The sequence below is a fragment of the Bacillus sp. MHSD_36 genome (assembly GCF_030757775.1).
Lineage (GTDB): Bacteria > Bacillota > Bacilli > Bacillales > Bacillaceae_G > Bacillus_A.
In genome coordinates this window covers 1-80,954 of record NZ_JAVBIS010000011.1, presented here as the reverse complement: position 1 = coordinate 80,954, position 80,954 = coordinate 1, and the positions used below count along the sequence as shown (strand labels likewise).

The following is an 80,954-nucleotide window of genomic DNA, read 5'->3' as shown; positions in this document are numbered from 1 at the left end:
GCAACGGCAAATACATATAATATAATTGTTTTTAAAAAATAAAACACCATCGGCTTTAGCGCAAAACGAATACTTGCAAAGATTAATATCAAAAGGACAACTATATAAATAAACATTCCAATTAACATCCAAAGTTTTGTATTAATAAAAAATGAGGCTGACTCCCCTTCTAACTTATAGCCTCCATATTTTGCTTTTTTAAAAGTATGGATTGTTATTACAATATGAGTAATTATCGCTCCTAATAATAATAGACCTACATAAAATACCGTTAGATTTTCACAATAATATCCAAATATTGCTTCAATTAGTACATACGGATAACCTACCGTTGCAACCTGAAACGAGTTAAAAACAATTACAACGGCTTGTAACTTTTGTAATTTAAATCTTAATTTCGGAAATGAATAGATAATCAAAAAAAGGATTTGCAGAATATATAATGCTAACTCTACAGAAACAATTATTCGTTCAAAAGATTTTGGATAAGCCTCCCAACCAAGTTGTAAAAAACCCAAAACAATAAAAAACATCGGTAATGAAGCGTATACAAAAACTCCAACTAAAAAGGCCATTACACCATCAGGACTTAATCGGTTTTTATTTGTAATTTGAAAAAATCCTAAATCTTCTTCTTTTATATTCCACATCCAATTGTCGCCCCCTTAACTACATTCACTTAAATCATGTAGATTAAAAATAAAAACCTTCTCATTTTGATGAAAAGAGAAGGTTCTATTAATCTCAGATATTCTTACATTATAATAATGATTCTTTTTAAGCTATTTCATAGTGCTCTGCTATTGTTTTACACATCTTTTTATATTCCAGCATCCACTCTGCTATTTCTTCTTTCTCTTCGTCAGTGGATTTTTTTCTTATATTTAAAATCAATCACTTTCATATCCAAAAATACTTATTCTTCCATTTCCTCATCTACCGGAATACATTGGATAATAACTTTTGTTGTGTTTGAAACTTGTACAAAAATTTCAAATGTACCAACAAACATAGCAACCGTTCGGGATAATTCTTTATTACTAATATATAAAATCGTTGCAAGTTCTTCTGCAAATTTAGGTATATAAACAATATATCAAGCATTTCAACAGCTATTATGCAATCATCCACCGATACTTTATCCAATATTTTCTGTTCAATTAATCCCCCAGTTTTATCCCCACACTCTTACTGAAAGTACAAAGGTTTTTCTTTTGAAAATAACCACATATGTAGGCCCCTTACTACTAAAAACAACAATTAGAACTCTTAATTCAAGAATACCTTTATATACTTCTATAAAACAAAACTAAAATTAGGGTTTTACTTTTCATATCTTTATTACTAAAAGTGTACTAAATTATTATTGTGTATCTACTGCAATTTTTATTTCAACATACTGTAACTCTTCATCACCACTAAAAATATGGTAAATAGGTGAGATCATATCAAGTTCATTATCTTCCATATACTGAAGAATCTCAGCATATGCATACTCTGTTAATGTTTCAAAATCTCCTGCATATCTTTTCATTAGCATGTTATCAACATAGTAATAACTTCGAAACTTCATTGTTTCTGATTTAGGAATACTACTCTCATATACTGGCATAAATAATTCAATAAACATATCTCCATCTGATGGTACATTTTTCAGCGCATAAAACATTGGACCTTTGACCGTTAAATTCGCTTGCGCAATTTCTGTCAATAAATCTTCTATTATTTTTTCCATATCAGTATAGTGAAAAAAATATTCTCTCGATACAACATTTGTATAAGCAATGCTTTGTTCCTCAACTATCATCGCACTAATTCACCTACTTCAATAATAGGAGCATAAATATCCAACCACATATCACCATATACATCTAAACATACGTGATAAAAGCTACTATCTAATTTCATATGATTCTGTTTAGCAAATTCATTTAAAACACGATAAGCGTCTTCAATATCACCATCTTCATCTGAGAATCTAACACAAAGTGCTTCTTCAATAAGAATTGCATCAATATACTCATAAGGTGAATCCTCTTCCATATTTACCCTTCCATTCACTGGGACACAATACATATATTCACCATATTCCGGTTCATTCTCTAATGGTGAATACGTAAAAAGAACAGGTCCTATTGGGTATATATCGTTATGAACTACTTGATTTCTAAGTGCGATAGCTGGTAATAACCAATCATCTTTTTTTACTATTTGAGTGATGCTTATTAAATTTAAAAGCGATAATGCTTTATACTGAACTTTCATAATCTCTACCCCTTATACAGTGATTTATTTATTTATTTATTTATTTATTTATTTCTTCACAAATAGATTCTTCCACGCACATAAAAAAATAGTTTATGACTATCATTTACAAATCTCATTTCAATTTTTATTTTTCTTTTGTTCTTTTTCTCTGATTCTTTTTCTATTTGCTATAAATTCTTGGCGTTCCTTTTCATGTTGTTCCCACGTAATATTAAAAGATGGGAATTTGAAGCGACAATACACTAACAGGACGAACTCTGCTGATACTACAGCAAATGTATATAATATTATTGTTTGTACCACATAAATTGCCATTTCATCAAATGCATAATTAAGGTTTAAAAAAATAAATACAAGTAGAACTATTACAATGATTGTCATTCCAATCAATAAATATAATTTCGTATTAGTAAAAAACGAGACAGCCTTTCCTTCCAATTTATATCCCCCATGCTTTGCTTTTCTAAAAACATCAATCGTTGCCACAATGTGCATACAGATTGCACCTAATAGTATTAAACCAACATAAACCAGTGTTTTATTATCACATGGAAAATCAAAGATTTCTTCCACCACCATAGCCATAAATGGTAATGTTGCTAACTGAAAAGAATAAAATACAGTCACAATGGTTTGGAGTTTCTGTAATTTAAAAGCAATTTTTTTAGACATGAATAACATTAAAAAAACGAACTCCAAAATATACAATTTCACTTCAGTTTGTACAACCATCTTCTCAAAAGGAGTTAAAGAAATCTTATCACCATTCAGCAAAAAAATTAAAAACATAATAAGCATGGGTATAGAAGTATATGCAAAAACTCCTACATAAAAGATTCTTATATAATCCGGACTTAATCTGTTTCTATTTTCAATTTCAAAAAGGCCCAAATCTTCTTCCTTTATCTTTAGCATTCATTTATCCTACCTTCTAATTTTATATAAATTACCAAAATATTGATTTTAATTTTTTCAGGACCTTTTCATTTTCTTTCGTAAACTCTTTATAATTCCCAGACTTTAAATTATCGTTCATATTTACTGCCCATTTTACTAATTTCTTTGTTCCACTAACTACACTTTCTCCTCCGAGGCCATCAAATTTCTTATTCACAAACAATGAGGCTCCAATCCCCACCACTGCACCTATAGCTCCTCCTGCCAAGGTTCCAAGTGGTCCCACAGCAGTCCCAATCGCTGCTCCAGTTGCTGCCGCTCCCGCTGCATATGCTAAGTCCACACCTGTATCTAATGCAACATCTCTTACATCCTGTAGCTGAAATCCATCATCTTGTGACTGTATAATATTATCTACAACTGTCAACCCCGTTCCAATAATTGCCACACTTTTGAAGAGCGTCCCAGTACCTTTGAGTTTTTTAAATGTCTCTGGCCATTTCTTAAAATTGAATTCGTCAATGCTCTTTTGAAACTCGGTCCCAAATGAATCTGTCCATCTATTTTTAAATGCTTTTAAAAAACCTCCTTCATTCCGAGTCATCATAAAATCTTCAACCGCTTTAAATTCAGGCAATTTATAAATATCTTTTTTTGCTTGTTTTATTACATTTCTTGTTTCGTTGTTGTAATTGACTTTAAATTTATCTTTAAAAATAAATTTAAAAATAGTATCTTCATTTGCATCTGTAGCTAAAAGTTTGGAAGCCGCTACAATATCGGCATCGTTTAAAGTATTAAATATATATGCTCCTTTTCCTTTTCGAGCATTAACATCAAACTTAACACCAAATCCCAAATTTTTTTTCATGTAAACAAGGCGTAAATAACCAGAAAATAATCCGACTACTCCTTTTTTCGCTTTACCCGTATATCCCGCAATCATTTTAGCTACTCCAACTATAGATGCGAAGGTTCCTTCAGACAGAAGTTTTTCGGTTGTATCACTAGAAAAGTTCCCTTCAGTCTCTTGTATTTGTCTCATAGCACCATCTAATCCGCGTAACATGTCATCAAAATTTTGAAGATCATTTTGTTGACTATTGTAAGCCTCTAGTTTTTCTAACGTATCACTGATTTCTTTTTGACTTTTTTCAACCCCTTCAGAAATTCCTGATGATGAGGGATAATGGATCGGAACAATATCATTAATTGAACTGATAGTCTGTTGTGCTAATTCATTTGATTGATTAAAACTGTTACTATACCCATTAATTTTTTGCTTTACATTATCTAAATAACTCCCATAAATTTTCGTATCTGCATCACTATCAACAGAACTATTAAAATCTTCTATTGCTTTTTCAAATTGCATGCTTAAGCTTTCTGCTGCGACCATACAACCTGAAATAACACTTCCATGAACTCTAGATAAATGGCCTTTAATTCCATCAGCAGCAGCACCTTGAAATGAATTAATCTCACTAAAATCCGCTATCTTTCCTAATAATGATTCAAACTGTTGATTCAACTCAGTGGCACTTGCTTGAAATCTACTTTGAAGTTCTTTTACTTCTTGTAACTCTATATTTTTATCCACGTTTCTCCCTCCCTATTTTGCATGATAATTTGAATCTATCATTCTTAATTGTTTTTCAAGTTGTTCGTCTTTTTCGACTATTTTCTCCCCAGTTTGTTGTATTTTATTTAAGTCATTTTCTAATATCTGTTCGTATCGCTGCACCTTTTGAGATAACTGTTCAATTGCTTCACAATATTGAATCAGCCTAGTCAAATTAGTACGATGTAACTGCATACCATTAAATTTAGTCTTACCTAAATCACTAGCACCACTTTTCAAATCACTTACTTTCGCATCAAATACCCCTTTATTTAATTTAATTTCCCCCATTTATCATTTCCCCGCCTTCTGTACTTCTACTTGAATACTAGCGTCAACCATTGAAACACTTCTACTTAGAGAAAGAATACTAGACTCACATGTAGCGATTTCTCTTTCAAGCCGCCGTATGGCTTGATCGATGTCTTCTTGCACTCTCCCTAGTTCTCCGATAAACTTCCCCAAATTCGAAATGACTTGTTGTTCATACGTTTCTTTAAAGGTAGTTGCTCTTTGCCCTTTCCAACTACTCTCGTTTATTTCTAAAGACTTAAATTGCTCTTGATTTTGTTTAATTGCTTCAAGATTATTTACAAATTTCCCCTTAGCAGTTATTAGCCTTCGTAGTTTCATTTGTAATTCAGCCAATTGCCCTTGTTGATGACTTATACTACTTAATAAACCAGATTTTTGACTATTTAATTCCGCTATCCCCATGCAAATCCCCCCTTAAATAGTTGGCACTTTAATTCTAGTGGCAAAACGATTTTCAACAAAATACCCTTCAAATGGATTTAATTTTGTACTACTTAAATCTTTATTAGATACATCGAAGACCATTTGGCCTGATGATTTTCTAAGTAAAATAACATGAGATTGCGTTTTTATTGTTTTTGAAACTAAGTCGTATCGACTGTCAATTGAATCAACATCACAGCCAATTACGAAGTGGATGCCCATAAATGCACCATTTGTTATTAATTCCGCTAAACTATATATATCGCTATCTTCTAAATTACTTAAAATATCATTTACATCTGCAATTACGATTACAATCGGCTTAAATTTCTTAATAAATTCTGCCGGATTCACTGTTTCACTTGATGCTTCCTGCTCCTCTTTAAACGCCGCTTCTCTCGATTTATAAGCGTTTGTAACTTGTTTAATCGTTTTCTCAATTCCTGTTTTTTCAGCTACATATAAAGCAGCGCTCTCTCTATAGTTTGAGAAATTTCGTGTTCTTGTATCAATTAAACCTAGGTCAAAGTGTCCACTGTCTGCTAACTGTTGAAGGAATTGATGAACTACATTTTCAACTTCATCTTTCTTAATTCCCCCTACAACAATATTAGACGCTTCCGTTAAATCTAATTCGAGAGGCGTAACGTTTTCTGTTTCTACACCAAATGTTAGTTTGCCTGCTTCAATAATTTTTCTTGTTTCTGGCCATGCAATGAATTCTTTGTATTCCAGAACTTCAGGTACCATAGGGATTGCTTTCGGTCTTTCTCCATCCCAGAAGGAATCCATCTCTTTTCCTTCAGCTTGTATATTTTCAATTCGAGTAAGGACATCTTCTCCATTTGTCGGTAAAGCTGTTTGGAAGATTGTTGGTTCGTCAATTTTAACTAAACCACGACCTGCTAATTCTTCAATTTTTAACTCTGTTCTTCCTACAATAGCTCTAGATTCTGCCTCATCTATCATATATAGAGCAATTTGTAGTTTAATATTTGTATTTACTTGTACTCTCAATGCATTTTGACGTGTAGCCGTAAGCATTAAATGAATTCCTACTGCTGCCCCTTCACGTACAATTTGTGCAACAATGCGTTCAAAGTCTTCGACAAATCCAGCTTCTCTAACAGCATCATAGTTATCTAACGTAATTAATACTGTTGGTAATACTTCCTTACTAGCTCTCTCATACATTTCAAGACTCGCAACTCCATATTTACTTAGCAATTGCTTTCTATCTTTTAATAGGTCTTCTATGCGACGAAGAAACTTCTCGCATTTTTCAACTTGATCTAATGTAATGATGTCTGCCACATGCGGTAATGATTTTAATGGCATTAAACCGTTCGTTCCGAAGTCTAATAAATACACATGCAAATGCTCCGGACTATGCTGACGAGCTACATCCATAATGACTGATTGTAAGAATGTTGATTTTCCGTAGCCTGGACTTGAGAAGACCGCTACGTGTCCGTCTTTACTAATATCTAATGTTAATGGTGTTTGTGATTGTAATTCAGGCTGATCTAGTAGACCAACTGTTGCTTGTAATGGTTTCTTTTCTTTCGTCCATGCTTCTTTGAACTGAATAGCGTGTAAGTCTTGTAAATATACGCTTTCTGGAAGTGGTGGTAACCACGGTCTAGCTAACGCTTCAATTTCATTTACTTCTGCGTAATCGTGAATGTAGTTAATAACAGCATCCAGTTCAGATGGTACGCTTATTACTTCTTTACTGCTACCAAGTCCACTTAAGTCTTCACTTAATATTTCATATTGTCCTAGATCATTTATTGCATAGATTGTTGCGTCTAAATGTTCTTTATCCTCTTTGTTTTCTACATAGTCTGCTCCGCTCCAAGCTGATTGGAATAGTTCATAAATTTCATTATTCCCAACTTGTAAGTAAGCACGTCCTGGTAATGTAATTTCAGCAGCATCTGGTGTTTTTAAAATTTCATTACTATCTGATGTATTTTGCACTTTTAATGCTAGTTTGAATTTCGAGTTACTCCAAATTTGATCATCTACAACACCACTCGGTTTTTGCGTAGCTAATATTAAATGGATTCCGAGCGAACGACCGATACGCGCTGTTGAAACTAACTCTTTCATAAATTCTGGTTGTTCTGACTTCAGTTCCGCGAATTCATCACTAATTAAAAATAGATGTGGCATCGGTTCACTTACTAAACCTTCTTTATACAATTTTTGATACTGATTAATATGGTTTACATCATTTTCTCCAAATAAGCGTTGTCTTTTTTGCAATTCAGCTTTAATTGATGCGAGCGCTCTCATACTTTGTGCTCCATCTAAGTTCGTAATTGTTCCTAATAAATGCGGTAAGTTTTTGAATAAATTCGCCATACCACCGCCTTTATAGTCAATAAGTAGAAAGGCTACTTCGTACGGGTGGAAATTGACTGCTAGAGATAAAATATACGATTGTATAATTTCCGACTTACCTGAACCTGTTGTACCTGCTATTAATCCGTGAGGTCCGTGTGCTTTTTCGTGTAAGTTTAAGTTTACGATATCTTCTTTACCACGTAATCCAAGTGGTACAGCTAAAGATTTATGCGCTGCATTCTTCTCCCAACGACTTGTGATATTCAGTTCTTTTACTTTTTCAACGCCGTACATTTCTAAAAATGTTACGCTTTCTGGAATACTATTTTTTAAGTTTTGCAAATGATTTAATGGTGCTAATGCCCGTGAAATATCTTCTAAATTGAATCCTTTTGGCACATGATTTAGTTTAAATTGACGGTTAACAAGCTCTCCTTGTTCTAAGATGATGTTCCCTTGTTTTGCATCTCTTATGTCTATTACCGTTTTCACATGCTCCGGTAAACTTTGCATAACATCTTGTACAAATACAAGTGATACACCTAATTGACTCGGATCATCATTAAAGAATTCCATAACAACATGGTCTAATATTAGTTTTTCATCTGTAATGAGAACGACATAGTGCGGTGCAAAGTACATTTTTTCATTAGTAGAACTTTTCTCATCTAGTTTCAATTTTCGTTCTTTCAATATTTGATACAAACTATTTAACACTTGATCCCGGCTGCGATCATGGTATACAAATCCACGTACATTTATATCGCGAACACTTCCATGAGGTAACCAGCGCATCCAATCCCATTTTTCTTTTTCTTCTTCCGGAAAAATAGTAATAAACTGCAAGTCATAATAACTATGGAATAAAGCCGTTTGTGCAACTAATAATTGTAATTGCTCTAACACTAAAGAGCGTTGACCAATATAACCGACTGGTCCATTCATTAAATCTGTTACAACTGGTACATCTTCCAATGATAGATAACGCTGTCTTAGTTCACGTGCTATATCAATTAATTCATCTTTCGTTTGACTAAATTCTTCTTCATTAAATTGAATTTCAAAACTCGTATTAGCTTGTCCTGTTCCAACGCTAAATGTTAAGAAATCATGATGTAACATTGTTTTTTCATAAATTCTAGGATTTACTTGAACTGCCATATTACGTATTACTTCTACATTTGGATTGTGATAATGTAATGCGTGACGCTGTTTTTCACTTTCTGCATGTAAATCTTTCGTTTTTTGTTTTATATACTCTCTATAGCTTTTATCTCGTTCAACAATGTCGACTTTATATTGCTTCAAATTTTTAATATACGATGTGACAGAAACAATGATTGTTACTAATGTCATCGCAATCGATGCGATAATAAACATTCCATATTTCATGAAAATAGCAAGTAATACAGTTACGACAATCATGACAAGTGAAGGTGCAATGATTCTTGCTAAATGCTCCGTTGGTTTTGATGGCATACTTGAAGGCTTTGCAATTGTCATTTTCTCTTCTGGTTCACGATAAATAATACGTGGTGAACGATGATAGTCTGGATAACCACTTTGATAATTCGTTTCTGATCCTACTAAAATAGGTAACGCAGATTTCACTTTATCTTCTGAAGAAAGTACTTGAATGTCTTCACTACCAATCTCCAACAAAATACCATCAAAATATAATACGTCTCCTGATTCCAACATAACGCTATCTTTTAACTTCGTATAATTATGAAATACATCCCCGCCATACACGTTCACTTTAAAAGAATCGTACAACGTTTCGCGAGATAGCATTAAATCTACACTAGTCCCGGTAATAGAAATATCATCGTAATCGTTTTGACTCACTGTAAGAGAATGTTTCGTTCCGATATCAAACACTTTAGTTGTGCCAACAATAGATATAAAGATTTTCAAGCTCACATCTCTTGTTTTCCCAATCTCAATTTCCTTATTAAATTCTATTAACTGATCCTGTACCATCCAAGCATTTACTTCATTATTCCACTTTAACTCTACTTCTTGTTCTAAACTTGGATTCGTAATATCATTTGTCCACTCTTTTCCAATCGACACTATTGATTGCTCATTTGGATGTAATGTGCACTTATATATTTTGTCTCCATAAGTCAATACTAATAGTTGCTCCATCCGTGTTCACTGCTCCTTTTCAACTGTCTCATCAAGTGCTTACTCTTTTTTCTCTGTGTCCGACAAATTTTTATCGCTTGATGAATTGCCATATTTCTTTTTATATTCATCTAATTGTTGCTCATATGTTTTTAACTTTTGATCACGTTCTTCCCCTGATAAATCTGGATTATTTTTCAGTGATTCAATTTGTTTAACAAGGCCGTACATAATAAGCTGAGGATCATCAAGTGTCTTAGCTAAATCTAATGATTTATCAAAATTACCTTTTCCGTTATACATCCAATACAGCAAATACTTTTCATCACTTTTCAAACTAATGTTTTTCATAATCGATTTCTTTTGAGCTTCACCTAGTTTTTCAGCTGTAATGTATGCAAATGCTAACTCATATTTAGATGCAATCGGTAATGATTCAAACTCCTCTTCATTCAATTGCGTAATGACTTTGTCATAATCAGTTGCTATGAAACTTGCATTTGCTTCTAACAATTTATTTTGATAAGGAAATTTTATAAAAGTGAAATATATTAAAGGAGCAGCTAAAATAACTGTCGCCGCTATGAAGGAAAAAGCTAAGTATTTAAACGATTTATAGCTTTTTTTAGGTACTAACTGCATATTTTTTTCCGTTTTTGTTTGTTCCTTCTCAAAGCTGTCATCAAGAAACTGCAGTAATGCATCTAAGCTTTCCATTTGAGCAACGGTCTGTTCAAATGTTGTTTCTTTTGCATCTTTTAGTAACCCAGCATACAAATCATCAAAGTTATGTTTTTGGGAGAATAAAGCAATAATTAGACACTTATATTGTGTTAAAAATTGCTCTTCTAATAACGGGGTTGGTGGAACAACATCTCGAATTCCTCTATGTATAATACTTGGTATTAAATTAGCATTAAAAACTATATTGTCTGGATGTAAAAAGAACGTGATTCGTTTATTTAAATATTTACGAAACTGCGCAACATTCCGAAGTAGTCTTAATTTCTCATTTCTTCCAAAACGGCTAAGATCATCCCACTTATATAATTTTTTATCTACTTGATATAGAAACGTAAACATATCATCCGTTTCTTCTATTGTTAATGGTACAAATTCAGATGATACGCCCGTAATTATATCGAATTGACGGAAGTCTTTTATACGTGTTTGAGATTTGGTCATCTCCAATTTCCAATTTTCTTTTTCTATTTGAAATTGATAGTTCATTGCATCAATTTTAATTATTTTTTCCGTCATGTTTATCCTCTTCTCCTTTTCTTTATAACCCGTAATAACTTATTTTCAAATAACTAAAAGTAAAAAATATTCTTTATAAAACTTGTAAAATATCTCCATCTGTTATTTGGTGATCAATTAAACGATCATTATCTGTTAAAACAATTGACTTATTTTTCACTTTAATTACAAAATGTGAACCTTCATGATTATCAATCTTTAGCGTATCTAATAAGTTTTTCAATAAATATTTAATAGATTGATGATTCGGAATACGCAAATCATATGTATTTCCATTCCATTTACTAAAATCTACTGTCACATTGATATGTGTTTGTATTGCCATCACTTTACCTCCAACTTTTACGAAGAACCGTATAAATACCGATGCAAATAAGTAGAATGCCGCCGCCAAATAATAATATTATTGTTATACTAATTGGCTCTTCCTTCATTGTTTCATTACTCGCTACTTCACCTGCACTTTTTCTGACAATGTATTCACTGCTAAACAAACTATTTTTCGTATCTTTAACACTATTATTCTCTTTTTGTTTTATAAATAGAGAATCTCGCAAAGCTTCCATATCTTTTTGTTCTTTCTTTTTCTTTTTCTCAATCTCTTCTTCTATATCTTTGTTAAATAACTCAATTGATGCTTTATCTAATTCTGTTTCCTTATGTTCCTTTTTATTTTTTTCTTGGTCGCTTTCTTCAAGTCGATCCACTTTAAACTTAATCTTCCCATCATCACCAAGATAACTGTCAGCCGCGCTCCTTATCGGTAGCGCGACAAACAGTAAAAGGATAGAGAGAAATGATAACTTAGCCACTATGCTCCATTGTTTGATCATTTACTTCTTTTTCCTCCCATTTCTTATGCCATACAAATAGATTACCAACCAATCCAATAATGGCAATTACAAACAATACGACAAAAATAACTTTCCCAGTATCTTTACCACTAATAAAATCATTTAGAAAACTTTCTATATACTGAAGTGGTGAGAATTTACGTATCTTTCCAACAGACGACATTTGATCTACTTTACTTCCAACTGCCTCAGTTAAAAATAGGTACATGCTTAAAAATACTAATAGTATAAACATTCCTACCATTTTTATTTGTCGTAATAAGTAAGTTGAGACCAATACAAACGCCATCATAATAAATGTGATGAACGCAATCCATAGTAAACTTTGATCCTGACCGAACTTTAAAAGACGCCCCGAAATGATACCTATACTAATCCCTTCCACAATTGATATACCGAAAGCTACTACTGTAGTTGGTACATTCATATCAATTAATGAGAATTTCTCTTCAAAATGATCTGATTGCATTCGTTTCTTTTCTTGATTCGCAATTGCGTATGCTGTAAATAATGCAACAATGAAACAAGTTAATACAATTAAGTACGGTGTAAAAGCATTACCTGCTACAATTACTCCATCATTTTGCTTTTGAACTGGACTAGCTAAGAAGTCATATAGCATCTCATTTTGACGATCTCCAATACGGCTATTCGCTAAAATTTTCGTGAAGTTTTTGGAGAATGATTTATCATCTTCCATTTTCTTCGTAAAGTCATTTAATAATAAATCAGCTTTTGAAACAATGGTCGTTCCGCTGTCTTGAATTTCTTTGGCTTGTCCATTAATTTGATCAAATGTTTTATATACATCGTCTGAAGTTGCTAAACTATGCTTCGAACTTTCGACCAATGACTGACTTTGCATCATTAATGATTTAATACCAGAATCTAACGATAAAATAGCTGTTTGCTCACCAGCATGATTTGTTGTTAATACTTGCTGCTCTTCAACTAGCTTTAAGCTATTCTCACGCCATTTCGCTAAACCTTTTAAATACTCTCCTAAATTCTCATTCATACTAGTTGCTTGTTGCGTCGTTCCATTTAATTTCTCCGCTAGTAGCATAGAATTTTGATCCGCACTAGCAATGGATTGTTGATAAGAGTTTATTTTTTGTTTTAAACCTGACATATCTTGCTTTATTTCTGTAGTAATACTTGATGAAACAAGATTTGAAATTAAATCGATTAAGCTTTGTTTATTTAATACGTAGTACAAAGATTGATCCGTCGCAATTGCATCTAAACTTCCCTCTTCTAACTTAGGACCTACATCTTTCGTTCTTAAATCAATCCCATAATACATTTCGTAAAGGCTCATTAAACCTTGATAACTTTCGACTGTATCTACTGCTTCTTTTATTAATACACTAGATATATTTTTTGTTAATACTTCTGCTTTTTGATGTACAACTTGATTCGTTGTACTTTCAATAACTTTACCGTTATCTGTTCCCGTTTCGCCTCCTGGATTTTCTCCGGTTCCGTTGTCTGTTCCCGTTCCGCCTCCTGGGTTTCCTCCGGTTCCGTTGTCTGTTCCCGTTCCGCCTCCTGGGTTTCCTCCAGTTCCGTTGTCTGTTCCCGTTCCGCCTCCTGGGTTTCCTCCAGTTCCGTTATCTGTTCCCGTTCCGCCTCCTGGGTTTCCTCCAGTTCCGTTGTCTGTTCCCGTTCCGCCTCCTGGGTTTCCTCCGGTTCCGTTGTCTGTTCCCGTTCCGCCTCCTGGGTTTCCTCCGGTTCCGTTGTCTGTTCCCGTTCCGCCTCCTGGGTTTCCTCCAGTTCCGTTATCTGTTCCCGTTCCGCCTCCTGGGTTTCCTCCAGTTCCGTTATCTGTTCCCGTTCCGCCTCCTGGGTTTCCTCCGGTTCCGTTATCTTTCCCCGTTCCGCCTCCTGAGTTTCCTCCAGTTCTGTTATCTGTTCCCGTTCCGCCTCCTGGGTTTCCTCCAGTTCCGTTATCTGTTCCCGTTCCGTTATCTTTCCCTGTTGTGTTTTCCATTTTTTTAATAATAGGGTTTTTAGCACTGTGTACTAACGGCATTATGCCATACTGTGATTTATGAACCACATTTTCCACCTTGCTATTTTCCGTTTGTGTTCCTTTATCTTCTTTGTTAGGTTTTTCTTTTTCAGGACTAGTTTCTTTTTTATGAGTCCCACTCAATTCCCACTGCCACATTACAGGAGAGAAAACATCTATATTGATGTTTGGATCTTTTAACTTCACATGCAAGCTAATTTTTATATCCCCTTCATTACGAGGAGCTATTGTAATTTCTCCTGCTTCGCTTTGAAGAAAGTCACTTGTACGATCCACATCATCAATATATAAAGCTTCTGTACTTCCATCTAGTTTAAATTCTTCCGGAATCTTTATCTTCAAAATTTGCGGAGATTCCATTTTAATTACTTTAGCAGTATCACTAAATGTAGTTCCATCCTTATAAAGACTATCCTTCACTTCTTTAATAGCGTTTCCTAAAGATATTTTATTTACAGGATCATAATAAAAATTATTTTCTTTATTATATTTTTTTGTAAATTGAATTACATTTTGCATTTGTAATTTCGTTGCATCTGGTAAATCACTTTGACCGATTTCTTCTATGTTTAAACTAGGTAATTTCGCAATTAAATTCTCGATTTGTTTCTTTATTCGAACATCTGGTTGTTTCATTAATGTATTTATGAAGATTTCTTGCTTTCCATCATTCGACATAGATTGCTTTAACTTCTTAATTACCGTCTCTTGAATATCACTTTCTAACTTTCCAGCGAGTTCTGTATCATATTCAGACACTTGTTTTTTTACATCTGCTAAATATTTTTGAATTGCTGAAGCATCAGTTAAAATATTTGGTTCTTTCTCTGAAAACGTAAATTGATTTGAAATAATTTTATTAGCGGATTCCAATGCACTTAATTGCTTTAAAGCATCGCCTGTATTCATATCATTCATATATTGATTGAATTGATTTGTGAAATTATTCGCTAACAAATTGTTATCAGTTTGCATTTTTTGAAAATTATTAAAACCATCTAAGTACGTACTGTTAGATTTATTCCCTTCATCTAACGCTTGACCGAAACCTTTTAAAACATCCTGAAATCCTTTGAAACTATTAACAGAAACACCTGTATAATCTTGTACTGTTTTAAATTGATTTGTGTAATTTGCTAACGGACTATGTATATCTTTTTTATACATAGTTGTTTGAACGTTTCCTTTTTCAATTATTTTACCTATATTATCTTGTGCACCTTGTAGCTTACCGATAATACTCGCAAAATAAACGTCGATTATTTGCTTATTGAAATCTTCTAAAATAACAGAAGCTGTATTTTCTGCCTCAGCTTTCAAATCCTTATTCCCAGTTGCATTTACTTTGTAGTTTAACGTTAATTTCTCTGGAATCTCTGAATCAATCGCAACTGCTTTCCTAGAAAAATCATTTGGAATAACAATCATCATATTGTAATTATTATTTTTCAATCCATTTTCCGCAACCCCGCGACTAACTACGTACCATTCTTGTTTCGTATTTTTATTTACATTTTTAACAAATTGATCTCCAAACGCTATTTTATTGCCCTCAAATACAGTGCCCTGATCTTCATTTACCAACGCAACTGTCATTTTTGGTGTAGTATTCTCATTAGCTTTCTTAACATTTTGATTTAATGCTAAATAGGAGACCCCTGTTGATAGTACAAGAGCTAAAATAATAAACAACAAGATGCTCCATTTGAACTTTTTCACTACTTATCACTCCTGCGACTGCGAGTCTATCTAATGAAAGACTTCGTATCTTACTCTAGTTTTAAAGTAATTTAGCCATACAACGTATGGTTGCATGGCTAAATTATATATTTCTTTTTATCTGTCTTATTGTAGACCGAAATTACGAGAAAGATCTTCGTCATGTCTAGCAACAGCTTCTGCAGTTTTATTAAGCTGCATATTAATTTCTTGTAATAGCTGTGCGAAGTTTTGTACTTTTGGCTTTAATTGATTGAACTGTTGGTCAAAACCTTCGAAAGCACGACCTTCCCATTCTCCTCTTAATTCATTTTGTAAGTTTTGTAGTTGACGTAAAATGTCCTCAATTTGATTTGCACCTTGTCCATATCGAGTAGCTTTCGATTTAAGCTCCTCTGGTGACATACGAATTTGTCCTGCCATTATTAAATCCCCCTTAAAATTTAAAAATAGTAAAATTAACCAATAATCAATTCTACAAATTGATTATATCAATAATTTAAAAATTTCTAAACAAAAAAATGATATTTTTCCAAATTTTCTCTTTTACTATAATAACACTATATTATATAATAATAATTTATTGTTTTTTAGGCATACTCTATAAATCGACTATACATTTAAAGAAAACCTTTTATTTTATGTATCTTTAAGAACTTTTCCATTTTTAATTCCAGCAGTAAAGTTTTCACTAAATCATTATTTTGTCCTATCTCATTTAAAGTTGATTCTATTTGTTATACCCGATACACCCCTTGTAAATACGAAATATATTCACTTTCTCCCACTCACGATATTTTTCTCACTTCAAAGTCATAATTACCTGCCTTTCAACAAAACCAAACTCTTCGTACATCTCTTTTGCAAAATTTCCAGCGAATACATTCAAACGAATTTCTGAATAATTCTTTTGTAACTCCTTAATACCAGCCTCCATTAATTTTCTTGATAATTCTTTCCCGCGGTACTCTGGAAAAACATACAATTCGTATATAAACCCTAGTTTTTCATGAGAAAAATAGTCCGTATTTTCTCCTATTAATATCCATCCCATTACATTGTTTTCTTCTTTAACGACTAAATAATATGCTCCCTTTTCTACAATCGGTCTTGTAATTTCAATTGCTTTCTCTGTACTTAACTGACATTTTCCCCTCGTGCCTTCAAAAAGCGATTGAGCTGCATATTGTATTATTTTGTTCGTTTCTTCTCGATTCGCCTTTTCTATCATTTTTTACAACTCTCCTCTTTAATAGGCATTAATATTGCTCGTTCAAGTTCCTCCGACTCAATCACAATTGCCATCAATCCCTTTTCCGTACTCGTTTCATGAAATTCGCCCTTCTCCCAAAACACAGCTTGTCCCGCTTCTACCTTCACTTTTTCTTTATCTGCTCCGCATACATATCCTTCTCCGTCCACAATAAGAAGCAGTTGCGATACAACTGCTTCATGATATCCAATTATTCCATACTCTTTTAAATGCATAGCACCGATATGTACATTTCCTTTATGGTTTACTATTTTCGACATTATGAAATTAGATTGAAATGCTGAAATTTGCTTTCCCGCTTTTTCACTAAAATCAAAAATTTGCATTACGGATCCTCCTTATATGTATAAAACCATCCTTACTGTCTGCATCATATGTCCTTCAAAATCTTCTTCAAATTCCTCTAATTGTGCAAAACCTTTCGCTTCATAAAAACGTTTTCCTTTTTCATTCGCTGCTTCTACATGAATGTATAATTTCCGAATTCCTTTTAATGCCGTTAACCCTTTTTGTAATAAAGCACTTCCGATCCCTTTCCCTTGCTGATCTGGCAACAAATAAATCGCGCCTAATTCTGCTTCGTTTTGTAGTCTAACAGGAGAGAAATTTGCAAAACCAATAACCTCTCCCTCTTCTTCCGCAACGAATAAATGTGTATTTTCAAGACGATATTTCATTTTTTCATCAGAATAAGCCTCATCTAAAAAACTATCTTGAATCTTTCTCGGAATAATGCCTTCGTATGTATCATGCCAAGCTATTTTCGCTACTGATTGTACAGCGTGAATATCTTCTTGCTTCATCTCTCTAATTACATATGTCATCTCGTTGTCTCCATTCTCTTTAACTTATATTCTGCTAATATACGAGAAGAAATAGCAGTACCATTTTCATAATTCACCTTAATTAATTTTATTTTCTCAATTGAGGCTGTTGCATAATCAAATTTTTGATAGATATATTCCATTACACTTAAAAACTGATTTACATGTAACTTATTTGCAATGGTGCAATGCGGAACCCACTTTCCTGGTACATAATATGAATTTAAATTATCATGAAATTCTTTAAAATAATCATGATAAGAATAATGAAGTTTTAACAATTCATCGGTAACAGTCGGTGCTAAAAAGATTGTTCCGTTTGTAGGAAAAATCCCAACAGAAGGAAAAGTTACCTCAGCCATATTCTCTTGAACAGCTACAAACCCCTCTAATTTCTCCGCATATAAATGAACATCTAACTCATTGTAATCAGCTAAAGTAATATGAGGTTCTACTCCGGCTAATTGATTTGTGCCAATGATATTCGTTATTTCATTTTGCAATTCTGTAATTTTATTAGTAAACACACGATCAAATGTAGCAATAATAGCGTACATACTCACTCACCCCTTCGTAACATATAGCGCTTCCCACTCTTCACGAGTCATTCCCATTCGAATAGAATCATAGTACGTCCCGTTATAATAACGACATTTTCGCATTCTACCTTCTAAAGTCATTCCTATTTTCTCAGCTACTTTCATCATACGTTCATTGCCAGACCAAGTCGTGATGCCTACTCTACCAATCTCCATCTCTTCAAATAGTAAATTTCGATATAACGTTAACGCCTCTGTACCGTAGCCACCATTCCAGTAAGCCGGATTATAAATGACAATTCCCATCTCCAACCAACGCGTCGGTTTATATTCCCAATAAAATCCGACCGTCCCTATAACTTGACCATTATTTTCTATAATTAAATTGGATAGAGGTTCTTCTTTTAAACGAGTTTGCATCTTCTCCTTATAGGATGGGTATTCTTGCATTGAAAACGGAAAATACGGTGCATCCCATTTTTTCCATTCTGGATTTTCTTCCTTAAATACGAGATTCCATAATAGTTTTATATCTGATTCTTCAATTGTACGAATTGTTACTTTATCCCCTTTTACTATTACGTTTTGCATAATTTCCTCCTACAATCCTCTTTATTTCATATATAATTATAATATTTTTTCAGAAAAATCAAAACAAATATTGTTTATTGTATTGTATAATTTTGTTATAAGATACCAATTATTCATGTAGAAAGCTGGTGATTCAATGAATAATCGATTTAGTATTGCTTTATTTCTCACTATTATTACGACAAATATTACTCTCTATTTCTTCTTACCATCAAGTATTTTTACGAAATGGGACTTCAATGGAACGCCTACGTCAATGATGGATAAAAGCACTTTTGTTATCGTAAATATAATTATATGTTCCTTCTTATTCTTTTTATTTTTAGCTTTATCTAAAGCAGCAAGTAACCAGAAATTTCTCCATTGGATCGGCAACACAATGTTACTATTCTTATTTTTTGTTGATATTGTCATTGCTCTCATCGCTATCGGATTTACTCTTCCCCTTGATCATTTCATATTTATAGCATTAGGGCTTCTGTTTATATTAATAGGCTATTTCAGTTCCAAAATTGATACGAGTAAATCAACGGTTTCATTGGAATGGAATGATAAGCATCTTGAAAAAAGAGCTTCAAATATTTGTAGTATTTCAATGATGATAGCTGGTATTTTCCTAGCGGGGCTTCCATTTATCATTCCTGCTCCGTATAGAGGCTATGCTATACTTGCAATTATTTTAGGGATGACACTTATTATCTTACCGAGTACGATTTATTTACTTATGAAAGACAGCAAGCAATCTACTCATTTAAAAATGTAATAAAAAATAGGAGGTTCTATACCTCCTATTTCAGATAAACGTTTTCTTTTTCATTTTTTCTATCTCAACTAAAATACCTTTCTTTATCCAGCCCTCTATTCCATCTCTTTTAACTAAATCATATCCTGAACAGCTTCCATCAATGAGAGAAACAACGTCCCCTTTCCTTACACTTATTTGTGCACAAGAAATATCGGTTTTCACTGTGTACTCACCTGACTCAAGTTGCCTAATGTATTCATTTTTCACAGAAAGTAATGTATTCGTTTCCTTTTGCTTACATATTGTGAATTCTTGCCCCTTCTCCATTGGTGCTATGTAATAATATGGATAGGTAACCCCGCCTTGCATTTCTGTGTTCGCATTAAAATCTGCAATCACTTCATATTCTGGAAAATAGTCTACGTATGTATAAGAAAACATATCTCCTGTTGGTTCCCTCTGAATAATGAATGCGTTTAATTGCCCTGCCTCTTTAATCGCATTTCCTCCGTCAATCGCAATCATCTTTTTCTTCTTATCAATAACTGGATTGTTAGACGGCACTTTTTCTGAATAGTTTACAACAGGCCAATGACCGACAACTACATATTTATGTGCTCTATGTGATTTATTGAAAAACTCCGGCATTGCTATCGCATTTTTTCGTTCTGTCTCTTTCCAATCCTCTCTATCTTCAAGACCAGCATGTACAAAGATATAATCTTCTGTTTCAATCACTGTTGGCAATTCTGTTAGCCATTTTATTTCTTTTGAAAAATGGCCCATCAATATGTTTTTCACTTCACAAATATTACTTTCTTCATTAACGGTGACTTTCAATTTCCCTAGCCATTCATTAAAAATTGTATTCTTTCGCGTACACAAATAATTTATTAATGCAGGATTTTCATTTACAAGTGCTTCAACTACAACTTCACAGTTCCCTTCGACTACATAAACATTCGGCTTGCTAACTACTAGATCTATCACATAGTTTACGACGCCAACGCTATCTCTTCCTTTCTCACAAAGATCACCATTAATAATTAAATAATCTTCATCTTTAAAATTAACTTTATGTAGTAATTCTTTTAAAAGGGCTAATTCTCCATGAATATCAGATATTACGATTACTCTAACATCATTAGGGATTGATAGTTTCTTTATTTTTCCCAAGTATAAGCGCCCCCATCATTCTCTGTATTATTTATAAAAATACAACTCAACAACATAAATTATAAACCTTTCTAAAAAAAATAGGTTCTATATATTATGTCATATAGAACCTATCCTTCTTTATAATTCTTTATGAAAAGAATAGCTCACCTTATCATAGCCTTCTCTTTCATAAAAGCGGTGAGCGTCTAATCTAGGAAAAGCTGATGTAAGAGCGATGGACTCACATTCGTTTTCTTTTCCCCAGTTCTCTATATACGAGAGTAATACATTCCCATACCCTTTTGAACGATGTGCTTCTGCTGTTACAAGGTCATATACGAAAACGTGCTTCTTATTATAAAAATTCGTACAAATTGCTACACCGGCTAGACCCACAACTTCCTCCCCTTCATTACGTAGCGAAAACAGTTTATAATTTTCTTTTTTCATTTTTTGAAATAAAGAACTTGCTTCTTCTCTTAAAAGTTTTGTTCGCAATTGCTGTAATACGGGAAATACATCATGTAAATCCGCTTCTGTTACTACTTCTCTAATATTCATTATACTTCTCCCCTTACTATTTATTAAACTTTCTAAATGTTATATCATCATTATAGAAAGGAACTGCCCTTAACTTAAGTGACAGTTTTATTCTTTTTTATAAGGTCAGCATAAAAAGGAGAGCATACGAATGGATCTGACTATCCCATTAGCATTACAAAGTAAAACACCCCTTTACTTACAAATTTATGAATATATGAAACGGGAAATCTCTCGTGGATCACTACGTGCCGGTACACGCCTTCCTTCTCACAGAAATTTAGCGGTGCAACTTAATGTGAGCCGTATTACAGTGGAATCCGCTTATCAACAACTACTAGCTGAAGGATATGTAGAAAGCAAACCAAAACGTGGGATTTTTGTTGCAGGAGTTGATATTGATGTCATTCAACAGAAACAGCAAATTGCGTCAAACAGTACTAACAATAAAGAAAACGAACAATATGATTATGATTGTAGCCAAGGGCTTATTGATCAAAAATCTTTTCCGATAACAAACTGGAAAAGAGCATTACATGAAACTTTATTTCAATATGAAAATGAATTATTTGCTAAAGAAGATCCTCAAGGTGAGCTCATTCTACGAGAGCATATTTCAAAGTATTTATATCATGCTCGCGGGGTACACTCTTCACCTGATCAAATTATAATTGGAGCAGGTACGCAACCTCTTCTTTGGCTAATAATTCAACTACTTGGTTCAAAAAAAGAATACGGAATCGAAAATCCTGGGTTTCATCGTATACCTGCTATGATTCAAAGTTCTGGCCTTCCCGTTCACCCTATTCCTTTAGACGATAAAGGAATTCATATTTCCACTTTACGTGAATCGGGTTCCAATGTAGCATATGTCACTCCATCTCACCAATTTCCACTTGGAATCATTATGCCGTTATCTAGAAGACTCGAGTTATTAAAATGGGCGGATGATTGTAAGAGATATATTATTGAAGATGACTACGACGGGGAATTTCGCTATATAGGAAAACCTATTCCTTCTTTACAAGGACTAGATTCAAATGAACGCGTTATTTATATGGGAACTTTCTCGAAATCTTTTTTGCCTTCTTTACGAATGGGATATATCGTTTTACCACCTCATCTGTTAAGAGCTTATCAAGAACTTAATGGTATGTTTAAACAAACAGTTTCTACGCTTCAACAACTTACCTTTGCCACCTTTATTCAAAATGGTAATTGGGAGCGCCATATTAACCGAAGTCGTACGTTATATAAAAGAAAACATATTTCTTTAATTAAATCTATTACAAATGAAATGGGAAACAACGTTCATATACTCGGTGAACAATCTGGACTTCATATCATACTTCACGTTCATAATGGGATGAACGAACAGGAACTTATTCGTGCAGCTGCAAAAGAACGTATTAAATTATATCCTCTCTCCACATATGATTCTGTTCATAATGTAAAAGAGGATTCGTATGTATTGCTCGGTTTTGGCAGTATTCCAGAGAATCGTATCGAAACTGTTGTCAAATTACTGAAAAAAGCGTGGTTCCCTAAATAAAAATAGCTCCACGTAAGTTATACTTACGTGGAGCTACTTTCATTCACTATTTTTCCGATCTCGCTGCCCTTCCCGGACGTTTGACACCAGTTGTTTCTGTTGAATAAGACGCTTCAATTATAGCAGTTGGATCTACAGAGAGAACGAGATCTTTCATTTTCGGATAAATGAAACGGTTTGTAATACAGTAAATGATTCTCTTATGTTCTCCTAAAAAACCACCTTCTCCATGTAGATACGTAACGGATAATTGCAATTCTTTCATAAGTAGATCGCCTATTTCTTTATTTTTACCAGAAATAATCATAACACTTTTTCCTTGATTAATACCATCTAATATGAAATCAATCATCTTCGTAACAATATAGAAAATTGCTAATGAGAACATTGCTTGTTCAATTGAAAATAGAATGGCAACAAAGATAAAAATAACTGCATTTACAGCAAGTAAAAATGTACTAATCGGCACTTTAAAATGTTTATTCATCCAAACAGCTAGCATTTCTGACCCATCAATTGCTCCGCCCATTTTTACTACAATCCCTACACCAACACCAAATAGGACTCCTCCATAAAGAACAATTAACAATTCAGAAGTTGTAATTGCTGGAAATGGTTTTAAATAAATCAATCCGAGTGTTGTAACAACATTTGCATAGGATGTACGAATAAAGAACTTCTTTCCCATTACTTTTGCAGTAAATAATAAAATTGGGATATTAATTCCTAAGAACACTCCATAAAGCGGCAATCCGGCAACTTTATTCGCCATAATAGCAATGGCCGTTACCCCGCCATCTACTAATCCGTTAGGTGCTAAAATAAGTTCTAATGAACCCGCTACAATAATTGAGCCAATTGTTAATAATACGTATTCAAATATCTTCTTCATTCATTACCCCCAAAACTTATATATTTTCTTAGTATTATTTTAACGTAATTTTACTACTAATTCAAAGATATCAGTTTATATACACAAAAGTTTCACCTCTACAGTGACTTTTTATGTAATTTATTTATAGAAACACACTTACATATTACAGTAAGTGTGCTCCAAACATTTATTTAAGTTTTGAGTATGAATTCATTTTTAAGATTTCATCAACTGCCCTATTATACCCACCAGCATTTCGAAGTGACTCTCCAACTTTACGACTATTTTCCTTAAACGTTACATCATTCATCACTTTCTTTACAGACTCACGTAACAATTCAGAAGTTAATTCTTTACGATTAAGCCTTATTCCAGCCCCTACTTCATTCACTCGTTTCGCAACTAAAGGCTGATCTCCTGTTACCGGAATTACAACTAACGGGACACCGTAATATAGTGCTTCACTCGAACTATTCATACCACCGTGTGTCACGAATACATCAGCATGCTGTAATACTTCTAATTGCGGCACATAATTAAATAACTTAAAGTTATTCGGAATGTTTTTAAATTGACTTATATTTATCTTCTTTCCAACAACTAATACGACTTTCGCTTCTACATCTTTAAACGCTTCAAAACATTTTTCATATAGCTCAGGTTGTTCATTGAAAACTGTTCCCATAGAAATGAAAATCACTTTTTTATCTTTTAAATCTTCCATAGGAAAGCTGTCTACTTCTTTTCGAGTAGCAATTGATGGACCGACAAACTTATACGATTCATCGAATACATCTGACCGCGGCTGATATTCCTTTGAAGTATATACAATCGTAATATCACCAGGGTGGTTCATAATATCATACATACTATTACATTTCATTCCATACTGTTTGTTCCATTTTTCCATTCCCGCTAAACAAGATTGATACAATGGATTCGTTTCATCTACTTCTCTCGATTTTTGTTCATCGTTAAAAGTAATGTACTGATTAAAAGCAAACGTTGTACAAGACGAAATACTAGGTAATTGTAAAACATTCGCTATGATACGTCCTACTGGAAAATGATTATCGTATAGTAAGTAATCGTACTGTTCTCCTTTTGTTTCTTCTACAATTTGAGTAACAATACGCTCTGATGCTTCAATCATATGAGATAGCATCGTCAAAGGACTCCCACCTTCATTTACTCGTTCCATAATATTAATTTGAGAGAGGAAATTCTCAAACTCTCGGAATTCTGCACCTGTTGCTTCAATCTTCTTTCTATAATCTTGAATACAATACGAAACAACTGTTTCCCCTCGACGAATTAACTCACTTATAATAGCTAAAGTTGGATTTATATGACCTTCTCCAGGAAAATTTATTACGAGTACATTTGCCATCCGCTTCTCTCCTATCTAATATAATTAATAATTAATTATATTAATTAATTTAAAACTATTATAAAGGAATCTATTCTACTTCTTCATATTTTTCTCTTTATTTTATTATTGAGAAATATTTTTCATAACCTACGTTATCCCCCTATTGAAAGTGCGCTTAACTTTTCATTTACTGAAAAATATGAGATTTATATTTGGATATTTTTACAGATTTATCATCTAAAATATTATTTTGATAATTCATACAAAAGTAGAGAAATATAATTTTCAAACTGATTTCTCACCGTAAATTTATTTAAATTCTATGTTGTACCTATCATTATCCACTTGCAACATATTCTGTTATATAATAAATTTATCGAATTTACAGAAAAAGGAGCAATTTCATGCTACAACAACTATTCGCTTCACCTATTTTATCTATTCAAACTTTACACCCAGGTTATGAAGAACATGCAAGCGATGTGTTTCTTGTTAAAACAGCATTTGAAGAAGTTATTGTTCGTTCCTCAAAAATGACTGAAGAACCAAATAATGATTTTTGGTGGGGATGTAAAAACCTTTTTGGAATCGATCCAAGGAACGTACATTATTTAGAGCATATACACGAATTATTGAAAAAGCATACTAACTTGCCCATCCCCACTATTTTGCAAAAACATGTTTTAAATGGCCGGAAGTTTGTTAGTGTCGAAAAACTAACAGGAAATACGCTGCAATCCTTTATCGGACAATCTGATTCAATTTTATTCAGCCTTGGAAAAGGACTAGCAGAAATTCATTCGTTTCAAGCAGAGTTTATAGGAAACCCATCAGGTACTTTCCAAGTTCCACTAGAAGAATGTAAGTCTCACATATTACAAGTCAGTAAAGAACTTGTAAATAGGTTTTATTCCGATAATGCGAGCATCCGTAACGCATTTCCTACTTTTGAACAACAACTTTCTTCCTTACCGGTACCAAAGGAAGCAACGCTCGTTTTAATTGATATGGACCCTACTCAGTTTTTATCAGATGGTACAACTATTACAGGTTTAGTAGATACAGAAGCTTACGCAGTTGCTCCCCGAGAATTTGATTTTATCGGCTTAGAATATGTATTTACAGAAAAGGAAGCTCATGCTTTTAAACAAGGTTACGAAACCATTATGCCCATTCCTCGTCTTGCAGAATGTAGACGTCCCTATCGATATTTGTACCGGTTATTATCTGTTCAGGGCAGTGTGGAGTTAGAAAAGTGGCTAAGCCACCCATCCTATTTTTAAATACGAAGGTGAGGGGTTATGAAATGGAAATTCAGAAAAAGTGTTCTTTAACAGAATGTGAAATACAACAAATGAAGGATTTAGCTCATATTTGCGGGCAACACGATCGAATTGATTATTCGTCAGATTTACATATAAACTTTTTAACTGCCCGTAATAAAGAAGAGATAAATGATTTTCTATTTTATGACGATACAAAATTAGTCGGTGCATTAAGTATGTATGACTTTGAAAGACCTACTAAACTTGAGTTAATAGGCTTTGTTCATCCGAACTATAGGAAACAACGTATAGGTACTACTCTTTTACAAACCGCAATGAAAGAAATACGATTAAGAGGAGCAGACGAAGCTCTTCTTATTATGAATGGGGATTCTGCTTCTGGGAAAGAATTTGCAATACATTTGAAGGTGCCTTATTTATATAGTGAATATAGTATGGAGTTCAAAGGAAAAGAAGTTCAAAAACCAATAAAGAATACTATACAGCTCACTCTTGCATCTTCAGAATCACTTCTTGATCTTATTGACCTTTCCAGTCAAGCCTTTGGAGATTCAGTAGAAAATACCTCTATATGGTTACAAAAAATGATGAATTCACCTTCTCATCAAGTATATAGTGCTCTTATCGACGAAAAAGTGATAGGAACCATTACAGTTTCTAAACAAGAGCAATCTACTATACTATCAGGATTCGCCGTTCATCCTTCTTATCAAGGTAAAGGATATGGTAAAGATATTCTTAGTTATATGGTACATACCCTTATTACAGAAGGAGCTTCAACAATTGAATTAGACGTCGAAACGAAAAATAACCATGCTTTACAACTATATACACAATGTGGTTTTGAAATAAAAACGAAGCATGACTACTATAATGTAATGAATTTTGAGGTGAATGCATGTGTCTAAAAAACTAATATATTCTGATTATGATATTTTCGCATCCATTTATAATAAACATTGGGGGCATTATGCTGAACACTCCTATCTACTTTTGGAAAAACTCATTTTACAATATGCACCACCACACTCTCATATTTTAGATCTTTGCTGCGGGACTGGTCACCTTACTAAGAAATTAATTGATAATACTTTTGTAGTAACTGGTATAGATGGTTCTGCCCAAATGATTGAATACGCACGTCAAAACGCGCCAGACGCAACCTTTATCGTTGATGATGCTCGTTATTTCAATATAAATGAGCAATTTCACTATGTTATCTCTACTGGCGATAGCTTAAACCATATTTTAAAATTAGATGAATTAAAAAATGTTTTTCGTAATGTTTACTCCGTATTACATAGCGAAGGTACATTCGTATTTGATATGAATATGGAGAAAGGGTTTCTTGAAAATTGGATTGCTTCGTTTCATATTTCAGCGGAAGAATATGTTTGTACAATTGATTCTACATATGATAAAGAAAATAAAAAAGCAGAAATGAACTTTATACTATTTCAGCATGACATAGATAATTCTTGGACAAGAAGTGACTTTTCTTTTGAAGAAGCTTGTTATTCCAATGAAGAAATAATATGTTCGTTGGAATCAGTTGGTTTTAAGAACATTCAAATACACGGTACAAATAGAGCGTTTTTCATTTGTCAAAAATAAAAAAACTGAATCATATCGATTCAGTTTTTTCTTAGTATATTTACAATAGCAGCCGTTTCATTATTTTCTCTATAAACTCGTGGGATTCTTCTGTCTAACATACATGTAACTTCATAGTTAATTGTACCTAACATATCCGCTACTTCTTCTACGGCAATTTCTTCTTCACCTTGTTTACCGTAGAATACTACTTCGTCTCCTACTTGTACTGGCATTGCTTTTGAAACGTCTAACATGAGCTGATCCATACAAACACGGCCAATAACAGGTACTCGGACACCATTTATTAATGCGTACCCTTTATTAGATAACTGACGATTATAGCCATCAGCATAGCCAATTGGTACAGTTGCAATCCATTCTTCACCAGTCGTTACATACGTATTCCCATAACTTACACCGCGATTCTTCTTCGCATGTTTAATATGAGCTACTTTTGATTTTAACGACAACGCAGGCTGTAAAGAAACGACTGAATGATTTACCTCTTTTGAAGGATACATTCCATAAATTCCAATACCTACACGAACCATATTTTGAAATGTATTGCTAAGTTCCATTGATCCTGCACTATTTGAACTATGAATATATGGAATATGAATTCCTAATTCTTTTGCTGCATTCACAGCTTTTTCAAATAAACTTGTTTGCATATTCGTATATGATTTATCGATTTCATCTGCCGTAGAGTAATGTGTAAACATTCCTACTACCTCTACATACTCCATACGGTTCAATTCTTCTAAAAATGGTATAACTTCTTCTTCTTGTAAACCGATACGACTCATTCCTGTATCAATTTTCACTTGAATTTGCGCTTTCTTTTGAAGACGGTTTGCGATTTCATTTATACCTTGTAAATCTTCACTTCTATAAACAGTCATCATAACGTCATACTGAATTGCATCTTCCGCAGCTGCTACTGATGTATAGCCTAAAATTAAAATCGGCACGTTAATTCCTGCTTCTCTTAACTCTATCGCTTCATCTACAAATGCAACTGCAAGCTGGTTTATTCCCGCTTCAATAGCAGCTTTCGCAACTTCAACTGCCCCGTGGCCATACCCATTTGCTTTTACAGCAGCCATCATTGCAATATTTTCATCATTTACTCGTTTTTTAAATTCTTGTACATTATGTTTTACTGCATTTAAGTCAACTTCAACAATTGTATCTCTTCCATATTTCAAACTCATTGGTCTAACTCCTAACTCAATAATTGCATTCCATTCTATTTCACGTTTCATATGACCTTTTACAATATAATACTTTTCAATATGCTAGTCAAACTACTAGAATTTTCGGAATTTTGAGTATGATATAATACCCTCAAGAAACTATTATATACGGAGAAGAGGAGAATTACAATGTTTGTACAATCTGCATTGCATCAACTTAAAGTTGCTGTTGATACTTCTATTCAAATGCTTATGCAATATAAAGAAGACGAATTAAAAATACACCCCATTCACTCAAAGCGGTCATTATTTGAAATGTGTGCACATCTTTCTCTTATTTGCCATGCAGATTTACTTATTTTAAATGGTAGTACAGAAAAACAACTACATACTTTCTATAAAGAACAAACACCCGAAACAATTACGCAAATGCAACAAACGATGATACAGGGCTACAATTTACTTTCTAAAACTTTTTTATCCCGCTTTAATGGGCAGTAAGACCCCCACCTCAAAATGCAGCGAAAGCAAAGAAGTAAGGCGGGGGATCAACTGCCCATAAAAGTCCGATTGGTTCAACTAATAATCAGTGGGGGATGCAGAACCCCCCACTGATTAAAGTTTCACTTTATCCTATTCCAATGAACAATTAGCGGAAATGAAGACTACTTATTGGGGTATTTCTTATTCACGCTTTGAATGGTTGCTTGAAATTGTTGCACACTTTTATCATCATCGTGGGCAAATTCATATTTTATTATGTGAGCATATGAAAGATCCTAACATACCTTTATTTCAATAAAGGTATGTTACACGACATGAAACTTCTCTAAGGCAAATAAAATACCACCTTCACTCGCCTTCTTTGTAACGAAATCAGCTCTTGTTTTTAACTCTTCTCCAGCATTACCCATCACAATTCCTAATCCTACATACTGCAACATCTCAATATCATTTCTACCGTCACCAAAAGCAATCGCTTCTGATTTACAAATATTTAAATGCTCCAATACTTTTTGAATTGCAGTTAGCTTCGATACTTTACTATCTTCCAATACATTTATGACATAACCATGAAAACGTTCGAATGTAAGCATTGGGTACTTTTCAATAAATTTTTGAGATTCCATTTCATCCGCATACAGACATAAACAATAAATCTCTTTAGACAAATCCTTGCTTTTTTCAGGGTACTCCTTTAAATTTAACGTCTCCCTAAGTGCTTGTATTACACGCTCATTATTTGAAGCTATTCCGTTCATTGCAAAACCTTCATTAAAATAAGAAATACCGTGACCATGTAATGCAGCAAACTCTGAAATATCATGAACGATTTCATTTGAAAGTACTGATTTATGTATTACTGTTTCTCCACACTTAATATGTGCACCATTTGCAGAAATAATTGTATTTATGCCTAGTTCTTTAAATTGCGAGCATAAGCTATATGGTCTCCCTGTTGTAACAACTACATGAATCCCTTTCTCTATTAACCTATGTATCGCTTCTTTTGTACTCTCGTGCATACTTCTATCAATCTCACTTAAAAGCGTACCGTCAACATCGAAAAATACAACTTTGTACATAAGTCTCTACATCCCGTCCAAATGATTCGTATCATTAATGAAATGTACTGTTTTTTGTTCACCATCAATTTCAATTAAGCTTATTCCCGTATCTCCCATTTTAAAATAATAGTCCATTGAAATTGGCATTTTGAAGAACGCACGTAATAGACTATTTATTACACCACCGTGTGCAACTATTGCAATTCGGTCATATGTATTCTCTGTCACGATTTTAGAAAAGATTCCTTCTATTCTCATTCTAAATTCAATAAATGATTCCCCGTTTTCAAAACGATCATGAAGAAACTTTGGCTCTGGATATTTTTTTGCTTCTTCAAAAGATAAGCCTGCTTGCACTCCGTTATTAAACTCCATTAATTCCTCTTCTAGTTGAATTGGGCATCCAATTCCTTCAGCTAACGTTTCACCCGTTTCGCGAGCACGCTTTAATGTACTTGCCCAAATGAAATCTGGTGGAAAATCTGCTTTCACTTTCTGTATAAGTCTTTGCACTTGCCGTCTTCCTTTTTCTGTCAATTCAAAGTCTGCTCGTCCTTCATGTACGTTTAAGATATCAGCTTCTGATTCTCCGTGGCGTATTAGTAGTATTTGCATGTATATTCCCCCTTATCTCCTTAAAACCAAGACTAAATTTTAACATATTATTTAAAAATTTCAAAATAATAAAAGCAATCCTCATTCATATAAGAATGAAAATTGCTTTTACTACTAACTAACTTTCTTTTAAACTTTCTTTAGACCTTCCACCTACTCCCCAATGCGAACTTGGGATTTCATTCACTAAAACACGAACCCGTCCAACATCTACATCTAAGTTTTTCGCAACTACCTCTGTAACATCAAATATTAGATTTTGAATTTGCTCCTGCTTTCTACCTTCTATTATTTGAATTTGTATAATGGGCATTTTTATCTCTCGCTTTACTATTTATTCACAAAACATCGCTACACTTCCCAAATCATCAAATTGTGCAATGATAGAATCTCCGGATTTAAATGCAATCGCTTCAGATAATGCTCCACTTAATACAATATCACCTTTTTTAAATCCTTCATTTTGTAAACCAAGTTTATTTACCGCCCAAGCAATTGCCTCTGCTGGATGTCCCAGCACAGCTGCTCCTGTCCCAGTCGTAGCAATCTTACCGTTCTTTGACATAACCATTCCTACATTTGCTAAATCTATATTCTTAACATCAATCCATCTACTTCCTAACAAAAATTTTGAAGAGGAACAATTATCTGCTATTACATCAGGTAATGTAAATTTAAAATTTAAATATCTACTATCAATCACCTCTAAAGCTGGCGCAACATATTTTGTTGCCTTTAATACATCGTCAGCTGTCACATTCGTTCCCTGTAAATCTTCACCTATTAAAAAAGCAATCTCTGGCTCTACTTTCGGATGAATCAACGTTTCATATTGCAATGGCTCCCATTCGAATGCAAGCATATCGTGCAACAAATATCCGTAAATCGCTTCATCAATCCCCATCATTTTTTGTTTTGCCTTACTCGTTAATCCAAGTTTCACACCAATTCTTTTAGAACCTTCGCTCATTTTTTGTTCAATTAAACGTTTTTGCAATTTATAAGCATCCTCTACTGTTAAATCAGGATGCTTATCCGTTACTTTTACTACTTCTTTTCTTTCCTTTTCAGCTTGAAGTAAATAGTCAATAATTTCTAAATCTGCCCCTTTCACTAAAGCCATATGTTACACCTCCATTTTTATCTTTGCTAATTCTGCGGCTACATCTAAAATCATATCCTCTTGTCCTCCAACTACATTTCTTTTCCCCAGTTCTATTAAAATATCACGTGCGTCTACATTAAAGCTTTGTGCCGCCCTTTCAGCATGTAATAAAAAACTAGAGTATACCCCTGCATATCCCATTACTAGACTGCCTTTTTGAATTTCTTGTGGTACTGGTAATAAAGGGGCAACAACCTCTTCTGCGACGTCCATCATCTTATATAAATCTATATCTAGCTTATATCCCATACGATCCAAAACAGCGAGCAATACTTCTGTTTGGGCATTTCCAGCTCCGGCCCCAAGACATCGTACACTTCCATCAATACGTGTCGCGCCCTCCTCAATTGCAGTAATTGTATTCGCTACTGCAACCGAAAGATTATTATGACCATGGAAACCAATTTCAATGTTTAAAGATTGACGCAAAGCACGAATACGTTCACGTACTTCATGAGGCAATAAAGCTCCTGCAGAATCTGTTACATAAACTGCTTCTGCACCATAACTTTCCATAAGCTTTGCTTGCTCTACTAACTTTTCAACCGACGCAGAATGTGCCATCATTAAAAAACCGCACACTTCCATACCTAACTCACGTGCAAATTGAATATGCTGAGCGGAAACATCTGCTTCTGTTACATGTGTTGCTACACGAACAAGTTTCGCACCGATATTTGCAGCTTGCTTTAATTCATGGATTGTTCCAATACCAGGAATTAACAAGACAGCTATTTCAGCTTGCTTACACTCATCAACCGCGGCTTCAATGAGCTTCATTTCATTAACTAATGACTTCCCATATTGTAAAGTAGAGCCACCTAAACCATCTCCATGGCTCACTTCGATATAATGCATACCTGCCTCATCTAATGCCCTTGTTACAGATCGAACTTGCTCTTCTGTAAATTGATGTTTCATTACATGACTTCCATCACGTAAACAAACCTCCGTTATTCTCACTGGTCTTTCACTATTTCGCCTCATTCATTACACCTCTTTTCTCCTCTGAAATGATTTGCGTTGCAAATTCTTCACCTACTTTTAATGCTGCCGCTGTCATAATATCTAAATTACCAGCATAAGGAGGAAAATAATCTCCAGCTCCTTCAACTTCTAAAAATACAGTTACACGATTCCCATCAAACATCGGATCTTGTTTCAAAGAGTAACCAGGTACATACGTCCTAACCCGTTCAACCATCTTATGAATTGCTTCATGGATAGAAACCTCATCCATATCCTTAACTTCACAATAAATCGTATCTCTCATTAATATAGGTGGCTCTGCAGGGTTTAATATAATTATTGCCTTCCCCTTATTAGCCCCACCAATTTCTTCAATTCCACGCTTTGTCGTAATTGTAAATTCATCAATATTTGCCCTTGTACCTGGACCTGCACTTAAACTGGAAATTGTAGCAACTATCTCTGCATATGTAACATTTGCCACCTCATTAATTGCATGAACAATCGGGATTGTTGCTTGTCCCCCGCACGTAATCATATTAACGTTTTGCTTATCTAAAAAATTATTATTTCGAATAGCAGGACAAACAAATGGCCCATATGCAGCCGGAGTTAAGTCAATTACTATTTTCCCAAGTTCTTCTAATATTTTCGCATGATAACTATGTGCTTTAGCTGAAGTTGCATCAAATACAATATCAGCTAAACTCGGATTATCAATAATTGCTTGTATTCCATTATCAAAAACCTCATATCCGGCTTCTTTCGCTCTCTTTAAACCATCCGATTCGGAATCTATTCCAATCATGGCATTTAGCTCTATACCTTCACTTTTTTTAAATTTATACATTAAATCCGTACCAATATTACCTGATCCAATTATAGCCGCCTTTACTTTCTTCACATCTATCCCCCCTTTTCCTAGCACTTTAAATTTATATGAATGTAACAGAAACCGATCCGAGTGAACCAAAGTCAGCTTGAATACTATCTTTACTTTTCACTGAGACCGCACCAGATAATGCACCTGGTAAAATTAACTCTCCTGCTTTTAACCCCATATTAAATTCATGTAGTTTATTAGCTAACCAAGCAATAGCCTGTGCAGGATGCCCTAATGCAGCCGCACCAGCACCCGTCGCAATTAAACTATTATTTTTATACAGTGTCATTCCAGTTGTACGTAAATCTACTTTATCGATGCTAGATAATATATTACCAATTACAACCTTTGCTGACGAGCCATTATCCGCTACTGTATCAATCAATTTGATTTTCCAATCAGCAATACGGCTATCAATTATTTCAAGTGTAGGTACAACATACTTTGTTGCCATCAGTACATCAATATATGTAATATTAGGCCCTTTTAAATCTCTCTCTAAAACAAATCCTATTTCTGCTTCTACTTTCGGAGATACAAAAGAACTTATCGCGATTGTACTTCCATTTTCTATTTTCATATCATCTAACAAATGTCCATAATCTGGTTCATTTACCCCAAGCATCTCCTGCATCGCAACACTCGTAAGTCCAACTTTCTTTCCGATTACACAACGCCCATTCTCTAACTTTCTTTCTACTACTTCAAGCTGAATATTATAAGCATCCTCAACTGATAAATTAGCATATCTCTCAGTAAAAGGAGGTATCCCTATACGTGAATCTTCAGCCTGTAATAGTTCATCAGCTAACTCTTTCATTAACAATTGCTCTCACCTCATTTTTTAATTTATATATCCTCAATTCTTTACATTGTAGACTAACCCCCACCCATCTACTTATATTTATAAACACCAGATGGGAGCTCTTTGTATGTTAAGTTAAAATATTATCCTTATAATTTCATCGTTACCGTCTTAGCTTCTGTATAAAATTCGAAACTATGACGCCCACCTTCTCTACCAATTCCACTTGCCTTTGAACCTCCAAATGGAGTACGTAAATCTCGGACATACCAACAATTAATCCATAGTAAGCCTGAATCAATTTGCGAAACGACTCGTTGTGCTCGTCTAAGATCATTTGTCCAAACAACTCCAGCTAATCCATAAATAGAATCATTCGCAATGCGAATTGCATCCTCCTCCGTTTTAAATGGAATAACAACTAGAACTGGACCAAATATCTCTTCCTGCGCTACACGCATACTGTTATCAACATCGTATAAAATAGTAGGTTCATAAAAATTCCCTTCTACTAGACTTTCCACTCTTTTTCCACCATAGGCTAATTTTGCCCCTTCTGAAATTCCTAATTCTACATAGCGATCAACTGTTTCTAAATGAGATTTTGAGACAAGCGCTCCCATATCTGTATCTTCAGAAAGAGGATCTCCAACCTTTATTCTTTTCACAGCCGCTACAAATTTCTCTAAAAACTGTTCATATACACTTTCTTGCACAAGTAATCTGGAACCAGCTAAACAAATTTCTCCTTGATTTCGATAAATAGCTTCAATTGATCCCTGTACTGCTTCATCTAAATCTGCATCTTCAAATACAATATTTGCTGATTTACCTCCTAATTCTAATGAAACAGGAATTAAGTTTTCTGAAGCATTACGCATAATTGTCTTACCTGTATTACTTTCTCCAACAAATGAAATTCTTCTAACAGCTGGATGTGTCGTCATTTTTGTCCCGACAGTACTCCCAGGACCTGTAATAATATTAAGTACACCTGGTGGTAATCCTGCATCATTTGCAATTTCACCAAGCATAACTGCGCTTAATGGAGTATAGGAGGCCGGTTTAACAACAACTGTATTACCAGAAGCAAGTGCAGCTGATGCTTTCCACGTCATTTGCATAAATGGCAAATTCCACGGAATGATTAAACTAGTTACCCCCGCTGGAGCATACTTTGCATATGACATAAAATTATGTTTGTCATAATGTTCATGTACCATATATTTAGCCATTTCAGCAAAGAAGCGAAAATTATGAGCCGAACGTGGTATATCGAATCCTTTACTCTCTTTAATTGGTTTTCCAACATCCAGAGTTTCTATATACGCTAGTTCATCCACTCTTTCCATAATCAAATCCGACATTTTGCATAAAATATTCGACCGCTCTTCCACGGGCATTTTACTCCAAATGCCACTTTTAAATGTACGTTCTGCCACATCAATTGCTCTTTTAGTGTCCTCTTCATTTGCCTTTGCAATAGATGCAAGCTTTCTATTCGTCGCCGGATTGAACGTATCAAACGTTTCACCACATACAGAATCCACATATTTTCCATCAATAAACAATTTCGCATCTTTTACTTTCCGTTTGTCAGCTAATAATTCTTTGTTCACCTTCCTGACCTCCTACTCTTCAATTTCTAAAACCATCTCAATTTCGATTGTTGTGTTATTAGGTAACTGAGCCATACCGACTGCAGAACGAGCGTGTTTTCCTTTTTCCCCAAAAATATCTACTAATACATCTGATGCCCCGTTCATTACTTTTGGCTGATTAATGAAATCTTCCGTACTATTTACAAAACCAAGCAACTTTACAATTCGTTTTACCTTATTTAAATCACCTAGTTCGTTCCTCACAACACTTAATAAATTCAACATTGATTGCCTTGCCGCTTTATATCCTTCATCAATTGAAATATCTTTTCCTAATTTTCCGTGATACTCATCTACGCCTTGTCCAGCAGTAAATAGTAAATTACCTACTTTTACACAACTAACATAATTTCCAACGGCCGGACGAATAGCTGGCAGTGTGATTCCTAACTCACTTAGTTTGTCCTCAGGTGTTTGTACTCTCTGCATATGCTACACCTCTTTTTCTTATATCAATATTTAAAAATTCCGCTGCATTTCCCCCAAGCATCGCTGCCCTTTGTTCCTCTGATAAACCGGCTGTTTCATCAATCACCTTTCCCGGGTCCACTTCTCGCAATAAAAACGGATAATCTGAACCCATGAAAATTTTTTCATGTCCAAATCTTTCAATCATATATTTCAAATTAATAGGATCATAATTTAAAGAATCAAAATAAAATTTCTTTGCATAATAACTAGGAGGATGCGTAGTCAATCGTAAATGCGGCCATACTTTCCAGCCTTGATCTAACCTCGGCAAAATATATGGGAAAGATCCCCCGCCATGCGCAAAACAAACCTTTAGCCGTGGAAACTTCTCCATTATCCCGCTCCATATTAATGTAGCTGCCGCAAGTGCTGTTTCACTCGGCATCCCTACTGTGTACATAAAATTATGATGTGGCATTCTATCTCTTCCTAATGTTTCCCATGGATGAATAAAGATTGGAACTTGCCACTTTTCAGCCATCCGAAAGAATTCAATAAACGATGGGTCATCTAAATTTTTACCATTTACGTTTGTGCCAATTTCAATACCGTGTAAATGTAATTCTGTTATACAACGCTCCATTTCACGAATCGCAGTTTCTCCATCTTGCATCGGAACCGTTCCTAATCCTACAAAACGATCTGGATATGCTAAAACTGTTTCTGCGATAAAATCATTTTGAATACGTGCCATACTTTCGGCTTCCTCTGGTTTTGCCCAATACGAAAATGTAACAGGGATTGGTGATAAAACTTGAATATCAACACCCTCACGATTCATATCTTCAATTCTTTTCTCAGGACACCATACTTGATCTGTCACATCACGAAAATTTTTACCTCCAACCATTATGCTTGCACCACATGTACAAGTCCGATTTAATATCGGCCAACGTCCTCCGCCAAACTTCTCTTCAAAATCCGGAAAAGTTTCAGGAATAATATGTGTATGAAAATCTATTCGCACTTCCATTCCTCCACTTCTTCTGGCATAATATGACCGCAGTTTTTACACGCTCGAATTTCTTTATTTGAATTAAAACTATGAATTGCTTCTTTTACTTGTTTTTCAATATCACTTAATTGGACACGTACACGATGCATTTCATGATTACACTCGTCACAGAACCAAACAAAATCTTCAAGCTCTCCTTGGTTACGTTTTCTTTCAATTACGAGCCCATATGTGTTAGCAACGCGATGTGGTGAATGTGGCACCATAGCGGGTAGCATGAATACATCCCCTTCTTTTACTGTGACAACTTCTCTCTTGCCTTCCTCTGTAATACATTCCACATAACATTCACCTTTAATTTGATAGAAAAATTCATCTGAAGGATCCACATGGAAATCACGTCTTCTATTTGGACCACCTAATATCATGGCGATAAACTCTGAATCTTGCCAAATCACTTTGTTATTTACTGGTGGCTTCAATAACTCCTTATTCTCATCAATCCATTTTAGTAAATTAAAAGATTGCAATGTTTTAGACATATTATTTCCTCCTCATAATTCCTTTTTAGTTATATTGTTTTAAAAGACCAACCGAGCAAAGAGTTAGACTTTTGTAAATCTCCTTGATAAACATAATCTCTAATTCTCGTTGAAGATATTCGCTCACCTTCATCACAGCAAATATCTTTCACTATAGAAATATTGAAGTGCTCTCTTAGCAAATCTATATTGCCCTCCCGATTTTGTCCAAACTTAAAATCTTGGCCAACAAAAATTTCTACAGGGCTTAGTCTTTTTATATCTTGAATAAAACAACTCGCACTTTTTGTTATATAAGACTCATCAAACCGAATTACAATCACATGCTCAACACCAAGACTTTGAATACGTTTCACCTTCTCATCAATAGGTGTTAATACTTTCGCTCCTTGAAAGTATGAGCGTGGTGGTGGATCAAATGTATACACAACATTTGTTATCCTTAATACCTTTGCCTTCTCAACTGCATTTTTAATTACAGCTTGATGACCTTTATGCACACCATCAAATGCTCCAATTGAAACAATAGATTTCGTTAATTCAGGTATACACTGCTCATGTATATAAATGATACTCATCTCTTTTCTTCTAAAATTAAATTTCCAAATAGCCAAATTCCTTGGAAATCAAATTTGCTGTATTCATCACACTTTGAATTATGATTTCACGATTACTTCCCTGCATATACGATATAGGTCCAACAATATTAAGCGCCGCAATAGTTCTCCCAGTATAAGATCGAATAGGAGCTGCAATTCCATATAGTCCATGCTCATTTTCGTTATCACTAATTGAATAACCTTGCTTACGAATTTTCTGTAACTCTGTTTGGAATTGTTTGACACATGTAATGGTATTGGGTGCTCGTCGTAAAAGCCCTTTTTCTGAAGTATATTCTAAGGGTGATGAATGAAATGAAAGCAGCACTTTCCCTGTGCTTGTACAATATGCAGGTTCTCTTGATCCAACATGTGTTGAAATTTGAACGGACTCCTTCGCTGAAACTTTCAATATAAATACAACATCACCACGATCAAACATACCGATATGCACAGTACCGCTAAAATTTCTTACTAGCTCTTCAACAAGCGGAATTGCTCCACTATAAATCTCTTGCTGAAACATGACTTGATTTCCCCACTCTAACAATTTCCAACCTAATCTATATTTTCTTTGCTCATCTTGTATGAGCATTCCTTCTGCACACAACGTACGAACAAGGTGGTGAACTGTACTAGCATTCATCTTTAACTTTTCAGCTATTTCAGAATTTCCTAGTACTGGCTCATCACTAGTAAAACAATTTAGAATTTTACAAATTTTACCGATAGAAGCGATCAAATCATTTACCTCCCCTATTCCAGTTACAATCACAAAGTTCTAGATATTATTAAAAATATAAGAAGAATTACATCCTAACAGTAAAATTCTTTTTATCATCTATTGCTCCTTCCTTTTTCAAATTAAAATGTAAGCGTAAACATTTTTATTTAACTTAAGGCTCCTTCAGATGAACTCGATTGCAACGCATTGTTTACAAGTGAAAAAGTTTGTTGTTTTTTATACGCATTATAAAACATTCCCATTTTACGCACCGGATCTCCAGAATAATAACGCTCATATTGTAATAATCGTTGCCCAAAAGCTTCACCGCATAAATCCCACGCCAATTTAAACAAGCGAACTCGTTCCTCAGAGGATACGCCTTCACGCCCGATATAATACTTTTGCATATCATCTTGGATCTCGGGGGTCATAAAATCTGCACCTGTTGGTGACATTAATAATCCACCAGCACCAATGGTTTGAATAATCTCAATAGCACGTGGATACATCTTTGGTAATAAACTACGAATCGTATCAAGCGGTAGCCTCGCAGGAATAACTTCTCCATATGAATTCGTTTCATACTCATATTCAGCTACTTGCAGGAGTGCACGTATCGTTTCGACACCTTGCATCAGCTCTGCTAACTGATTTTGTACATTTAAAAACCCATCTACTCCTATCGAATCTGCTACTTTCATAGCTACTTCAGCAGCGAATGATAGTTTTACTAATCCTCTTACTCCAGATTGATGCGCTGGTTGATGACCAATTCCTGTTTTTGGGTACAATTGATTACCAGCTTCTACACTTTGATAAATAAATACTTTATCCCACGGGATAAACACATTATGAAATACTAGTAATGCATCCATTTCCTCAAACCTTGATGCAAGTGGATGATCAAATAAAGAACGTTTTCCATCTTGCATTGGCTCACGACATAGAATCCTGAGTCCTGGCGCATCAATCGGAACTGCAAAAGAGATCGCATGACGTTCATCACCTGGTTTAAAACTCGGATATGAATATATAATTACCTCATCCGTAATCGGCGCCAGTGTCGCTAACATTTTAGCACCACTCACATACATCCCTTCCGCTGTTTCACTTACTACCCCTAAATGCATTGTTTCATCTTCTTGTTGATGAGAAGCCTTACTCCGATCATTTTGTGGATTAATAATTGCATGTGTTAAAAACAAATCATTATCCCTTATATGTTTATAGTAATTTTTTATATTCGCTCCCCATTCTGGATTAAACTTCTCAAAAAACCACGAATTACTTGCCATCGAGGTAACCGTTACATTTAAAAAATCAGGTGTTCTACCCATTAAACCAAAAGTAGCTTTTGCCCATACTTCAAATAATTCACGGCGTACCTTTAAGTCCTCATAATTTTTAGGAACTAAAAATGCATTTGATACTCTTTCCCCTGTCTCTTCGCATATATGAGTAATTTTATCTTGATATTCTGGATGGTGCTGCATATCATATAAGTTCGCAATTTGTAAAATGGGTTCACGAAAAACATCTTCATTTACTACATCCGTTACTTTTCTCCCGCCAATCCAAATTTCAGGATTTCTTTTTCGCAATCCTTCAATATACTGTTCCCCTGTTCTAATGCCCATTCTTTCCCCTCCAATTTCCCATAATAATATACTAAAAAGTTTAGAAACATCATTAGATGACTGAATTTTCAATTATTATATCAATTTTATTTCTTACAAATTCTCCTTGATTTCATATTATGAAATTTTTAAATTTTTTTAGTAAATATGAAAAAGAACGGTTTTCCGTCCCTCACACATGTAATCTGTAAAATAAAACAATGCTAAAAAATAAAAAGAGAAATGGAATCCCATTTCTCTTTTTCGCTATTATTGTTCTTTTGGTGTATCCGACAAAGGCAATCTCTTCGCCTGTTTTTCTTTAAAAATTTCTCCAATCGCCCCGAGAGTACCCAGTGTTTCAATTGCATTAGACGGAATAAAGACTTTATTTGCTGGTCCTTTCGCAACCTCAATCAATGATTCAAATGATTTATAAGCAAGTATACGCTCATCTAAATTCGCTTCACGAAGTAATTCAATTCGATTTTGTTCTGCTTTTGCAATTTCCTCAATCGCTCTTGCTTCCCCTTGCGCTTCTAATTCTTTTGCTTCTTTAATACCTTCCGCTTCTCGAATACGTGCTTCTTTATCCCCTTCAGCCATTAGGATTTTACTTTGCTTTTCACCTTCAGCACGAAGAACTTTATCTTGCTTTGCAGCTTCTGCTTCTAATATAATCGCACGTTTATTACGTTCTGCTTTCATTTGCTTTTCCATTGACGCTTGCACATCTTTCGGCGGATTAATATCGACAACTTCAACACGTTCAATGCGAACGCCCCATTTTTCTGTAGCTTCATCAAGTGCTAAGCGGATTTCTGTTGAAATTTTTTCACGACCAGATAACGTTTCATCCAGTTCCATTTTACCAATGATTTGGCGCATCGTTGCTGAAGTAATGTTACGAACACCGTATTCATAGTTTGAAATACCATATGTCGCAAGTTCCGGTTCAACGACTTGATAGAAAATAATCGTATCAATTTCTACTTGTACATTATCTTTCGTAATTACCTTTTGCGGTGGTACATTCGTTTGTTGAATACGTAAGTCATGATATACACGAACGCGATCTACAATCGGGATTAATAAATTTAGTCCTGGCTGCATAACACGTTGAAACTTACCAAATCTTTCAACGACTCCAACCTTTTGCTGTGGAATAATTTTAATTGTTAATGCAATAAATGTAACAACAATTAGTGCGAAAATAATGGTTAATGTTAATGCTGCAACCATATTTATTCACTCTCCTTTTTTACTTGTAATATAGTACTATGCCTCTTTATAACAATAACTTTTTCTCCAGCATCAATTGGATCATCTGCAATAGCTGTCCAAGTATCTCCATCCACCTTCACAATACCATTCGCTTCATTTGTAATCGCTTGCATAATAATCCCTTTTTTACCGACTAACATATCTACTGTATCTGTAAAACCTTTTGCTTCTCGAAAGTTTTTTGAAATTCTTTTCGTAAAGAAAGTCAATGTTAAACTTACAATCGCACCGACAATAACTTGTAACAGTAGTGCTTCAGGAGCAAACAAAGCTATTAGACCTCCGACAACAGCTCCAATTCCAAGCCAAAGCATATAAAAGGTAATCGACAACATTTCTGCAATAAATAAAATACCAGCTATTATAAACCATATTACCCAAGCAGCCATATGCAACCCTCACTTTCTTTCTCATTTTCTATATGTATATGATGAAAAGAATGGTTTATCCGCCCTTTCTAATACGTAGGCGCTTACTACAAGCTATTGTACATATTCACTGTTTTAATGAGTATTATTAAAATACTATATTAATATATTCTTCATTATACATGAAAATCCCTTTCAAGAATCGACAAAAAATGAAATTCTTTCGAAAATTTAATTTTCAAATTATAATTATTTTAAATACTAAAATATTATTTTTAGGAAGGCGGTGTGCTCATTGCAAAATCGTTCATTAACTTACTATTTAGGATCGAAAATATGTATTACTCTCGCTGACATCGTATACATCATGATTATTACAACCCATATGTATATCACAACGAAATCAGCTACATTAACTGCTCTGTTTCCATTACTCCAGGTCATAACTAATCTTATAGCAAATACATCTGCACCACTTATAATGAATCGTTTTTCATCTTATTCCTTACTTTTCACACTACAATGGACAAAAACTGCTCTCTTATTTTTATTAATGATATTCTTCCCATCCCTGTCCACAAACATTGTAGCACTATTCATTTTCATTTTTTTCATTTCATTATGTAGTGGCTGGAGCGCTCCATTACTTTACGGTATTCTACCGCGCCTTACACCACAAGAAAATTTAGTAAAAGTAAATAGTATCTTTTCCTTTTCCACACAAATTGCACAAGCCGCTGCTTATTCATTTACAAGTGTTATTGTTCTTCTTATCGGCGCCACCTCTACACTCATGATGAATAACATTTTGATGATTTTTGGATGTGTTGCACTACACATTTCATTACGTCCTATACATAATGAACGAGTAATAGAGCCTTCTTCTTCAAAAGGCGCTGCTTTATTGGAAGGTTGGAAACTCTTATTTCAAAATCCATCTCTCCGTACCGTCACATGTATGGACTTAATGGAAACTTTCGCAGGGACGATTTGGGTTGGTGCTATTACGATGGCTTATGTAACAACTGTCCTTCATAAAGGAGAGGAATGGTGGGGATATATTAATACAAGTTATTATGTTGGGACGTTAATTGGCGGGATATTAGCGTGGAAAATGAGTACATACATTCAAAACAATTTAATACGTTCCATGGCGATAGGCTCTCTTATGTTTAGTATTCTTACATTTTTATATGGTATGACAAGTAGCGGGTTTATTGCGCTTTTTCTATGCGTTCTAATGGGTCCATGTTATCAAATTAGAGATATTTCTCAAACGACAGTACTACAATCAAGTGTCGCTCCTACTTTATTATCAAATATGTATACAGCTCATGGCGCACTTCTTTCGACAGCTTCCGGTCTTTCTATGCTTAGTGTTGGAATTATTACCGATTTGTTCGGTGTTCGTACAATTTATATCCTCGCTTCTATCCTTATATTATGCTCTGCTTGTTTATCATTTAACTTATTAAAATATGATCAGACAAAGCAAAAAAACATTTCACTTTAATGAACAAAATAAATAGGACAGGAATTCCTGCCCTATTTATTTTGTTCATGATAAGTTAGGGATTTTCCTATGCTTTGTCGCTTGTTCAAAAGCGTATGCGAGTTTAATCAAAGTCCCCTCAGAAAAAGCAGTGCTTGCAAGCGTAATTCCAAATGGTCTCCCGTTATCCATATATCCCGCTGGTATCGCTATAGATGGATAACCTGCTTTCGCACATATAGTGGATCCGATATATGAAGGGAATAGAATTGCGTCAAGATTATATTTTCCCAATGAAAAATCAATACCTTGTTCTCGTGAAAAATATATATCTTCTAATCTTGCATTTAAATATTCTGGATTTCTTAACGTATTAGGAAAATCTTTTCTTCTTTCTAACTTAGTTTGTCCATATTTCAAAGCTCTTTCAGCTATGTTTTCATTAAACGCCATTAACTCTGAAATAGAATGTACTGGCATAGTAGAAGGTAATTTAGAAAGATAGTTATCCAAACTATGCTTTAGTTCATAAAGCGATACTCCCCAGCTCCATTCTCTATGAAAAGACGGAATATCAATATTTTCTATTACTGTTGCTCCCTCACTCCACAATACTTCAATCGTTTCCTTAAACAATTTTTCATCATACTCACCAGTTTCATAATATTCTTTTGGTGCATTACTATATACTCCAATCTTTGCTCCATGTAAACCGTTAACATCAAGATATTTTGTAAAATCACGTTCTGCTATCCATTCACTTTTATGAGTAGCTACATCTTTCTCATCTACTCCAGTTAAACTCCCTAGCAAAATAGCTGCATCTGTTACTGTTCTAGCAAATGGCCCCGCTGTATCTTGCGAATACGTAAACGGAATAATACCTCTACGACTAATTAAACCGACAGTCGGTTTAATACCTACCACAGAGTTTTGAACAGCTGGACTTAAAATAGAACCATCTGTTTCCGTTCCAACAGATACTACTGTAAAGTTAGCAGCAACTGCTATAGCAGATCCTGTACTTGAGCCACCAACAAACATGTCATCCTCGCCCGTTCCGTATGGATTGATTGTTTGTCCACCTCTTGCACTATATCCAGCCCACATGTCAAACGACATTGCATTTGCTAATTCTGTCATATTTGTCTTTCCGATTATCACTGCCCCTGCTTCTCGCAGCTTCGTAACGAGAAATGCATCTTCACTACTTATATTTTGTGCTAACGCAATCGTACCTGCACTTGTATGCATAGAGTCATTCGTTTCAATATTATCCTTAAGTAAAACCGGTATACCATGTAATGGACCTCTTATACCTTTAATCTTTTTTTCATAATCTAACGCTTCTGCAATAAAGATGGCGTCTGGATTGATTTCTAAAATAGAATTGATTTTCGATCCGTCTTGATCATACTTCGCGATTCTATGAAGATAATACATAACTAATTCTTTTGAAGTTAACTGCCCAGCTGCCATTGCTTTTTGTATATCATAAATATTTAATTCTTTTTGTAGTAGTGTATTGAACTGAATCTCCATCATCATTCTCCTTCTATAAAGTGAAACTTTAATCAGTGGGGGGGTTCTTCATCCCCCACTGATTATTAGTTGAACCAATCGGACTTTTATGGGCAGTTGATCCCCCACCTAAATTCTTTGCTTTCGCTGAATTTTGAGGTGGGGGGTCTTACTGCCCATTAAAGTGGGATAAAGCCTTTTATTGATTACATGTACCTATTAGTTTTTCATTTTCTCCGCCCCTCGCATATACAACTTCAATTCCTTTAATAGAATTCAACTCACTAATATAAAAACCTTTTATTTCCTGAAAAATAAAAAGAGTCTGAAACGAATGATTTTACGTTTCAGACTCTTTTATTACTGCACGTATACTTCTTCTAACAGATGTAAAAACTCCCCTTGTTTCCCGGCTAATTCAGGGCATGTTGCAATATCAATCCATTCGTAGCAAAATACTAAACCTTCATCTTCCTCACCGGCACTTACAATATGTTCCCACGTATCCTTTACATCTGTTAGTAACGTTACGTGGAAAAAGTGACGTTTTTCATATTCCTGTTTGTCCTTCACATGTATAATATAATCTGCTAGAAAACGCTCTATACATAAATGACGTAATCCAGACTCTTCTTGTACTTCACGTAAAATCGCTGCTTCTAACGTTTCCCCTTCGTCAACTGTTCCCCCTGGTATTTGTATACCAGCTTCAGGTATATCACGATGTTTAAAAACAAGCAATTGCATAACTCCCTCTTTTTCTCTTGTCACATATGCGTGTACTTTTTTCTTATATAACATCGTCATAATCCTTCTCTCCCCTCAATTGCTCATTGCGTTACTTCTTCAAGTGTCAGTTGATTTTCATATAAATATGTAGCTTGTGGATTCCCCACATACCTCACGTGCCATGGTTCAAATCGATAGCCCGTAAGAGATTCTTTCTCTTTTGTATATCGAATAACAAAACCAAATTTATGGGCATTTTCAGAAAGCCACTGCCCTTCTTTCGTTTCACCAAAAACGGTCTCTAACTGAAACTTAGCAGATTGAGATGTAATATCCATAGCAAGCCCTGTTTGATGTTCACTCGTTCCAGGAACTGCACTAGACATCGCTGTTTTTGCTTCTCCATCTTGTTTTTTATACATCGTATTTAATGCTTTTTGTCGATCAAAAGATCTAAATCCAGAGACTGCAAATAAGAAAATGCGCTCCTTATCAGCTTGCTGAAACATTTCTTCTAACGCCCCTGCTGCTTCTTTCCTCATTTTTTTCTTTTCTTGATCACCTTCACTTGAGTAGCGCACTTTCGGAATAACTAAATCTGGCGGTCTGTACCCATCTGGCAAACGCCTACTTTTATTCACAAGCACAAGCATCGAATTCGGATTACTAATTACTGCAATATCACCATCCATATTCGCAATCGTTTCTTTCGCTTTCGGAAATATGTTATTTACATTTACCTCGCGCGCCTGCTTATCCTTATACATTTTATAATTAATTCCTGCTACTCCAATAATAAGTACCATCGCTACGATACCAAGTAGTGTCCATCTTTTTTTCATATAACGACCTCTTATTTTAATAATTTGGCCATTTCATACTCATCGATATTCTCTCCATCGATAACAAGAGAAGCTCTTTTGACACCTTCTTTCTCAAATCCAGCTTTTTTATATAGTGCCTGAGCTCTTGTATTATGGGCCATTACCGTTAATTCTAAACGCCATACATCATGTAATCTTGCCCACTTCTCAGCCTCTTTAAACAATCTCGTGCCAATACCTCGCCCGCTATACTCTTGCAAAATACCAATTACAATACTTGCTACATGTCTCTTTCTTTGAATATGATTTCCATTCATTAAAATAAACCCTACTATTCTCTCTTCTTCAACTGCTACCAATATTGTTGCATACTCATTTTCTATAAAGCGATGAATCATTTGTTCTTGTTGCTCGGCTGTAAATTTTCTTTCTCCTGGTTCATACAACATAAATTTCGTTTCTTCATCTAATTGCTTACTTAATTGCAAAAATGATGCTGCATCTTCTATTTGGATCTTCCTAATCACTTCAATCACCCTATCAGTTTCATAATAAAAAGCTTTCCTTGTAAAAAGATTTTCTCTACTTTCCCGAAAATCCCTTTGTAAATCTCCCAGTATAATTTGACAAATTTCGATATTACTATAACAACGACAAATTATGTCTATTCTGTGACGTCTCATCATTACAAAAAAACGTAAGCATTACACTCACGTTTTTCACACTCTCCCACTAATTTAAGATCACTTTATCCATTCACCTTTTCTGCCTGCCAAAAATATTCACCAAATGCTTTAGCTAATGCATCAATCGATCGATTTAGTTCTTCCTCTGTATTATCTACACCACCAACTTCAATTAATATTGCTTGCCCTGACAAATCTTGATTATAGACTCCATTGCCTGTTTGGAATCCTTTTTGTATGACACCGCGGCTAACACCTGGATATTTCTTATTAATTGTCTCGTGTAAAGCCGTTGCTAATTGTAAGTTCTTTTCATAGTTTTTATTTCCTTTTCCTATTACGAAAGCAAGCTTTGCATATGATTTATCTCCAATTGCTTTTGTCGTTACATTTTTCCGAGCACTATCACGATGTAAGTCAAAAAAGTACTGCAATTCCTTATTGCCAGTCATTGCTTCTTGTACAATTTCCCGTGACATTTTGTAAGAACTATTACTATTTAACCCTTTACTAATCAACTTTTGACCGATATCCGTCTTATCGTTAGTAGCTCCGATTCCTTCACTTGCTAATTGTTCACGAAATCGATCGCCTACTATTGAAATATTCGTAACGGAACTTGTCGCTTTATTTGGATTTGGATCATTTGCTAAATTCAGTAACGGCAAATAAGATTCCCAACTATGCGTATGATAAATAAATGCAACTTGTCGTTTCCCTGTCGTTTGAGCCGGTTGCTTTTTCTCTTTATTCGTATCCGGCTTTGGAGCCTGTCCACCTTCTCCAGTCCGTTCTTTTACTACTTCTTCAAGTGGCACACTCGATTCTATCGGTAAGTTAGAATAATTTGTCCCTTCACCCGCAATTACAATTTCTGTATCGTACTTACCAAAACCAGGTAGCTCTTTTCCGACAAAACTGCGTACATCGTTAAAACGAATATTCGTAGCCATAGAAAAAAGAAACGAAGAAATCGAAAAATCTTGATTTAAATTTCGATATTCCTGTGTAAAATAATGATTCTCTTTTCCCAATACGTACATGTAACCATTCATCGATAACTCATTTAACCAATTATATAAATACGTTGACTTTGTCTCTTTCATAGAAGTTACCATCATACTAATAAGAAAAAAAGTCGCTAGTACTGTAGCAATAATAAATAAAATTAACTTACGTACACTTGTGAATTTCACATAAAAAAAGCCTCGATTCATACTATCACCCTCTCTATTTCAAGTTATGTACAAGCTCTAGAGAATAGACCGTCTAAATTCCGGCTATATTGTTAATGAGGTGAACTGAATTGAAGCTACTAATAGGAACATTACCCATTGTACTATCATTTATTTTTTATTGGCTCGCTAAGTATCCTACAATCCGTGTTGCATTCCATATCTCAGCGTACTTAGCAATTTATGTACTCGGTACAATTATTTCTATTCATATATATGATGTTTTAATGCAAGATTTGGTTTTCATGACAAGCATTCATGGCATTTTACTAAACCCGTTTTTTCTTATATCAGGAGCGTATGTAGGGATATACACTTTATACCTACTTTTGTCTTACATGATTACAAATATGAAAAATGGAGCGTAATGAGATGCAACCACCGTTTATCTGTCAGACATGTAAAAAAAGAATTACGCGAAAGAAAGATCTTATTTCTACCACACGGTACTTCCGCTTTTATTTATTTCACAGTGATTGCTTTAAACGACAGCAAGTGTTTATCTCACGATTTATCCCCGTGAATACACTTTTTAATTTCTTTCTTATTATATATGGACTTATTTTTGGCAGCATTCTTATGATTACAGAGCCATCTATCATTTGGCTCATTTTCTTATTTCCAATTTCATATCGTTTTCTTTCCTATTATTATGTTGAACGTTTTTTCTCTACATAACTTGCAGACTGTCCTCTAGGAATACTTAAACATTCCCAATCATTTTCTTTTAACATTTTACCAATGTAAATCATTTGTCCAATATGCAAAGCATAATGAGAAATTTGTCTTTCAATTGCTTGCATGACAGTATGTGCTTCACCGCGAATATATACCGTCTGTAATACATGTTCCGGCGTTAGCACATTCATCGTTTTAAAAACATATTCCCATCCTTCATTCCATGCTGCAAGTACCTCTTCCTTAGAAGAATAACCACCTTCAAATTCAGCATCTCGGTTGCGATCTATTTTTTCACCATCAGATGATAAAAAATCCGTCCATCTAGAACGCATATTACCGTGCAGATGCTTAATTATGATTGCTATGCTATTTGTTGCTTCATGAGAAGACCATTGAATCTGTTCATATGTTAATTGTGAAAGCACCCGTTCCCCTTGTTTCTTTGTTGCTTCAAAATTCGAAATGGCACACTGTACGTATTCGCGTCCAATATCCATGTTCCCCCGCCTTTACATTAACTAATTTTTGTTCCGTTTGGTAATTCCATATTAGGTTGAAGCAGCACAACATCACCAGTCTCAGGAACTCCTCCTAATACAAGTACTTCCGATTTGAATCCAGCTACACGTTTTGGCGGGAAATTTACAATCGCAACGATTTGCTGACCAATTAAATCTTTCGGATTATATCTTTTCGTGATTTGAGCACTTGAATGCTTTATTCCAAGCTCTCCAAAATCAATTTCTAGTTTAATTGCTGGAACTCTCGCTTCTTTAAATTCCTCTGCATGTGTTACAGTTCCAATTCTTACATCCAAAGTTAAAAAATCTTCAAAATTAGCCATTTTATCATTCCTGGTTTGAAATTCTTATAAAAATCTATACATTGTTGGCGAACCAAGTCAAATGCCAACTACCGAAAAGGAATCTCACCTTTTTTCCTGTCCGTAAGGGTTGTGACCTTTTCATCCACCTATTGTGAAAGAGTGACGGCAGGTTCCTGTTAGGAACGGTCTGTTTTTGCATACTACCATTCATCCAAGTCAGTAGTATGCAAGAGGTTATAAGAACGAAACCAGTACCCCCTTCTCATTTAAATTTTAAATACGAATTGTTGATTGCTCATATAAACAGTTTTGTGAAGAATGCTCCACAATTTCCAATTGTGATATTCTTTCCACGTTTTAATTGTTTGTAACCATTTTTTATATACTTTTTTCGTATTCTTTTTACTTTCTTCCATGGAAGCAACAAGAATACGCAGTTTTGTTGTAATTTGGTTTTTTAATAATAATATAATCTCTTTTGGTAATTGTTCTTGCAATTCTAATCCACGTCTTGCGATCGTGAATGCGGCTGCTTCATGAACGCTAATACCGAAATTTTTACTGTATTTTAATTTTCCAATCACACTTGTATAAGCGGGGTTTACTGTTTTAACAGAAAATCCGTTACGAAGACCCATACGAATTAAACTGTTCAACATCTTCTTATACGTAAATTGATGGAAATTTCGATTACTGTATTTATCAGTATCATGAGATTGTTGAAACTTTAAATCTTCTAAAACAATTCCACCTACATTGTTTTCCAATAACCATGTTTTAATTTGTTGTACAATTTGTCCAATTATCGTTGCGCGTTTGTTTGTTAAAAACGTATTCAGATTGTGTAGATAAAAAATTTTTGAACCTTTAAAATTACCTTGTTTTGTACATAAACTAACTGCAATGCGGTCCGGATTTACATCAATTCCTGCAATTACATCTGGTGTTTCCTTGAGATCTAGTACACGACCTATTTCCGTTTCATCAAACGTAATATTTACATAAAATTCATTTTGTTTACGAATGATTTCTACACTATATTTTTGATGCTCTATAATCGGTTTTCCTTTTGGATTTACACCGATTTGCTCTCCCATAACGACATTTGTAATTTGATGATAAAAACGATATGGAATGATAATCGGAACTTTGATTCGTGGGCTTTTTGTTTTTCCATTTGTTAGTCTTAATGGATTTGCAATTTCTAACCATCCTTGCCCACAGTCATCAACTGTAATGCGCATGTTCAAATTCCCTTTTTTGCTTTTATCTCCACGAGAATATAATTGTCGTGTCCGCAAATCTTTCCATTCTTGATTGGATATCTTGTTTTTCATTCTTTCATAGAAATTTTTCCGCCCACCAAAAATAATAGGAGGTAATGTTTTATTTTTAATATGTTTTGCATACGTTTCAATTTTTTGTTCTAATTTTTGTTTTCGTTTTCTTAAACCAATTAAACAAGTTTCTAATGAAACTTGTTTAGGTCTTTTTTTGCCGCGTTCATAATCATCTATTTTTTGTAACGTCTTTTCTAACTTTTTTTGATTGTTTTCTAGGTAAACAGGAAGAAGTTCTTTTTGAGAGAAAAGGATAGTTTGCGCTTGTAAAATCGCATCTTCACAAAAACGTTTATTTAACAAATATTTAGGTTGTAGTTTTTTTATCAATTCTTTCTCGTTTTCGCCCTCAATCAAACGATTAAAACTATATCGTTTTGCACTTTCAAACGTACGAATCAAAGTAATTAAATCTTCCGTTTGTTCTTTTGTGATAGAACTGATTTTACAAGCCCGTGTTGTTTTCATCCTTTCCACCCTTTTCTAATACGGATTTTTTAGTGTTCTATCCGCAATAAAAATACCTTCTTTATCCCAATTCCGTAAAGTTTGTTGTGTTTTTCCTAATATGTTTGTAGCTTTCTCAATTGAAATATAATTTTTCATTTTCATCACCTAAAAATATTACGTGTTGAATTCCATAAAATAAACAACCTTAAATTATATTTTTTTATATTTATTTACAAATTTTTATTTACTCTTATTTCCTCCCAATTATTACTTAGACAAAACCTAAAAATCCCCTTTAAAAAAAGAAAGGCGCCTAAGCACCTTTCTTTTGTAATTCACTTGATTCATTTGATTTATAGAAGAAGAAACCGAGAATCCCGCCAATACATGATGGGATTAACCATCCTATTCCTTCGTTATATAATGGTAACATTTGCAATACGTTAGAAATCGCGTCAATTTTAATCTTCGCACTTTCTAAACCGTTAAAGAAACTAATTAACAATGCACCTAAAATAGCTCCAATATAAATGGTATTACGCTTCCCAATCCATTTATGGAAGTAAGAAAGTACGATTAATACGATTGCAACTGGGTAAATGATCATCAACACTGGTAAAGTAACTGCGATTAATTGTGTTAAACCTAGGTTAGATACAATTAAACTAAACACACATACCATTGTTACAATCGTTTTATGCGAAAGTTTAGGGAATAAGTTTGTAAAGAAGCCAGCACAAGCCGATGTTAAACCAACAGAAGTTGTTAAACAAGCAAGTATAATAACAAGCCCTAATAAAATTTTACCACTTGTTCCATATAACTCATTTACAACATTCGTTAAAATAAGCCCACCATTCTCTGATACCCCAAGTGATGTACTTGTTGAACCAAGATAAGCAAGTGATAAATAGATTAACGTTAAACCAAGTACTGCAATAATACCCGATACTACTGTTATTTTTGCAACTTGACTACTTTCTTGTATTCCTTTAGAACGGATAACTTGTACAACGACAATTCCAAATACAAGCGCACTAATTGCATCCATCGTTAAATATCCTTGAATAAATCCACCAAAGAAAGCATTTTCTTTGTATGCTGCTAGCGGCGCAGCTGGTTCTCCAATTGGATCAATAATTGCCTTTCCGACAATAACAGCAACAATCAATACTAACAATGGAGTAAGAAATTTCCCAAACCAATCCACTAATTTAGATGGATTTAATGATAAATACCACGTTATTCCGAAGAAAACTATCGTGAAAAGAAATAGCATGTACCATTCGGAAACCAATGCCTCTGATAAAAATGGCTTCATACCCATTTCAAATGAAACGGCTCCAGTACGCGGAATGGCGAAAAATGGTCCAATTGCTAAATAGCTAATCAATGGGAAAATAAACGCAAATATCGGGTGAACTCTAGAAGATAGCGCTTTCAAGTCCCCCTCTACAAACGCGACAGCTGTTACAGCTAATAGGGGTAATCCGACTCCCGTCACAAGGAATCCAATTGTAGCAACCCAAACATTTTCTCCAGCTTGTTGCCCTAAAACTGGTGGAAAAATTAAATTTCCTGCTCCTAAAAATAGTGCAAATAACATTAAACCAATTGCTACTGTATCACCTGGCCTTAAACGTCCCTTCATACTTTTCATTTGCATAGCACTTTTTCATTGTTTATCTCTATTTCCACAATATGCTATGCATCCTCCTCTCTGCTCAAGCTGATAAAATACGCCCCTTACAAAGCAGTGTCTTTCTCTATAATTTCTCCATTCCCCTTATTTTTACTCTAATTATTAATTTTTGATTTTTTTGAATATTCAACTCATTAGAGTGGTATTGCGTGGAGTATAGTTGTCAGACCTCTTTGTTTTTATCACACATATAGTAACATATTTAGTTGAAAAATAAAAACATATTTTCAAATTGATTTTTTTGAAAATCCAAATTATCTACATTTTTTATTCTTTCGCACAAATATTGTTATAATTTCAACTTTCATCCTATCGTTATTTTCAAATAACTTTACTTGCATAACATGCAAAAGCCATCCAATATTAAATTAGATGGCTTTTGCATATTACTCTATCGTTTCAACTTCACGTGGATTTTTCATCTCTTCCACATATACAACTCTAAATCCGTGATCTTCTAAATCTTTCAATAACGTCTCTAATTCACCGTCGTTAAACTCTTCTCCTAATGTAAACATAATTCTCCGAACTAATAAGGCATCATTATCAAAAGTCATTAAACTTTGGATACCTGTATATTTTTTTAATACTGTCGATAATTTTTGAATGGCCCCATTATAATCCTGTGTCCCAATCATGACAGAATATTTACTAGAATGAACACCCCAAGCATCTTCTAATAACTCGAAAACTTTTTTATGCGTTAAAATTCCAAGAAAGATTCCTTTTTCATCAACTACTGATATATAAGGTAATTTTTTTATTGTAAAAAATACCTTAAAGAACGAAGAATCTTCTCTAACATAACCTTCTTTATCGTTTAATAATTGTACTACACTCTCTTCCAGTGAACCTTTATATTCTAGAATATCTACTTTGTATACATTCCCTAAATATTTCTCTTTTTTTTCATCTAAAACTGGTACACAACGATAGCCAGTTTTATTTAAATGCTCCAGTGCTTCCCCTATTGTAATTGAACTTGAGCAAAATAAAACTTCCCTTTTCGGCACATAATTCCCTTTAATCCTCATAAACAGCCTCCTTATGTTAAAATACTTTCTGTGCCATAACTATATTATATTTTCAGAAAAAAATAAATGATTTATTTTACTTTTCTGAAAATTATTCATTTTCTTGTCATAATTTATTCACGTTTCATTCACTTATATCCCCTATAATTCTAAACTTCTTTAAGAAAAATATATTGTAACTTACATTGAAAAAAGCTAAAATAAGAATAAGAATTTTCTGAATATTCTAAGAGCAGGTGATTACATGTCTTTATTACGCTCACATATATATAAATTTATCGTTGGTGTTCTCATTATATTTATCATCAGTCCTATTCCGGCATTATTCATTACACATAAATACTCTTACATAACTGGATTTATAAGCATTTTTCATAACTTCGCACAGCTTTATTCTATGACAATTCCAAAGATTGATTGGATGCATGAATCTATCTTTTTCTCAGCAAATCAGATAGTACATACTTCAAATCATTCAACACCGTTATTCCCTTACATATGGGAAATATATTTTTTATCGATCGTTCGTTTTACCTTTACCCTTGCGGTTGGATTCTTCATCAGTTTAGGGATCGGCCATTTATTTTTTAAAGCACCTCATTCGATTAAAAAGTTCACTTCCTTATTAAGATGGATACCTTACTCTTTTTGTACTGTATTATTACAATGCTCAGTCTTATTACCACTTCTATATATCGCAAAATTTATAAAACTTCCTTACTACTCATCTTTTATCATCGTTTGTAGTACTTCCATGATTATCGTTATGCAAGCCATAAAAAAATGGATTCCTTTTTTAAGTAACACAAATGAATATGAAATAAAACAATCTTCTTTCCTTGTAGATACTTTGTTTTTGGCGCTTACTTCGAATCATAAATCCATTTTAGGTTCCATTATTCTTTCATTCGTTTTTATGGAATGCGTTTTTCATGCAAGCGGACTATTGCAATTTATCGTTCAATTCGGTGGAAATGCACCTATTATTGTTACAATTAGCTTATTACTTTTGTATATACCGTATTGCATACTCTCGTTCCTTCAAACACTATGGACGACAAACCACGTTAAACAACAATCGTACGCTTTAACGAGAAGTATTCCAAAACCTTAATTTGAAATAACCCTCTATAATCTGAAAGTAGGGGGTTATTCCTTTTGTATAGCGGACAAAATAACAGCACATTCAAAAACTATTGCAAAAACATACCAATATTTACCCTTTTTCTTTGACTATTCTTTTCGTTTGGATTTATTATAAAAGTATAACATAATTGCAGGAGGTGACATCTTTATTCCCAGATACGGAATAGAGAACACACTTGGACATATTAAATATTTTTCTCATCTTTATACTTATCCTTATTTCCGGCTTTTTCGTTGCATCAGAGTTCGCTGTTGTAAAAGTACGAAAAAGTCGAATTGACCAGCTTGCAAATGAAGGCAATAAACAAGCTTTAGCTGCAAGAAGTGTCATATCTAATTTAGACGTTTATTTATCAGCTTGTCAGCTCGGAATTACAATTACTTCTTTAGGGCTTGGTTGGCTCGGTGAACCGACTGTGGAACATTTATTACGACCACTATTTGAAAAAATTAATATTACTGGAACAATGGCGAATACTTTATCGTTTATTATTGCTTTTAGTGTTATTACATTTTTCCATGTTGTATTAGGTGAATTAGTTCCAAAGTCTTTCGCAATTCAAAAAGCAGAAGCCATCACACTAAAGTTTGCACGGCCACTTATTTTATTTGATAAAATTATGTATCCATTCATTTGGCTACTAAATAGTACAGCTATCTTTTTCACAAAACTACTCGGTTTAGAGCCTGCGAAAGAAAATGAACTTGCCCATTCTGAAGAGGAACTACGCCTTATTTTAGGGGAAAGTTTCAAAAGCGGTGAAATAAATCAAACCGAATATAAATATGTAAATAATATTTTTGAATTTGACGACCGAGTTGCAAAAGAAATTATGGTCCCTCGTACAGAAATGATTTGCTTATCTACTGAAAATACGTTAGAAGAAAATATGGATATCGTTGCAACTGAAAAGTATACACGCTATCCTATCATTGAAAAAGATAAAGATGATATTATCGGTATGATTAATACGAAAGAAGTATTTCACGATCAAACGAAAGGCATTCATAAGCCACTTGAATCTTACATACACCCAGTACTAACTGTATTTGAAACTGTTCCCATTCGCAAAACGTTAGTTCATCTACAAAAGAATCGCGTTCAAATGGCAATTGTTATGGATGAATATGGTGGTACTGCCGGACTTTTAACAATGGAAGATATTCTTGAAGAAATCATTGGAGAAATTCAAGATGAGTTTGATACAGATGAATCACCTATGATTGAAAAACGTACGCCGAAGCTTACTGTTTTAGATGGGAAAGTGCTCATTTCTGAAGTGAATGATATGTTTGGCCTACATATTGATGATAGCGATTTAGATACAATTGGAGGCTGGCTCCTCTCCCAAGCAGTGGACTTAAATATTGAGGCTGGTTATTCCATTGAATTTGCCGGTTTTCAGTTTAAAGCACTAGAACTTGATGGACATCAGGTAAAAAAAATTGCAGTACATAAATTAGACACGAAGAAGGAGTTATAAAGTGACAGCATTATTAACAATCTGTATCATTGCCTGTTTCATTGTTTCATTTCTCGCCTTTATTTACCCTATCATTCCAGGCATCCTTGCTGTTTGGGCTGGATATTTCATTTACCATTTTGGTATAAATGGTGGAGAACTAACAATATCCTTTTGGATTATTCAAGTCATTTTCACACTTTTCATTTTCGTTGCTGATTTTATTGCAAATGGGTATTTCTTAAAGAAATACGGGAGTTCTAAATGGGGAGAACGTGTCGGTATGATTTCTATCATTGTCGGATCTTTCTTCTTCCCACCATTCGGTTTAATTATCATACCGTTCTTATCGGTATTTATTACAGAACTGATGCATAAAAAAGCGCCAAAAGACGCCTTTCTAGTAGGAGTTGCTACTGTAGTTGGTTTTTTAAGCAGCACAGTAGCGAAAGCCATTCTCCAAATCATTATGATTATCATATTTGTATGTTATATCGTCTTTTAACCATCCCAATTTCGGGATGGTTTTTTAATAGGAAATACCTACTCGGCTATTCTCATATTGGTTTTCCCTACACAGATTCCATGTAAATTGTGCTGTATCACCAACTGTTATTTTCGCTCCCCCTTCTGGTAATACATCTTTTTCAGTTCGATATACCCCTGTCACATCACCGTCTATTAAATGTGTCGGACAAACGACCGTCCAACATAAATTACTACGACTAAGTAACTTATAAGCAGCTAAATGATCTTCTGCTGCGGTTGTTGTCTTCCTTTTTGATTCCGTTGATTGAAAACGATATAAATCTAGATTTGTTCTCGCTTGTAAAATACCGGCTGTTCCTATAGTAATGATTTTATAAACCCCTTCTTCTTCCATTTGCTTTATAATCGATGGCATACTCTTCGCTAACGTTCCATTTCGATCCGTGCCAAGTGCACTTATTACTATTTCGCTTCCTTCTATCGCTTTCTGTATATCATTTTCATTTAGTACATTCCCTTCTATTACTCGTAACCTTTCATGTTGAATTTCCATTCTATTTATATCACGTGCTAATGCGGTCACTTCAGCTGAATCCTTTAATGCTAATTTAATTATGTTTGAACCTACTCGACCTGTTGCTCCTAATATACATACTTTCATTTGTTCTCCCCCTCTTTCATTCTTCCTCTATTTTTCAATAATCTCAATCAATTTACAACAAAAAAGCCTCCTCTTATATAAGAGGAAGCTCTAATTATTATTTCTTTTCTTTAGAATCCGTAGACTTCTCAGTTCCACTTGTTTCTTTATCCTTTTTGTCCTCTTGTTGTGTTGTTGTATCGTCTTCTTTCTTCTTGTCCTCACCTTTACTACAACCTACCATTAATAAAGAACTTGCAAGTGCCATAGCAGTTAATGATTTAACCCATTTGTTCATTTGCGTTTCCTCCTTTAGATAGAATATGTACAATCCCATATTACTCTCTATTTTTAAAGGAAAGATTGAAAAACAGTAAATAAACGGTAAATTTTTGTAAACTTTCTGATAATACAGATATACATCTAGTTTTTTTCTCTATGAAAAGAAAAAACTAAGGCGCGCATCTTCCGCCTTAGTTTCTTATGCAAACTTCTCATTTTCATATACATGTTTAATCTTATACTCTTTCTTCACAACATATTGCCATACACTATAGGCATAACGGTTCATTTTCAGGAAGCAATTTTCTAAAAACGAGCGGAATTCTGGATTCGCAACTTCAACTGCCACTTGAGCAAACTTTAGTGCTAACCGTTTTAAATGTGAAATATAACAAGTTGCAATATGGATATCTCCTGTGTATTTACCATTAATTTCCTTTTCTATTTCATGAAAATGAAATAAAATTGGTTCACAAGCTATATGCTGTACATTCTCTCCTTCTTGAAAATTCACTTGTTCATTATATGCTTGCAACATATATGGTAAATGTTGCTGTAATAACCCCTTTAATTCTTCATCTCTTACCTTGCCTGTATACTCTCCAACCTTATATATAACCATATAACTATACATCATTAATTCTTTCATACAATCCACGAAAGTGCCTCCCTTCTCTTTTGTCTATATGCTATAAATATGATGCTATGACATTCGCTATTCTTGCTAAAAACCAATCCCATTTACTAATTTTCTCAAAATCTTCTTCCGAAAATCTTTTTGATTTATGAAAGTCTTCTTTTAATCGGTTCCATACGTCAGCGACAACTCTTTTATCATATATGACACAGTTAGATTCACAATTTAAATAAAAACTTCTATTATCAAAATTCGCTGTACCTATATCAACAATTTCTCCATCAATGATTGTTACTTTCCCGTGAAAAAAACCATTTCGATATTGATAAATCTCCGCTCCAGCATGGTTAATCTCTCTCAAATACGGATAGGCCGCTTGTTTTAACAATACGGCGTCGCTTTTAAATGGTACGAGAATTTTTACATTGACACCCCGGTTTAATGCATTTTTCAACTCTCTCATCATTTCTTTACTCGGTACAAAATATGGTGTAGCAATAATTAAAGACTTTTTAGACTGCTTTAAAAGCGCCCCATATTTTTCCCATAACCCTTTTCCATCTGAAAATAAATATTGATATTTTACATTCCCAATTACAGGTGAATTTTCATGTACAGGCATTTTTTCTCCTGTATCTTCTTTCCAGTCAGCAGCAAATGTTCTTTCCATATCCGTGGCACCATTCCCAATGACTCGCACATGATAATCACGCCACGGGCCAAATTTCAGATCTTGTCCAAGATACTCCTTTCCAATATTAAAGCCGCCGATATAGGATACTTTTCCGTCAATCGTAACTATGCGTCTATGGTTTCGTTGATGCAATGAATAGAAGAAATATTTCAATTTAGGTTTTTTACTAAACGTAAACTGGACACCATTGCTTTTTAGTTGACGAATTATCTTTTTCTTCAGCTTATATCCACCTATTCGATCAACTGACAATTTTACTTCTACTCCACTCGATGCCTTCTTCTCGAGCAACTGCAAAAACTCTTTGCTTATTTCATCTTTACCTACAATATAAAAATGGATATATATGTACTTTTCTGCATTACGTATATCCTCAAATAATTTTGTATATAACTCTTCACCGTTCGTATACAGTTGAAATTCACCTAATCGAACTTGTCCTACTTCATATTCACTAGCCATTTTTTTCCCCATTTCCACATCGATGTTCATCCAAATGAATACACCTATTAAACAAAGGATTACAACGAAAAAGTGTTTCATGGATATTTTCCTTTCTCCACTTACTGTTATTTCTATATCTTCCCTTTTTTAATACAATATCATTCAAGAAAATATGTCATTACATGATATATGTCCATATCAAACGATAGCTCATTTGCATATTGTATGTTGTATCTTAAAATAAAAGGAGGAAATAACAATGGGCTTCGCACATGGTAATGGATTCGCGCTATTAGTCGTATTATTTATCCTCTTAATCATCGTCGGTGCTGCTTGCTTCTGCTAAGTAGTTATCGTCATATGATATGTGGATGAAAAAACTATAAAAGCGGACACCTATTTTTAGGTGTCCGCTTTTCATATGAAAAACATTTCAGTCCGTTATACTACCTTTAACGACTAAATATTCAACTCAAAAAGTTAGTAATGTGGCTACTTTCTTACTCTCCGCCTTACGTATATGACGTTGTTCCGCACGCAACACAGCAATGCGATGTAATTCTTTCTCTTCTTCTGTTTCAGGAATTACTCGAGGAACTGGAACTGGGTTATTATCCTTACTAAGTGCAACGAAGGTAACAAATGATGTTGCCGCTATACGTTTCTCACCTGAAATTAAATCTTCTGCTACTACCTTCACAAATACTTCCATAGAAGTTCTGCCCGTCCAAATTACAAAGGATTCATAACTAACACAATCTGAAGAGCGAACTGGATGTAAGAAATCTACCCAATCCATAGATGCTGTAACACATTCTTTTCTTGCATGCCTCGTTGCTGAGATAGAAGCAACCATATCCATCTCGGCTAATATTTTCCCACCAAATAGCGTATTATGATCATTTAAATCTGTTGGAAATACTCGGCTCGTTTTAAACACTCTGGATTCATTAGCTGTTTTTCCCTTTACTTCAGTCATTGTTATCACCTCTTTGATTATTTAATCCACTATTTGCAGACAGTGAACTACCCACCACAAAATTCGGCTGGAGCAAAGAAGTTCGGTAAGAGTTCCATTTCCCATTAAAATTAGAACAGTATGAACTTACTATCACTACACGTTTAATATTAACAACATTCAGAACTCTTAGTCCACAAAAAAGAACCGATGTGATCAATCGGCTCCTCTAAATACATATTGTTCTTTCGGCTGTTCAACTTTATTCCATTTCGTTACTTCTAAAACCGGAATGTTCGCATGGAATGGCTGATAAAATTCCGTTGCTATTTCTCCTTCAACTTGAATCCAATCATCATTGTTCCATTCTACCCCTTCTGGTTTTTTCACTAACATACCATATACACCAGAATCCGCTACACAATGTATAATGCCGAAACGGAATAAGAAATATTGTTCTTTTTTAGAAGAATCATCTCTAAAAACAAATCCTTTAAAAGATAACTTTTTCCCAGTAAACTCGCCAGGGTAATTATAAATTGTTTCCATCCCTTTTAGAAAATCTTCATCTTTTAAATTAATACTATCTTTCGTAACAAACTCTTTTTTCCCTTTTTCCATTACACCACGGTATCCTTCTTTCCCGTAATAAATGCTCGTATCAGGTCTTAAAAATTGCCTTGTCATAAATGGATCTGTACTTTCTGCTTGCGCTACTGGAAAATGAAATCCCTTCGCCTTAACAATATCTGAATCTAACGTTGCAATCGGGAAAAACAATCCTGTGACTATCGGAAAACAAAACAATGTGTACGAAAATGCTTTTTTCCACCACGTATTTTCATCTTTTGAATGATCATGCCCGCAATGGCTATGATCGCAACCACAATTGTGCTGTTCCTTTTCTTTTTGATGTTCTTTTTGGAAAACGATAATAATTTGAACAATCGTTAAGAATCCTAAAATAATAGCTGCTGTTGTTGATAAATAGGCATACTTCATATTGATATACTTCGTAATATTACCTGAAATATGAAGCTGCGCGATTAAAATTGTAAAACCTAATAATATATATGCTCGAAACATAACCTACCACCCCATCGCATAAATGAGTAGTGAGCTTGCATAAACAACAAGTGTAACTGTAACTGTAACGACAATTACAAATTTCGTTTTAAATGTCGCAAGCATCATAAACATATTTTTAATATCCACCATCGGTCCATATACGAGGAACGCGACAAGTGACGCTGTTGAAAATGTACTTTGGAATGACGAAGCAATAAATGCATCTGCTTCTGAACAAAGTGATAAAATGTAAGCAAGTCCCATCATAACAGCTGGTGAAGAGAACGGCCCTTGTCCTATAGCAAGAAGTGTTGAAGTTTGTACGAACGTTTGAACTGCAGCTGCGATTAACGCACCTAATACTAAATATTTCCCCATCGAGAAAAATTCCTCAACAGCATGCGTACATACATCCCACATTTTTTTACGTAATGGACGCTTTTGATTCACTTCTGGGAAGTGATCATCTCTTAATTGATGTTCTTTAAACATAAATGATAATATAATTCCAACAATAATTGCTACGATAATCGCTACAATAGAACGATACCATACCATGTGCATGCTACTTCCAAAGGCAACGTATGTTGCAAATAATACGACCGGATTAATGATTGGCCCAGTTAACATAAATGCAATCCCGGCATATGGCGGAACCCCTTTTCCGATTAATCGCCTTACAATCGGAACGATTCCACATTCACAGCCCGGAAACATCATCCCTAAAAAAGTAGCCATTAAAACAGACAGAAATCGGTTTTTCGGCATCCATTTTGCTACCATATCTTCTGTCACAAACATTTGAATGAATCCTGAAATAAATACACCAATGAGGACAAAAGGAAGTGCCTCGATTAATATGGAGATAAAGATTGTATTCATTTGCAGGAATGCTTTCGGTAATTGAAACAATTCCATGATGTATTTCCTCCAACTTTTCATTAACAATATGTAATTTTAACCCTATTTTATGAATTGGACAAGACTTATACGGAATTCCCCCCTCTCATATACATTACATTTTATAGGTTTTATTCTATTCGAAACTTTCGATTTCATAGCAAAAAAGCTGCTCTAGCGCAGTTATACAACTATGCTAGAGCAGCTTTCTTATCGTTAAAAGTAACGTTTCTTCCAAAAAACAAATGCTAGTGTGAAAGACAGTGTTACACATATTATGAGAACAATTATAAAACCATGTGCTTCTCCTTCAAACGGAACCTTTACGTTCATTCCAAAGAAACTAGAAACCATCGTTGGTAACGATAAAATGATTGTTATAGACGTTAACAGTTTCATAACACTATTTAAATTATTTGATATAACGGAACTAAATGTATTCATCATTCCACTTAAAATGTGACTATATATTTCCGCCATTTCAATCGCCTGTTTATTTTCAATTAATACATCTTCTAATAAATCTTGATCGTCTTCATACATTTTTAAAAATGTACTGTTACGCATTAATTTTTGAATTACGATTTTATTCGCCTTTAATGATGTTGTAAAGTAAACTAAACTTTTTTCAAGGCCTAGCAATGTGAAAATCTCTTTATTTTTCATCGACTGATTTAATTGATGCTCTAAATCAATTGTTTTTCTGTTAATTTGCTTTAAGTATCTTAAATAATAAGTAGAAATCGTATATAAGAGCTGAAGTGCAAATCGTGTCTTTTTAAACGTATAAAATTCTTTAATACGTTGATTAATAAAACGTTCAAAAATTGGGTTTTCTTCTAAACAAATTGTCACAAAACAATCTGGCATGACAATCATACCTATTGGGATTGTGTCATAAATCGAATTTCCTTCTTCATCATGTCTAACTGTTGGAATATCCACGATTATTAAAGTATTACTGTCTTCCTTTTCAATACGAGAACGTTCTTCGTCATCTAAAGGGTCTTTAATGAAATCTAAGTCTACATTTAAAGTTTGTACTAGATATTGAATTTCTTCTTCCGTTGGATGAAGTACATTAATCCAGCAACCCTTTTGCATTTCCTCAATCTCTTGTAGTTTTCCGTTTCGGTCTGTTAAATAAATATTTAACATACTATCACCCCGATTCTTTTTACATGTAGGAATCTACCTCTCTTAAATAACAGTTTTTGAACCGCCATTCTCAGCATATGAAACATACGTTTAAATTTCAATAGAAAAATTATTTTGAAAACGTTTTTATAAGAAAAATATTTTAAACAAAGAAAAAGACAGAGCGCTCTCTGCCTTAAAAAGCTTATGTTGCCTTTATAACATATTTAGAAAGCATCCACAAGTTAAAGCCAACTGAAATCGTGTAACCCGCGTATGTTGAAATAATAAAACTTACATAATCGAAATACGGAAGCAATACAATATTTAAAATTATCTTTACAATAATGCCAATTACTAATCCTAGCACCGTTTTCTGTTGCTGATTAATTCCTTGTAACATCGCAGCTGTTACTGTAAAAAGCGAAAATAGTATACAAGCAGGAGCATAATACTGTAATATAATTCGCCCCATCTCCGGATCATTTCCGGCACCGAATAAAAGAGTATATACTGGTTTTGCTAACACCATCATTCCAATTGCCGCTGGTACCGTAATACCTACTACTAATAGATTCGTCCTCGTAAAATGTTTGTATAGTAACTTCACATTTCCTGCTGTATAGGCTTTTGTCATCTCAGGTACGAGAGACATACTAAAAGCAGTCGCAACGGAAACTGGGATAAGTACAACCATCTGAACAAGACCAATTATTGCATTGATTTTCTCCGCTTCCCCTTGCATATATCCTATTTGTATAAGTAGTTTATTAATTGTAAATGTATCAATCGTCTGATACAACGGAATTGCTAAACCAACTACAACAAACGGTATTGAATATGTAAAGAGCTCCTTATATAGCGAAAAAAAAGATTTCGTTGTTTGCGGTATACTTGCCATTTCTTTTTTCTTTAAGTGCTTTCTTCTCCTTATGTAATACGCACTTAAAACAGTCAGTCCACCTATCGCTCCCATAAAAGCACCGAACGTTGAAATACCAACGGCTAGAGAGATAGAAGCTTTTAAAATATATAAAACGACAAAACTCCCTATTAAAATGGTTAAGACTCGAAAAAATTGCTCTACAACTACACTTAAAGCAGAAGGACCCATCGATTGGAACCCTTGAAAGAACCCCCTTAATAAACTCATTACTGGTACAAGTATTAACGCAAAACTGACAATTTGAATATTAGTTGTGACCGCCGCTACACTATTCCCTGTTTGATCATTTCCATCGATTACAAGTTTAGCTAAATGTGGAGCTAATATATATAGGGTTAAACATGAGATTACTCCCATTATTAGCATAAAAAAGATACCGCTCTTTAGCACTCTCTTAACCGTATGATAATCATTCAGTTGATCATATTTTGATACCATCTTCGAAACGGCAAGTGGTAACCCCATCGTCGCGATGCTGAGCATAATCGTATAGGGACGATATGCATATGTGTATAAAACGTACCCACTCGTACCGACCATCGCTGTAAATGGTATAACATATATAAACCCTAACATTTTAGATATCATCGTTGCCATCGTTAAAAATATCGTTCCACGTAAAAACGGTGACCCTTTCATCACATTCCTCCGCTACGCTTTATTATTACACATTATGGACAACTCCTTTTCTTTAGAACCGAAACAAATAAAAAAAGCCAATGAAAAATCATTGACTTTAACGCGCTGTCTTCTTCTTTTTGAAATACTTTAAACCGAAGTATAAAGCAACAAAGAGAACAGCTCCTATAATTATGTAGTGTGTGTAATCAGATGCATACTCTTTAATGTGTCGCCAATTCCCACCTAGCTTTTCACCTAAGTATATAAATAGAATTGACCATGGAATAATCGCAACTACTGTATACAGTGTAAATAGTTTTAATGGCATCTTGGCTAATCCTGCTGGAATAGAGATTGCATGGCGTACTACCGGGATAAAGCGTGCAGAAAAGATTACTCCTGCTCCGTAACGCTTAAACCAATTTTCTGCTATGTCTAAATGATGTTTATTAATAAGTAGATATTTCCCATACTTCTCTACCACTGGACGCCCACCATAGTATCCAAGCCAATATAAAAAGATTTGAGCTAACGTACCACCGATTGTTCCAGCAATAACTGCACCGACAAAGCTAATTTTACCATCTGCAACTAAAAAACCCGCATACGAAAGTACAATTTCACTCGGAATAATTTCAATCATTAAAGCTAGCGCTACTCCAAAGTAACCTAAGCTTGCAAAAAATTGCAATAACTGATCTATTATGCTTGCTAACATTTTATTTTCTATCTCCTTTTTTCTTCACATACCTTCCCATTATTACATAAAGGTTGCATTCTGCCAATATCTTCATTCCAACATTATTATCGGCATAAGTATTATTAATCTATTAATGTTTCTTTCTGAGGTTCTTTCATATAGGCAAACATTTCTCTAATTTGCTCTTCTGTATTTCTAGCAACTGATAAATTAGGCAATTCATTCTCACCAAAAAACTCCACATCTTCTGTTTCAATACTCGTCTTCTTTTCACCACCGATAATCTTACAGCCTATAAAAATTTTATATACATGTGTTGCGGAAGGCGACTGGTGATGTTTTTCTTTATCAAATATAGCTAATAACTTAAAATCATCTACTTCATAACCCGTTTCCTCTAAAACTTCTTTTGCAGCTACTTCTGTCGGCGTATAACCAATATCAGCCCATCCACCTGGCAAAGCCCATTTCCCATCACTTTTTTCTTTCACAAATAATAACTTTTCATTTTGAAAAACAACTGCTCTTACATCAACTTTTGGTGTTTGATAGCCTGTCTCACTTGCAAATAACTTCTCTACAACTTCCCAATCTGTCTTAGTGTAATGTGACATCATCGAAATAGAAATATCCCGTAATTGTTGGAAACGCTCTATATCATACACATCCTTAGAATAAGTTAAACCCGCTTGAGCTATAGATTGTATTTGTTTTGCCCACTCAATCCATTTTATCGTCATGTTTCCACATCCCCATTCTTTATTAAGTACATATTACGTCAATTCTATTGATACATCTTTATTATACAAAAAAAGAGATTGATAATGTTCCAATCTCTTTCAAAATTAATCCAATTCATGTAAATGATCTTGTATATACTTTCTTCTTTTATTTATATACTCCTCAATCATATCAGCTTCTTGATCAAATATTTCTAGTTTTTCTTTCATATATGGATCTTGTAGTAAATATGGACGAATCAATTCACACAAACTTTTTACTTTCGGCATCATAAACGAAACAGTAAATTGTTCTTCTAATATTTCTTCCAAAATACTTCGGTATTGTTTTCTAAATACAGGTATATCTAACAATCTTGCACTTAATGTGTTATAACCTTGAATACGAATATACTCATGATTAAGTGGTCTCCCTTGTACATCTCGCCCCCAAGTCGCATCATAATCCCACGGTATCACTTCAAATAAGTTTGTTTCATCGTTATGATATAGTGCATAGTTATGAACAAAACCATCAAAGTTTTGCGTAAAAATGACGCCAGCTAACCACCTTAAATATTTATCTACATTCAAAAAATTTCCAATTTCTTTTTCATAAGCTTCCCTTGACAAAGTATTTGCTTGAAATACAAATTCACTCAATTGTTCTTCACTATTTTCATTCGAATATTTAAATTCATAACCCGCAAAGAGCTCGGTCTTAACATCTTTATCTCTCTCACTCATTAAAGAGAAATTTGCATCATCATCTATCGCATAATAAATAGAACCACTTGGTAATCCTCTATTTTTCAAAAAGTTTTCATCAACTGATTCTAACTGTAAATATACACCTTGAATTTGACCATTAATTTTTATAAACACATGTTGTGATTTCGGTGAAAGTACACCAATATCATGAAAAAAATCTAAAGACAATTTATTTCGTATGAGAGACGGATCCATAAACTCAGAGTTTAAATGAAACTCTTTCGCACCTTGAAATTTTTTCGGTTTATAAAACATAACATGATAAGACTTTTTCTCAAATTCACGAATATGAGCCCCTCGGTATACGATATCAATGTCATACTTCTTTTTTCCATAAGTTAATTTTGCTGGCACTGGACTATCTGACCAAATTTCTTTTTTCAATTCCACTAGGTTCATTGGATGAATAAAAAAATCATATGAAGGTAGCATATTTCCCCATCCCTTCTCAGTTCTCTTCATTCAATGTATGCACTTTGCCTTGTCCATACATCCGCTATCAACCATTTATATAAAATTACACTCTTGTCCTGTTCAGAAAGATGCCTATATACATATCCTGTTAAGGAAAAAGAATACCTTTTCACCTGAATACATGATAAGGAGGATTTCTATGAAACGTGATATTAGAAAAGCTGTCGAAGAAATCAAAAGTGCGGGGATGGAGGATTTCTTACACCAAGATCCAAGTACTTTTGAATGCGATGATGATAAATTCACTCATCATACTTGTACAACTGGATGTAAATGTACAACTGGGGGTAAATGTCCAAGAACAAGATGTACTCGCGTGAAACATTGTACGTTCGTTACAAAATGTACGCATGTAAAAAAATGGACATTTGTTACGAAATGTACTCGTGTACGTGTTCAAAAATGGACATTTGTTACGAAAGTAACGCGTAGAAAAGAATGCGTTTTAGTTACAAAACGTACTCGCAGAAAACATTGTACGTTCGTTACAAAATGCATACGCTTTGAAAAGAAATTTTTCTGGACAAAACGAAGTTTCTGTAAAAAATGCGAATTCTTCCCGAATGGACACGGTGGCTCTTGCGACGATTCGTGTGATGACGGAAAGAAATGGAACGACTGCAAAGGTGGCGGACATAAATTCCCATCTTGCAAACACAAGAAATTCGATCACTTCTGGTACAAAAAACGCAATTGCTAGTTTTTCACACAAAAAAAGGCCGTTTTCACGGCCTTTTTTGTATGCTTACTGAAAATGACTAATATCTGCAAATTGCTTCACTTCACCTTTATCTTCTTCAAATTCTATAATACTTAGACTAGCACTATGCATAAATGGGTCATCCCACACATTTTCTATTTCAATACCTGCAAAATGTCCTACAAGTAGCTTTGCCGCTGCCGCATGAGAAACAATTAATATACTTTCTCCTCTATGCTTTTCTAAAAGAATCTGTATCCCCTCAATTACCCTTTTATAAACAGACTCAAAATTTTCTCCTGATGTTGACTGAAAAAGATGTGGCTCATACCAAAATAATTGTATTTCGTCTGGGTATTGCCTTTCTATATCATCAATTGTCTGTCCTTCCCATATACCCATGTTAATTTCATAGAAATGCTCATCCGCGATTATCGGTATATCACGTTCGCCCTTTATTAACTCTGCAGTATGAAGGGTTCTTTCACTCGGACTACTATAGATTGCATCGATAGATAAATCTTTCATTCGCTCTCCTAATTGCTTAGCCTGCAGTATACCATTTTCAGTTAAAGTAGAATTTTTCCGTCCTTGCATTCGCTTCGCTACATTCCATTCCGTTTCACCATGCCTTGTTACATATACCGTTGTCTTCACTTCAATTCCCCCTTACCATGTCGGCCGTAATTCCCACGGCTCTACTCTTCCTACAATCCATTCATCACATTTACTCTCAATTCCTTTTATTACCCCATCCGATATTTCTTCATGAGTAAGCCATCTGCCGTATGTACCCTCTAATATAAAACCTAATATTATTCTATGGTAGCTACACCGCGTACCTCCTATTTTTGGGACAGTCATGCGCGATGCTTTACTACCTAAAATATGAAAAACACTGTATGTTTCAGACGACAAGTCTAATTCTTTACAAATGAGTGATAACGTATCCTTCGCACTTGCATGTATCCATGCGACAACTAATTTTATTGGGCCATTCCGCTCAATTGTGCTTTTTATAGCTAACTTTACATCGTCTTTATTATGATAATCTAACGATAGACATGTGATACTTTCTGGTACAGCACTCTCTCGCTTAACTCTTTCTAATTTCACTTCATCTCGTCCGATAATAGAAACATGAACCCCTTGCTCACAAAGCCACATAGACACCCTCTTTAGCATTCCTGTCCCACCAATTACTAGCGCATGCAACTTCTTTCCCCCTTAGTAAAATGTCATATGAGGTTTATCTTCCCTATAATAATTAATTCTGTCTTGCAATGTCCCCGAATGAAACTCAAACTTATGTCCATCAGGATCAACAAAATATATAGACTCACAATCCCTTACATCCCGTTCTCTTCCTTGTAAAATATGAACATCGTTTTCTTCTAATCGCTGCAGTAGACGTTCAAAGTCTTTCTGTTCAACAGAAAACGCAATATGTGTATACGATTGATGAATCTCATTTCTAGGAATATGTGTTTCTTCATTAAGTGCTATCCATATTCCACATATATTAAAATATGCAAGTTTTCTTCCTCTAACTAATAATTCTCCTTCCAATACTTTTTCGTAAAATGTAATAGAATCTTCTAAATTAGATACTGAAAAACAAAGATGATTGATTCCTTTTAACAACTCTAATTCCTCCTATACAAATAAAAGATGAGCGAAAATTCACTCATCTTTTATTATACTATTTTTTTGTAATATATGCCCACTTATAACTGAAATCTCCACCAAACGTATGATTTGCAATTCCTTTTACGTATGGTTTCTCTAAATATGCGGTACTTTGTTGGTACGTAGGAGAAATGGCAGCATCTTGACCAATTAAGATTTTTTCCGCTTCTGCAAGTGCATTCCAGCGTGCTTTATCATCTTTTAATAGCTCTCCTTTTGATTTCGCTACTAAATCATCATACTTCGGATTAGAATAATCCATTTCATTAAATGAGCTTCCAGTAACAAACATATCAATATAAGTCATTGGATCTGGATAATCTGGACTCCATGCAGATAAAGAGAATTCATATTCAAATTTCTTTTCTAAATCTAGCTTTTGTTTATATGGCTGTTGTTTCAAGTTCACTTTAATTCCAGGTAAGTTTTTCTCTAACTCTTCTTTAATAAAGTCGCCCACTTTTTTACGGCTACCGTTATCATCATTTAGTAATTCTACTGTAATTGTATCTTGACCAAGTTCTTTCTTCGCTTCTTCCCATAATTTTTTTGCTTTTGCTGCATTATCTTTACTGTCACGGAAATTTTTATTTACAGTACGGAAATCTTTTCCATCTGGTCCTGTCGTAAATTTTTCAGGTACTAAGAAATATGCTGGCAATGATCCGTCATTTAAAATAACATTTGCAATTCCTTTTTTATCATATGCTAGATCAATTGCTTCACGAACTTTTTGGTTTTTAAACGTTGCATTTTTCTGGTTAAAACGTAAGAAATACATACGTGGATCTAACTTCGTTTTAAATTCATCTGGCTTATTCTTTTTATATTTATCAACAAATTCAGAAGTTAAAATAACTCGATCTGCTTGATCACTATCATATAAATTTACCGCAGTGCTCGTTTCCTTCACAATATTCACATTAATTTCTTCTAACTTTACAGTATCTTTATCCCAATAATTAGGGTTTTTCTTTAACTGATAGCTTCGTTCATGTTTCCATTCACTCATCGTAAATGGTCCATTGTATAATAGTTTATCTGCTTCTAATCCGTATTTATCTCCTTGTTCTTTCACATATTTTTCATTTAAAGGGAAAAATGTTGGGAATGAAGTAAGCTCAAGGAAATATGGTGCTGGTTGTTCTAATTCTACTACTAACGTTTTATCATCTTTTGCTTTTACTCCTAATTGATCTAACGGTAGTTCTCCCTTATTGACCTTCTGCGCATTTTTTACATCAAATAAAATAAATGCATACTCAGCTGCCGTTGCTTTATCTAATGTGCGTTGCCATGCATATACAAAATCTTGTGCTCGAACTGGATCACCATTTGACCATTTCGCATCACGTAATTCAAATGTATATGTCTTTTTATCTTCACTAATTTTTACGTCTTTTGCCATACCTGGAGTTGGTCTATTATCCTTATCTAAACGATATAATCCTTCCATTGCATTTACAAAGGCACGGAATGATACAGAGTCTGTTGACTTTGATGTATCCATTGAAGGAATTTCCGCTGTTTCTAGTAAGTTTAATACTTGCTTATCTGCCGCCTCCTTACCTGCTTCCTTCTTCGTTGTAGATGCCTTCTCCCCATTTCCGCAACCTGCAACTAATACACTAGTCGATAATGCTACTGCAGCAAGCGTTGTTATCTTTCTCTTCATTCTTCCTCCCCCAATCTATATGTATAAATGAAAGCTAGTATAATACATATTATTATACAAAAGATTCAGATTATTTCAAATATTATTTTTATACAATAAAAAAAGAAGCGGATATTGAAGTCTTCCATCCGCTTCTTTTTCTATTCTTTTTACTTGTAATCCATCCTCTATGTCAAATGGATTTTGAACTTTGAATATTTCGTCCATTATCTTTAAAAATTCTTCCTCATTTTTAGATTCTTCATTAATCGTAAGTGAGTACGGCTCAATCTCACCCAATTTATAATCAACAATAAATTGAATTTTCACCCTTTTCCTCGACATATCAGGACTCTCTCCTTGGAATTCTACCAATTCTAACCCTTCCGTTCCGCGATAATATACCCAACCTGGATTTTTAAAATAATTTTCAAACGATTCACCAATGGAAAAGAACGGATATTCATAAAGTGAGCCTGTACGAACTTTTTGAATAATATCTCGATCAGTCGGGAAAAAGAAATGGCTGAAAAAAATACTAGCAACCGCTAAAATCGTAACGATTGTTGCTCCCATTTTACTCGTTCCACCACTATCACGAATGAGGTACTTCTCAACCGACTCATCTTGAATTTCTCGTGCTTTTATTCGATATATACGCCTTTCTGCAAATTGATAATATAATCCATTCGCAAAAATCGCCATTCCAAATAAAATAAAAACGAGTAATAAAAACGTAAGAGGCACCATATTAATGATCGGCAGTGCTACATTGAAACCCATATAATAAGAAAACGCATCACACGCTACTAATAACAATACAAATAATGCTGCCGGTAAATAGTACTTACGATATCCCAGCCAACCTACATTAAAAAGAGTTGCCCAACCATTCCAGCTCCACCTAGCAATCCGCTTTTCCTCAAGCTCCCATTTCCTTTTGTAATACGGATATTGTCTCCCTACATATACTTCTAATTCTTTGTCTATTAGCGAGCTTCCTTCACCTTGTTTAGTATGCAAAGTCCGCTGGCAACTTTCACAATTCAACTGATTTCCCTCACAAAGTTGCCCACAATTTATACATTTCAAAACAATCCCTCTTCCCATCCATACGTCATTTCAAAATACCTTCGTGTTTTAATAACCACTCTTTCCTCCATAGACCGCCTGCATATCCAACAAGCTTCCCGCTCTTTCCTATTACACGATGACACGGAACGATAATTGAAATCGGATTACGACTATTCGCTCCTCCTATTGCCCGTACAGCTTTCGTATTTCCGACTTTCTCTGCAATATCTAAATATGAAGCACTTACGCCATAAGGAATAGTATAGAGCGCATCCCATACATTTTTTTGAAATGCTGTTCCCTCGGCAGACAGTGGGACTGTGAACTCTTTTCTATTCCCCTTAAAATATTCATCTAGCTCATTTATACATTGATCTATCATTTCATTATTAATTTCTTCTTGTCTCTCATCAACAAATATAACAGACGTAATTCCTTTATCGTTTGCTGTAATTTCTAGCAAGCCTAATTCGCTTTCATAATAAGCCTGGTACATATGTCATCCTCCAATTCAATTCATATTCATTATTGTAACACGAATAGACAAAATTTTTTGTATAAGCGTTTTATTAGGGAAACAAAAACGAGAATGATACAATGTAAGAAAATTCAATCTAGGAGGCTATTGGATGAATTCCGAACTTTTTTCACCTTATACAATTAAGGAAGTTACATTAAAAAACCGTATCGTTATGTCACCTATGTGCATGTATTCATCAGAAAACGAGGATGGCCAAGTAACGAATTTCCATCTCGTTCATTACGGAACAAGAGCTGCTGGTCAAGTTGGTTTAGTTATGGTCGAAGCAACAGCCGTGTTACCTGAAGGGAGAATTTCTAATAAAGACCTAGGTATATGGGATGATAGCCTAATTGAAGGCTTACAGAAAACGACAACTTTTATACATGATAACGGCGCAAAAGCCGCCATTCAACTTGCTCACGCCGGAAGAAAAGCTGAATTAGAGACGGATGCTCTCGCTCCATCCGCAATTCCGTTTAATGAAACTATGAAAACACCAGTAGAAATGAGCATACAGCAAATAAAAAAGACCATATTAGCTTTTCAAGAGGCTGCAATACGATCCAAACAAGCCGGATTTGACGTTATTGAAATACACGGTGCTCACGGTTATCTTATTAATGAATTTCTTTCTCCACTTTCTAATAAACGGACTGATGAGTATGGAGGTTCACCTGAAAATCGCTATCGTTTCTTACGTGAAATTATTGACTCAATAAATGAAGTTTGGAACGGACCGTTATTTGTTCGTATTTCAGCAAACGATTATCATCCTGATGGTTTAACGGTTCAAGATTACGTTCCATATACAAAATGGATGAAAGAACAAGGAGTAGATTTAATTGATTGTAGTTCTGGAGCTGTTGTTCCGGCACACATTGATGTATATCCCGGGTATCAAGTACAATATGCTAAACATATTAAAGAACATGCTAACATTGCAACTGGAGCTGTTGGTTTGATTACGACTGGAGCACAGGCAGAGCAAATTTTAAATCATAACGAAGCAGATTTAATTTTTATCGGCCGTGAGTTACTTCGTAATCCTTACTTCCCAAGAATAGCCGCCAATGAACTTGGCTTTGAGTTAGAAGAACCGTATCAATACAAACGAGCACCGGGGAAAATCCATACGAATAAATAAAACCGAGAAGTCATTCTTCTCGGTTTTATTTATTCTATGGTTGTAATTTCATTAGAGTTATAAATATAAATACCGGTTTCTTCTCGTAATGCAGTGATATACATCCCTTTCGCCACATCTTTCGCTGAAATTGGTTTATACTTTTTGAAAGCCCCCTTAAATATAAAAGGAATGATACGAGATAACTTTTCAGCCATTCGTTCACCAAAACGAAATTCTTGTCGATTTCCTACTAATAAAGATGGCCTAAAAATGTGAATACCACCAATGACTAACTTTTGTAATTCCTCTTCCATTCTCCCTTTAACTTGCGAATAAAAGAAAAACGATTTAGGATTTGCTCCCATTGAAGACACAACAAGGAAATTTTGCACACCTTGTTTCTCCGCTAGACACGCAGCTCGTACCGTATATTCATAATCTACTTTTTTGAAATTTGCTTTTGTTTTTGCTTTTTTGATTGTTGTTCCTAGACAACTAAATACGTCATCTACAGCAAAAAATTCTTTATATTCCTCTAATACCGAATAATCTACTTGCTTTTGCTGTAACTTCTCATGTTGCCATTGCATTGGTTCTCTTACAAAAATAGTAACCGAATCGTAGTAATCTGATTCAAGTAATAGACGCGTTATCTCTTGTCCAACTAGACCACTTGCACCAAGTACTAACGCTGTTCGCTTATTCATATATGCATATACCTCTTATTTTACTTTTCTCTCCTAAAGTAAAATACAACTTTTAGGAGTTTCCTTCTCTCATTTTACCACAAGTAAAGCACTATGCGTACGCATAGTGCTTTACTCACTCTTTTTTCTCATCTTTCTCTCGTAATTTTGATACCGTTGATGCATCACCTAAATTACTTATTAATTCTCTTAAAAAAATTAAGACTAAAGCTAATGGTAATACTACCGCTAATATCAATAAAATAGCTTCCATTAAGTAACCCAAACACTCATCCCCCTCTACGCCCTCCTTTCATATATATGAACACAGCGTTGTCACATATGCATGTATTCGCAAAAATAACACATCTATATTTGACAACTTTATAACAAAATCAAATCGGAATGATTATTATTTATTGCAACTTTATAAAAGATGTATTATACTAAGTTCGCAAACTAAAACGTAATTATTCCGTTTTGTATTAAAATGATATTTTTCTTCTATAATTGGGGAAAATATATCCGTAAAAAAGAAAAGAGGAGAACTTCATGCCTAAAAGATTGACTATATTTTCATTCTTACTTATTTTCACTTTAATTTTTACTGGCTGCTCAAATACAAAAGAAGGTAATGCCAAGAAAGATGGAAAACTAACTGTTTATACAACTATTTTTCCTCTTGCAGATTTCGCAAAAAAAATTGGTGGCGACTATGTAACGGTTGAAGCGATTTACCCACCTGGTGCTGATTCTCATACATTTGAACCCAGTCAAAAACAAACAGTAAAAGTTGCAAAAGCCGATTTATTCGTTTATAACGGGGCTGAATTAGAGCCATTTGCTGAAAAAATGGAAAAATCATTACAAAAAGAAAATGTTAAAATTGTAAATGCTTCAAAAGGTATTGAACTGCGTACTTCTACTGAAGAAGAGCATCATGATCACGGAGACGGTCATAAAGAAGATGAACATCATCACGATAAAGACCCACACATTTGGTTAGACCCTACTCTAGCAATGAAACAGGCTGAAAAAATTAAAAATGCACTTGTAGAATTACAACCTGACCATAAACAAGAGTTCGAAAAAAACTTTGCAGCACTTCAAACAAAATTTACTGATTTAGATGATCAATTTAAAGCAGCTATTGCGAATGCAAAAACGAAAGATATTTTAGTTTCTCATGCGGCTTATGGATACTGGGAACAACGATATGGCCTGAAACAAATTGCTATCGCCGGTATTTCAGCATCTGATGAACCATCTCAAAAACAGCTTGCTGACATTACAAAAACAGTAAAAGAACATAATCTAAAATATATTTTATTTGAAACATTCTCTACTCCAAAAGTAGCATCGGTCATTCAAAAAGAAACGGGCACAAAAATTTTACGCTTAAATCATCTTGCTACTATTTCTGAAGATGACGCGAAGAGTAATAAAGATTACTTCACTTTAATGGAAGAAAACGTAAACACATTGAAAGAAGCTACTAACTAATCAATTTTTTAAGAAGCTGAACGAGTCATTCAGCTTCTTTTTTATTCGTTCTTACTTGACTTGCCCCAAATAACAAGTAAAATTATCCATATTAGCTTTTAAGCTATATTAATTTAGAAGGCGAGTTGGAATTATGACTCTTCACTTTTGTGAAGTAACAGAAAAAAACTGGCGTTCAGTAGCTGCTTTAAACGTCGCAAAAGACCAACAGCAATTTATTGAAAGCAATGCGTTTTCTCTAGCAGAATCATTATATGAGAAAAACGGAACGTCAGTAGGTTTATATGATGAAGAAACACTTGTAGGATATGCAATGTATGGATGGTATTTGGAAAAACGTAAAAGCGTGTGGTTAGACCGCTTTATGATTGACGAACACCATCAAGGAAAAGGATACGCAAAACGTTTCCTTCGCATACTCATTCAATTCTTACAAGATAAATTTGAATGTAAAATAATTTATTTAAGTTTACATCCAGACAACAAACTTGCAATGGGATTATATGAATCATTTGGATTCCGTTTAAATGGCGATATTGATGATGAAGGCCCTGTTGTAGGTGTTGTAATGGAGTTACTTTTAGATGAACATACAAGCCTGTGAAAACAGGCTTTTTTATTATCCTTCATTTTTTGCAATCTAGCATTTTTCTACAAAGTGCTTAGTTAATCTAAAAAATAAGCCTGCAATATGCGCAGACTTATTTCACACACTCCTCGAAATGTGCTTGGAACCATTCTTTATTAATATCTTTTCCGATAAATACGACTTCACTTACTCGTTCTTCACCCTCTTGCCACTCTCGATCATATGATGCAGCAAACAGTGTATGCACACCTTGAAAAACGATACGTTTATCTACTCCATCAATCGATAAAATTCCTTTATAGCGGTATAAATATTCACCTAGTTCTTGAACGACAGCTGACATCCACTCATTCAGTTTTTGTAAATCTAACGGACGCTCTTCGCGCAGTACAAACGATTTTACACCTTCTAGATGATTATGCTCTGTATGAGGATAAATTTGTAACGTATCTTTCGTTTTAAACGTTTGAATTTTTAGTAACGATGGAATATCCACCTCACAGTTAGTCGACTGAATTAACTTTGCAGTCGGGTTTATTCCTTGCAGTTCATGCAAGAGATTTTCTTTTTCACTCTCTTCAATTAAATCTAACTTATTCACTAATACAACATCAGCAAATGCGATTTGTTCTTTTGCTTCTAGCCCTTTTTCAAAATGTTTATGTATATGATAACTATCTACTACTGTTACAACACCATTAATTTGGTATGCAGATTGAATAACAGGATCTAAAAAGAATGTTTGAATAATAGGGCCTGGATTTGCAAGACCAGTCGTTTCAATTACTAATCCATCAAAGTCCATTTTACCTTCTGCTTTTACATCCAGTAATTGTTTTAACGCAACGAGTAAATCTTCCCGTACAGTACAGCATAAACAACCGTTTGTCATTTCCATAATTTCTTCTTCAACATTCATAATCAACTGATTATCGATACCAATTTGCCCTATTTCATTTACAATTACCGCTAATTTCTTACCGTGATTCTCTGTTAAAATACGATTTAATAATGTTGTTTTCCCAGATCCAAGAAAACCAGTTAATATTGTTACTGGAATCATGCCTTACATCTCCTTATAGCTATATGTTTCTACATTATAGCATATGAACACTCCCCCACTTAGCAAAGCTTGAAGTGGGGGTTTCTAACA

General features: G+C 34.3%; 86 protein-coding genes and 1 pseudogene. 17 read left to right on the top strand and 70 right to left on the bottom strand.

Annotated features, from left to right (window positions below):
* The 18 genes from Q9B79_RS24980 to Q9B79_RS24895 form a co-directional block, all read right to left on the bottom strand.
* Window positions 1-650: hypothetical protein (locus tag Q9B79_RS24980; RefSeq protein ID WP_306188559.1), on the bottom strand; the 650-nt coding region annotated here is incomplete at its 3' end.
* A gap of 713 nt (window positions 651-1,363) precedes the next feature.
* Complete coding sequence (locus Q9B79_RS24975; protein ID WP_000634597.1) at window positions 1,364-1,807, bottom strand: DUF5085 family protein; 444 nt, start codon at window positions 1,805-1,807, stop codon at window positions 1,364-1,366.
* A complete protein-coding gene (locus tag Q9B79_RS24970) occupies window positions 1,804-2,265 on the bottom strand; it encodes a DUF5085 family protein (RefSeq protein WP_000868164.1) in 462 nt (153 codons plus the stop codon). The genes Q9B79_RS24975 and Q9B79_RS24970 overlap by 4 nt, the downstream gene beginning before the upstream one ends.
* A gap of 120 nt (window positions 2,266-2,385) precedes the next feature.
* Entirely contained in the window at window positions 2,386-3,183 is a 798-nt protein-coding gene (locus Q9B79_RS24965; RefSeq protein ID WP_306188557.1) for a hypothetical protein, read from the bottom strand.
* 31 nt (window positions 3,184-3,214) lie between these two features.
* Entirely contained in the window at window positions 3,215-4,765 is a 1,551-nt protein-coding gene (locus Q9B79_RS24960; protein WP_044307210.1) for a T7SS effector LXG polymorphic toxin, read from the bottom strand.
* A gap of 12 nt (window positions 4,766-4,777) precedes the next feature.
* A complete protein-coding gene (locus Q9B79_RS24955; protein WP_044307211.1) occupies window positions 4,778-5,077 on the bottom strand; it encodes a TIGR04197 family type VII secretion effector in 300 nt (99 codons plus the stop codon).
* A 3-nt stretch (window positions 5,078-5,080) separates the two neighbouring features.
* Complete coding sequence (locus tag Q9B79_RS24950; protein WP_306188554.1) at window positions 5,081-5,503, bottom strand: YwqH-like family protein; 423 nt, start codon at window positions 5,501-5,503, stop codon at window positions 5,081-5,083.
* Between the two features lie 12 nt (window positions 5,504-5,515).
* Complete coding sequence (essC, locus tag Q9B79_RS24945; protein WP_306188552.1) at window positions 5,516-10,027, bottom strand: type VII secretion protein EssC; 4,512 nt, start codon at window positions 10,025-10,027, stop codon at window positions 5,516-5,518.
* Between the two features lie 39 nt (window positions 10,028-10,066).
* Window positions 10,067-11,266 carry a type VII secretion protein EssB gene (gene essB, locus Q9B79_RS24940; protein ID WP_306188548.1) on the bottom strand — a complete coding sequence of 400 codons (1,200 nt, stop codon included), beginning with the start codon at window positions 11,264-11,266 and terminating at the stop codon, window positions 10,067-10,069.
* Between the two features lie 73 nt (window positions 11,267-11,339).
* A complete protein-coding gene (locus Q9B79_RS24935) occupies window positions 11,340-11,591 on the bottom strand; it encodes an EsaB/YukD family protein (protein WP_001007571.1) in 252 nt (83 codons plus the stop codon).
* 4 nt (window positions 11,592-11,595) lie between these two features.
* Window positions 11,596-12,099 (bottom strand): type VII secretion protein EssA, encoded by a 504-nt coding sequence (essA, locus tag Q9B79_RS24930; RefSeq protein WP_306188540.1) that lies wholly within the window; start codon window positions 12,097-12,099, stop codon window positions 11,596-11,598.
* Window positions 12,071-15,874, bottom strand: coding sequence for a type VII secretion protein EsaA (gene esaA, locus Q9B79_RS24925; RefSeq protein WP_306188538.1), 3,804 nt, complete (start codon window positions 15,872-15,874; stop codon window positions 12,071-12,073). Before esaA ends, essA begins: the two co-directional genes overlap by 29 nt.
* Before the next feature lie 126 nt (window positions 15,875-16,000).
* Window positions 16,001-16,297, bottom strand: a complete 297-nt coding sequence (locus Q9B79_RS24920) for a WXG100 family type VII secretion target (RefSeq protein ID WP_000918601.1) — start codon at window positions 16,295-16,297, stop codon at window positions 16,001-16,003.
* Between the two features lie 379 nt (window positions 16,298-16,676).
* A complete protein-coding gene (locus tag Q9B79_RS24915; protein WP_306188535.1) occupies window positions 16,677-17,105 on the bottom strand; it encodes a GNAT family N-acetyltransferase in 429 nt (142 codons plus the stop codon).
* Complete coding sequence (locus tag Q9B79_RS24910; protein ID WP_306188534.1) at window positions 17,102-17,473, bottom strand: cupin domain-containing protein; 372 nt, start codon at window positions 17,471-17,473, stop codon at window positions 17,102-17,104. Before Q9B79_RS24910 ends, Q9B79_RS24915 begins: the two co-directional genes overlap by 4 nt.
* Before the next feature lie 12 nt (window positions 17,474-17,485).
* Window positions 17,486-17,971 (bottom strand): GNAT family N-acetyltransferase, encoded by a 486-nt coding sequence (locus Q9B79_RS24905; protein WP_098669020.1) that lies wholly within the window; start codon window positions 17,969-17,971, stop codon window positions 17,486-17,488.
* The gene (locus Q9B79_RS24900) at window positions 17,968-18,528 is read right to left on the bottom strand and encodes a 2'-5' RNA ligase family protein (protein WP_306188532.1); all 561 of its coding nucleotides are present in this window, start codon (window positions 18,526-18,528) and stop codon (window positions 17,968-17,970) included. Before Q9B79_RS24900 ends, Q9B79_RS24905 begins: the two co-directional genes overlap by 4 nt.
* A 6-nt stretch (window positions 18,529-18,534) precedes the next feature.
* Window positions 18,535-19,101: a GNAT family N-acetyltransferase gene (locus Q9B79_RS24895; RefSeq protein ID WP_306188531.1), complete on the bottom strand. Its 567-nt coding sequence runs from the start codon at window positions 19,099-19,101 to the stop codon at window positions 18,535-18,537.
* Window positions 19,102-19,237: 136 nt separating this feature from the next.
* Here Q9B79_RS24895 and Q9B79_RS24890 point away from each other — a divergent pair, with 136 nt between their 5' ends.
* Window positions 19,238-19,864: a DUF1648 domain-containing protein gene (locus tag Q9B79_RS24890; RefSeq protein WP_306188529.1), complete on the top strand. Its 627-nt coding sequence runs from the start codon at window positions 19,238-19,240 to the stop codon at window positions 19,862-19,864.
* Between the two features lie 30 nt (window positions 19,865-19,894).
* On the opposite strand, the gene Q9B79_RS24885 is transcribed toward Q9B79_RS24890, so the two are convergent.
* Window positions 19,895-21,022: a metallophosphoesterase gene (locus tag Q9B79_RS24885; RefSeq protein ID WP_306188527.1), complete on the bottom strand. Its 1,128-nt coding sequence runs from the start codon at window positions 21,020-21,022 to the stop codon at window positions 19,895-19,897.
* Between the two features lie 120 nt (window positions 21,023-21,142).
* A complete protein-coding gene (locus Q9B79_RS24880) occupies window positions 21,143-21,565 on the bottom strand; it encodes a GNAT family N-acetyltransferase (protein WP_306188525.1) in 423 nt (140 codons plus the stop codon).
* A 130-nt stretch (window positions 21,566-21,695) separates the two neighbouring features.
* On the opposite strand from Q9B79_RS24880, the gene pdxR reads away from it, so the two are divergent.
* The gene (gene pdxR, locus Q9B79_RS24875; RefSeq protein ID WP_306188523.1) at window positions 21,696-23,096 is read left to right on the top strand and encodes a MocR-like pyridoxine biosynthesis transcription factor PdxR; all 1,401 of its coding nucleotides are present in this window, start codon (window positions 21,696-21,698) and stop codon (window positions 23,094-23,096) included.
* 46 nt (window positions 23,097-23,142) lie between these two features.
* On the opposite strand, the gene Q9B79_RS24870 is transcribed toward pdxR, so the two are convergent.
* Complete coding sequence (locus tag Q9B79_RS24870; protein WP_060630588.1) at window positions 23,143-23,988, bottom strand: YitT family protein; 846 nt, start codon at window positions 23,986-23,988, stop codon at window positions 23,143-23,145.
* Window positions 23,989-24,157: 169 nt separating this feature from the next.
* Window positions 24,158-25,360 carry a macrolide family glycosyltransferase gene (locus tag Q9B79_RS24865; protein WP_306188520.1) on the bottom strand — a complete coding sequence of 401 codons (1,203 nt, stop codon included), beginning with the start codon at window positions 25,358-25,360 and terminating at the stop codon, window positions 24,158-24,160.
* Between the two features lie 386 nt (window positions 25,361-25,746).
* Between Q9B79_RS24865 and Q9B79_RS24860 the strand changes: the two genes are divergently transcribed.
* Genes Q9B79_RS24860 through Q9B79_RS24850 form a run of 3 tightly spaced genes read left to right on the top strand, consistent with a single transcriptional unit; the run spans window position 25,747 to window position 28,242 of the window.
* The gene (locus Q9B79_RS24860) at window positions 25,747-26,625 is read left to right on the top strand and encodes a nitrate reductase (RefSeq protein WP_306188518.1); all 879 of its coding nucleotides are present in this window, start codon (window positions 25,747-25,749) and stop codon (window positions 26,623-26,625) included.
* Between the two features lie 23 nt (window positions 26,626-26,648).
* Complete coding sequence (locus Q9B79_RS24855) at window positions 26,649-27,536, top strand: GNAT family N-acetyltransferase (protein ID WP_306188516.1); 888 nt, start codon at window positions 26,649-26,651, stop codon at window positions 27,534-27,536.
* Entirely contained in the window at window positions 27,529-28,242 is a 714-nt protein-coding gene (locus Q9B79_RS24850) for a class I SAM-dependent methyltransferase (protein WP_306188513.1), read from the top strand. Before Q9B79_RS24855 ends, Q9B79_RS24850 begins: the two co-directional genes overlap by 8 nt.
* A gap of 20 nt (window positions 28,243-28,262) precedes the next feature.
* Here Q9B79_RS24850 and alr read toward each other — a convergent pair whose 3' ends face one another.
* Complete coding sequence (gene alr, locus Q9B79_RS24845) at window positions 28,263-29,438, bottom strand: alanine racemase (RefSeq protein ID WP_306188563.1); 1,176 nt, start codon at window positions 29,436-29,438, stop codon at window positions 28,263-28,265.
* A 171-nt stretch (window positions 29,439-29,609) separates the two neighbouring features.
* Here alr and Q9B79_RS24840 point away from each other — a divergent pair.
* Window positions 29,610-29,903, top strand: a pseudogene (locus Q9B79_RS24840) (DinB family protein); the annotation flags it as partial.
* A 326-nt stretch (window positions 29,904-30,229) separates the two neighbouring features.
* Here the strand turns inward: Q9B79_RS24840 and Q9B79_RS24830 are convergent.
* The 16 genes from Q9B79_RS24830 to Q9B79_RS24755 all read right to left on the bottom strand — a co-directional run bounded on the left by Q9B79_RS24830 (window position 30,230) and on the right by Q9B79_RS24755 (window position 43,669).
* On the bottom strand, window positions 30,230-31,006 hold the full coding sequence (locus Q9B79_RS24830) for a Cof-type HAD-IIB family hydrolase (RefSeq protein ID WP_306188511.1): 777 nt from the start codon (window positions 31,004-31,006) through the stop codon (window positions 30,230-30,232).
* A 6-nt stretch (window positions 31,007-31,012) separates the two neighbouring features.
* Complete coding sequence (locus Q9B79_RS24825) at window positions 31,013-31,603, bottom strand: histidine phosphatase family protein (RefSeq protein ID WP_306188509.1); 591 nt, start codon at window positions 31,601-31,603, stop codon at window positions 31,013-31,015.
* Between the two features lie 118 nt (window positions 31,604-31,721).
* Window positions 31,722-31,922, bottom strand: a complete 201-nt coding sequence (locus Q9B79_RS24820; RefSeq protein WP_263703351.1) for a 4-oxalocrotonate tautomerase — start codon at window positions 31,920-31,922, stop codon at window positions 31,722-31,724.
* A 15-nt stretch (window positions 31,923-31,937) separates the two neighbouring features.
* Window positions 31,938-32,726 (bottom strand): 2-keto-4-pentenoate hydratase, encoded by a 789-nt coding sequence (locus Q9B79_RS24815; protein ID WP_306188507.1) that lies wholly within the window; start codon window positions 32,724-32,726, stop codon window positions 31,938-31,940.
* Window positions 32,727-32,729: 3 nt separating this feature from the next.
* Window positions 32,730-33,755: a 4-hydroxy-2-oxovalerate aldolase gene (dmpG, locus tag Q9B79_RS24810; RefSeq protein ID WP_306188505.1), complete on the bottom strand. Its 1,026-nt coding sequence runs from the start codon at window positions 33,753-33,755 to the stop codon at window positions 32,730-32,732.
* Window positions 33,742-34,641, bottom strand: a complete 900-nt coding sequence (locus Q9B79_RS24805) for an acetaldehyde dehydrogenase (acetylating) (protein ID WP_306188503.1) — start codon at window positions 34,639-34,641, stop codon at window positions 33,742-33,744. The genes dmpG and Q9B79_RS24805 overlap by 14 nt, the downstream gene beginning before the upstream one ends.
* A gap of 31 nt (window positions 34,642-34,672) precedes the next feature.
* Window positions 34,673-35,446 carry a 2-keto-4-pentenoate hydratase gene (locus Q9B79_RS24800; RefSeq protein ID WP_306188501.1) on the bottom strand — a complete coding sequence of 258 codons (774 nt, stop codon included), beginning with the start codon at window positions 35,444-35,446 and terminating at the stop codon, window positions 34,673-34,675.
* A 128-nt stretch (window positions 35,447-35,574) separates the two neighbouring features.
* Window positions 35,575-37,044 carry an aldehyde dehydrogenase gene (locus Q9B79_RS24795; RefSeq protein WP_306188499.1) on the bottom strand — a complete coding sequence of 490 codons (1,470 nt, stop codon included), beginning with the start codon at window positions 37,042-37,044 and terminating at the stop codon, window positions 35,575-35,577.
* Window positions 37,045-37,056: 12 nt separating this feature from the next.
* Complete coding sequence (locus tag Q9B79_RS24790) at window positions 37,057-37,515, bottom strand: RidA family protein (RefSeq protein ID WP_001190047.1); 459 nt, start codon at window positions 37,513-37,515, stop codon at window positions 37,057-37,059.
* Entirely contained in the window at window positions 37,493-38,530 is a 1,038-nt protein-coding gene (locus tag Q9B79_RS24785) for an amidohydrolase family protein (protein WP_263703339.1), read from the bottom strand. The genes Q9B79_RS24790 and Q9B79_RS24785 overlap by 23 nt, the downstream gene beginning before the upstream one ends.
* A complete protein-coding gene (gene nbaC, locus Q9B79_RS24780) occupies window positions 38,515-39,054 on the bottom strand; it encodes a 3-hydroxyanthranilate 3,4-dioxygenase (RefSeq protein ID WP_000047732.1) in 540 nt (179 codons plus the stop codon). The genes Q9B79_RS24785 and nbaC overlap by 16 nt, the downstream gene beginning before the upstream one ends.
* A gap of 29 nt (window positions 39,055-39,083) precedes the next feature.
* Entirely contained in the window at window positions 39,084-39,632 is a 549-nt protein-coding gene (locus Q9B79_RS24775; protein ID WP_306188494.1) for an FAD synthetase family protein, read from the bottom strand.
* Window positions 39,633-39,648: 16 nt separating this feature from the next.
* Window positions 39,649-40,395, bottom strand: coding sequence for an IclR family transcriptional regulator (locus tag Q9B79_RS24770; protein WP_306188492.1), 747 nt, complete (start codon window positions 40,393-40,395; stop codon window positions 39,649-39,651).
* 149 nt (window positions 40,396-40,544) lie between these two features.
* Window positions 40,545-42,017 (bottom strand): 4-hydroxyphenylacetate 3-hydroxylase family protein, encoded by a 1,473-nt coding sequence (locus Q9B79_RS24765; protein WP_306188491.1) that lies wholly within the window; start codon window positions 42,015-42,017, stop codon window positions 40,545-40,547.
* Between the two features lie 249 nt (window positions 42,018-42,266).
* The gene (locus Q9B79_RS24760; protein WP_306188489.1) at window positions 42,267-43,238 is read right to left on the bottom strand and encodes an SPFH domain-containing protein; all 972 of its coding nucleotides are present in this window, start codon (window positions 43,236-43,238) and stop codon (window positions 42,267-42,269) included.
* Window positions 43,239-43,240: 2 nt separating this feature from the next.
* Window positions 43,241-43,669, bottom strand: coding sequence for an NfeD family protein (locus Q9B79_RS24755; protein ID WP_098669086.1), 429 nt, complete (start codon window positions 43,667-43,669; stop codon window positions 43,241-43,243).
* 274 nt (window positions 43,670-43,943) lie between these two features.
* On the opposite strand from Q9B79_RS24755, the gene Q9B79_RS24750 reads away from it, so the two are divergent.
* Window positions 43,944-45,161, top strand: coding sequence for an MFS transporter (locus Q9B79_RS24750; RefSeq protein ID WP_306188486.1), 1,218 nt, complete (start codon window positions 43,944-43,946; stop codon window positions 45,159-45,161).
* A gap of 45 nt (window positions 45,162-45,206) precedes the next feature.
* Here Q9B79_RS24750 and Q9B79_RS24745 read toward each other — a convergent pair whose 3' ends face one another.
* The 5 genes from Q9B79_RS24745 to spoIIP all read right to left on the bottom strand — a co-directional run bounded on the left by Q9B79_RS24745 (window position 45,207) and on the right by spoIIP (window position 50,117).
* A complete protein-coding gene (locus tag Q9B79_RS24745; RefSeq protein ID WP_306188484.1) occupies window positions 45,207-46,682 on the bottom strand; it encodes an amidase family protein in 1,476 nt (491 codons plus the stop codon).
* A 339-nt stretch (window positions 46,683-47,021) separates the two neighbouring features.
* Entirely contained in the window at window positions 47,022-47,468 is a 447-nt protein-coding gene (locus Q9B79_RS24740; protein ID WP_306188482.1) for an NUDIX hydrolase, read from the bottom strand.
* Between the two features lie 23 nt (window positions 47,469-47,491).
* Entirely contained in the window at window positions 47,492-48,232 is a 741-nt protein-coding gene (locus Q9B79_RS24735; protein WP_306188480.1) for a M15 family metallopeptidase, read from the bottom strand.
* Between the two features lie 11 nt (window positions 48,233-48,243).
* Entirely contained in the window at window positions 48,244-48,741 is a 498-nt protein-coding gene (locus tag Q9B79_RS24730) for a GNAT family N-acetyltransferase (RefSeq protein WP_306188478.1), read from the bottom strand.
* Window positions 48,742-48,962: 221 nt separating this feature from the next.
* Window positions 48,963-50,117, bottom strand: a complete 1,155-nt coding sequence (gene spoIIP, locus Q9B79_RS24725; protein ID WP_306188476.1) for a stage II sporulation protein SpoIIP — start codon at window positions 50,115-50,117, stop codon at window positions 48,963-48,965.
* An 89-nt stretch (window positions 50,118-50,206) separates the two neighbouring features.
* On the opposite strand from spoIIP, the gene Q9B79_RS24720 reads away from it, so the two are divergent.
* Window positions 50,207-50,503, top strand: a complete 297-nt coding sequence (locus Q9B79_RS24720) for a hypothetical protein (protein ID WP_306188474.1) — start codon at window positions 50,207-50,209, stop codon at window positions 50,501-50,503.
* A 4-nt stretch (window positions 50,504-50,507) separates the two neighbouring features.
* Window positions 50,508-50,813 (top strand): permease, encoded by a 306-nt coding sequence (locus Q9B79_RS24715; protein ID WP_306188472.1) that lies wholly within the window; start codon window positions 50,508-50,510, stop codon window positions 50,811-50,813.
* On the opposite strand, the gene Q9B79_RS24710 is transcribed toward Q9B79_RS24715, so the two are convergent.
* The 5 genes from Q9B79_RS24710 to cbpA all read right to left on the bottom strand — a co-directional run bounded on the left by Q9B79_RS24710 (window position 50,786) and on the right by cbpA (window position 56,168).
* On the bottom strand, window positions 50,786-51,313 hold the full coding sequence (locus tag Q9B79_RS24710; RefSeq protein WP_306188470.1) for a DUF1572 domain-containing protein: 528 nt from the start codon (window positions 51,311-51,313) through the stop codon (window positions 50,786-50,788). The genes Q9B79_RS24715 and Q9B79_RS24710 overlap by 28 nt on opposite strands.
* Before the next feature lie 17 nt (window positions 51,314-51,330).
* On the bottom strand, window positions 51,331-51,660 hold the full coding sequence (csaA, locus tag Q9B79_RS24705) for a chaperone CsaA (protein ID WP_306188468.1): 330 nt from the start codon (window positions 51,658-51,660) through the stop codon (window positions 51,331-51,333).
* A gap of 248 nt (window positions 51,661-51,908) precedes the next feature.
* Complete coding sequence (locus tag Q9B79_RS24700; RefSeq protein WP_306188465.1) at window positions 51,909-53,450, bottom strand: IS200/IS605 family accessory protein TnpB-related protein; 1,542 nt, start codon at window positions 53,448-53,450, stop codon at window positions 51,909-51,911.
* 295 nt (window positions 53,451-53,745) lie between these two features.
* On the bottom strand, window positions 53,746-55,083 hold the full coding sequence (gene brnQ4 / locus Q9B79_RS24695) for a branched-chain amino acid transport system II carrier protein BrnQ4 (RefSeq protein WP_396133394.1): 1,338 nt from the start codon (window positions 55,081-55,083) through the stop codon (window positions 53,746-53,748).
* Window positions 55,084-55,520: 437 nt separating this feature from the next.
* On the bottom strand, window positions 55,521-56,168 hold the full coding sequence (gene cbpA, locus Q9B79_RS24690; protein WP_306188461.1) for a cyclic di-AMP binding protein CbpA: 648 nt from the start codon (window positions 56,166-56,168) through the stop codon (window positions 55,521-55,523).
* A 244-nt stretch (window positions 56,169-56,412) separates the two neighbouring features.
* Between cbpA and Q9B79_RS24685 the strand changes: the two genes are divergently transcribed.
* From Q9B79_RS24685 to Q9B79_RS24675, 3 genes are all read left to right on the top strand, one after another.
* Window positions 56,413-57,282 carry a hypothetical protein gene (locus Q9B79_RS24685; protein WP_306188459.1) on the top strand — a complete coding sequence of 290 codons (870 nt, stop codon included), beginning with the start codon at window positions 56,413-56,415 and terminating at the stop codon, window positions 57,280-57,282.
* A 208-nt stretch (window positions 57,283-57,490) separates the two neighbouring features.
* A complete protein-coding gene (locus Q9B79_RS24680; protein WP_098669073.1) occupies window positions 57,491-58,798 on the top strand; it encodes a hemolysin family protein in 1,308 nt (435 codons plus the stop codon).
* 1 nt (window position 58,799) lies between these two features.
* Window positions 58,800-59,282: a DUF456 domain-containing protein gene (locus Q9B79_RS24675; RefSeq protein ID WP_306188456.1), complete on the top strand. Its 483-nt coding sequence runs from the start codon at window positions 58,800-58,802 to the stop codon at window positions 59,280-59,282.
* Between the two features lie 24 nt (window positions 59,283-59,306).
* Here Q9B79_RS24675 and Q9B79_RS24670 read toward each other — a convergent pair whose 3' ends face one another.
* The 4 genes from Q9B79_RS24670 to cls all read right to left on the bottom strand — a co-directional run bounded on the left by Q9B79_RS24670 (window position 59,307) and on the right by cls (window position 62,062).
* Complete coding sequence (locus Q9B79_RS24670; RefSeq protein ID WP_306188454.1) at window positions 59,307-59,927, bottom strand: NAD(P)-dependent oxidoreductase; 621 nt, start codon at window positions 59,925-59,927, stop codon at window positions 59,307-59,309.
* A gap of 97 nt (window positions 59,928-60,024) precedes the next feature.
* Window positions 60,025-60,204, bottom strand: a complete 180-nt coding sequence (locus tag Q9B79_RS24665) for a hypothetical protein (protein ID WP_001045960.1) — start codon at window positions 60,202-60,204, stop codon at window positions 60,025-60,027.
* Between the two features lie 183 nt (window positions 60,205-60,387).
* Window positions 60,388-60,846, bottom strand: coding sequence for a spore coat protein (locus Q9B79_RS24660; RefSeq protein ID WP_306188450.1), 459 nt, complete (start codon window positions 60,844-60,846; stop codon window positions 60,388-60,390).
* A 31-nt stretch (window positions 60,847-60,877) separates the two neighbouring features.
* Window positions 60,878-62,062 (bottom strand): cardiolipin synthase, encoded by a 1,185-nt coding sequence (gene cls, locus Q9B79_RS24655; RefSeq protein WP_306188448.1) that lies wholly within the window; start codon window positions 62,060-62,062, stop codon window positions 60,878-60,880.
* Between the two features lie 160 nt (window positions 62,063-62,222).
* Between cls and Q9B79_RS24650 the strand changes: the two genes are divergently transcribed.
* Entirely contained in the window at window positions 62,223-62,309 is an 87-nt protein-coding gene (locus tag Q9B79_RS24650) for a YjcZ family sporulation protein (protein WP_000505094.1), read from the top strand.
* Between the two features lie 126 nt (window positions 62,310-62,435).
* Here the strand turns inward: Q9B79_RS24650 and Q9B79_RS24645 are convergent, their stop codons facing one another.
* From Q9B79_RS24645 to cotH, 8 genes are all read right to left on the bottom strand, one after another.
* Window positions 62,436-62,942, bottom strand: coding sequence for an acyl-CoA thioesterase (locus Q9B79_RS24645; protein ID WP_000141166.1), 507 nt, complete (start codon window positions 62,940-62,942; stop codon window positions 62,436-62,438).
* A 195-nt stretch (window positions 62,943-63,137) separates the two neighbouring features.
* Window positions 63,138-64,007: a TIGR03943 family putative permease subunit gene (locus Q9B79_RS24640; protein ID WP_306188445.1), complete on the bottom strand. Its 870-nt coding sequence runs from the start codon at window positions 64,005-64,007 to the stop codon at window positions 63,138-63,140.
* Window positions 64,008-64,010: 3 nt separating this feature from the next.
* The gene (locus Q9B79_RS24635; RefSeq protein ID WP_306188443.1) at window positions 64,011-64,907 is read right to left on the bottom strand and encodes a permease; all 897 of its coding nucleotides are present in this window, start codon (window positions 64,905-64,907) and stop codon (window positions 64,011-64,013) included.
* A gap of 198 nt (window positions 64,908-65,105) precedes the next feature.
* A complete protein-coding gene (locus tag Q9B79_RS24630; protein ID WP_306188441.1) occupies window positions 65,106-66,047 on the bottom strand; it encodes a magnesium transporter CorA family protein in 942 nt (313 codons plus the stop codon).
* 184 nt (window positions 66,048-66,231) lie between these two features.
* The gene (locus tag Q9B79_RS24625) at window positions 66,232-67,611 is read right to left on the bottom strand and encodes a putative polysaccharide biosynthesis protein (protein WP_306188440.1); all 1,380 of its coding nucleotides are present in this window, start codon (window positions 67,609-67,611) and stop codon (window positions 66,232-66,234) included.
* Window positions 67,612-67,708: 97 nt separating this feature from the next.
* Window positions 67,709-68,311: an undecaprenyl phosphate transporter UptA gene (gene uptA, locus Q9B79_RS24620; protein WP_042990419.1), complete on the bottom strand. Its 603-nt coding sequence runs from the start codon at window positions 68,309-68,311 to the stop codon at window positions 67,709-67,711.
* 104 nt (window positions 68,312-68,415) lie between these two features.
* Window positions 68,416-69,033 (bottom strand): NUDIX hydrolase N-terminal domain-containing protein, encoded by a 618-nt coding sequence (locus Q9B79_RS24615; RefSeq protein ID WP_306188437.1) that lies wholly within the window; start codon window positions 69,031-69,033, stop codon window positions 68,416-68,418.
* 105 nt (window positions 69,034-69,138) lie between these two features.
* A complete protein-coding gene (gene cotH, locus Q9B79_RS24610; protein ID WP_306188435.1) occupies window positions 69,139-70,215 on the bottom strand; it encodes a spore coat protein CotH in 1,077 nt (358 codons plus the stop codon).
* A 181-nt stretch (window positions 70,216-70,396) separates the two neighbouring features.
* On the opposite strand from cotH, the gene exsB reads away from it, so the two are divergent.
* On the top strand, window positions 70,397-70,957 hold the full coding sequence (gene exsB, locus Q9B79_RS24605; protein WP_306188433.1) for an exosporium protein ExsB: 561 nt from the start codon (window positions 70,397-70,399) through the stop codon (window positions 70,955-70,957).
* Between the two features lie 45 nt (window positions 70,958-71,002).
* Here the strand turns inward: exsB and Q9B79_RS24600 are convergent, their stop codons facing one another.
* The 6 genes from Q9B79_RS24600 to Q9B79_RS24575 form a co-directional block, all read right to left on the bottom strand.
* Complete coding sequence (locus Q9B79_RS24600) at window positions 71,003-71,614, bottom strand: phosphoserine phosphatase 1 (RefSeq protein ID WP_306188431.1); 612 nt, start codon at window positions 71,612-71,614, stop codon at window positions 71,003-71,005.
* A gap of 12 nt (window positions 71,615-71,626) precedes the next feature.
* Window positions 71,627-72,172: a short-chain dehydrogenase gene (locus Q9B79_RS24595; protein WP_306188429.1), complete on the bottom strand. Its 546-nt coding sequence runs from the start codon at window positions 72,170-72,172 to the stop codon at window positions 71,627-71,629.
* A gap of 12 nt (window positions 72,173-72,184) precedes the next feature.
* A complete protein-coding gene (fosB, locus tag Q9B79_RS24590) occupies window positions 72,185-72,601 on the bottom strand; it encodes a FosBx1 family fosfomycin resistance bacillithiol transferase (RefSeq protein WP_306188427.1) in 417 nt (138 codons plus the stop codon).
* Between the two features lie 58 nt (window positions 72,602-72,659).
* Window positions 72,660-74,321 carry a peptide ABC transporter substrate-binding protein gene (locus tag Q9B79_RS24585; RefSeq protein WP_306188425.1) on the bottom strand — a complete coding sequence of 554 codons (1,662 nt, stop codon included), beginning with the start codon at window positions 74,319-74,321 and terminating at the stop codon, window positions 72,660-72,662.
* 75 nt (window positions 74,322-74,396) lie between these two features.
* Entirely contained in the window at window positions 74,397-75,410 is a 1,014-nt protein-coding gene (locus tag Q9B79_RS24580; RefSeq protein ID WP_306188423.1) for a DUF2628 domain-containing protein, read from the bottom strand.
* A gap of 7 nt (window positions 75,411-75,417) precedes the next feature.
* Window positions 75,418-75,870, bottom strand: coding sequence for a methylated-DNA--[protein]-cysteine S-methyltransferase (locus Q9B79_RS24575; RefSeq protein WP_306188420.1), 453 nt, complete (start codon window positions 75,868-75,870; stop codon window positions 75,418-75,420).
* Window positions 75,871-76,003: 133 nt separating this feature from the next.
* Here Q9B79_RS24575 and namA point away from each other — a divergent pair, with 133 nt between their 5' ends.
* Window positions 76,004-77,041, top strand: a complete 1,038-nt coding sequence (gene namA / locus Q9B79_RS24570) for an NADPH dehydrogenase NamA (RefSeq protein WP_306188418.1) — start codon at window positions 76,004-76,006, stop codon at window positions 77,039-77,041.
* A gap of 29 nt (window positions 77,042-77,070) precedes the next feature.
* Here namA and Q9B79_RS24565 read toward each other — a convergent pair whose 3' ends face one another.
* Both Q9B79_RS24565 and Q9B79_RS24560 read right to left on the bottom strand, forming a co-directional pair.
* Window positions 77,071-77,730, bottom strand: a complete 660-nt coding sequence (locus tag Q9B79_RS24565) for an oxidoreductase (protein WP_306188416.1) — start codon at window positions 77,728-77,730, stop codon at window positions 77,071-77,073.
* A 115-nt stretch (window positions 77,731-77,845) separates the two neighbouring features.
* Window positions 77,846-77,995 carry a hypothetical protein gene (locus Q9B79_RS24560; RefSeq protein ID WP_306188414.1) on the bottom strand — a complete coding sequence of 50 codons (150 nt, stop codon included), beginning with the start codon at window positions 77,993-77,995 and terminating at the stop codon, window positions 77,846-77,848.
* A 266-nt stretch (window positions 77,996-78,261) separates the two neighbouring features.
* Between Q9B79_RS24560 and Q9B79_RS24555 the strand changes: the two genes are divergently transcribed.
* Both Q9B79_RS24555 and Q9B79_RS24550 read left to right on the top strand, forming a co-directional pair.
* Window positions 78,262-79,212 carry a metal ABC transporter substrate-binding protein gene (locus Q9B79_RS24555; RefSeq protein WP_098669056.1) on the top strand — a complete coding sequence of 317 codons (951 nt, stop codon included), beginning with the start codon at window positions 78,262-78,264 and terminating at the stop codon, window positions 79,210-79,212.
* 133 nt (window positions 79,213-79,345) lie between these two features.
* Window positions 79,346-79,816 carry a GNAT family N-acetyltransferase gene (locus tag Q9B79_RS24550; RefSeq protein ID WP_306188411.1) on the top strand — a complete coding sequence of 157 codons (471 nt, stop codon included), beginning with the start codon at window positions 79,346-79,348 and terminating at the stop codon, window positions 79,814-79,816.
* 97 nt (window positions 79,817-79,913) lie between these two features.
* On the opposite strand, the gene Q9B79_RS24545 is transcribed toward Q9B79_RS24550, so the two are convergent.
* The gene (locus Q9B79_RS24545; protein WP_306188409.1) at window positions 79,914-80,864 is read right to left on the bottom strand and encodes a CobW family GTP-binding protein; all 951 of its coding nucleotides are present in this window, start codon (window positions 80,862-80,864) and stop codon (window positions 79,914-79,916) included.
* Between the last annotated feature and the right edge of the window lie 90 nt (window positions 80,865-80,954).

What these genes read in the sequence shown, in the direction of transcription:
- Q9B79_RS24975 (WP_000634597.1), bottom strand. Translation starts at nt 1,807, where the DNA reads ATGATAGTTGAGGAACAAAGCATTGCTTATACAAATGTTGTATCGAGA.
- Q9B79_RS24970 (WP_000868164.1), bottom strand. Translation starts at nt 2,265, where the DNA reads ATGAAAGTTCAGTATAAAGCATTATCGCTTTTAAATTTAATAAGCATC.
- Q9B79_RS24965 (WP_306188557.1), bottom strand. Translation starts at nt 3,183, where the DNA reads ATGCTAAAGATAAAGGAAGAAGATTTGGGCCTTTTTGAAATTGAAAAT.
- Q9B79_RS24955 (WP_044307211.1), bottom strand. Translation starts at nt 5,077, where the DNA reads ATGGGGGAAATTAAATTAAATAAAGGGGTATTTGATGCGAAAGTAAGT.
- Q9B79_RS24950 (WP_306188554.1), bottom strand. Translation starts at nt 5,503, where the DNA reads ATGGGGATAGCGGAATTAAATAGTCAAAAATCTGGTTTATTAAGTAGT.
- essC (WP_306188552.1), bottom strand. Translation starts at nt 10,027, where the DNA reads ATGGAGCAACTATTAGTATTGACTTATGGAGACAAAATATATAAGTGC.
- essB (WP_306188548.1), bottom strand. Translation starts at nt 11,266, where the DNA reads ATGACGGAAAAAATAATTAAAATTGATGCAATGAACTATCAATTTCAA.
- Q9B79_RS24935 (WP_001007571.1), bottom strand. Translation starts at nt 11,591, where the DNA reads ATGGCAATACAAACACATATCAATGTGACAGTAGATTTTAGTAAATGG.
- essA (WP_306188540.1), bottom strand. Translation starts at nt 12,099, where the DNA reads ATGATCAAACAATGGAGCATAGTGGCTAAGTTATCATTTCTCTCTATC.
- Q9B79_RS24920 (WP_000918601.1), bottom strand. Translation starts at nt 16,297, where the DNA reads ATGGCAGGACAAATTCGTATGTCACCAGAGGAGCTTAAATCGAAAGCT.
- Q9B79_RS24915 (WP_306188535.1), bottom strand. Translation starts at nt 17,105, where the DNA reads ATGATAGAAAAGGCGAATCGAGAAGAAACGAACAAAATAATACAATAT.
- Q9B79_RS24910 (WP_306188534.1), bottom strand. Translation starts at nt 17,473, where the DNA reads ATGCAAATTTTTGATTTTAGTGAAAAAGCGGGAAAGCAAATTTCAGCA.
- Q9B79_RS24905 (WP_098669020.1), bottom strand. Translation starts at nt 17,971, where the DNA reads ATGACATATGTAATTAGAGAGATGAAGCAAGAAGATATTCACGCTGTA.
- Q9B79_RS24900 (WP_306188532.1), bottom strand. Translation starts at nt 18,528, where the DNA reads ATGTACGCTATTATTGCTACATTTGATCGTGTGTTTACTAATAAAATT.
- Q9B79_RS24895 (WP_306188531.1), bottom strand. Translation starts at nt 19,101, where the DNA reads ATGCAAAACGTAATAGTAAAAGGGGATAAAGTAACAATTCGTACAATT.
- Q9B79_RS24890 (WP_306188529.1), top strand. Translation starts at nt 19,238, where the DNA reads ATGAATAATCGATTTAGTATTGCTTTATTTCTCACTATTATTACGACA.
- Q9B79_RS24880 (WP_306188525.1), bottom strand. Translation starts at nt 21,565, where the DNA reads ATGAATATTAGAGAAGTAGTAACAGAAGCGGATTTACATGATGTATTT.
- pdxR (WP_306188523.1), top strand. Translation starts at nt 21,696, where the DNA reads ATGGATCTGACTATCCCATTAGCATTACAAAGTAAAACACCCCTTTAC.
- Q9B79_RS24870 (WP_060630588.1), bottom strand. Translation starts at nt 23,988, where the DNA reads ATGAAGAAGATATTTGAATACGTATTATTAACAATTGGCTCAATTATT.
- Q9B79_RS24865 (WP_306188520.1), bottom strand. Translation starts at nt 25,360, where the DNA reads ATGGCAAATGTACTCGTAATAAATTTTCCTGGAGAAGGTCATATAAAT.
- Q9B79_RS24860 (WP_306188518.1), top strand. Translation starts at nt 25,747, where the DNA reads ATGCTACAACAACTATTCGCTTCACCTATTTTATCTATTCAAACTTTA.
- Q9B79_RS24855 (WP_306188516.1), top strand. Translation starts at nt 26,649, where the DNA reads ATGGAAATTCAGAAAAAGTGTTCTTTAACAGAATGTGAAATACAACAA.
- alr (WP_306188563.1), bottom strand. Translation starts at nt 29,438, where the DNA reads ATGAGTTTGAAATATGGAAGAGATACAATTGTTGAAGTTGACTTAAAT.
- Q9B79_RS24830 (WP_306188511.1), bottom strand. Translation starts at nt 31,006, where the DNA reads ATGTACAAAGTTGTATTTTTCGATGTTGACGGTACGCTTTTAAGTGAG.
- Q9B79_RS24825 (WP_306188509.1), bottom strand. Translation starts at nt 31,603, where the DNA reads ATGCAAATACTACTAATACGCCACGGAGAATCAGAAGCTGATATCTTA.
- Q9B79_RS24815 (WP_306188507.1), bottom strand. Translation starts at nt 32,726, where the DNA reads ATGGCTTTAGTGAAAGGGGCAGATTTAGAAATTATTGACTATTTACTT.
- dmpG (WP_306188505.1), bottom strand. Translation starts at nt 33,755, where the DNA reads ATGAGGCGAAATAGTGAAAGACCAGTGAGAATAACGGAGGTTTGTTTA.
- Q9B79_RS24790 (WP_001190047.1), bottom strand. Translation starts at nt 37,515, where the DNA reads ATGCAGAGAGTACAAACACCTGAGGACAAACTAAGTGAGTTAGGAATC.
- Q9B79_RS24785 (WP_263703339.1), bottom strand. Translation starts at nt 38,530, where the DNA reads ATGGAAGTGCGAATAGATTTTCATACACATATTATTCCTGAAACTTTT.
- nbaC (WP_000047732.1), bottom strand. Translation starts at nt 39,054, where the DNA reads ATGTCTAAAACATTGCAATCTTTTAATTTACTAAAATGGATTGATGAG.
- Q9B79_RS24775 (WP_306188494.1), bottom strand. Translation starts at nt 39,632, where the DNA reads ATGAGTATCATTTATATACATGAGCAGTGTATACCTGAATTAACGAAA.
- Q9B79_RS24765 (WP_306188491.1), bottom strand. Translation starts at nt 42,017, where the DNA reads ATGGGCATTAGAACAGGGGAACAGTATATTGAAGGATTGCGAAAAAGA.
- Q9B79_RS24760 (WP_306188489.1), bottom strand. Translation starts at nt 43,238, where the DNA reads ATGGTTGCAGCATTAACATTAACCATTATTTTCGCACTAATTGTTGTT.
- Q9B79_RS24755 (WP_098669086.1), bottom strand. Translation starts at nt 43,669, where the DNA reads ATGGCTGCTTGGGTAATATGGTTTATAATAGCTGGTATTTTATTTATT.
- Q9B79_RS24745 (WP_306188484.1), bottom strand. Translation starts at nt 46,682, where the DNA reads ATGGAGATTCAGTTCAATACACTACTACAAAAAGAATTAAATATTTAT.
- Q9B79_RS24740 (WP_306188482.1), bottom strand. Translation starts at nt 47,468, where the DNA reads ATGACGATGTTATATAAGAAAAAAGTACACGCATATGTGACAAGAGAA.
- Q9B79_RS24735 (WP_306188480.1), bottom strand. Translation starts at nt 48,232, where the DNA reads ATGAAAAAAAGATGGACACTACTTGGTATCGTAGCGATGGTACTTATT.
- spoIIP (WP_306188476.1), bottom strand. Translation starts at nt 50,117, where the DNA reads ATGAATCGAGGCTTTTTTTATGTGAAATTCACAAGTGTACGTAAGTTA.
- Q9B79_RS24715 (WP_306188472.1), top strand. Translation starts at nt 50,508, where the DNA reads ATGCAACCACCGTTTATCTGTCAGACATGTAAAAAAAGAATTACGCGA.
- Q9B79_RS24710 (WP_306188470.1), bottom strand. Translation starts at nt 51,313, where the DNA reads ATGGATATTGGACGCGAATACGTACAGTGTGCCATTTCGAATTTTGAA.
- csaA (WP_306188468.1), bottom strand. Translation starts at nt 51,660, where the DNA reads ATGGCTAATTTTGAAGATTTTTTAACTTTGGATGTAAGAATTGGAACT.
- Q9B79_RS24700 (WP_306188465.1), bottom strand. Translation starts at nt 53,450, where the DNA reads ATGAAAACAACACGGGCTTGTAAAATCAGTTCTATCACAAAAGAACAA.
- brnQ4 (WP_396133394.1), bottom strand. Translation starts at nt 55,083, where the DNA reads ATGAAGGGACGTTTAAGGCCAGGTGATACAGTAGCAATTGGTTTAATG.
- cbpA (WP_306188461.1), bottom strand. Translation starts at nt 56,168, where the DNA reads ATGAGGATTAAAGGGAATTATGTGCCGAAAAGGGAAGTTTTATTTTGC.
- Q9B79_RS24685 (WP_306188459.1), top strand. Translation starts at nt 56,413, where the DNA reads ATGTCTTTATTACGCTCACATATATATAAATTTATCGTTGGTGTTCTC.
- Q9B79_RS24670 (WP_306188454.1), bottom strand. Translation starts at nt 59,927, where the DNA reads ATGAAAGTATGTATATTAGGAGCAACAGGTCGAGTAGGTTCAAACATA.
- Q9B79_RS24665 (WP_001045960.1), bottom strand. Translation starts at nt 60,204, where the DNA reads ATGAACAAATGGGTTAAATCATTAACTGCTATGGCACTTGCAAGTTCT.
- cls (WP_306188448.1), bottom strand. Translation starts at nt 62,062, where the DNA reads ATGAAACACTTTTTCGTTGTAATCCTTTGTTTAATAGGTGTATTCATT.
- Q9B79_RS24650 (WP_000505094.1), top strand. Translation starts at nt 62,223, where the DNA reads ATGGGCTTCGCACATGGTAATGGATTCGCGCTATTAGTCGTATTATTT.
- Q9B79_RS24645 (WP_000141166.1), bottom strand. Translation starts at nt 62,942, where the DNA reads ATGACTGAAGTAAAGGGAAAAACAGCTAATGAATCCAGAGTGTTTAAA.
- Q9B79_RS24640 (WP_306188445.1), bottom strand. Translation starts at nt 64,007, where the DNA reads ATGTTTCGAGCATATATATTATTAGGTTTTACAATTTTAATCGCGCAG.
- Q9B79_RS24635 (WP_306188443.1), bottom strand. Translation starts at nt 64,907, where the DNA reads ATGGAATTGTTTCAATTACCGAAAGCATTCCTGCAAATGAATACAATC.
- Q9B79_RS24630 (WP_306188441.1), bottom strand. Translation starts at nt 66,047, where the DNA reads ATGTTAAATATTTATTTAACAGACCGAAACGGAAAACTACAAGAGATT.
- Q9B79_RS24625 (WP_306188440.1), bottom strand. Translation starts at nt 67,611, where the DNA reads ATGAAAGGGTCACCGTTTTTACGTGGAACGATATTTTTAACGATGGCA.
- uptA (WP_042990419.1), bottom strand. Translation starts at nt 68,311, where the DNA reads ATGTTAGCAAGCATAATAGATCAGTTATTGCAATTTTTTGCAAGCTTA.
- Q9B79_RS24615 (WP_306188437.1), bottom strand. Translation starts at nt 69,033, where the DNA reads ATGACGATAAAATGGATTGAGTGGGCAAAACAAATACAATCTATAGCT.
- cotH (WP_306188435.1), bottom strand. Translation starts at nt 70,215, where the DNA reads ATGCTACCTTCATATGATTTTTTTATTCATCCAATGAACCTAGTGGAA.
- exsB (WP_306188433.1), top strand. Translation starts at nt 70,397, where the DNA reads ATGAAACGTGATATTAGAAAAGCTGTCGAAGAAATCAAAAGTGCGGGG.
- Q9B79_RS24585 (WP_306188425.1), bottom strand. Translation starts at nt 74,321, where the DNA reads ATGAAGAGAAAGATAACAACGCTTGCTGCAGTAGCATTATCGACTAGT.
- Q9B79_RS24580 (WP_306188423.1), bottom strand. Translation starts at nt 75,410, where the DNA reads ATGGGAAGAGGGATTGTTTTGAAATGTATAAATTGTGGGCAACTTTGT.
- Q9B79_RS24575 (WP_306188420.1), bottom strand. Translation starts at nt 75,870, where the DNA reads ATGTACCAGGCTTATTATGAAAGCGAATTAGGCTTGCTAGAAATTACA.
- namA (WP_306188418.1), top strand. Translation starts at nt 76,004, where the DNA reads ATGAATTCCGAACTTTTTTCACCTTATACAATTAAGGAAGTTACATTA.
- Q9B79_RS24565 (WP_306188416.1), bottom strand. Translation starts at nt 77,730, where the DNA reads ATGAATAAGCGAACAGCGTTAGTACTTGGTGCAAGTGGTCTAGTTGGA.
- Q9B79_RS24555 (WP_098669056.1), top strand. Translation starts at nt 78,262, where the DNA reads ATGCCTAAAAGATTGACTATATTTTCATTCTTACTTATTTTCACTTTA.
- Q9B79_RS24550 (WP_306188411.1), top strand. Translation starts at nt 79,346, where the DNA reads ATGACTCTTCACTTTTGTGAAGTAACAGAAAAAAACTGGCGTTCAGTA.
- Q9B79_RS24545 (WP_306188409.1), bottom strand. Translation starts at nt 80,864, where the DNA reads ATGATTCCAGTAACAATATTAACTGGTTTTCTTGGATCTGGGAAAACA.